Source organism: Novosphingobium sp. YAF33 (genome assembly GCF_052113265.1).
Taxonomy (GTDB): domain Bacteria; phylum Pseudomonadota; class Alphaproteobacteria; order Sphingomonadales; family Sphingomonadaceae; genus Novosphingobium.
The window spans coordinates 1-115343 of the sequence record NZ_JBFRCW010000003.1 but is presented as its reverse complement, the minus strand read 5'-3'; the positions used below and the strand labels follow the sequence as shown (position 1 = coordinate 115343).

The 115343-nt window shown below is 65.2% G+C and carries 100 protein-coding genes and 1 tRNA gene (1 of these 101 running past the window's edge); 58 read left to right on the top strand and 43 right to left on the bottom strand.

Annotated elements, in window-relative coordinates:
* The 6 genes from phaR to rnr form a co-directional block, all read left to right on the top strand.
* A protein-coding gene (gene phaR / locus AB4Z00_RS07685; protein ID WP_132264093.1) for a polyhydroxyalkanoate synthesis repressor PhaR crosses the window boundary here: on the top strand, positions 1–219 show its end. It extends 339 nt beyond the left edge of the window; only the last 219 of its 558 coding nucleotides appear in the window; its start codon lies off the left edge, out of view; it ends in the stop codon at positions 217–219.
* Positions 220–320: 101 nt separating this feature from the next.
* Positions 321–1859, top strand: coding sequence for a proline--tRNA ligase (gene proS / locus AB4Z00_RS07680; RefSeq protein WP_442045539.1), 1539 nt, complete (start codon positions 321–323; stop codon positions 1857–1859).
* 18 nt (positions 1860–1877) lie between these two features.
* Entirely contained in the window at positions 1878–2462 is a 585-nt protein-coding gene (locus AB4Z00_RS07675) for a DUF805 domain-containing protein (protein ID WP_132262755.1), read from the top strand.
* A 41-nt stretch (positions 2463–2503) separates the two neighbouring features.
* Complete coding sequence (locus AB4Z00_RS07670) at positions 2504–3856, top strand: M20/M25/M40 family metallo-hydrolase (protein WP_442045538.1); 1353 nt, start codon at positions 2504–2506, stop codon at positions 3854–3856.
* 232 nt (positions 3857–4088) lie between these two features.
* Positions 4089–4964 carry a sulfite exporter TauE/SafE family protein gene (locus AB4Z00_RS07665; RefSeq protein WP_442045537.1) on the top strand — a complete coding sequence of 292 codons (876 nt, stop codon included), beginning with the start codon at positions 4089–4091 and terminating at the stop codon, positions 4962–4964.
* A gap of 88 nt (positions 4965–5052) precedes the next feature.
* The gene (gene rnr / locus AB4Z00_RS07660) at positions 5053–7305 is read left to right on the top strand and encodes a ribonuclease R (protein ID WP_442045536.1); all 2253 of its coding nucleotides are present in this window, start codon (positions 5053–5055) and stop codon (positions 7303–7305) included.
* Positions 7306–7379: 74 nt separating this feature from the next.
* Here rnr and AB4Z00_RS07655 read toward each other — a convergent pair whose 3' ends face one another.
* The gene (locus tag AB4Z00_RS07655; RefSeq protein WP_086490535.1) at positions 7380–7835 is read right to left on the bottom strand and encodes a universal stress protein; all 456 of its coding nucleotides are present in this window, start codon (positions 7833–7835) and stop codon (positions 7380–7382) included.
* A gap of 166 nt (positions 7836–8001) precedes the next feature.
* Here AB4Z00_RS07655 and AB4Z00_RS07650 point away from each other — a divergent pair, with 166 nt between their 5' ends.
* Genes AB4Z00_RS07650 through lpdA form a run of 3 tightly spaced genes read left to right on the top strand, consistent with a single transcriptional unit; the run spans position 8002 to position 11122 of the window.
* The gene (locus AB4Z00_RS07650) at positions 8002–9321 is read left to right on the top strand and encodes a pyruvate dehydrogenase complex dihydrolipoamide acetyltransferase (protein WP_442045535.1); all 1320 of its coding nucleotides are present in this window, start codon (positions 8002–8004) and stop codon (positions 9319–9321) included.
* A gap of 42 nt (positions 9322–9363) precedes the next feature.
* Positions 9364–9702: an acyl-CoA thioesterase gene (locus AB4Z00_RS07645; protein ID WP_132264097.1), complete on the top strand. Its 339-nt coding sequence runs from the start codon at positions 9364–9366 to the stop codon at positions 9700–9702.
* Between the two features lie 4 nt (positions 9703–9706).
* A complete protein-coding gene (gene lpdA / locus AB4Z00_RS07640) occupies positions 9707–11122 on the top strand; it encodes a dihydrolipoyl dehydrogenase (RefSeq protein WP_442045534.1) in 1416 nt (471 codons plus the stop codon).
* A 329-nt stretch (positions 11123–11451) separates the two neighbouring features.
* Here lpdA and AB4Z00_RS07635 read toward each other — a convergent pair whose 3' ends face one another.
* Entirely contained in the window at positions 11452–11964 is a 513-nt protein-coding gene (locus tag AB4Z00_RS07635) for a GNAT family N-acetyltransferase (RefSeq protein WP_442045533.1), read from the bottom strand.
* A 270-nt stretch (positions 11965–12234) separates the two neighbouring features.
* Between AB4Z00_RS07635 and acs the strand changes: the two genes are divergently transcribed.
* The 5 genes from acs (at position 12235) to AB4Z00_RS07610 (ending at position 18674) form a co-directional block, all read left to right on the top strand.
* Positions 12235–14184 (top strand): acetate--CoA ligase, encoded by a 1950-nt coding sequence (gene acs, locus AB4Z00_RS07630; RefSeq protein ID WP_442045532.1) that lies wholly within the window; start codon positions 12235–12237, stop codon positions 14182–14184.
* Between the two features lie 170 nt (positions 14185–14354).
* The gene (locus tag AB4Z00_RS07625; RefSeq protein WP_442045531.1) at positions 14355–15974 is read left to right on the top strand and encodes an inorganic phosphate transporter; all 1620 of its coding nucleotides are present in this window, start codon (positions 14355–14357) and stop codon (positions 15972–15974) included.
* A 33-nt stretch (positions 15975–16007) separates the two neighbouring features.
* Positions 16008–17018: a transporter gene (locus AB4Z00_RS07620; RefSeq protein WP_442045530.1), complete on the top strand. Its 1011-nt coding sequence runs from the start codon at positions 16008–16010 to the stop codon at positions 17016–17018.
* A gap of 132 nt (positions 17019–17150) precedes the next feature.
* Complete coding sequence (locus AB4Z00_RS07615; RefSeq protein ID WP_132262768.1) at positions 17151–17429, top strand: hypothetical protein; 279 nt, start codon at positions 17151–17153, stop codon at positions 17427–17429.
* 150 nt (positions 17430–17579) lie between these two features.
* Positions 17580–18674 carry an AI-2E family transporter gene (locus tag AB4Z00_RS07610; protein WP_442045529.1) on the top strand — a complete coding sequence of 365 codons (1095 nt, stop codon included), beginning with the start codon at positions 17580–17582 and terminating at the stop codon, positions 18672–18674.
* Positions 18675–18735: 61 nt separating this feature from the next.
* On the opposite strand, the gene AB4Z00_RS07605 is transcribed toward AB4Z00_RS07610, so the two are convergent.
* From AB4Z00_RS07605 to AB4Z00_RS07580, 6 genes are all read right to left on the bottom strand, one after another.
* Positions 18736–19887 (bottom strand): sulfotransferase family protein, encoded by a 1152-nt coding sequence (locus AB4Z00_RS07605; protein ID WP_442045528.1) that lies wholly within the window; start codon positions 19885–19887, stop codon positions 18736–18738.
* Positions 19888–20145: 258 nt separating this feature from the next.
* Positions 20146–21585: a metallophosphoesterase gene (locus AB4Z00_RS07600; protein WP_442045721.1), complete on the bottom strand. Its 1440-nt coding sequence runs from the start codon at positions 21583–21585 to the stop codon at positions 20146–20148.
* 476 nt (positions 21586–22061) lie between these two features.
* Positions 22062–22190 carry an entericidin A/B family lipoprotein gene (locus AB4Z00_RS07595; protein WP_132264101.1) on the bottom strand — a complete coding sequence of 43 codons (129 nt, stop codon included), beginning with the start codon at positions 22188–22190 and terminating at the stop codon, positions 22062–22064.
* A gap of 140 nt (positions 22191–22330) precedes the next feature.
* The gene (locus AB4Z00_RS07590) at positions 22331–23257 is read right to left on the bottom strand and encodes a patatin-like phospholipase family protein (protein ID WP_442045527.1); all 927 of its coding nucleotides are present in this window, start codon (positions 23255–23257) and stop codon (positions 22331–22333) included.
* Positions 23258–23358: 101 nt separating this feature from the next.
* Entirely contained in the window at positions 23359–24207 is an 849-nt protein-coding gene (locus AB4Z00_RS07585; RefSeq protein WP_134092903.1) for a TIGR03620 family F420-dependent LLM class oxidoreductase, read from the bottom strand.
* A gap of 171 nt (positions 24208–24378) precedes the next feature.
* Positions 24379–24468 (bottom strand) — tRNA-Ser (locus AB4Z00_RS07580).
* A gap of 186 nt (positions 24469–24654) precedes the next feature.
* On the opposite strand from AB4Z00_RS07580, the gene AB4Z00_RS07575 reads away from it, so the two are divergent.
* The 10 genes from AB4Z00_RS07575 to mazG all read left to right on the top strand — a co-directional run bounded on the left by AB4Z00_RS07575 (position 24655) and on the right by mazG (position 33816).
* On the top strand, positions 24655–25743 hold the full coding sequence (locus AB4Z00_RS07575) for a lytic murein transglycosylase (protein ID WP_442045526.1): 1089 nt from the start codon (positions 24655–24657) through the stop codon (positions 25741–25743).
* Positions 25727–26761 (top strand): SPOR domain-containing protein, encoded by a 1035-nt coding sequence (locus AB4Z00_RS07570; protein ID WP_442045525.1) that lies wholly within the window; start codon positions 25727–25729, stop codon positions 26759–26761. The genes AB4Z00_RS07575 and AB4Z00_RS07570 overlap by 17 nt, the downstream gene beginning before the upstream one ends.
* Positions 26762–26822: 61 nt before the next feature.
* Positions 26823–27995, top strand: coding sequence for a D-alanyl-D-alanine carboxypeptidase family protein (locus AB4Z00_RS07565; protein WP_132262780.1), 1173 nt, complete (start codon positions 26823–26825; stop codon positions 27993–27995).
* Positions 27992–28639: a dTMP kinase gene (gene tmk / locus AB4Z00_RS07560; RefSeq protein ID WP_134092906.1), complete on the top strand. Its 648-nt coding sequence runs from the start codon at positions 27992–27994 to the stop codon at positions 28637–28639. The genes AB4Z00_RS07565 and tmk overlap by 4 nt, the downstream gene beginning before the upstream one ends.
* Positions 28636–29610 (top strand): DNA polymerase III subunit delta', encoded by a 975-nt coding sequence (locus AB4Z00_RS07555; RefSeq protein ID WP_134092907.1) that lies wholly within the window; start codon positions 28636–28638, stop codon positions 29608–29610. The genes tmk and AB4Z00_RS07555 overlap by 4 nt, the downstream gene beginning before the upstream one ends.
* A gap of 31 nt (positions 29611–29641) precedes the next feature.
* Positions 29642–31216, top strand: coding sequence for a methionine--tRNA ligase (gene metG, locus AB4Z00_RS07550; protein WP_442045524.1), 1575 nt, complete (start codon positions 29642–29644; stop codon positions 31214–31216).
* Positions 31216–31992: a TatD family hydrolase gene (locus AB4Z00_RS07545; protein WP_442045720.1), complete on the top strand. Its 777-nt coding sequence runs from the start codon at positions 31216–31218 to the stop codon at positions 31990–31992. Before metG ends, AB4Z00_RS07545 begins: the two co-directional genes overlap by 1 nt.
* Complete coding sequence (locus tag AB4Z00_RS07540) at positions 31989–32768, top strand: MBL fold metallo-hydrolase (protein ID WP_132262788.1); 780 nt, start codon at positions 31989–31991, stop codon at positions 32766–32768. The genes AB4Z00_RS07545 and AB4Z00_RS07540 overlap by 4 nt, the downstream gene beginning before the upstream one ends.
* A complete protein-coding gene (locus AB4Z00_RS07535; protein WP_132262790.1) occupies positions 32765–32950 on the top strand; it encodes a hypothetical protein in 186 nt (61 codons plus the stop codon). Before AB4Z00_RS07540 ends, AB4Z00_RS07535 begins: the two co-directional genes overlap by 4 nt.
* A gap of 77 nt (positions 32951–33027) precedes the next feature.
* The gene (gene mazG / locus AB4Z00_RS07530; protein WP_442045719.1) at positions 33028–33816 is read left to right on the top strand and encodes a nucleoside triphosphate pyrophosphohydrolase; all 789 of its coding nucleotides are present in this window, start codon (positions 33028–33030) and stop codon (positions 33814–33816) included.
* Here mazG and hflX read toward each other — a convergent pair.
* The 7 genes from hflX to dusB all read right to left on the bottom strand — a co-directional run bounded on the left by hflX (position 33793) and on the right by dusB (position 43333).
* On the bottom strand, positions 33793–35133 hold the full coding sequence (hflX, locus tag AB4Z00_RS07525; protein WP_442045523.1) for a GTPase HflX: 1341 nt from the start codon (positions 35131–35133) through the stop codon (positions 33793–33795). The genes mazG and hflX overlap by 24 nt on opposite strands.
* A gap of 22 nt (positions 35134–35155) precedes the next feature.
* Positions 35156–35752: an RNA chaperone Hfq gene (gene hfq, locus AB4Z00_RS07520; protein ID WP_134092910.1), complete on the bottom strand. Its 597-nt coding sequence runs from the start codon at positions 35750–35752 to the stop codon at positions 35156–35158.
* Between the two features lie 211 nt (positions 35753–35963).
* On the bottom strand, positions 35964–37358 hold the full coding sequence (gene ntrX, locus AB4Z00_RS07515; protein ID WP_132262796.1) for a nitrogen assimilation response regulator NtrX: 1395 nt from the start codon (positions 37356–37358) through the stop codon (positions 35964–35966).
* Between the two features lie 58 nt (positions 37359–37416).
* Entirely contained in the window at positions 37417–39606 is a 2190-nt protein-coding gene (locus tag AB4Z00_RS07510) for a sensor histidine kinase (RefSeq protein WP_132264107.1), read from the bottom strand.
* A gap of 111 nt (positions 39607–39717) precedes the next feature.
* Entirely contained in the window at positions 39718–41127 is a 1410-nt protein-coding gene (locus tag AB4Z00_RS07505; RefSeq protein WP_442045522.1) for a sigma-54-dependent transcriptional regulator, read from the bottom strand.
* Positions 41124–42263: a two-component system sensor histidine kinase NtrB gene (locus AB4Z00_RS07500; protein WP_442045521.1), complete on the bottom strand. Its 1140-nt coding sequence runs from the start codon at positions 42261–42263 to the stop codon at positions 41124–41126. The genes AB4Z00_RS07505 and AB4Z00_RS07500 overlap by 4 nt, the downstream gene beginning before the upstream one ends.
* A complete protein-coding gene (gene dusB / locus AB4Z00_RS07495) occupies positions 42260–43333 on the bottom strand; it encodes a tRNA dihydrouridine synthase DusB (protein ID WP_134092913.1) in 1074 nt (357 codons plus the stop codon). The genes AB4Z00_RS07500 and dusB overlap by 4 nt, the downstream gene beginning before the upstream one ends.
* Before the next feature lie 100 nt (positions 43334–43433).
* Between dusB and AB4Z00_RS07490 the strand changes: the two genes are divergently transcribed.
* From AB4Z00_RS07490 to AB4Z00_RS07480, 3 genes are read left to right on the top strand one after another with little or no spacing between them, the layout of a single operon-like run.
* Positions 43434–44645, top strand: a complete 1212-nt coding sequence (locus tag AB4Z00_RS07490; protein WP_442045520.1) for a bifunctional 2-C-methyl-D-erythritol 4-phosphate cytidylyltransferase/2-C-methyl-D-erythritol 2,4-cyclodiphosphate synthase — start codon at positions 43434–43436, stop codon at positions 44643–44645.
* Positions 44646–44655: 10 nt separating this feature from the next.
* Positions 44656–45210 carry a hypothetical protein gene (locus AB4Z00_RS07485; protein ID WP_442045519.1) on the top strand — a complete coding sequence of 185 codons (555 nt, stop codon included), beginning with the start codon at positions 44656–44658 and terminating at the stop codon, positions 45208–45210.
* 1 nt (position 45211) lies between these two features.
* Complete coding sequence (locus AB4Z00_RS07480) at positions 45212–45739, top strand: CinA family protein (RefSeq protein ID WP_132262806.1); 528 nt, start codon at positions 45212–45214, stop codon at positions 45737–45739.
* 45 nt (positions 45740–45784) lie between these two features.
* Here the strand turns inward: AB4Z00_RS07480 and AB4Z00_RS07475 are convergent, their stop codons facing one another.
* Positions 45785–46225 (bottom strand): type II toxin-antitoxin system RatA family toxin, encoded by a 441-nt coding sequence (locus tag AB4Z00_RS07475; protein ID WP_132262808.1) that lies wholly within the window; start codon positions 46223–46225, stop codon positions 45785–45787.
* A gap of 16 nt (positions 46226–46241) precedes the next feature.
* On the bottom strand, positions 46242–47195 hold the full coding sequence (gene lipA / locus AB4Z00_RS07470) for a lipoyl synthase (protein WP_132262810.1): 954 nt from the start codon (positions 47193–47195) through the stop codon (positions 46242–46244).
* Between the two features lie 84 nt (positions 47196–47279).
* On the opposite strand from lipA, the gene AB4Z00_RS07465 reads away from it, so the two are divergent.
* Complete coding sequence (locus AB4Z00_RS07465) at positions 47280–47948, top strand: carbonic anhydrase (RefSeq protein ID WP_132262812.1); 669 nt, start codon at positions 47280–47282, stop codon at positions 47946–47948.
* An 80-nt stretch (positions 47949–48028) separates the two neighbouring features.
* Here AB4Z00_RS07465 and AB4Z00_RS07460 read toward each other — a convergent pair whose 3' ends face one another.
* Complete coding sequence (locus AB4Z00_RS07460; protein WP_314465312.1) at positions 48029–49384, bottom strand: hypothetical protein; 1356 nt, start codon at positions 49382–49384, stop codon at positions 48029–48031.
* A gap of 330 nt (positions 49385–49714) precedes the next feature.
* On the opposite strand from AB4Z00_RS07460, the gene gyrA reads away from it, so the two are divergent.
* From gyrA to trmFO, 3 genes are all read left to right on the top strand, one after another.
* A complete protein-coding gene (gyrA, locus tag AB4Z00_RS07455; RefSeq protein ID WP_442045518.1) occupies positions 49715–52522 on the top strand; it encodes a DNA gyrase subunit A in 2808 nt (935 codons plus the stop codon).
* Positions 52519–52863: a DUF952 domain-containing protein gene (locus tag AB4Z00_RS07450; RefSeq protein WP_442045517.1), complete on the top strand. Its 345-nt coding sequence runs from the start codon at positions 52519–52521 to the stop codon at positions 52861–52863. The genes gyrA and AB4Z00_RS07450 overlap by 4 nt, the downstream gene beginning before the upstream one ends.
* Positions 52864–52972: 109 nt before the next feature.
* Positions 52973–54319, top strand: a complete 1347-nt coding sequence (gene trmFO, locus AB4Z00_RS07445) for a methylenetetrahydrofolate--tRNA-(uracil(54)-C(5))-methyltransferase (FADH(2)-oxidizing) TrmFO (protein ID WP_442045516.1) — start codon at positions 52973–52975, stop codon at positions 54317–54319.
* 45 nt (positions 54320–54364) lie between these two features.
* On the opposite strand, the gene AB4Z00_RS07440 is transcribed toward trmFO, so the two are convergent.
* From AB4Z00_RS07440 to AB4Z00_RS07420, 5 genes are all read right to left on the bottom strand, one after another.
* Positions 54365–54841: a hypothetical protein gene (locus AB4Z00_RS07440; RefSeq protein WP_442045515.1), complete on the bottom strand. Its 477-nt coding sequence runs from the start codon at positions 54839–54841 to the stop codon at positions 54365–54367.
* A gap of 97 nt (positions 54842–54938) precedes the next feature.
* A complete protein-coding gene (locus tag AB4Z00_RS07435; RefSeq protein ID WP_442045514.1) occupies positions 54939–55631 on the bottom strand; it encodes a hypothetical protein in 693 nt (230 codons plus the stop codon).
* A gap of 156 nt (positions 55632–55787) precedes the next feature.
* Complete coding sequence (locus tag AB4Z00_RS07430) at positions 55788–57164, bottom strand: pyruvate dehydrogenase complex E1 component subunit beta (RefSeq protein ID WP_314465322.1); 1377 nt, start codon at positions 57162–57164, stop codon at positions 55788–55790.
* Positions 57164–58249 carry a pyruvate dehydrogenase (acetyl-transferring) E1 component subunit alpha gene (gene pdhA, locus AB4Z00_RS07425; RefSeq protein ID WP_132262828.1) on the bottom strand — a complete coding sequence of 362 codons (1086 nt, stop codon included), beginning with the start codon at positions 58247–58249 and terminating at the stop codon, positions 57164–57166. Before pdhA ends, AB4Z00_RS07430 begins: the two co-directional genes overlap by 1 nt.
* 194 nt (positions 58250–58443) lie before the next feature.
* Positions 58444–58788 (bottom strand): FtsB family cell division protein, encoded by a 345-nt coding sequence (locus AB4Z00_RS07420; RefSeq protein ID WP_442045513.1) that lies wholly within the window; start codon positions 58786–58788, stop codon positions 58444–58446.
* Positions 58789–59023: 235 nt separating this feature from the next.
* Between AB4Z00_RS07420 and AB4Z00_RS07415 the strand changes: the two genes are divergently transcribed.
* Entirely contained in the window at positions 59024–60895 is a 1872-nt protein-coding gene (locus AB4Z00_RS07415) for an ATP-binding cassette domain-containing protein (protein WP_314465325.1), read from the top strand.
* Complete coding sequence (locus AB4Z00_RS07410; protein WP_442045512.1) at positions 60892–61350, top strand: GreA/GreB family elongation factor; 459 nt, start codon at positions 60892–60894, stop codon at positions 61348–61350. Before AB4Z00_RS07415 ends, AB4Z00_RS07410 begins: the two co-directional genes overlap by 4 nt.
* Positions 61351–61474: 124 nt before the next feature.
* Here the strand turns inward: AB4Z00_RS07410 and AB4Z00_RS07405 are convergent, their stop codons facing one another.
* Positions 61475–63271: a DEAD/DEAH box helicase gene (locus AB4Z00_RS07405; protein WP_442045511.1), complete on the bottom strand. Its 1797-nt coding sequence runs from the start codon at positions 63269–63271 to the stop codon at positions 61475–61477.
* Positions 63272–63527: 256 nt separating this feature from the next.
* Here AB4Z00_RS07405 and AB4Z00_RS07400 point away from each other — a divergent pair, with 256 nt between their 5' ends.
* The 5 genes from AB4Z00_RS07400 (at position 63528) to AB4Z00_RS07380 (ending at position 68271) form a co-directional block, all read left to right on the top strand.
* Positions 63528–64292 (top strand): DUF2334 domain-containing protein, encoded by a 765-nt coding sequence (locus tag AB4Z00_RS07400; RefSeq protein WP_442045510.1) that lies wholly within the window; start codon positions 63528–63530, stop codon positions 64290–64292.
* Between the two features lie 168 nt (positions 64293–64460).
* Entirely contained in the window at positions 64461–65651 is a 1191-nt protein-coding gene (locus AB4Z00_RS07395) for a glycosyltransferase (RefSeq protein ID WP_442045509.1), read from the top strand.
* Positions 65652–65676: 25 nt separating this feature from the next.
* Entirely contained in the window at positions 65677–66603 is a 927-nt protein-coding gene (locus AB4Z00_RS07390) for a hypothetical protein (protein WP_442045508.1), read from the top strand.
* The gene (locus AB4Z00_RS07385) at positions 66600–67115 is read left to right on the top strand and encodes a DUF2141 domain-containing protein (protein ID WP_442045507.1); all 516 of its coding nucleotides are present in this window, start codon (positions 66600–66602) and stop codon (positions 67113–67115) included. The genes AB4Z00_RS07390 and AB4Z00_RS07385 overlap by 4 nt, the downstream gene beginning before the upstream one ends.
* Before the next feature lie 4 nt (positions 67116–67119).
* Positions 67120–68271, top strand: coding sequence for a glycosyltransferase (locus tag AB4Z00_RS07380; RefSeq protein ID WP_442045506.1), 1152 nt, complete (start codon positions 67120–67122; stop codon positions 68269–68271).
* Between the two features lie 39 nt (positions 68272–68310).
* On the opposite strand, the gene AB4Z00_RS07375 is transcribed toward AB4Z00_RS07380, so the two are convergent.
* From AB4Z00_RS07375 to AB4Z00_RS07355, 5 genes are read right to left on the bottom strand one after another with little or no spacing between them, the layout of a single operon-like run.
* Positions 68311–69762, bottom strand: coding sequence for an efflux transporter outer membrane subunit (locus AB4Z00_RS07375; protein WP_442045718.1), 1452 nt, complete (start codon positions 69760–69762; stop codon positions 68311–68313).
* Positions 69762–70727 (bottom strand): efflux RND transporter periplasmic adaptor subunit, encoded by a 966-nt coding sequence (locus AB4Z00_RS07370; RefSeq protein WP_442045505.1) that lies wholly within the window; start codon positions 70725–70727, stop codon positions 69762–69764. Before AB4Z00_RS07370 ends, AB4Z00_RS07375 begins: the two co-directional genes overlap by 1 nt.
* Positions 70724–70939: a DUF1656 domain-containing protein gene (locus tag AB4Z00_RS07365; protein ID WP_132262848.1), complete on the bottom strand. Its 216-nt coding sequence runs from the start codon at positions 70937–70939 to the stop codon at positions 70724–70726. Before AB4Z00_RS07365 ends, AB4Z00_RS07370 begins: the two co-directional genes overlap by 4 nt.
* Complete coding sequence (locus AB4Z00_RS07360; RefSeq protein WP_442045504.1) at positions 70936–72999, bottom strand: FUSC family protein; 2064 nt, start codon at positions 72997–72999, stop codon at positions 70936–70938. Before AB4Z00_RS07360 ends, AB4Z00_RS07365 begins: the two co-directional genes overlap by 4 nt.
* Positions 72996–73448: a MarR family winged helix-turn-helix transcriptional regulator gene (locus AB4Z00_RS07355; protein ID WP_132262851.1), complete on the bottom strand. Its 453-nt coding sequence runs from the start codon at positions 73446–73448 to the stop codon at positions 72996–72998. Before AB4Z00_RS07355 ends, AB4Z00_RS07360 begins: the two co-directional genes overlap by 4 nt.
* A gap of 314 nt (positions 73449–73762) precedes the next feature.
* Here AB4Z00_RS07355 and ggt point away from each other — a divergent pair, with 314 nt between their 5' ends.
* Positions 73763–75511 carry a gamma-glutamyltransferase gene (ggt, locus tag AB4Z00_RS07350; protein ID WP_442045503.1) on the top strand — a complete coding sequence of 583 codons (1749 nt, stop codon included), beginning with the start codon at positions 73763–73765 and terminating at the stop codon, positions 75509–75511.
* An 89-nt stretch (positions 75512–75600) separates the two neighbouring features.
* A complete protein-coding gene (locus AB4Z00_RS07345) occupies positions 75601–76911 on the top strand; it encodes an amino acid permease (protein WP_442045502.1) in 1311 nt (436 codons plus the stop codon).
* Here AB4Z00_RS07345 and AB4Z00_RS07340 read toward each other — a convergent pair.
* Positions 76908–77504 (bottom strand): TetR family transcriptional regulator C-terminal domain-containing protein, encoded by a 597-nt coding sequence (locus AB4Z00_RS07340; protein ID WP_442045501.1) that lies wholly within the window; start codon positions 77502–77504, stop codon positions 76908–76910. The two genes, AB4Z00_RS07345 and AB4Z00_RS07340, sit on opposite strands and share 4 nt — an antisense overlap.
* Before the next feature lie 36 nt (positions 77505–77540).
* Here AB4Z00_RS07340 and AB4Z00_RS07335 point away from each other — a divergent pair, with 36 nt between their 5' ends.
* The 3 genes from AB4Z00_RS07335 to AB4Z00_RS07325 all read left to right on the top strand — a co-directional run bounded on the left by AB4Z00_RS07335 (position 77541) and on the right by AB4Z00_RS07325 (position 81608).
* Entirely contained in the window at positions 77541–78707 is a 1167-nt protein-coding gene (locus tag AB4Z00_RS07335; RefSeq protein ID WP_442045500.1) for an aromatic ring-hydroxylating oxygenase subunit alpha, read from the top strand.
* Positions 78704–80335, top strand: coding sequence for a phytoene desaturase family protein (locus AB4Z00_RS07330; protein WP_442045499.1), 1632 nt, complete (start codon positions 78704–78706; stop codon positions 80333–80335). Before AB4Z00_RS07335 ends, AB4Z00_RS07330 begins: the two co-directional genes overlap by 4 nt.
* Positions 80336–80510: 175 nt before the next feature.
* Positions 80511–81608: an acyltransferase family protein gene (locus AB4Z00_RS07325; RefSeq protein WP_132262861.1), complete on the top strand. Its 1098-nt coding sequence runs from the start codon at positions 80511–80513 to the stop codon at positions 81606–81608.
* Between the two features lie 36 nt (positions 81609–81644).
* Here the strand turns inward: AB4Z00_RS07325 and AB4Z00_RS07320 are convergent, their stop codons facing one another.
* From AB4Z00_RS07320 to AB4Z00_RS07285, 8 genes are all read right to left on the bottom strand, one after another.
* Positions 81645–83054: a M20/M25/M40 family metallo-hydrolase gene (locus AB4Z00_RS07320; protein WP_442045498.1), complete on the bottom strand. Its 1410-nt coding sequence runs from the start codon at positions 83052–83054 to the stop codon at positions 81645–81647.
* A gap of 236 nt (positions 83055–83290) precedes the next feature.
* The gene (gene acpA / locus AB4Z00_RS07315) at positions 83291–84973 is read right to left on the bottom strand and encodes an acid phosphatase (protein ID WP_442045497.1); all 1683 of its coding nucleotides are present in this window, start codon (positions 84971–84973) and stop codon (positions 83291–83293) included.
* Between the two features lie 212 nt (positions 84974–85185).
* Positions 85186–86820, bottom strand: a complete 1635-nt coding sequence (locus AB4Z00_RS07310; RefSeq protein ID WP_442045496.1) for an alkaline phosphatase D family protein — start codon at positions 86818–86820, stop codon at positions 85186–85188.
* A gap of 41 nt (positions 86821–86861) precedes the next feature.
* Complete coding sequence (locus AB4Z00_RS07305; protein WP_442045495.1) at positions 86862–89150, bottom strand: TonB-dependent receptor; 2289 nt, start codon at positions 89148–89150, stop codon at positions 86862–86864.
* 116 nt (positions 89151–89266) lie between these two features.
* A complete protein-coding gene (locus tag AB4Z00_RS07300; protein ID WP_442045494.1) occupies positions 89267–90400 on the bottom strand; it encodes an ABC transporter permease in 1134 nt (377 codons plus the stop codon).
* Complete coding sequence (locus AB4Z00_RS07295) at positions 90397–91542, bottom strand: ABC transporter permease (protein ID WP_442045493.1); 1146 nt, start codon at positions 91540–91542, stop codon at positions 90397–90399. Before AB4Z00_RS07295 ends, AB4Z00_RS07300 begins: the two co-directional genes overlap by 4 nt.
* A complete protein-coding gene (locus AB4Z00_RS07290) occupies positions 91539–92579 on the bottom strand; it encodes an HlyD family secretion protein (protein ID WP_314465365.1) in 1041 nt (346 codons plus the stop codon). Before AB4Z00_RS07290 ends, AB4Z00_RS07295 begins: the two co-directional genes overlap by 4 nt.
* Positions 92576–93904: a TolC family protein gene (locus AB4Z00_RS07285; RefSeq protein WP_442045492.1), complete on the bottom strand. Its 1329-nt coding sequence runs from the start codon at positions 93902–93904 to the stop codon at positions 92576–92578. Before AB4Z00_RS07285 ends, AB4Z00_RS07290 begins: the two co-directional genes overlap by 4 nt.
* On the opposite strand from AB4Z00_RS07285, the gene AB4Z00_RS07280 reads away from it, so the two are divergent.
* From AB4Z00_RS07280 to AB4Z00_RS07250, 7 genes are all read left to right on the top strand, one after another.
* The gene (locus AB4Z00_RS07280) at positions 93878–94351 is read left to right on the top strand and encodes a hypothetical protein (RefSeq protein WP_442045491.1); all 474 of its coding nucleotides are present in this window, start codon (positions 93878–93880) and stop codon (positions 94349–94351) included. The two genes, AB4Z00_RS07285 and AB4Z00_RS07280, sit on opposite strands and share 27 nt — an antisense overlap.
* Before the next feature lie 153 nt (positions 94352–94504).
* Positions 94505–96793 carry an Orn/Lys/Arg decarboxylase N-terminal domain-containing protein gene (locus tag AB4Z00_RS07275; RefSeq protein ID WP_442045490.1) on the top strand — a complete coding sequence of 763 codons (2289 nt, stop codon included), beginning with the start codon at positions 94505–94507 and terminating at the stop codon, positions 96791–96793.
* Between the two features lie 13 nt (positions 96794–96806).
* Positions 96807–98318 carry an arginine/agmatine antiporter gene (gene adiC, locus AB4Z00_RS07270; protein WP_442045489.1) on the top strand — a complete coding sequence of 504 codons (1512 nt, stop codon included), beginning with the start codon at positions 96807–96809 and terminating at the stop codon, positions 98316–98318.
* 15 nt (positions 98319–98333) lie between these two features.
* The gene (locus tag AB4Z00_RS07265) at positions 98334–98822 is read left to right on the top strand and encodes a GNAT family N-acetyltransferase (protein WP_442045488.1); all 489 of its coding nucleotides are present in this window, start codon (positions 98334–98336) and stop codon (positions 98820–98822) included.
* Between the two features lie 12 nt (positions 98823–98834).
* Positions 98835–100358: a DcaP family trimeric outer membrane transporter gene (locus AB4Z00_RS07260; RefSeq protein WP_442045487.1), complete on the top strand. Its 1524-nt coding sequence runs from the start codon at positions 98835–98837 to the stop codon at positions 100356–100358.
* A 371-nt stretch (positions 100359–100729) separates the two neighbouring features.
* Complete coding sequence (locus AB4Z00_RS07255; RefSeq protein ID WP_165921328.1) at positions 100730–100876, top strand: hypothetical protein; 147 nt, start codon at positions 100730–100732, stop codon at positions 100874–100876.
* A 205-nt stretch (positions 100877–101081) separates the two neighbouring features.
* The gene (locus tag AB4Z00_RS07250) at positions 101082–101645 is read left to right on the top strand and encodes a MarR family transcriptional regulator (RefSeq protein WP_132262883.1); all 564 of its coding nucleotides are present in this window, start codon (positions 101082–101084) and stop codon (positions 101643–101645) included.
* A 254-nt stretch (positions 101646–101899) separates the two neighbouring features.
* Here the strand turns inward: AB4Z00_RS07250 and eno are convergent, their stop codons facing one another.
* Positions 101900–103186, bottom strand: a complete 1287-nt coding sequence (eno, locus tag AB4Z00_RS07245) for a phosphopyruvate hydratase (RefSeq protein ID WP_132262885.1) — start codon at positions 103184–103186, stop codon at positions 101900–101902.
* Between the two features lie 199 nt (positions 103187–103385).
* Between eno and AB4Z00_RS07240 the strand changes: the two genes are divergently transcribed.
* The 5 genes from AB4Z00_RS07240 (at position 103386) to AB4Z00_RS07220 (ending at position 105546) form a co-directional block, all read left to right on the top strand.
* On the top strand, positions 103386–103901 hold the full coding sequence (locus tag AB4Z00_RS07240; RefSeq protein ID WP_442045486.1) for a hypothetical protein: 516 nt from the start codon (positions 103386–103388) through the stop codon (positions 103899–103901).
* Positions 103902–103922: 21 nt separating this feature from the next.
* Positions 103923–104309 carry a phage holin family protein gene (locus tag AB4Z00_RS07235; protein WP_442045485.1) on the top strand — a complete coding sequence of 129 codons (387 nt, stop codon included), beginning with the start codon at positions 103923–103925 and terminating at the stop codon, positions 104307–104309.
* Positions 104306–104626, top strand: a complete 321-nt coding sequence (locus tag AB4Z00_RS07230) for a hypothetical protein (RefSeq protein ID WP_442045484.1) — start codon at positions 104306–104308, stop codon at positions 104624–104626. The genes AB4Z00_RS07235 and AB4Z00_RS07230 overlap by 4 nt, the downstream gene beginning before the upstream one ends.
* Positions 104613–105194, top strand: a complete 582-nt coding sequence (locus tag AB4Z00_RS07225) for a hypothetical protein (protein WP_314465386.1) — start codon at positions 104613–104615, stop codon at positions 105192–105194. Before AB4Z00_RS07230 ends, AB4Z00_RS07225 begins: the two co-directional genes overlap by 14 nt.
* Positions 105195–105324: 130 nt before the next feature.
* Positions 105325–105546, top strand: a complete 222-nt coding sequence (locus tag AB4Z00_RS07220; protein ID WP_132262892.1) for a DUF4170 domain-containing protein — start codon at positions 105325–105327, stop codon at positions 105544–105546.
* A gap of 106 nt (positions 105547–105652) precedes the next feature.
* Here the strand turns inward: AB4Z00_RS07220 and greA are convergent, their stop codons facing one another.
* The 4 genes from greA to carA form a co-directional block, all read right to left on the bottom strand.
* Positions 105653–106129 carry a transcription elongation factor GreA gene (gene greA / locus AB4Z00_RS07215; RefSeq protein ID WP_132262894.1) on the bottom strand — a complete coding sequence of 159 codons (477 nt, stop codon included), beginning with the start codon at positions 106127–106129 and terminating at the stop codon, positions 105653–105655.
* 130 nt (positions 106130–106259) lie between these two features.
* Positions 106260–109583 carry a carbamoyl-phosphate synthase large subunit gene (carB, locus tag AB4Z00_RS07210; protein ID WP_442045483.1) on the bottom strand — a complete coding sequence of 1108 codons (3324 nt, stop codon included), beginning with the start codon at positions 109581–109583 and terminating at the stop codon, positions 106260–106262.
* A gap of 47 nt (positions 109584–109630) precedes the next feature.
* The gene (locus tag AB4Z00_RS07205) at positions 109631–110008 is read right to left on the bottom strand and encodes a hypothetical protein (RefSeq protein ID WP_134092948.1); all 378 of its coding nucleotides are present in this window, start codon (positions 110006–110008) and stop codon (positions 109631–109633) included.
* 166 nt (positions 110009–110174) lie between these two features.
* Positions 110175–111341, bottom strand: a complete 1167-nt coding sequence (gene carA, locus AB4Z00_RS07200) for a glutamine-hydrolyzing carbamoyl-phosphate synthase small subunit (protein ID WP_442045482.1) — start codon at positions 111339–111341, stop codon at positions 110175–110177.
* Between the two features lie 163 nt (positions 111342–111504).
* Between carA and AB4Z00_RS07195 the strand changes: the two genes are divergently transcribed.
* The 3 genes from AB4Z00_RS07195 to AB4Z00_RS07185 form a co-directional block, all read left to right on the top strand.
* Entirely contained in the window at positions 111505–111957 is a 453-nt protein-coding gene (locus AB4Z00_RS07195) for a GatB/YqeY domain-containing protein (protein ID WP_132262901.1), read from the top strand.
* A gap of 27 nt (positions 111958–111984) precedes the next feature.
* The gene (gene dnaG / locus AB4Z00_RS07190) at positions 111985–113874 is read left to right on the top strand and encodes a DNA primase (protein WP_442045481.1); all 1890 of its coding nucleotides are present in this window, start codon (positions 111985–111987) and stop codon (positions 113872–113874) included.
* A gap of 40 nt (positions 113875–113914) precedes the next feature.
* The coding region (locus AB4Z00_RS07185) for an RNA polymerase sigma factor region1.1 domain-containing protein (protein WP_442045480.1) at positions 113915–115343 on the top strand (1429 nt) is incomplete at its 3' end.

Genomic DNA, 115343 nt, shown 5'->3' with positions numbered 1-115343 from the left:
AAGCTGCACAAGGCTTTCGAAGACAGCCTGGGCAATAATCCGCTGGCGAAGCTGGCCGAACAGAACATGGCCATGTTCAAGGCTGCCGCCGCGGCCTTCATGCCCGGTGCCGAAAAGCCGGAGCCCAAGGCACCCGCTGCCGAAGACACCGGAGACCTTTCCGCGCTGCGCGATCAGATGGCGGAAATCCAGAAGAGGCTTGACGCGCTGGGCAAATAAGGGTCTGCGCGGGGTGCTTTCGCGGCGCGTCATCGGCGCCGCGACTTGCCCGGAATGCAACGGATGGTCCGTCGCATCGCTCAGTTCAGAAAGAAGCACCCGTGTCCGCCATTCGTCACGCCCTCTCCACCAAGCGCGAGGACGACTTCGCCCAGTGGTACCAGGAAGTCATTTCCGAGGCCGAAATGGCCGAGGAATCGGGTGTTCGCGGGTGCATGGTCATCAAGCCGTGGGGCTACGGCATCTGGGAGCGCATCCAGCGCCTCATGGATGACCGGATCAAGGCCGCTGGCGTCACCAACTGCTACTTCCCGCTGTTCATTCCGCTTTCGTATTTCGCCAAGGAAGCCGAACACGTCGAAGGCTTCGCCAAGGAAATGGCGGTCGTCACGCACCATCGCCTTGTCGGCGACGGCAAGGGCGGCCTCGTTCCCGATCCCGAAGCGAAGCTCGAAGAACCGCTGATCGTCCGCCCGACTTCGGAAACGGTGATCGGCGCGGCCATGGCCCGCTGGGTGCAGTCCTGGCGCGACCTGCCGCTCATGGTGAACCAATGGGCCAATGTCGTGCGCTGGGAAATGCGCACTCGCATGTTCCTGCGCACCAGCGAGTTCCTCTGGCAGGAGGGCCACACCGCTCACGCCGACCGCGACGATGCCATGACCGAGACGCTGCGCGCGCTCGAAATGTACCGCGACTTTGCCGAGACCGAGCTGGCCATGCCGGTGATCGCCGGTGAAAAGCCCGAGAATGAACGCTTCCCCGGCGCCGTCGCGACTTATTCGATCGAAGCCATGATGCAGGACGGCAAGGCGCTCCAGGCCGGCACTTCGCATTACCTCGGCACGGGCTTCGCAGAAGCGGCCGGCATCCAATATCAGGACAAGGAAGGCACGCAGCAATACGCCCACACGACCAGCTGGGGCACTTCCACCCGCATGGTCGGCGGCGTCATCATGACGCATGGCGATGATGACGGCCTGCGCGTTCCGCCGATGATCGCGCCGCAGCAGATCGTGATCCTGCCGATGCTGCGCGACAACGACGAGGACGAGGCGCTGCTCGCTTATTGCGAAGACTTGCGCAAATCGCTCGTCACCCAGTTCGCCCTGGGCGAACCGCTGCGCGTCCTGCTCGACAAGCGTCCCGGCAAGGCCACGCAGAAGCGCTGGGCCTGGGTCAAGAAGGGCGTTCCGCTGATCCTCGAGATCGGTGGCCGCGATGCCGCGAGCGGACAAGTCTCGATGCTGCGCCGTGACAAGCTCTGGAACGAGGCTGCGAAGGCAAACTTCGTGGGCATGGCCAAGGATGCGTTCGTTTCGCGCGCCGCTGCCGAGGTCGAGGATATCCAGACCGCGCTCTTCGCCGAAGCCAAGGCCAAGCTGGACGCGAACATCTCGCGCGCGGACAGCTTCGACKAACTTGCCGCCTTCTTCTCGGAAGAAAAGCGCTACCCGGGCTGGGTGGAAGTCGAATGGTCGCGCCCCACCGGCGAAGCGCTTGAGGCTGTCGTCCAGAAGCTGAAAACGCTGAAGCTCACCATCCGCAACACCCCGCTCGATGCTGCGCCGGTGTTCGGCAATTGTGTGTTCACCGGCGGTCCGGCACTTGAGCGCATCTACGTCGCAAGGTCCTACTGATCTGAAGGGGAAGAGGACGTGTTGGGATCGATCAAGTACAACCTGACGAACCTGATGAACTTCAAGGGCCGGGATGCCCGGCAGACCTTCTGGTTCTACGTCCTCTTCCTTGTCGTGATCCAGTACGCCGTGGGCATGGTGATCGCCATGCCCATGATGGGCGGGATCATGAAGGGCGCCTTCATCGCCGCCCAGCAGGGGGTCTCCGGCGACGACATGAATGCCCGCGTCATGACCCAGATGGCGGGCTACATGCGCACGTCGATGACGGTCTCGACCATCGTGTCGCTCACGGCAGGCCTGCTGCTGATCGCCTCGTTCGCCCGCAGGTTGCACGATTCCGGCAAGCCTGCCTGGATCTCGCTCCTGACATTCCTGCTTTCGGTCACGTCCAAGGCGATAGTCTGGTCCAGAATGGATGAAATCGTCTCCACCATGGAGAAGGTTTCCGCGGACAATCTGGAGACGGCTTTCGCCATGCAGTCGCGGATGGTCACCGCGAGTCTGCTGGGATATCTCGCCATCCTGATCGTGATAATCTTTGGCGTCTGGCCATCCAATCCCGGCCCGAACCGCTACGGCGAGGCACCGGTTCGCTTCTGACCCTCTTGCCAAGCCGGTTATCCGGCGTGACAAGCGCCTGCATGAACAAGATTCTGGTCGCCGCAGCACTTTCCGCCACGATCCTTTCCAGTCTTCCGGCAAGCGCTTCGGACGAAACTGGGCCCACGGCATCCGTCTCCGAAGCCCGCATGCGCACGGATGTCGCCAAGCTGGTCTCCTTCGGCACCCGTCACACGCTATCGTCGGACACCGATCCCAGGCGCGGCATCGGCGCCGCGCGCCGCTGGGCTGCGGATGAATTCCGCAAGACGTCGAAAGCCTGCGGCGGCTGCCTCGAAGTGGTCATGCCAGAAGCGATGGTCAGCGGCACGCGCATTCCGGCGCCGGTCAAGATGGTCGATGTGGTCGCCATCCAGCGCGGCACCGAGCGGCCGAACGAAGTGGTGATCGTCGAGGCCCATATCGACAGCCGCGTAACCGATGTGATGGACGCCAAGAGCGATGCTCCAGGCGCCAATGACGACGGTTCCGGCACGGCGCTCGTCCTTGAAGCCGCCCGTGTCCTTTCCAAGCGCAAATTCGCCGGCACCATCGTCTACGCAGCACTCTCCGGCGAGGAGCAGGGGCTTTACGGCGGCAAGCTTCTGGCGGACTACGCGAAGAAGCAGGGCTGGACGGTCAAGGCCGTGCTCAACAACGACATTGTCGGCGGCACGCATGGCTCCGATGGGCTGGTCGACGACAAGAACGTAAGGCTGTTTTCCGAAGGCCCGCGCGCCGATGCCACGGACAAGACCCGCGCGGACGCCCGGCGCTTCGGCGGCGAAAACGACAGCCCGGGACGCAATATCTCGCGCTTCATCGCCGAACTGGCGGGCCACGTGCAGGACGACTTCGCGGTGAGGCAGGTCTGGCGCGCCGATCGCCTGGGCCGCGGCGGAGACCAGTTGCCCTTCCTTGAACAGGGCAATCCGGCCGTTCGCTTCTCGGTGGCCATCGAGGACTACGACCACCAGCACCAGGACCTGCGCACCGAGAACGGCGTGACCTACGGCGATACCATCGACGAGATGGACTTCGCCTATCTCGCCAAAGTGACGCGCCTCAACATTGCCGCGCTGGCAGCGCTTGCCGCCGCGCCGATGCCGCCGGCTCCCACGGCCGATGCGGCGGTGAAGACCTGGACCGACGTCACCTGGAAGCCGGTTGCCGGTGCCGCGGCCTACTCCGTCTGGCGGCGGCGCACCGATGCCCCCTCCTGGGAAGCGCAGCCGCTGGTGGCGCGCACCACGGAGACGAGCGTCAAGCTGGACGGCCTGCGCGGAGACGACTGGATTCTCGGCGTTCGCTCCATCGCGGCCGATGGCAGCGTCAGCCCGATCGCGGCAGCCGTACCGGGCGGAGGGTTTACTCCGCTTGCCCAATTGCCTTGATCCCTTCCTTGGTTGAATTTTACCGGTGGGATAGAGGGATGGGGGACATCTTTTTGCAGATATCCGGAAGACTGCCGCTCTGCGGGCAAGTGCCATCGCCGCGAGGCTTGCTGGCACGGGGCGAAGTAAATCTTTGTTGTCGGGCAGCGGGTTGGCGTGACAGTCGCCAATCGGGAACAGCACAAGCCCACCAGTTTGGAGAACGGGCGATTTCGGGTAACGGTGGGCACATATGGCACTGACGCAGCATTTCGATTTTCTGCACGTCATTGCGGGCATGCTCGTCGGCGTGCTCGTGGGGCTGACGGGCGTGGGCGGCGGTTCGCTGATGACGCCGCTGCTCGTGCTGCTGTTCGGCGTAAATCCGCAGACGGCAGTCGGTACCGACCTTCTTTTTGCCGCCATGACCAAGATCGCGGGCTCTGCCGTCCACGGCAAGCGCGAGACGGTGGACTGGCGCATCGTGCGCCGCATGGCCTGCGGCAGCGTTCCCGCAGCAATCCTGACGCTCGCGACGCTTTCCTGGTTCGGCAAGGTCGGCAATTCGACCGAGCGCCTCATCATGGTTTCGCTGGCCGTGCTGCTGGGCGTCACGGCGCTTGCGGTCATATGCCGCAAGTGGCTGCTGAGGCTGGCCCATGACATCGATCCGATCCAGCCCCGTTCGCGGGTGCTGACGGGAACCGTACTGCTGGGCGCCGCCATCGGCGTTGCAGTCTCGATTTCCTCGGTCGGCGCTGGCGCCATCGGCATGACCGTGCTGCTGGTACTCTACCCCAAGCTCCCCGTGGCCCGCATCGTCGGTTCCGACATTGCCCATGCGGTGCCGCTGGCCCTCATCGCCGGCTTCGGTCACTGGATGATCGGCGACGTGGACTTCCCGCTTCTGGGCGTGTTGCTGATCGGCTCGATCCCGGGTGTCGTGATCGGCAGCTACTTGTCTTCCCATGCCTCGGACCGAATTCTCCAGCCCTTGCTGGCCTGCGTTCTGGCCGTTTCTTCCTGGCAGTTGTTCCTCAAGGCCAATGCCGGCGAAAAGCCTCGTGCCGTGCCCGTCACCGCGCCGGCCGTGACGATCGCGGGCGAGGCGGCGGCCAAGCAGCCCTGAACCATTCTCGCGCACCGGGGGGCGGCATCGCCCCATCGGCATGCCGCCGCCATTGCAATGAAGGCCATTCCGGCGCATGGCGGAAACCATGCCTCCCAAGAACCGGCCCGAGCCTGGCCTCCCGACGCGCGAGCAAATCCTCGACTTCATCCAGAACTCGGCCGAACCCGTCGGCAAGCGAGAGATCGCACGCACGTTCGGGCTGAAGGGTAACGAAAAGATCCAGCTCAAGGCGCTGCTGAAGGACATGGCCGAGGAAGGCCTGATCGACGGCAAGCGGACCGCGTTTCACCGCATGGGCGGGTTGCCCAAGGTTACCGTGCTGCGCGTCGTGGACGTGAGCGAGGGCGAGCCCATCGCCGTGCCGGACACCTGGGCGCCCGACGATGCCACGCCGCCCCCGCGCATCCGCCTGATCGAGAAGGGCCGTTCGGCGCTCAAGAAGGGCGACCGGGTGCTGGCGCGCACGGAGGAAACGCAGACCGGATGGCGTGCCTATCCGATGAAGAAGCTGATGCTGCGTTCCGAGCAGCTTCTCGGCGTTGTCGAGATCGATGGTGCGGGCAAGCCGTGGCTGGCTCCGGTCGACAAGCGCATCCGTAACTCCTCGCCGATTTCCGACCTGGGCGGTGCGGAAAAGGGCGAGCTGGTGCTGGCCGAGCCGATCGGCCGTTCCGCGCGTCCCTCGGTCAAGATCACCGAAGTGCTCGGCGAGCCGCTGGCGCCCAAGGCCTTCAGCCTGATCGCCATTCACAAGCACGGCATTCCGAACCATTTCGAGAGCGAGACGATTGCCGAGGCCGAAGCTTCGGCCAAGATGCCGCTCAGCCATGAACAGCGCGAAGACTTGCGGCACCTGCCCATCGTCGCCATCGACCCATCCGACGCGCGCGATCATGACGATGCGATCTGGGCCAAGCCTAACGCGGAGGGCGGTTTCGACGCGCTCGTCGCCATTGCCGACGTGTCCTTCTACGTCCGTCCGGGCGGTGAGATCGACCGCGAGGCACGGCGCCGCGGCAACTCGGTCTATTTCCCCGACCGCGTCGTGCCGATGCTGCCCGAAGTGCTCAGCGCCGACGTCTGCTCGCTGCGCTCGGGCGAGGACCGCGCGGCCATGGCCTGCCATCTCAAGGTGGACGGGCAGGGCAAGGTCACCGAATGGCGCTTTACCCGCGCGCTGGTGCGGATCGACGAAGTCATCGCCTATGAGGAAGCCCAGGCCCGCATCGACGAGGGCGGGGCGGAGCACCATCTCCAGGACCTCTGGGCCTGCTGGAAGCTGTTGGCCGAAGCCCGCCAGGCGCGCGACCCGCTGGAACTCGAACTGCCCGAACGCCGGGTGAAGCTGGACGAGCAGGGCCGCATCACCGAAATCGCCATCCGCGAGCGGCTCGATGCCCACCGCGTTGTCGAAGACTTCATGATCGCCGCCAACGTGGCCGCGGCCAAGGCGCTGGAGGCCAAGGTGGCCCCGGTCGTGTACCGCGTCCATGAGACCCCGAGCCGCGAAAAGCTGACCGCGCTCAAGGACTATCTGGCAACCTTCGGCCGCAATCTCTCGCTGGGGCAGGTCATCACGCCGGGCCTGTTCAACCGCATGCTCAAGGACATCGCGGACGAGAGCGAAAAGGCGCTCATCATGGAAGCCGTGCTGCGCAGCCAGACCCAGGCCTATTACGGTCCGCGCAACGAAGGGCACTTCGGCCTCGCGCTCGCTTCCTACGCGCATTTCACCTCGCCGATCCGCCGCTATGCTGACCTTCTCGTGCACCGCGCGCTGGTCGATGCCTATGGGCTGGAGCAGCCCCGACCGCAGGGCGACATCCCGGCCACCTCGGGCCTTTCCGAGCGCGACCGTGACGATCTGGGCCGGGTCAGCGATGCCATCAGCCAGGCCGAACGCCGGGCGATGGAAGCCGAACGTGAAACCATCGACCGCTATGTCGCCGCCTGGCTCTCGGGCCGCGTGGGCCAAGTGTTCGACACGCGCATCACCGGCGTGCGGAAGTTCGGCTTCTTCGCCACGATCATTGGCCTGGGCGGCGACGGCCTCGTGCCGGTCTCGACCCTGGGCGACGAGCGCTTCGGCTATGACGAAAAGGCGCAAGTCCTGGAAGGCGAGAGCAGCGGCACCGCCTATGCCATGGGCCAGATCCTGCGGCTGCGACTGGCGGAAGCCAATCCGCTGACCGGAGCGCTCAAGTTCGAACTGGAAGAAGGCGGCGGCCGCATCGAACCGCGCGGCGGGCCGCAGCCCCTGAAGAAAAAGGGCAAGCACTTCGTCTCGCCCCGCGGCCGACCGGGGAATATCCGGCACCAGGGGCGCAAGAAGAAGTAGCGATTCAAGGCTTGTTCGTCCCGGACCCGATCCGGGACGGCGGCTTTCTCAGGCGAACGATAGGCTTCGCGGTATCAGCTCAGGCGCTCGATCGCCTCGGCGTCGAGGGTACCGGGGATCACGAAGACCGGGCAGGGCATCTGCCCCAGTCCGGCGCCGGTGAAGTGCGTGACGAGCGGCCCCGGTCCGCCCTCCTTGGCAGCGCCGAGCACGAGGGCCGAAACCTCTCCGTGCTCTTTCAGGTATTCGCGCACGATCTTGATGTCTTCTCCCATGCGAACGGAGATGACCGGCATCTTAGCGCCTTGTGATAAAAGGTTTCCGGCAGCGGCCGTCACCAGCGTCTCGGCGCGGGCGCGGGCCTCTTCCTCGATGGTGGCCTGGACCCCTCCGAAAGCATTGAACGGCTGGGGTGGAACCACGGCGAGAAGATGCAGCGCACCGTCGGTCTTCGCGGCGCGGCGCGCGGCGAATTGCAAGGCCACCAGCGCCTCTTCCGTTTCGTCCACGATGACCAGGTAGATGCGCATGGGTTTCCTCTCGATGCGGGCTTATCGGGCTATTCAGGTCATGGTGCAAGCCATCACGAATGCGAAAAAAGGATCGTGAAGGCGCTTGTGCGCGCGCGTCAACTTGTCCAAGGAAAGGCGGACCCCGCATACCTCCCCAAGGAAAACAAGGGACACACAAGCTTCCATGCCAATCGACATCAAGATGCCCGCCCTGTCCCCCACTATGGAAGAGGGAAAACTGGCAAAATGGCTGGTTAAGGAAGGCGACACCGTCAGCTCCGGCGATATCATGGCCGAGATCGAGACCGACAAGGCCACGATGGAGTTCGAAGCCGTCGACGAAGGCACGATCGGCAAGATCCTGATTGCCGAAGGTACCGACGGCGTGAAGGTCGGAACCGTGATCGCCATTCTCGCCGGTGAAGGCGAAGACGCCAGCGCCGTTTCGGCTGCACCAGCTGCTGCTTCCGCTCCTGCCAAGGCGCCCACGGAAGCCAAGGCCGAAGCGCCGAAGGCTGCCGCTCCTGCTCCTGCGCCTGCCGCCTCCGCACCTGCGCCTGCCGCTTCGAAGGAAGGCCGTATCGCCGCCTCGCCGCTCGCCAAGCGGATCGCCGCAGACAAGGGCGTCGACCTCGCTGCCGTGAAGGGCTCCGGCCCCAACGGTCGTATCGTGCGCGCCGACGTGGAAGGCGCCAAGTCCGCGCCGGCCAAACCTGCCGCCGCTGCGCCTGCTCCCGCCGCCGGTTCAGCCGAAGCCAAGGCCCCGGCTGTCGAGATGGCGGCGGAAACCCGCGCGCTGCTCGACGACCGCATCCCGCACTCGGTCGAGAAGCTGTCGGGCATGCGCAAGGTCATCGCGCGCCGCCTGACGCAGTCGATGCAGGAAGCGCCGCACATCTACCTCACCGTGGACGTGCGCCTCGACAAGCTCATGGCCCTTCGCGCCGAGATCAACTCCATGCTCGAAAAGCAGGGCGTGAAGGTTTCGGTCAACGACATGCTGATCAAGGCGCTCGGCCGCGCTCTGATCGACGTGCCGGAATGCAACGTGACCTTCGCCGGTAACGAGCTGATCAAGTATGCGCGCGCTGACGTATCGGTCGCCGTCTCGATCCCGGGCGGCCTGATCACCCCGATCGTCCAGAACGCCAACGGCAAGTCGTTCTCCGAAATCGCCAAGGCGACCAAGGACCTTGGCAAGCGCGCCAAGGAAGGCAAGCTGCAGCCGGGCGAGTATCAGGGCGGCACCGCCTCGATCTCGAACATGGGCATGATGGGCATCAAGCAGTTCACCGCCGTGATCAACCCGCCGCAGGCGACGATCATCGCCGTGGGCGCGGGCGAGAAGCGTCCGTGGGTGATGCCCGACGATTCGCTGGGCGTCGCCACCGTCATGAGCGCGACCGGCAGCTTCGACCACCGCGCGGTGGACGGTGCCGACGGCGCCCGCCTGATGGCCGCATTCCGCGAATACATCGAAACGCCGCTGGGCATGGTCGCCTAAGTGACCGAGACACGACGTGACCCGGTGATCCGGGTCACTGCCATGCCGGCCGACGCCAATGCCTACGGAGACATCTTCGGCGGCTGGCTGATGAGCCAGATGGACATGGGTGCCGGCCTCGTCGCCGCCCGTCGCTCGCGCGGACGCGCGGTGACGGTGGCGATGGACGGGATGCAGTTCCACCTGCCCGTAAAGGTAGGTGACGAAGTCTCGGTCTACGGCGAGATCCAGCGCGTGGGCCGGACTTCGTTGACCATCGCCATCGAAGCCTGGCGCCGGCATCGGCACGAAGAGGAAGAAGTGAAAGTGACGCAGGCCGTGTTCACTTTCGTCGCGGTGAACGAATTCGGTCAACCGCGCGCCATCGATCAGGAGAAGTAAGACAGTGGCTGATACCTACGACGTCATCGTCCTCGGTTCGGGCCCCGGCGGCTATGTCGCGGCCATCCGCGCCGCCCAGCTGGGCCTGAAGACCGCCATCGTCGAGCGCGAGCTGCTCGGCGGTATCTGCCTCAACTGGGGCTGCATCCCGACCAAGGCGCTGCTGCGCTCGGCCGAGGTGTTCCACCAGATGCAGCATGCCAAGAACTACGGCCTGGCCGCGGACAACATCACCGCCGACCTCGCCGCCATCGTCAAGCGTTCGCGCGGCGTTGCAGCCCAGCTCAACGCCGGTGTCACGCACCTGATGAAGAAGAACAAGATCACCGTCCACATGGGCACCGGCAAGCTGGTGGCCAAGGGCAAGCTGGCGGTGACCGACAAGGATGGCAAGACTGCCGAAGTCTCCGCCAAGCACATCATCGTCGCCACCGGCGCGCGTGCCCGCGAACTGCCCTTCGCCAAGGCCGACGGCAAGCGCATCTGGACCTATCGCCACGCGATGACCCCGTCCGAGATGCCGACCAAGCTGCTGGTCATGGGTTCGGGCGCCATCGGCATCGAATTCGCGAGCTTCTACAACGACATGGGCGTTGACGTCACCGTCGTGGAGATGCTCGACCGGATCGTGCCTGTCGAGGACAAGGACGTCTCCGCGTTCCTCGAAAAGGCCCTTACCAAGCAGGGCATGAAGATCCTGACCGGCGCCGGCGTCGAGGCGATCACCGCCACCGACACGGGCGTGAAGGCCAAGATCAAGGGCAAGGACGGCAAAGTCGCCGAGCACGACTTCAGCCACGTCATCTCGGCCGTGGGCATCGTGCCCAACACCGAGGAAATCGGTCTGGAAGCGCTCGGCATCAAGGCCGACCGCGGCTTCATCCAGATCGACGACTACGGCCGCACCAATGCCGCCGGCATCTGGGCCATCGGCGACTGCACGCCCGGACCCTGGCTCGCCCACAAGGCCAGCCATGAAGGCGTGACCGCTGCCGAATCGATCGCCAAGGAACTCGGCAACAAGGACGTGCACCCGCACGGCCTCGACCGGAACAACATCCCGGGCTGCACTTACTGCCACCCGCAGATCGCTTCGGTCGGCATGACCGAAGAGAAGGCCAAGGAAGCGGGCTACACCGTCAAGGCCGGCACGTTCCCGTTCATCGGCAACGGCAAGGCGATCGCGCTGGGCGAGCCGGAAGGCTTCGTGAAGACCGTGTTCGACGCCAAGACCGGCGAACTGCTTGGTGCCCACATGATCGGCGCGGAAGTGACCGAGATGATCCAGGGCTACGTCGTCGGCAAGACGCTGGAAACCACCGAGGCGGAACTCATGCAGACCGTGTTCCCGCATCCGACGATCTCGGAAGCGATGCACGAGTCGGTACTGGCCGCTTACGGACGCGCGATCCACATCTGAGCTTTCGCGTCATGTGAAAAGAGAAGGGCGGGTCCTCACGGGCCCGCCCTTTTTTTGTGCGTGCTTCCAGTTCAAACCCAGGGAGCTTCACACTTTCAAACCCATTTTCGTCATTGCGAGCGTAGCGAAGCAATCCTGAGTCGCGCAGAGCCGCTCAGGATTGCTTCGCTACGCTCGCAATGACGAAGGGGGAGGGGGCGCCACTTCTCTACGCCTCCACGCCTTTGCATGCTCTAAAGAAAAGCGCGGTCGCCGCCTTCGCGGGCATCACGAGATTTCAATGCGAGCGGGAACTTGGCGATAAGCCGCAGCGAAAAGCTGCGCCTCCCTCAATCGTAGGTTTTCGACAGCAGCACCAGCGTCGGATCGCCGAAAAACGGTTCCGGAAGAAAGCCCTTGTCGCGTTCCACTTCGATCGCGGCGCTGTTCTCGCGGCTTTCGATGGCGATCACCCGCTTGCACCCGCGCTTTTCCGCCTGGTTGCCCAGGAAATCGAGCATGGCCCAGCCCACGCCCTTGCCCTTGTGGTCGCCGCGCACCGAGATCGCCACTTCGCCGGTGTCGCCCTGGTCGTCATAAGCCAGCACGCCCGAAGCCACGATCTGCCCCTGGTCGGAGAAGCCCAGCCACGATTCGGTCTGGTAGTGATCCGCCTTGACGATCGGCGCGATCTGCTGCGGGCTCACCCGGTCCGCGGCCGCGAAGAACCGGAAGCGGCGATCGTCTTCGGTCACTTGCTCGAAGAACTGTGCCAGTGCCTCGGCATCGCTTTCCCGCGCCGGGCGAACGTCGAGGGCGATCCCGGATCGGGTGGGCAGGGTGATGGCGTCATTGAGGGACATGGATCGAGAACTCCGGCTGTATCGGGGGTGGTTCGTGTCGGATTTCTAAGTGTTTCTAGCACGCACGGCCTTGATCGAGATCATCGCGCCGCCCGGTAGACGCGCCAAGGCTAACACAGCGTGCCGCTTATGTCCCGCTGCCGAGACAAGTCGCCGGAAGACAGTGGCGCTCCGGCGAACATCGGTTAATGTGGCGGGGAAACGGCGGCTTCCAGGCCCGCCGGGAACGAAATCTGCCGGAGCGGATACCGGCAAGAGGAGAAGGACATCATGGCCGAGGCCATCTATCCCGTGCCCACCGAGTGGGCCAAGAACGCCCTGATCGACGAGGCGCGCTACCAGGACATGTACGCCCGTTCGCTGGAAGATCCCGAAGGTTTCTGGCGGGAGGAAGCGCAGCGGATCGACTGGATCAAGCCGTTCAGCGTGGTCAAGCAGACCAGCTTCCACGAAGCGGACTTCGGCATCTCGTGGTTCACCGACGGCACGCTCAATCTCTCCGCGAACTGCCTCGACCGTCACCTTGCCGAGCGCGGCGACGCCGTGGCTATCCTCTGGGAACCGGACGATCCGAAGAACCCGGAACGCCGCATCACCTACCGTGAACTTCACGAGTTCGTCTGCCGCTTCGCCAACCTGCTGAAGGCCCGCGGAGTCGAGCGCGGAGACCGCGTGACCATCTACCTGCCGATGGTGCCCGAAGCCGCAGTCGCCATGCTGGCCTGTGCGCGGATCGGCGCGATCCATTCCATCGTCTTCGCCGGCTTCTCGCCCGACGCGCTGGGCGGCCGTATCCAGGACTGCGACAGCCGCATCGTCCTCACATCCGACGAAGGTCTGCGCGGCGGCAAGAAGATCGCACTCAAGGCCAATGTCGACGAGGCGCTCAAGGCCTGCCCGGGCGTGGAGACGGTCATCGTCCTCAGCCACACCGGCGCCGACGTGCCGATGGTCGAGGGACGCGACATCGACTGGGCCTCGGCCGTGGCGGAGCAGTCGGCCGATTGCCCCCCCGAGGAGATGAATGCCGAGGATCCGCTGTTCATCCTCTACACGTCCGGTTCCACCGGCAAGCCCAAGGGCGTGCTGCACACGACCGGTGGCTATTCGGTCTGGGCTTCGATGACGCACGAATACGTCTTCGACTATCGACCCGGCCAGATCTACTGGTGCGCGGCGGACATCGGCTGGGTCACCGGCCACTCCTACGTCGTCTACGGGCCGCTGATGAACGGCGCGACCACGGTGATGTTCGAAGGCGTGCCCAATTTTCCCGATCCGAGCCGCTTCTGGCAGGTGGTCGACAAGTTCCAGGTCGAGATCTTCTACGGCGCGCCCACCGCACTGCGCGCTCTGATGCGCGAGGGTGACGACTGGGTGAAGCAAACCTCGCGTCAGAGCCTGAGACTGCTGGGGTCCGTCGGCGAGCCGATCAATCCCGAGGCCTGGTCCTGGTATCACGACGTCGTGGGTGAGGGGCGCTGCCCCATCGTCGACACCTGGTGGCAGACGGAAACCGGCGGCGCCATGATCACCCCGCTGCCGGGCGCAACCGCGCTCAAGCCGGGTTCGGCCAGCAAGCCGCTGTTCGGGGTGAAGCCGGTCCTGCTCGACAACGAGGGCGGCGTTCTGGAAGGGGCGGCCGATGGCTGCCTTGTCATCGCCGATAGCTGGCCCGGCCAGATGCGCACCGTCTGGGGCGATCATGAACGCTTCTTCCAGACCTATTTCTCTACATTCCCCGGCACTTATTTCACCGGCGACGGCTGCCGCCGGGACGAGGACGGCTACTACTGGATCACCGGCCGGATCGACGACGTCATCAACGTATCGGGGCACCGCATGGGCACAGCGGAAGTCGAATCCGCGCTCGTCGCCCATCCGGCCGTGGCCGAAGCCGCGGTCGTCGGCATGCCCCACGAGATCAAGGGGCAGGGCATCTACGCGTTCGTCACGTGCAATGCCGAAATCGAGCCTGACGAGGATCTCCGCCGCGAACTGATCAAATGGGTTCGCCACGAGATCGGTCCGATCGCCACGCCGGACGTGATCCAGTTCGCTCCCGGATTGCCCAAGACCCGTTCAGGCAAGATCATGCGCCGTATCCTGCGCAAGATCGGCGAGAACGATTTCTCGAACCTGGGCGATACCTCGACCCTGGCGGATCCCTCCGTCGTCGACAATCTGATCGCCAACCGCCCGCAACCCGCGACGGCTTGACGGGCAAGTGCTGCTCCTAGGCGCTGTCAGGACCCAACATGCGGCCCTGACAGCGCCGCAACTGGATAATCGGCAGGCACGCGGGGAAATCCTGGCCGCGTCGAAGCGGCACGCAGCATTTGTGTCATGGAAGGTACGTAAGGTTTCCCTTACGTAACTGAGGCGAATCCATGAACGCGACCCTAGCGGCAACCCCGGCCAGTACCCGACCCGATCTCGAGAAAGGACTGGGCGCCGCAGGAAAGATCGGCTTCGGTGCCGCCATCGTCGCCGCCATCGGCTATGTCGCCTACAGCGTCTACACGGATGCGGCGGCCGTCGGCGTGGAGCCGACCACTTACCTGCCGTTCGTGCTGCTGTTCATCGCCCTGCTGATCGCTCTCGGCTTCGAATTCGTGAACGGCTTCCACGATACCGCCAATGCCGTGGCCACGGTGATCTACACCAATGCCATGCCCGCCAATGTCGCGGTGGTATGGTCGGGCTTCTTCAACTTCCTGGGCGTGCTCGTTTCCACGGGCGCCGTCGCCTTCGGCATCGTATCGCTGCTGCCGGTCGAACTGATCCTGCAAGTGGGCTCCAGCGCGGGTTTCGCCATGGTCTTCGCGCTGCTCCTGGCGGCGATTCTGTGGAACCTCGCGACCTGGTGGCTCGGCATTCCCTCGTCCAGTTCGCACACGCTGATCGGCTCGATCATCGGCGTCGGTGTTGCCAATGCCATGATGCACGGCAAGAGCGGAACGGCCGGCGTGGACTGGAGCAAGGCGGCCGAAATCGGCCAGGCGCTGCTGTTCTCGCCGCTGATCGGCTTCGGCGTGGCAGCGCTGCTGTTCCTCGCCATGCGCGTGCTCATCCGCAAGCGCGAACTCTATGAAGAACCCAAGGACGGCCTGCCGCCGCCGCTCTGGATCCGGGCATTGCTGATCTTCACCTGCACGGGCGTCAGCTTCGCGCATGGCTCGAACGACGGCCAGAAGGGCATGGGCCTGATCATGCTGATCCTGATCGGCACGGTTCCCACCGCCTATGCCCTGAACCGCGCAGTGCCGGAACGCTACATGGCGGAGTTCCACTCCCAGTCGATCGCCGCCGAAACCGCCCTTGTCGGCAGCAGCACCGGCAGCGTCGAGGCGCAGGGCGTCAATCCGGCCGAGGCGCGCCGTCAGGTGACGACTTATATCGCCGAAAAGACGTTCACGCCGGCCACGTTTCCCGCACTTTCGGTCCTGGTCCACGACGTGGATGCGCAAGTCGGCCAGTACGGCTCGCTGGCCAAGGTTCCGGCGGCCGCGGTCAGCAACATCCGCAATGACATGTATCTCGCTTCCGAAGCCATCAAGGGGCTGGGCAAGCAGAAGCCCGAGGCGCTTTCGGAAGGCGCGCAGAAGACGCTCGCCACCTACAAGACCTCGCTGGACGCGGGCACTCGCTTCATCCCGACCTGGGTGAAGATTGCCGTCGCCTTTGCGCTGGGCCTGGGAACGATGGTGGGCTGGCGCCGCATCGTCGTCACCGTGGGCGAGAAGATCGGCAAGACGCACCTGACTTACGCGCAGGGCGCGGCCGCCGAACTGGTCGCCATGGGCACCATTCTCGGCGCGGACCACCTCGGCCTGCCGGTCTCCACCACGCACGTCCTGTCATCGGGCGTCGCGGGCACGATGGCGGCGAACCGCTCGGGCTTGCAGATGAGCACGATCCGCAACCTGCTCATGGCCTGGGTTCTCACGCTTCCGGTCTCGATCGTGATGGCCGGCGTTCTCTACATGATCTTTGCGCAGATATTCTGATAGTCTTCCGATCCGCAAAGACGGAGAGACTGCATGGCGAAAGAGGCGCCGGGACTGATCCCGGTGGAACCGGCGCATGGTGGCATGGGGCCCGGCCTGATCTGGGGCATGGATGCCACCCCCGACGGCGCTTTTGCCATTACCGACTGCGAGGTCCCGCCAGAGGGGCGGTTTCGCTGGCTTCACCTCAATCTCGCGCATCAGCGCACGCGGCGTTGGATCGAGCAGTTCGACACCCTGGCGCCGGCCGCCCGGGAGCTGCTCCTTTCCGCTGACACGCACCAGCGCGCCCTGGTCGAGGGCGAAACCGTGGCCTGCGTACTGCATGATTTCGAGCGGGACTTCGACGTGGCAGACACGGCGCGCGTCGGCGGGCTGCGCATGGCGCTGATGCCCGGGCTGATGATTACGGCCCGGCTCCATCCAATCCGCTCGGCAGACATCGTGCGCAATCGCCTGTCGCGCTGGATGGGGGACTTCGGAGAATCCCAGGCGCTTGAAATGCTGGTGGGCGCCATCAGCGAGAACATCGCCGACATCTGCCGCGCGCTCAGCGCCGAAGTGCAGCATGTCGAGGATATGTTTCTCGACGCTCGCGATCCGCCCAAGGCGCGCGACCTCATCGGCATCCGCCGCCGTCTGGCACAGATCCAGCGGATCATCTCGGGCATGCGCGGCGTGTTCCAGCGTCTCGAAAAGGACGAGGACCTTCCAGAGGTGCTGCTACCGACCGTCGAGAAGATCGCCCAGCGCATCCAGTCGCTCGACGGGGATGTGCTCGGCGTCCAGTCGCAGCTGCGCCTGCTGCGCGAGGAACTCGACATCCAGGAATCGCAGCGGACCAACCAGAACCTTTATATTCTCTCGATCATCACCGCGCTGATGCTTCCGGCGACGCTCGTGACCGGGATCTTCGGCATGAACACCGGCGGCCTTCCTTTCGCGAACGGCCCTTATGGCACCATCCACGCCACGCTCATCGCCGGCGGAGCGGCCATCGCCACTTATCTGCTGCTGCGCTGGATGGGTTTCATGCGCCGCTGAGCAGGGCGCCCCTGCCTTGCTTGCCAGGCTTTCCCTTGCGCGAAATTTCATCGTGGCGCCCGTCGCAAACCCTGTTGTGCGAACCGCGGGCCGTGATAGCCTGTCTCGAAATTGCAAGAAAGGGAGAGCTGGATGCCGCTGATCGAACGAGCCGCACAAGCGCTGGCCAAGGCGCAGCATGACGGTGACGAATTCCACCGTCTCACGCCGGATGCACAGGAACAATTGAGAGAGAACGTCCGCACCGTCATTCGGGCGCTTCGCGTCCCCACCCCCGTGATGTGCGAGGCTGGCCACAAGCTGCTGGAACATGAGCGCGGGCACTCGGTAGGGAACAGCGACGCGCATGACGCGTGGCAGGTCATGATCGATGCCGCTATCGGCAGCATGAAACCCGCCGGAAACGGCTAGGCCTCTCGCCAGGCCGCCAATGGCCGATATCGGAGGGGCCGGGTCGTATCTGGCCTGATTGTCCAGATCGACCGGCAGGCCTCACGGTTCGGCTATCGCTGCGCCGGGAGAGATAATGGTCCGGGGTGCCTGCGAGGATAAGGTGATGTCATGAGCGAGGCACTATCCGAAGATCCGCCTGCTCATGACGCGCCCGCTTCCATGACAGAACCTGCCGGCGTCAGGACGCGGCAGCTTTGCCTGACGGCCCTGATCGCCGTGCTGGCGATCTGGATGGCGCGTGAATTCCTGACGCCTCTCGCCTGGGCGGCGGTTATCGCCATGGCCGAATGGCCACTTTACCGGCGCGCGCTTCAGCGGTTCCCGATTCACCCTGGGTGGCTTGCGACAGGCTTTGCGGTCGTAACCGCACTGGTCGTCATAGGGCCGCTTTCGCTGGCTGCGGTCACGCTGATGCAGGAAAGCCAAGCGGCGATGCACTGGCTCCAAGAGGTCCAGCAAACCGGCATTCCGATGCCGGCGTGGCTGCCATCGTTGCCGTTGATCGGAAACCGTGCCGCGCTCTACTGGCAGCAGCATATCGGCAATCCCCAGGCTGCAAACGCCTTGCTCGGCTCTTTCAGCGCAAGCTCGATCCTCACCTGGACGCGGTCGATCGGCAGCGAAGTGGCCCGGGAATCCGCGTTGTTCCTGGTCACCTTGTTCGCCCTGGTCTCCCTGCTTTCCCGCGGCATGCTGATCGGACGACAAGCCCGTGAGGTGTCGATACGGATGTTCGGCGTTTTCGGGGGCGACTTCCTGGAGCGGATGGTCGGAGCCGTTCGGGCGACCGTTAACGGCACGGTCCTCGTCTCGGTGCTGGAAGGCGGCATCCTGGGGATCGCCTACGCCGTGGCCGGCGTGCCGCAGCCGCTGCTGTTCGGGACTTTCACGATTGCGCTGGCGCTGGTGCCTTTCGGCGCCTGGGCCGCTTTTGGTCTGGCCAGTCTCATATTGATCGGCACCAGCCATGTTCTGGCCGGGTGCCTGCTGTTCGGCTTCGGCGTGACGGTGATGACCGTTGGCGACAACGTCGTGCAACCGGCCGTGATCGGCAGCGCGGTAAAGCTGCCATTCCTGCTCGCCATGATCGGCGCATTCGGCGGACTGGCGGAACTTGGGCTGGTCGGGCTCTTCATCGGCCCCGTCATCATGGCCGCACTGATGCTCGTCTGGCGGCAGTGGGTTGAGCCGCGACCCGGCTAGGCGCCCCTGAAGGCCGCCCTGCGCCGCCGGCGAAGCCAGGCCGGAGGCGCAGGGCGGCCTTTCAGGCGGGGCTCATCGCCACGTCGAAATCGGCGCAGTAGTCGGCGAAGCGCTCGCGGATTTCTCCAGCGGTCAGACCGTAGTCAGCCAGATCGTAACTGTGCTTGCCGAAGCGGTCCTTGGGCTTGTCGTCCAGGTAGCGCTGCATGTTTGCGGCCGCTTCGCCGCTCAGTTCCTCGCCGAAATGCGCGTAGAGGCGGCGCATGGTGCCCAGCGGATCGCGAAGCTGTTCGGTATAAAGCACGTCATGGATCGCGTTGCGGCCATGGCGCCTGCGGAAATCGTTCTGCCGGGCGATCATGACCACGAACGTCTCCACCATGTCGCGGCCGATCGCCGCGCGGTCCACGCTCTCGCTGAACATGCGCCGCACGTTCCACACCAGGCTGCAGGCGGAGCCCACCACTTCCACCGGGTCCCGGTGCGTCATCACCAGACGGGCGTCTGGATAGACTTCGGTCAGGGCGTCCAGATAGAGCGGATGCCACGGGTTCTTCAGTGTCCAGCGGCCGGGCGCCTGCGATTGGAGAAGTTGCAGCAGGCGCTTCTGGTGGCGGAAGGCGGGCAGGTAGTCCGCCTCATCCAGAAACCAACGATGATAGCTGGGAATGTTATACTGGGAATCAAAGACTTGCGAGACGAAGCTCGGCGCCATTGAGAACTGGCACTCGCATGGACTGTCGCCATCCTCGTGATGAATCGCCGAAATGTGCGGCATGACTTTCAGCGAATGGTCGATCTGCGCCTGCGCCGCGTCGTAGCGCGGCCCGGCGTGGAACTCCTCCGGCCTCGGCGGCGGGGTCGAGGCGAAGGCCTCCCACCGCAGGAAACAGCGGCGCGCCGGGTCTTCGTTGAGCAGGTTGATCGTCAGGGTCGTGCCGGTGCGGGGCAAGCCGAATACGAACGTGGGCCTTTCAACCGGGGCGTCCAGGATCCCGGGATGACTGGCCAGCCAGTCCTCCACCCGCATGCGGTTGGCGAGGTATTCGGTGGCATTGCGGGTGAACACGGCAAGACCCATGTCGGTCAGGTTCGCCTCGCCCTCGATCGCTTCGGTCAGGATCCGCAGCGGCTCGCGGATTTCGGCGTCGTCCCAAGTGGTGTTCCCCGAGCGCTCGCGCGCACCGGAGACGATCGTTTCGGCCAGTGTCATCCAAGCTCTCCCATTGCTTCGGGCACCGGTCGCCGGATAGTCGCATCGACCGGACCATGGCGTTTTGCGCCACTTCTCTTGCCGGGAAGTCTGTTGCGGCGCGGCGCCGACGGCAATCGGCCGCTACATCGCGATCTGGCCGCGTTATGGAGATCAGGCCATATTGCGCCGCTCCTGCGGGATGCCTGTGCGTCGAGAACAGGGCGGCTCAGTCAGCCGGAACATCGAAGTGAACCGATGTCCCGGCTTCACTGGCACTTACTTGCCGCGTGCCACGCACTTGCCGCCGTCGGGGCCGACGTTGCCAAGGCAAGTCCGCACGGCGATCGTGGGCTCTGCGATGTCGATCAGGTGATTGCCGTCCGTCCGGCGTTCAAGGTCGAAGCCGTCATAGAGCTTGCCCGAAGCCGTGAAGGTGCGGAACTTCAGGGTGTCGCCTGAAACATCCACGACCTGATAGAGTTCGGTCGCTTCGGCCGTCTTGTCGGGCTGCGTGCGGGCGCGATCGTTCAGGCCGTACATCTTGGCGCCCGTTACCGACACCAGATAGACCGGCCCCTGGACTTTGCCGTCCTTGCGCATGGCTGCGGACGCCTCTCGCCCCGCTTCCGAGGTCAGGCGGCTGTAGCAATGGTCGTGGCCCTGCAGGACGAGGTCGACCTTGCGGCTGTCGAATACCGGCTTCCAGGCCTGCTTGATCTCCGAGGTGTCCTGCGGGCGAGCGCAAGTGAAGACCGGCTGGTGAAACAGTACGACATTCCACTTCGCCTTGCTGGAGGCGAGGGTCTCGTCCAGCCAGCGGGTCTGCTGCGCCATGGTACCCAGATCGATCGCGGACGTGCCGTCCAGCACGATGAAGCGCACACCCTGATAATCGACGAAGTAGGTCGTGGCCTTCACGCCCGGCGCGCCATTCGCAGGCAGCGCGAACTGCAGCGGCCAATAAGGGCCGAGCTTGCGGCTCTCCGCCCCGTTGGGCAGTGCCACGTCGACATATTCGTGGTTGCCGGTGGCGGGCAACTGGGGAACGATGCTCCAGTTGTAGCCGCCGGCCTGATTGAATTCGCCCCACTCATCGTCATGATCGAGATCGTCGCGTTGGGCGGCGAGGTCTCCTGCGTGGAGCACCAGTTCGATCCCGCCATTGGCATGGAACGCCTGGCGGATCACCCGGCTGGCGTACGTCAGGATGCCATTCTGGATATCGCCGAGATAGAGGAACCGGAACGGCTTCGCCTCTGCGGAGGCGGTGCGGAACTGCATCCATTCCGTCCAGCCCGCGCTGCCTTTGAGGCGGTAGGCATAGACGGTGTCGGGCGTCAGTTTCTCGAAGCGGAGTTGGTGGTAGAGCGCGGGACCATTGGCGCTGTCCTTGGGCACACCCGGCGTGCCGGTCACAAGAACCGCTTTCTCTTCCAGCGTCGGCCCGTCCACGGCAATAGCGATCTGCGCCTCGCTGGCGGTCTGCGCGACGTCGGTGCGCCAGGCCACGGCCATGCCGGTGCTGGGGTCGGCTGCGGGGGTCAACATGATCCGATCTGGCAGATTGCGCGAGGCATAGGGCGTGCCTGCCGAGCGGGGAACAGCCTGCTGCGCGGCCGAAGATTCTACGGGCCGAGAGTGTACCGCCGGAGATTGGGCCATGACGGGCTGCGCGATACAAAGCGCCAGTGCGGTAGCAAGGCAGGGGCGGGGCATGGATGGCATGGTTCGATGGCTCCGGAAATAGCGGCGCAGCGGCCCGGCCGTGTGACGTCAGACATGGGGCAGGGCGGCAGCGGGGCCGACCTCGGCCCATCTCCAGAGGATCACGGTCCGCTCATGAGGCTGTTTGCCGACGACGCCGACTCTCACGGGGCTAGTTGGCCAAGGAAATGACGGTTGCATGACACTTGCGCCAGTTTCCTGCCATCCTTCTCGGATAACTGGGGGAACGCGCCCGTGAAACCGGCGGCCGGAGATACGCAGCGCAGGCTTCAGATCAGTCTAGGGGCTGAATGTTCCTGAAAACAACGCCGCACGGTATTTACTTCAAGAGGCCAGTCTATTCCGCGGTGAACGATCAGGAGCGTTGTCGCCCCCGATCGTTCACGACGCTTGGATCAACCTTGTAATTCGAGATGAAATCAGGACATCGGTACATGGTCATGCCCATCCTTATTTCATCCCAATTTTTACTTGATAGCGTCTTCGCCAGCCTGACCCACGGACTGCACATCGCGGCCAGCGCCTTTGACGGTATTGCAGGCAGCCACAGACATCACGACGCTTCCCGCGATAATGGCAATGATTATTTTCTTCATCTTCATGTTTCCGGTTCTCAGGCAGCCTTCGTGACTGCGAGAAGGATCAAACCTCTAAAATCCCCCAGGTTCCGGCACTTTCGATCGAATGTGAAATTTTGATCGGACAGTACCTTCCGCCGGCTTGAAACAGGGCAATTTCAGCTGACAAGTGCCTGAATGGCCGGCCATTGCTCCTCGACGGCGGCACGGCCCGCCTCGATCGCGCGGCGGATCTTGGCGGGATCGAACTCCAGCGTATCGGAGAACTCTTCGCGGGGCTCGATCACCCGCACTTGTGCGAAGCGGTATCGGGATATCTGGTTGTCCAACGGAAGCAGCAACCGGGCCGCTTCGTTGGCAGACGTTCCGCTGGCCTCCAGCGCGGTGAACATCTGGTCGCGCGCCGCGAGGATATCGTTGATCAGCGACGTGTTCATGAGGTCGTTCCGGGAGACCTCGGACTGCAGGAGGTTCACGGCGCGCAACCCGATGTCGATCAGGCCGCCGTATTTCCTTGTCGAAGGAGAGCCGCTGGCAGGAGAGGCCCGAATGACGATGACGCCCGTGGGGTTGAGTTCGAGCGCCGCTCCCAGAGGGGTGACGTCTCTTACGCCCCCGTCGACCCATTGTTGTTTGTCGCTGGTCTGGAGCGGATCGAAAAACACCGGCATCGCGCAACTGGCATAGACCCAGTTTTCGATGTTCGGGACGGTCTTGTCGATCGTCCTGAACTCCCCGCTCTGAAGGTTCACCACCCCGAGCCGCAGGTCGACACCAGACGCGGCAAGCTTCGCAGGATCGGCGAACTGCTTGAGAAGGCGCCGGAGAGGTGCCGCGTCGTAGATTGCCTTCTCCCCGAACAGGACCGCGCCCGCCACGCCGCCGCGCTTCCTGAAGATATCCTGATCGCCGCGCAGCCCGAGCCATACGTCGAGCAGTCCCGGAATATCGTCCTGCGCAGCGGCAAGGGCCTGAATTGCGCCGGTGGAGGTTCCCACCACGATGGCAGGTTTAACGCCATGCTTCGTCATCAAGGCATCAAGAACGCCGACCTGAAACGCTCCCTTCGCGCCGCCGCCGCTCAATACTATCGCAAGTCTGGATGGCACCGCGTCTCTCCTGATCCGCGAGGAAGGCCGCCATGATATTATGACTGGCCGCGGGGCGCATCAGGAAAGATGTCACGTCACCCGGCTGCGACAGCCCTCCAGACTTCCATCGACGCTTCGATATCGAGACCTTTTCCGGTCACGGCCTGAATGCAGACATGGTCCGCACCCGCGGCCCAATGGTCATCGAGCCGCGCCTTGATCGTGGCCACGTCGCCCCATGCGAACAGGCTGTCCACCAGACGATCGTCCAGCGCATCGATCTCCGCCACGCTGAACCCGAGCCTCTGCCAGCTGTTGCGATAATTGGGGTACTGCACATATTGCGAAAGCGCGCCACGCGCCTTTTCGCGGGCGCTTGCCGGATCCTCGTCCAGAACCACACCTTGTTCAGGCGCCAGAATGCGCCCCGGACCGAGCGCTTCCCGAGCCGACCGGGTATGCTCTGGCGAGACGAGGTAAGGGTGGCTGCCCGCGGATCGGTCGCGTGCCAGGGCCTGCATCTTCGGACCCAGCGCCGCCAGACAGCGCGCTTCTTCAGGCAGGCCGGCGTCATCCAGACGGTCTAGATAGGAGGACATCACCGTCAGCGGCCGTGCGTAAGCCTCGCCCACGATATGCGAATGGCTTACGCCGAGCCCGAGAAAAACCCGCTCTTTCCGCCCATCCGCCAGCCCGTTCCACCAGGCAGCGATCTCCTCGGGATCGTGCTTCCAGATATTGAGAATGCCGGTGGCTATCGTCGCATGCCGCGTGGCATCGAGCAGCCGTTCGATATCGCCCGTGACATCCCCGCCGATGCCGCCCGGAATCCACAAGGTTCCATAGCCCATTTCGTCGAGTTCCGCCGCCGCGTGGGCGGCCTGGCCAGCGTCGCCGAACCGCAATTCCATGGACCATACGCCGATCCGTCCAAGCGAAGGCATTGGCGTTCTCCCAAGCTGCCGGCGCTGAACACTGCATTGCGCCTTTGCCTTCCTCATAAGGGAGATCGCGCCATGTTCGAGGAGGGTCTTCAACGCCCGAGCGGTATCAGCGTCGTTCGGGAACGAGGGATACCCGCATCACGCCTGGTGGGCGGCAGTCTTCGGGGGTGATGGCGGACAGGGTGGGATTCGAACCCACGGTGAGCTTGCACCCACGGCGGTTTTCAAGACCGCTGCCTTAAACCACTCGGCCACCTGTCCTTACCGCGAGAGCGCATAGAGCAATCGGAGCGGCTTGCAAGTGTCGACTGCAGCGGTCCGGCCAATCCGTTTCCGGTGCGGCAGGTCACGCGATCGGGACGGAAGGCTGCTCGCTTGCGGTGACTGTCCACGGGGGATGCACGCCAGCCATTTGCAACGCCGCCGCATTGTGCAAGATTTGCGGGGATGACTGTCTCCTTGAAGCTACGTCCCTTGCGCCATCCTCTTCTTGTCGTCGCTCTGGCCATGTTGCCGACCGCTTCGGTGGATGCGCAGCCCGTCGTGCAGGACATCGGCCAAAGCGCCTATCAAAGCGCCGCGCCGCAGACCGTGGCGGGCCAGACCTTCCAGGCCTACCTGCAAACGGTTGGCGCGCGGGCTCGCCGCGAGGGTGTCAGCGATGCGACGATTTCGAGGGTTCTTACCGGACTGGTTCCGAATCAACGGGTTATCGAACTCGATTCGGCGCAGCCGAGCCGCTCCACCACGCCGCCGCCTGTCGCGCCTTATATCGCGCAACATGTCGGCTCCAGCATCATCGCCCGCGGGCGTTCCCGCTATGCGGAGCTTTCCGGCATCCTCCCCAGCATAGAGCGGCGTTACGGCGTACCGGCACCGGTGCTCTTCGCGATCTGGGGGCATGAAACCAATTACGGCAGCTATGTCGGCGACTTCGACCTGGCACGATCGCTGGCGACGCTTGCCTGGGAAGGCCGCCGCCGCGGGCTGTTCGAAGGCGAACTGGTCGCGCTGCTGAAGATGGTGGACCAGGGCGTGCCCCCTTATCGCCTCAAGGGAAGCTGGGCAGGGGCCTTCGGCTATCCCCAGTTCCTGCCAAGCGTCTACTTGCGCCTGGCCGTGGACGGTGACGGCAACGGCACGCGCGACATCTTCACCAGCCCGGCCGATACGATCGCCTCGATCGCCAACTATTTCCGCGATTCCGGCTGGCGTCCCGGGCAGCCCTGGGGGATTCCGGCCTCCCTGCCTTCGGGCTTCAACGCCAATGCCTACGCCAGCAAGCTCGCCGCGCCGACGTGCGACCGGGTCCATGCCCGTCACGGCCAATGGAAGACCGTTTCCGAATGGCGCGCCCTTGGCGTAACCGCGCAGCGACCGATCGGAGATTCGGTGCTGACCTCGCTGTTCCAGCCCGACGGTCCCGGCACGCCGGCCTATCTGTTAACCGGTAATTATCGGGTGATCCTCCAGTACAACTGCTCGAACTACTACGCACTGTCCGTGGGGTTGCTTGCAGATGAGATTGCCCGTTAACCATGCCCTGCCGCTCGCAGCGCTGTTTCTGACCGCTTCCCTGGCCGCTCCGGCGCAGGGCAGTGAGAGCGCACCGGCGCGGATAACCGGACCCGCTGCGGATTACCCCGTCGTCGTGGGCGAGCCGTTCACCATCGGCGCCGTCACCTGGACGCCCGTCGACCAGCTGAATTACGACGCGGTAGGCTATGCACAAGTCGGCGACGGCACGGGGGTTACCGCGGCGCACAAGACGCTGCCTCTGCCCAGCTATGTGGAAGTGACCGCGCTGGGCAGCGGCCGGACCATCCTCGTCCGGCTCGAACGCCGCGGCCCCATGACCAACGACGCGCTGCTGGAACTGGCGCCCGAGGCAGCCGCGCAACTCGGACTGGCGTCCGGCGCGCGTTCTGCCGTCCGCGTCCGCAGGGTCAATCCGCCGGAAGTCGAGCGGGCCGCCCTGCGTAGCGGCACCCCGGTGCCCGCGCGCATGGAGACCCCGGAAGGCCTGCTCAAGGTTCTCCGCCGCAAGCTGGCGGAGCAATCGCCGCTGCTGCCGCCGCCCTCATCGCCGCCGACGATGCCGAAAGCACCAAGCCCAGAAGCATTGGGCCCAAAAGCACTGACCCCAACGGAGCAGGCTGCTCCCGCCGCCCCGCAGGTGGCTGGCGCGGAATCGAAGCTGCCGCCGCGCAAAGCCGCTCCGGCGCCTTTCGTGGCCCCCGTGCCTAACCCGAAGCCCCGGCCAAGCGCACCAGCTTCGCGCCCAACACCGGCCGTTTCCGCACCTCCTGCAAAAGCCGTGACCACAACCGACAAGCCGGCTCGAAAGGGCAGCGAAGTGGTCCAGGTGGGGGCTTTCTCCGTCGAGGCGAATGCCCGCAAGTCCGCCAGCCAGCTTGGCGCCAGCGTGACCAAGGGCGGCAAGTTCTGGCGCGTCCAGATGGGGCCCTTCGCAAACCGTGCACAAGCTGCCGCAGCGCTGGAGAAGGCCAAGGCAGCAGGGTATAGCGACGCACGAATCCAGCGCGCGGATTGATAAAGGGTCGTTTCGCGCACGCCACCGCGCCCGTCCTGGGCGCGCGGGGAGAAGTCGCGCCTTGAAATCCTTCCTGAAGTCTGCCCTCCTGCTTGCCACTTCGGCGAGCCTTGTTTCCGGTCCCGTCGCTACGGCAGCGAATGCCGCGATCCCCACGCCGCCGGCCGAGCTGGCGCCGATCCCGGTCAGCATCCTGGTCGATATCGGTTCGGGCCAGGTGCTCGTCCAGCGCCGTCCGGACGTGCCGTTCCTGCCGGCATCGGTCACCAAGGTCATGACCGCCTTCGTCGCTTTCGAAGAGATCGACGCCGGCCGCCTCAGCCTGGACCGGCAGATGTCGGTGCGCCCCGAAACGGCCAAGGAATGGTTCGCCAAAGGTACGTCCATGTACCTGACGGAAAAGGATCATCCCACCGTTCGCGACTTGCTTCATGGCGTCATGACGGCATCGTCGAACGACGGCGCCATCGTGCTTGCACAGGGCTACGCCGGCAGCGTTCCCGCCTGGGCGGCGATGATGAACGCAGCAGCGCGCCGCATCGGCATGACCGGCAGCCATTACAATACGCCCAACGGCTGGATGGACGACGGCCATACCTACATCACCGCCAGCGACATGGTGAAGCTGGCCGACGCCATGATCACCCGCCACCCGCAGCTCTACCACGAGTTCTCGGGCGTGAAGCATTACATGTGGCGCGATGTCGCCATGCGCAGCCACGATCCGACGGTGGGCGTGGTCCCCGGCGCCGACGGCATCAAGACCGGCTACACCCGCGAGGCGGGCTATAACTTCCTCGGCACGGCCGAACGCGGCGGGCGCCGGCTCGTGATGATGCTTGCGGCATCGCCCAAGCCGAAGGTCCGCGATGACGCTGCCAAGGCCCTGCTGGAATGGGGCTTCTCCGCCTGGGATGCACGGCATCTCTTTGACCAGGGTCAGCCCGTAAGCCAGGCGCGGGTGCAGGGCGGAGACGCCCGCTCGGTTCCGCTGGTGGCCAATCGGGAAGTTCATGCCACGCTGCCCAAGGGCGGGCACGAGAAGGTTTCGCTCGCGGTCCATTACAAGGGACCGCTGGTCGCGCCGATCCGCAAGGGCGATCAGGTGGGAGAACTGGAAATCAGGGTCGAAGGTCTCGCCCCGGGGCACGTCCCGCTTTACGCGGGTAAAGACGTTGGCGTCGCCGGACCGCTGGACAGACTGATGAACGGGCTTATCAGCTTCTTCTCATGACCCGAGGACGATTCATTGCGCTGGAAGGCGGCGAGGGGGCAGGAAAGTCCACCCAGTCGCGCCTTCTGGCAGAAGCCCTGCGCAGCCGCGGCATCGACGTCGTGACCACCCGCGAGCCTGGCGGCACGGTCGGGGCCGAAGCGATCCGCGCGCTCCTGCTCCATGGCGTCGGAGACGAGAACGACAGTGACGCAGGTGGCTGGGGTCCCCGCGCCGAAGCCCTGCTGTTCGCGGCCGCACGATCGGACCATGTCGAGAAGCTGATCCGTCCGGCATTGCAGCGCGGCACCTGGGTGATCTGCGACCGTTTCCTGGACTCGAGCCGGGCCTATCAAGGCGGCGGCGGCGGCTTGTCCGATAACGACTTGCGCACGCTCCACGCCATCGGCAGCGAGGACATGCTACCGGACGTCACCGTGCTGATCGAAGTCTCGCCCGAAGTCGCCGCAGGGCGACTGGCCTTGCGCGACATTGACGGCACGGACCGCATCGGCAGCCGCGACGCGGCCTACCACGCCCGTGTCGCCCAGGCCTTTGCCAGCTTCGCCGATGCCGAACCGAAGCGGTTCGTCCGCATCGACGGCGACGGCACGCCCGAGCAGACCTGCGCTGCCATAGTTGCCGCACTCGGCGACCTGCGATGAACGAAGACCTGCCGTTCATCGGGCAGAAGGCGGCATGGGAGGAATGGCTCGCCGCAATCGGGTCCGAGCGGATGCATCACGCCTGGCTGCTGGCCGGCGGGAAGGGGCTCGGCAAAGCCGCCTTCGCGCGCACCGCGGCAGCGGAACTCGTGCGTGCTCCCGGCGAGCCTCGGCCAGACCCGAGGATGCACCCGGACATCTACATCCTCGAGCATCTTCCCGCCAACGATGACGAGGCCAAGAAGAAGGCCGAGGGCAAGCCCTACCAGACCAAGCGCAACATCTCCGTCGATCAGGTGCGCGAGATGATCCGTCGTCTCGCCACCAAGCCGACCATGGGCGACCGCCGCGCGATCATCATCGATCCGGCGGATGACATGGAAAAGGGCGCGGTCAATGCGCTGCTCAAGGCCCTGGAAGAGCCGCCCGCCGGTACGTATTTCCTGCTCCTGGCCCACCAGCCTGGGCGCTTGCTTCCAACCATTCGTTCACGCTGCCGCATCCTGCGCTTTGCGGCCCTGGACGAGCACGAACTCGATGCAGTGATCCGGCGCGACATCCCGGAAGCGGATGCGGACACACGCCGCGCCGCCATCGATGCCGCACAGGGTTCGCCGGGGATCGCCCTGAGCTTCGTCGAGCACGATCTTGGAAGCATTCACCGCCTGATGATGCAGATCCTGCGCGAAGGCGACGCCGAATACGATCTGCGCGGCAGTCTGGCCGAGGAAATGGGCGGCAGGCCCGCGCGCGACCGGCAACTGGCCACGCTGGAGCTTGCCCGCACGGTGCTCGCTCACGAGTTGCCGCAAGCCTCGACGGCCAGGCAGCGCCGCATGATCGAAGCCCACAGTGCCTTGACCGTCCTGTCGAACCAGGCACCGACCTACAATTTCGATGCCGGTCTCCTGATAATGGAAATTGGCGGGTTGCTGGCATCGACGGCGATGCCTAGAGAGACGGCTCGCTAAGAAACTCCTGCAAAAGAAAGCCCGACGCCGCATGGGCGAGCCCTATTACATCACCACCGCGATCAGCTATCCCAACGGCAAGCCGCACATCGGCCACGCCTACGAAGCGATCGCCGCCGACGTCATCGCTCGCTTCAAGAAGGCGGAGGGCTTCGACGTCCGGTTCCAGACCGGGACCGACGAGCACGGCCTGAAAATGGCCCAGAAGGCCCGCGACCTTGGCACGACGCCGGCAGAGCTTGCGACGGAAATGTCTTCTTACTTCAAGGAGATGTGTGACGGTCTTGATATCGATTACGATGTCTTCATCCGCACCACCGAACCGCGCCATCACGCCGCGACGCAGGAATTGTGGCGCCGGATGGAAGCCAATGGCGATCTCTATCTCGACCGCTACGAGGGCTGGTACTCGATCCGCGACGAAGCCTATTATGACGAAGGCGAACTGATCGCGGGCGAGGGCGGTGAGAAGCTTTCTCCGCAAGGCACGCCTGTAGAATGGACGGTCGAGGAATCGTGGTTCTTCCGCCTGTCCCGCTATCAGGACAAGCTGATCGAGCTTTATAATTCGACCGATTTCATCCGCCCCGAAACGCGCAAGAACGAAATCCTGCGCTTCGTGGAAGGCGGTCTGCGCGACCTTTCGGTCTCCCGCACCAGCTTCGACTGGGGCATCAAGGTGCCCACCGCCGAGGGTTCGGACGGCGCGCAGCACGTGATGTACGTCTGGGTCGATGCCCTCACGAACTACATCACCGGCCTCGGTTTCCCGGACGAGACCGCGGAGTTCGCGAAGTTCTGGCCCGCCGACCTGCACCTGATCGGCAAGGACATCGTCCGCTTCCACACGGTCTACTGGCCCGCCTTCCTGATGAGCGCCGGCCTCGAACTGCCCAAACAGGTGTTCGGCCATGGCTTTTTGCTCAACCGCGGGCAGAAGGAATCGAAGTCCCTCGGCAATGTGACCGATCCGATCGGTCTGGCCGAAACCTTCGGCGTGGACATGGTCCGCTACTTCCTGATGCGCGAAGTGGCATTCGGACAGGACGGTTCCTGGTCTCCGGAAGCTATCGTCACGCGTGCCAATGCCGAACTGGCCAACAGCTTCGGCAATCTGGCGCAGCGCAGTCTTTCCATGATATTCAAGAACATGGATGGCGAACTTAAGGCTGGGCATTCGCAAACCGATGCCGATGCGCAACTGCTCGCAGCCGTCGCGGAAGGCGTGGCGGGCCTGCGCAAGAGCTTCGACGAACTCTCGTTCAGCGAAGGCCTCGAAGCCTGGATGCGGGCGGTGTTCACCTGCAACCAGTATGTCGACGATCAGGCGCCCTGGGCCCTGCGCAAATCCGACCCCGAGCGTATGGAAGCGGTGCTGATGATGCTCTTCCGCGTCGTCCGCGACCTCGCTATTGCCGTTCGCCCGGTCGTTCCGGGCTCCATCGACAAGCTGCTCGACCAGATGGGCCAGAACGCCGGCGCACGAAATTTCGCGGCGCTGACCGATCAGCAATGGTTCGAGACCTTGGCCGCCAGCGGCTTCAAGGTCGAGAAGCCGGTGGGCGTCTTCCCGCGTCTGGAACTTCCGGAGGATGCGGAGGCGTGATGCTGATCGATTCGCACTGCCACCTCGAATACGAAGGCCTCGTCGAAGACCAGGACGGCGTGCTCGACCGGGCTCGATCGGCCGGCATTCGCGGATTCCTGAACATTTCCACGCGCCGAAGTGAATGGGAGAGGGTGGTCGGCACCGCAGCGCGCTATCCGGATGTCTGGGCATCGGTGGGCATCCACCCGCATGAGGCGGACCAGCATGCCGACCTCGGCGAGGCAGCCTTGCTCGAAGCGACGCAGCACGCCAAGGTCGTCGGCATCGGGGAAACCGGTCTCGATTACTATTACGACAAGTCGGATCGCGAGGTTCAGCAGGCCCTGTTTCGCACGCACATCACCGTTTCGCGCAAGACCGGCCTGCCGCTGATCATTCACACCCGCGACGCTGAGGACGATACTTTCCGGATACTCGAAGACGAGATGGGGAAGGGCGCCTTTCCCGCCCTGATCCACTGCTTCACCGCAAGCGCCGATTTCGGAAGCAAAGTGCTCGACCTCGGCCTCTCGATCTCGATATCCGGGATCGTCACGTTCAAGAACGCGCAGGACTTGCAGGGAGTCGTCGCGACCATTCCGGAAGATCAGCTTCTGGTCGAAACGGATTCTCCGTTTCTCGCACCCGTTCCCCATCGCGGGAAGCGCTGCGAGCCGGCCTATACGGCCGACACGGCGCGGTTCGTTGCCGACCTTCGCGGCATTTCGATAGAAGAACTAGGCTCAGCAACGACCCGCAACTTCTTCAATCTATTCAAGAAAGCTGCTGCGTGAAAGTAACGATCCTTGGCTGCGGCACCTCCACCGGGGTTCCCCGCCTTGGCGGCGAATTCGGAGCAGACTGGGGCCTCTGCGATCCCGAGGAGCCGAAGAACCGGCGCACGCGCGTCTCGATCATTCTGGAGAGCGACGCCGGAAGTCGCATCCTGGTCGATACGCCCACCGACTTGCGGGCACAGCTACTCGCTAACGAAGTTCACCGGATCGACGCCGTTTTCTGGACCCATGATCACGCCGATCATTGCCACGGCATCGACGACTTGCGCCCCTTGCGCTACGGCCGCGCGGGACCGATCCCCGGTTTCGCTCACTCGGAAACCGTCCGCCGACTGCGCCAGCGCTTCGGTTATGTCTTCGCCGGGCAGTATGGTTATCCCACACTGATTTCGCTGGATAATCTCGATACGGTGCGGCTTTGCGAAGGATACCGGGTGGATCACACCCAGATGCCGCATGGCCCGACGGAGTCCACCGGTTTCCGATTTGATTGTGACGGAAAATCAGTATGTTACCTAACTGACTTCAGTGAGATCACGCGCGGGATGGTCGACTTGTGCTACGGCGCCGATCTGCTCGTGGTGGACTGCCTTCGCCGCGAACCGCATCCGACCCATGCGCATCTGGGCATGGCGCTGGAAATCACCGAAGTGTGCCGCGTTGGCCAGGCCGTGCTGACACACCTCGACAAGAGCATGGATTATGCGACACTCAGCGGCGAAGTGCCCGAGAATGTTCGGGTCGCATTTGATGGAATGGTGATCGAACCATGAGCCAGACCGGATTGATCGTAGCCGTCATCTCCGTGATCGGTGCGCTCATTCTGGTCACCAGCAATTCCCGGTTTCGTGCCATGCCGATGGGAACCATGCTCAAGATGGCTCTGATCTGGGCCGCAATCATCATCGGTCTGGTGGCGATCATCCAGGTCAGCGGGTTCCAGATCCGGCAATGATCCGTCCTGCCTTGCTTCATGATTTAACATAAGATGTATTATCGATTTCTATGACCGACGCTTCGACGACCCCCTCGATGACGCCGCAGCGTCACCAGCAGCTTGACCGCCTTCTTTCGATCATGGCGCGTCTCCGCGATCCGGTTTCCGGTTGCGAATGGGATCTCGCGCAGAACTTCGCGACCATCGCACCTTATACGATCGAGGAAGCCTACGAAGTTGCCGATGCCATCGAGCGCCAGGATATTCCCGGTTTGCGCGACGAACTCGGTGACCTTCTGCTCCAGGTCGTATTCCACGCGCGCATGGCCGAAGAAGACGGACATTTCGTCTTCGGCGACGTGGCGGACGCGATTTCGAACAAATTGGAAGCGCGGCACCCCCACATCTTCGGTGACGATCGCACCGGAGACGCCCAGACCGAGCGATGGGAAAAGGTCAAAGCCCGCGAGCGYAGCGCCAAGGGGGAAGCCAGCGCCGTCGACGGCGTCGCGATTTCCCTGCCCGCGCTGATGCGCGCCGAGAAGCTCCAGAAGCGTGCCGCACGCGTGGGCTTCGACTGGCCCGATCCCAGCGGCGCAGCCGCGAAGGTCCATGAGGAGATGGAAGAGCTGGAGCAAGCCAGCGAGGCCGAGAAACTGGAAGAAGCCGGCGATCTGCTGTTCGCCGCCGTCAACTTGGTACGCCTCCACGGGATCGCTCCCGAGGACGCACTGCCCGCTGCCAATGCCAAGTTCGAGCGCCGCTTCCGCGCCATGGAAGCCTTCGCCCAGCGCGACGACCGAGCGTTCGAAGGCCTCCCGCTCGATGAGCAGGAGGCCTATTGGCAGGCCGTGAAAGCCTCAGAGCGCGCTGAAACGACCTAATTCACGCTCCGCAAGGCGGACTTGCAGGCGAAGCTGGGGACCATCCGGCCCCTCGCCCGCATCCTCTTCCGCCAACACTTCGCCGCGTGCGTGAAGGAAAGCCAGACGCTGGCCATCGGCCGCCGGAATGACGAAAGAATAGACTTTCGCGTCAGCCGTCAGCGCCGCACCGACGGTTTCCAGCAGGAAGTCGCAGCCCATTCCAGTGCGCGCGGAAGTCGGAACGATGATCTCTTCCGGCCGCTGCGCCATGGCTTCGCGCATTTCGCCTGCCTGCGTCGGGGTGAGCAGGTCCCACTTGTTCCAGACCTCGATGATCGGGATGGAACTGGCAAGGGCCTCCTCGTCATCGGGCTCCCCTTCCCCGCCGATCACACCGAGATCGGCGAGAACTTCGAGGACCTGCCTTTTCTGCGAATCCGTATCGGGGTTGGCGATATCGCGGACGTGCAGAATGATGTCTGCGGCGTTCACTTCCTCGAGTGTCGCGCGGAAAGCCGCGACCAGCTGCGTCGGAAGGTCGGAGATGAAGCCCACCGTGTCGGACAGGATCGCCTTTTCCACGGCCGGCAAGCGGATGGCCCGCATGGTGGGATCGAGCGTGGCGAAGAGGAGGTCTTCGGCCATCACGTCGGCGCCAGTCAGGTAGTTGAAAAGCGTAGACTTCCCGGCATTGGTATAACCCACGAGCGCGACGATGGGCCAAGGGGCCTTTTCGCGGCGATCGCGGTGCAACCCGCGTGTGCGGCGAACCTGCTCCAGTTCGCGCCGGATCTTGGCCATGCGATCGCGGATCATGCGGCGATCCGCCTCGATCTGCGTTTCGCCGGGACCGCCGAGGAAGCCGAAGCCGCCGCGCTGGCGTTCCAGGTGAGTCCAGCTACGCACGAGGCGGCCGGCCTGGTAGTCCAGGTGTGCGAGTTCGACCTGAAGCCGCCCCTCGGCCGTTGCCGCGCGCTCCCCGAAGATTTCGAGGATCAGACCGGTGCGGTCGATGACCTTGCGCTTGAGCTTTTCTTCGAGATTGCGCTGCTGGATGGCCGACAGCGAACCGTCGACGATGATCAGTTCCGCCTCGTTCAGCTCGCAGGCGACGGAGATGTTTTGGATCTGGCCTTCGCCGAAGAGCGTTCCGGCGCGCGGTTCGCGGATCGGGATGGCCATGACTTCCGCCACGACAAGGCCGATCGCTGCGGCAAGGCCCCTGGCCTCTTCGAGACGCGCTTCGGGATCGAGATCCCCTCGTCCACGCATCTGCGGATAAACGACGAGGGCACGCGCGCCGCGCGTGACCTCGCCCTTGAGTTCGTCGTTCAAATCAGTTCAGCTTCCGGTGTTGTCAGTCTTCGGCTTCTTCATGCGCCTGAAGGTCGACCGGAGTCACGGGCTGAATCGTCGAAACGGCATGCTTGTACGCAAGCTGGACGTAACCTTCACGCTCCAGCAGCATGCAGAACAGGTCATATGCAGCCACGCGGCCCTGCAACATGACGCCGTTGATCAGGAACATCGTGACCTGAACGCCGGCGTTGCGGATGCTGGAAAGAAACACGTCCTGAAGGACACGCGTTTTCTTGCCATTGTCCGCGCCGCTGGAGAACTGGCGGGCATCGACCGGGGTCGACGGCATGATCGTCGAGATCGCGTGCTTGTAGACGAGCTGCGACTGGCCGTCGCGGCGCAGAAGAATGGAGAAATTATCGAACCAGGTGACAATGCCCTGCAGCTTCACGCCCTTGACCAGGAACATGGTCACGGGAGTCTTGTTCTTGCGCAGGAGGTTGAGGAACTGGTCCTGAAGGTTCTGCCCCTTCCCTGCCGAGGTCCCGGCGGAAACGGGAGGCGGTGCCACGGTTTCCGTGGCGGGGTCGGCTTCGGTTTCGGCCGCGGGGGGCGGCGTGGGTCGCGGACGAGCGGTCAGCGTACGGCCGGCCATATCATTTCTCCTTTTTTTTGGCGGCCGCTTTGCGGTCCGCGATCTGGCTTCGGAACTCCCGAAGCCGTTCTCGAATCGGAATCTACTCAGTTGCTGCAGTGCAGTAAACGCCGAAAATGTAGCACTCTTGTGACAGGTTCGCAAAAAGGGCTTGAGGCATCCGGGAAATTCCCGAGGCTATCCTCGCGAAAACCCCGGATAACCGCCGTTCCTAAAGCTCGTCGCCATCATGCTCGCCTTCGCGGCGGTCCGCCATGCCCAGCAGCTTGAGCTTTCGGTGAAGGGCCGAGCGCTCCATGCCGATGAAGGAGGCCGTCTTGGAAATGTTGCCCGAGAAACGGCGGATCTGGACGCGCAGATATTCCCGCTCGAAGCTCTCGCGCGCTTCGCGCAAGGGCGCACTCATCATCACCGAGACGCCGGCATCGCCATTTCCGCGGCTGTTGAAGATTTCCGGCGGCAGCATATCCGCCTCGATCCGGGCGAGCTTCTCACGCGGTGCCATGATCACCGTGCGCTCCACGACGTTGCGAAGCTGGCGCACATTGCCCGGCCACTCGTAGGCCTGGAGCGCGGTCATGGCCTCGGCACTGACCTGGGGCGGCGAGACGCCCTGCTCGTTGGCGTAACGCGCGAAGAAATGGTCCACCAGCGCCGGGATATCGTCTCGCCGTTCGCGCAGGGCCGGAATCGAAACCGGGACGACGTTGAGCCGGTAGAACAGGTCTTCCCGGAAACGCCGCTCGGCAATTTCCTTTTCGAGATCGCGCGACGTGGAGGAAACCACGCGCACATCGACGCGGATCTGCCGGGTTCCGCCGACGCGCACGAAAGCCTGGTCAGTCAAGACGCGGAGGATCCGGGCCTGGGTCGAAAGCGGCATATCGGCCACTTCGTCGAAATAGAGCGTGCCGCTGTCGGCCGTCTCCAGCAGGCCCGGACGGATCAGGGCTCCGTCGGCTTCCTCGCCGAACAGTTCCTGCTCGAAGCGTTCCGGGGTGATCCTGGCGGAATTGACGCTGACGAAGGCGTTGCCGGCGCGCGGGCTCCAGGCGTGGAGAAGCCGGGCTGCGACTTCCTTGCCCGATCCGGCGGCGCCGGTGATGAGCAGGCGGCTCCCGGTGTTGGCAACACGCTTGAGCGTCGCGCGAACCTGGTTGATCGCGCCGCTGGAGCCGGTGAATTCCTCTCCGATCGAAAAGTCGTGGCGAAGCTGGGCATTCTCGCGGCGCAGACGCTCGGTTTCCGTCGCGCGGCCGACCAGATGGAGCAGCTTCTCCGCTTCGAAGGGCTTTTCGATGAAGTCCACCGCGCCGCGGCTGATCGCGGCAACCGCGGTATCGATATTGCCATGGCCGGAGAAGATGATCACCGGCAGTTCCGGCTCGCGCGCCTTGATGGCGTCCAGCACTTCCAGACCGTCCATCGGACTGCCGTGGAGCCACACGTCAAGCAGCACCAGCGAAGGGCGCCGCGCATCGATGGCGGCAAGCGCCGCCTCGCTGTCTCCAGCAGTGCGGCATTCGTAGCCTTCGTCGCTCAGGACGCCTGCGACCAGTTCACGGATGTCGCGTTCGTCGTCGACGATCAGGATTTCGAGAGCCATGGCATTGTCTTCTTGGTGAGGGGGATGATGGGGGAAAGCAGGTTGCGACAGGCCGGCATCATTCGGCGGCCTCCTGCTTGCGGTGCCCCGGGAGCGGATCTGTGGCGATAGGATCGACGGCGAAGCGCATGGTGACGGTGGTGCCGCCGCCCGGCGTGGGCAGGAACAGCATTTCGCCGCCGTGTTCCTCGATGATCTTGTTGACGATGGCGAGGCCGAGGCCGGTGCCCTTCTCGCGCGTGGTCACGTAAGGTTCGATGATGCGTTCGCGGTCCTGCGAAAGGCCGATGCCGTTGTCGGCAATGCGCACCATGATGGCCTCCGGCAGAGCTTCCACGGCCACGCCGATCGCGCCGCGGTAGTCGCCGTCAGCTTCCTTGGCCTTGGCCTCGATCGCCTCGACCGCGTTCTTCAGGACATTGGTCATGGCCTGGCCGAACTGGTGCCGGTCGCAATCGATGGCCCCGACGCCGGGATCGCTGGTGAAGCTGAAATCGATGTCCGGCCGGGCCACTTCCTGAAGGAACAGGGCCTGCCGGGTCAGTGCCACCGGATCTTCCGAGCGGAACACGGGCTTGGGCAGCCGCGCGAAGGAGGAGAACTCGTCCACCATCTTGCGCAGTTCGCCGACCTGGCGAATGATCGTGCGGGTCAGGTCCTCGAACAGTTCCGGATTGTCGACGATCTGCTTGCGATAGCGACGGCTCAGGCGTTCGGTGGCGAGCTGGATCGGAGTGAGCGGGTTCTTGATTTCGTGCGCGATGCGACGGGCGACGTCGGACCAGGCCGCCGTGCGCTGGTCCAGGAGCTGGCGGGTAATGTCCTCGAACGTGATGACATAGCCGGTGGCGTCGCGGCTGACCTTCACGGCGAACGTCAGGAGGTCGCCGTTGCGGTTGTACTGGACGATCCCGCCGGAGCTGCCCTGCTCGATCAGGGCGGCTATCTGCGGCGCCAGTTCGGCCAGCGGCATGTCCTCGGGCAGTTCCGCCCTTGCGGTCAGCAGCTTCTGGGCCGTGCTGTTCATCAGCAGGATCCGCCCATCGGGATCGAGCGAGATGATGCCGGAGGTCACCGATTCCAGCACGGCCTCGATGAAGACGCGGCGCTCGTGAAGCTGGCGGTTGGCGCCAAGCAGCGCCTGGGTCTGCTTTTCGATCTGCGCCGTCATTCGATTGAAGGCGCGGTTCAGCAGGCCGATCTCATCGGCGCCGGTGCGTCCCTCGATGCGAAGCGCGAAGTTGCCGCTGCCCACCCGTCTCGCCGCATCGACCAGCTCGTAGAGCGGCTTGACCTGCCGATCCGCGAAACGCAGTGCGAACCAGACCGCCAGGCCGACAAGCGCCAGCGACACCACGAAAAGGGCGACGTTGAAGCGCAGCTGCAGCACCCGCGCACGGTTGGTCAGCACTTCGTAGGCGCGCACGATGTTCTCGGCATTCTCGGCCCGCTGCCCCTGGCTGAGCGCCAGCAGTTCCGAGCTTCGCGCCGCGTAGAGATAGACCCCCGCTTCCCTGTCGATCGGCACCACCGCCACGACGCGGTCGTTGTTCGAGGCGACGACGAGTTGCTCGCCGCGGCTCAACCGTTCCTGCGTTTCCGGCGTGATCCGTTTATCCTCGGTCTTTCCCTCAGGATCGACGATGATCGGGGTGCGCTGGCTGCCGTCTTCGGCAACCTGGATGATCGCGGCAACGGAGAGATTGCGCTTGTAAACCTGACCAGCGAAGAAGCGCTGGAAAAAGTCGCTGACGACCGGATATTCGCTCAGGACCTTCCGGGAATCGTAGGCCATCGCCGCCGTTTCGTTCCCGACGTCGCGCTGGGTCTGCTCGTAATAGCCGCGCGCCAGCTTGTTGGCGTTCTCCAGCAAGCCGCGCGAGGAATCGGAAAACCAGAACTCGACGCCGGACTGGAACTGCCAGGAGGCGAAGATCACGACCAGCAGCGTGGGTACGGCGGCGATCAGCGAGAAGATGAACACCAGGCGGACGTGCATCTGCCCGGTTCCGCCGATGCTCTCGGCAGCCCGGCGCAGCGCGATGCGGCGCCCCAGCAGGACGAGGATCGCCATGGCCGGGACGAGCGTCCCCACCAGCAGAGTGGCCGTGAGATTGGAGGGCAGCAGCTGCCCCTTGTCCCGAAAATTGAGCGCGATCCAGGTCGTCGCGGTCATGATCAGGAAGGAGGCGATCGAGAGCACTTCCATGATCGCGAAGAAATTCGCGCGGCGGGCAGCAACCTGCATGCGCCGCCACCAGCGCGGCCAGGCGCGTTTGTGGACCAGGGTCTCGTTCATCGTTGCACCGTTACAACGCCGGTGTTGCTGCTTTGCAAGGGCGAATCCATCAAGGTCGTATCATGAGCGACGAACGAATTCCTCGGGATCGAGAGCCAACTCACTGAGGCGCTTACGCAAAGTGTTGCGATTGATCCCGAGGGCCTGCGCCGCGCGCAGCTGGTTTCCCCCGGTTTCCTTGAGCACTTCGGCAAACAGAGGCCTTTCGAAGGCTGCGGCGGCGGCCTGGTAGATCGTGCCGCTGGCGGGTTTCTCCATAGCCAGCCAGCGGGTGACGGCCTGCGCGATGTCGCCGCTGTCCTCCTCGGGCACGGCCGGAGTCTCCGCGGTCAGCAGGGACTGGATGCTTTCCGGATCGATGGCATCCTCGCGCGCCAGCAGGGCCAGGCGGTAGATGAAGTTCTTCAGCTCACGCACGTTGCCCCGCCAGGGCTGACGGCTGAGCAATTCCGCGGCCTCGCTCGTCAACTGGCGGCGAGGCAGTCCCTCGTTCGCGGCATGCTGGAGGAAATGACGAGCCAGAACGTCGATGTCGTCGCGGCGGTCGCGCAGCGGCGGCATGAGGATGGGGACCACGTTGAGGCGGTAATAGAGGTCCTCGCGGAATCGCCCTGCCGCGATTTCCGGTTCGAGGTCCTTGTTGGTCGCGGCGATAATGCGGACGTCGAGCCGGATTTCTTCCCGTCCGCCCACCCGGCGCACCGTGCCGGACTGGAGCGCCCGCAGCAGCCGCGTCTGGGCCTGCATCGGCATGTCGCCGATTTCGTCAAGGAACAGCGTGCCCCCGGCGGCCTGCTCAAACTTGCCGACGTGCCGGGCGACGGCGCCGGTGAAGGCGCCCTTCTCGTGGCCGAACAGTTCGCTCTCGATGAGTTCGGCGGGAATCGCGGCCGTGTTCACGGCAATGAAGGGGCCAGCCCGGCGATGCCCGAGGTTGTGTACCGCTTCGGCGACAAGCTCCTTGCCGGTCCCGGATTCGCCGAGGATCAGCACGGTCAGATCGTTGCGCAGCACGCGCGTAATCATGCGGAAGACCGTCTGCATCGCCGTGCTGCGGCCCACCAGCGGCAGGCCGTCGCCCAGCGGTTCCTCGCCTTCCACCGCCGTTCCCTGTCCCGCTCCCGCCGCCTGGCGGACGGTGCGGGCGAGTTCGTCGATGTCGAAAGGCTTGGGGAAGTACTCGAAGGCGCCGGTATCGGTGGCACGTACCGCCGTATCGAGGGTGTTCTGCGCCGAGACGATGACGATCGGCAGCGCCGGATGCAGGGCGCGAACCCGGTCGATCGTCTCGATTCCGTCGCCGTCGGGCAGCATCACGTCCGTGACGAGCGCCTGATAAGGCCCCTCCTCCAGCAGCCGGTCACGCTCGGCGATCGACTGGCAATGGACCACGCAGAAGCCTTCCGCCTCCAGCGCTGCGGTGATGACGATGGCGATCGAAAGGTCGTCCTCGACGAGCAGCACGCTCACGCTGCCGGTCTCCTTCTGTTTGATCGGCTGCGGGTTTCGCGCGCCAGCGGCAGGTGCACGCGGAAGTGCGTGAGGCCGCCCTCCTCGTCGCGCTCGTGCGTGATGCGGCCGTTCATGTCGCGCACCAGCTTGCGCACGAGCGGCAGGCCAAGGCCCTGCCCGGACTTCTTGGTGGTGACGAACGGTTCGAAAATATGATCGCGCATGGCCGGATCGACACCCGGGCCATTGTCCGTGACACGCAGTTCCACCGGAAGGCGCACGGGCTCCCCAGAGTCGCTGGTATGGAGCTGGAGACCGCTGGCGAAGCGGGTGCGGATCGTGACGCGGGGGTTTTCCTCGTTCGCGCAGGCTTCCGACGCATTGGCGAGCAAGTTGATGATCACCTGCACCAGGGCGTCCGGGCTGCCGAGCACGGCGGGCAGCGAAGGATCGAACTCTTCCACCAGCTTGACCCGCTCGGGCGCCGCACCATTGGCAGCGGACAGCACGTCGAGCGCGCGGCGCGCCGATTCGTGCAGGTTGCACGGCTCTACCGGCGGCGCGGTGCGGCGGCTGAGCTTCTGCATCCGGTCGATCAGGTTGGCGATCCGGTCAACCTCAAGAGTGATGAGATCGGTCAGCGCGCGGTCCTTGTCCTCGACCTTGCGGGCAAGAAGCTGCGCGGCGCCGCGGATGCCGGCCAGCGGGTTCTTGATCTCGTGGGCCATGATCTCCGGCCCGCGCAGCACCGCATTGTCGGGGCCGCCGGAATCGTCTCCGAGCGCCTCGGTTGCCGTGTTGTCGTGGATGGTCAGCACCTGCCAGCCCGGCGTGTCCGCGATCGGCGCGACGTTCACGTCGATGCGGCGCGCGCCCTTGCCCTTGAGCGTGACCACCACTTCGCGCGCCGAAACCGGGGTTTCATAATCGTCCAGGCGCTCCAGCAGAAGCTGGTCGGAAAACGTCAGCATTTCCTGCAGCGGCGTACCCACCAGAAGACGCAGGGACTGGCCGAAGAACTGCTCAGCAGCCGGATTGAGCGACGCGATCCGCAGACCCGGTTCCAGCAGGACAACCGCTTGCGGCAGGCTGGCAACGAGCCGGGACGCCGCGGGCAAAGTCGTATGCAGGGCCGTGTGCGGCGTAAAGTTCATGCAGCCTGACGGTCTGCCGATGCGGTGCCGGTCTCGCCATCAGGGCTGGCTGCTTCACTGCCCGACATCCCGCGGAACGGCGCGTAGAACTCGGCGAGCGAGCGCAGGACTTCGTCAGGATCATCGACGAAGTTGACGCGGTTGCGGAACTCGGCCGAACCCTTGATGCCCTTGACGTACCAGCCCAGATGCTTGCGCGCCATTTTCACGCCGGTTTCGCGGCCGTAGTGCGAGAGCATGTCCTCATAGTGTTCGCGGATGATCTCGTACTGCTGGCCGAAATCGGGTTCCTGCATCAGGCCGTTGCCGCGCCACCACTGCATGACCTGGGCGAGGATCCAGGGCTTTCCGTAAGCGCCGCGGCCGATCATCAGGCCGTCGGCACCGGACTGCTCCAGCGCAGCGGCGGCATCGTCGATGCCGCAGATGTCGCCGTTGACGATCACGGGAATGGAGACAGCCTCCTTCACGCCGCGCACGAAGCGCCAGTCGGCCGAGCCCTTGTACATCTGGTTCCGGGTGCGGCCGTGGACGGTGATCATCTTCGCGCCGAGGTCCTCGGCGATTCGGGCGAGTTCCGGCGCGTTGAGACTGTCATGGCACCAGCCCATGCGCATCTTCACGGTGACGGGCACCTTCACGGCCTTGACGGTCGCTTCGATCAGGCGCGTCGCCAAGGGAACGTCGCGCATCAGCGCCGAACCGGCGTCACCGTTGACGACCTTGCGGACCGGACAGCCCATGTTGATGTCGATGATCGCGGCGCCGCGATCCTCGACCAGCTTCGCCGCCTCCGCCATCTGCTCCGGTTCGCAGCCGACGAGCTGCATGGACACCGGATCCTCGATCTGGTCCCACATCGCCTTCTGCAGCGAAACGCGGGTCTCGCGGATGGCGGCGGGGCTGGCGATCATCTCCGTGACGTTCAGGCCCGAGCCGAACTTGCGCACCATCTTGCGGAACGGCAGGTCGGACACGCCGGTCATCGGCGCGAGCACGACCGGGCAGTCGACCGTGACGGGACCGACCTGGATCGGCTTGACAGCCGGAGGAGTGGGCAGAGTCTTCATTGCGTGAACCGGTAATTGCCTGAAAAACGAGATGTGCCTAAAAAACAGGCAGCGCATAGTGGATTGCCCTCGCCTCGGCAAGCGATTACCGGCAACGACAATGTCGCAAGACCTGTCAGAAACGCCCCAGCGTCCCGCCGAACATCCCAGCACCGCCACGCCGGTGCCTGTCTCGACCGTTGCCGCCGTCGTCGTGGCAGCGGGCCAGGGACTGCGCGCCGGGCAGCCGCTCCCCAAGCAATTCGCACCCTGGCGCGGCAAACCGGTGATCCGTCATTCGGTGGAAGCCCTCGCCAGCGCCGGCGTGAAACCGATTCTCGTGGTGATACCGCAAGGCGCGGAAACCCTGGCGGCGGAAACGCTCTCGGGGATCGAGGGCATACTGTTCACCAACGGCGGCGAAACACGCCAGGAGTCAGTGCGATTGGGGCTCGAAGTCCTCGTGGGCGGCGATCCCGATTTCGTCCTCATACATGACGCCGCAAGGCCACTGCTTCCCGCCGCCGTGATCGGCCGGCTGCTGGCTGCCCTGGACGATCACGAGGGCGCCATTCCGGTGCTGCCGGTGGCCGACAGCCTCGCCCATGCCGAAACGTCCGGAGACGGCGAAGTCATGGGCGCACCGGCGCGGCGGGAAGACTTGCGCCGGGTCCAGACTCCGCAGGCCTTTCGTTTCGACCGAATTCTCGGTGCGCACCGCGCCTGGGACGGCCCTACAAACGCCGGAGACGATGCCCAGGTCGCCCAGGCTTCCGGCATGGAAATCGCGCTCGTCGAAGGAGACGAAGCCTTGCACAAGCTGACTTATTCCTCGGACTTCGCCGCAGCCGCCCCGCCTATCCGCGTGGGCACGGGTTATGACGTTCACCGCCTGGAGGAAGGCGAGGAACTCTGGCTCTGCGGCGTGAAGATCGCTCATACCCATGGCCTGTCCGGTCATTCCGACGCCGATGTGGCCATCCATGCCCTGGTCGACGCCATGCTCGGCGCCGTGGGCAAAGGCGACATCGGCCAGCACTTCCCGCCCAGCGATCCACAGTGGAAAGGCGCGGCTTCGGACCGCTTCCTTGCCCACGCCGGAAAGCTCATCGCCGAAGCCGGTTATGCGCTGGGCAATGCCGACGTCACGATCATCTGCGAGGCCCCGAAGATAGGCCCTCACCGCGAAGCCATGCGCGCGCGGCTCGCGGAAATTCTCGTCGTTCACCCCGGGTTGATCAGCGTGAAGGCAACAACCACCGAAAAGCTGGGTTTCACGGGTAGGGCAGAAGGAATCGCCTGCCAGGCCGTCGTCAGCCTGGTACGGATTTAAGGAGCCGACGATGTCCACTCTTCGCAAGACCTGCACGCTCGCCTTGCTCACCGCGCTGGCGATCGCGCCCGGTGTGGCCAGCGCCCAGCAGTCGTGCCTCACCAAGGCCGAGGCGCGCTCGCTGTTCGGCTACGCCCTGCCCCAGGTCATTTCCGGCACCAGCAAGCGCTGCGCCCAGGTGCTTCCGAGCGATTCCTTCCTGCGCAGCCACGGCGCCGAACTCGTCACCCGTTACGCGGCGCAGAAGGCCCGCTACTGGCCGGAAGCCAAGGCGGCCTTCCTCAAGCTGGGCGAAGGCAAGGACGCGCAAGTCGGCCAGTTCGCGCGCAATCTGCCCGACGAATCGCTGCGGCCGCTTGTCGACATCACGGTGGAAGGCCTTGTTTCCCAGGAACTTCCGCTGAAATCCTGTGACAAGGTCGACCTTGCGCTGGACCTGCTTTCCCCTCTCCCGCCCGAGAATACCGCCAGCCTGATCGCCCTGCTGATCGAAGTCACTTCCAAGGCCGATGAAGTCGCGCCCGGGAAGGCGAAGCTCGGCGGCTTCACTCTCTGCAAGGACTGACATGTCTCGCAACATCCTATTCCCGCAGGATCTTTACGACCTGGCGGAGCGCGTCATTGCCGAAAACAAGGCGATCGGACGCAAGGTGTCCGTGGCCGAGAGCTGCACCGGAGGCCTCGTTTGCGCCGCCCTGACCGAAGTGGCCGGCTCTTCGGCCGTGCTCGATCGCGGCTTCGTGACATATTCGAACGAATCGAAACAGGAGATGCTGGGGGTTCCCTCGGACATCATCGATACGCTCGGCGCCGTATCTCCGGCGACGGCATGGGCGATGGCGCAAGGCGCCATCACGCATAGCCATGCCGATGTGGCCGTGGCGATCAGCGGCATTGCCGGTCCGGATGGCGGCAGCGAACTCAAGCCGGTCGGCACCGTGGTCTTCGCCCGCGCCCATCGCGGCGAAGAGGAAGTTCATGCCGAGCAGAAGCTGATCGAAGGCGCCAACCGCGCGGAAATCCGCCATCACGCGGCGGTAGTCGCGCTGGAATTGCTGCTGCCGGGTACCGAACTGCCGGCTTACGCGGACTGAGCCAGGAACATCGTCCCGGACTGGATCCGGGACGGCGTTTTCAAGTCAGACCGGCTCGCCGTATAGCTCGTGCGCACGGGTTTCGAAGGCGGCCACCATCTTGCGGAAGGCCTTGTCGAAATACTGGCCTGCCAGCTTTTCGAACAGGGCGTTGCGGAAGCTGAAACGCACGTCGAATTCGATGTCGCAGCTATGCGAATCCACCGGATGGAAGATCCAGTGGTTGTGAAGGTCCTTCATCGGACCGTCGACGTAATGGACCTTGATCTCGCGCGGATGGACTTTCTCGACGCGCGAGGTGAACTTCTCGCGCAGGGCCTTGAAGCCGACGAGCATGTCCGCGACCATTTCCGTGCCATCGTCGGACTTCACCCGGGTGGCGACCACCCAGGGAAGGAACTCCTGATAGCGGCCGACATCGGCCACAAGGTCGAACATCTGCTCTGCGCTATAGGGAAGGCGCTGCGTCTCGTGAATTCCGGGCACTGCTACGTCTTCCGGCTCAGCGCGGCGTCTTTGCCAGCGCGGCCTTGGCAAGCTGCGCCTCGCGGGTAGCACGCATCTCGGCGAAGTCCTTGCCGGCATGGTAGCTCGATCGCGTCAGCGGCGAGGACGCCACTTGCAGGAAGCCCTTCGCACGGGCGATGGCGCCATAGGCGTCGAAGGCCTTGGGCGTGACGAATTCCTTCACTTCGGCATGCTTCGGCGTCGGGCGCAGGTACTGGCCCATCGTCAGGAAGTCGATATCGGCGCAGCGCATGTCGTCCATGACCTGGTGCACTTCCAGACGTTCCTCACCCAGGCCGAGCATGACGCCGGACTTGGTGAAGATCTTCGGATCGTGGGCCTTCACTTCCTCCAGCAGGCGCAGCGAAGCGTAGTAGCGCGCGCCGGGACGGATCGTCGGATAGAGCCGGGGCACCGTTTCGAGGTTGTGGTTGTAGACGTCGGGACCGGCGGCGACGATCGCCTCGATCGCGCGGCGCATCTTGCCGCGGAAGTCCGGGGTCAGGATCTCGATCGTGGTGGAAGGCGTTGCCGCGCGCAGCGCTTGGATCACCTTGACGAACTGGTTCGCGCCGCCGTCCGGCAGGTCGTCGCGGTCAACCGAGGTGATGACGATGTGTTCGAGGCCCGTCTTCAGCGCCAGCTCGGCGACATGCTCGGGCTCGGAAGGATCGACGCGGCCGGGCATGCCGGTCTTCACGTTGCAGAAGGCACAGGCGCGCGTGCAGGTGTCGCCCAGAATCATCACCGTGGCGTGCTTCTTGGTCCAGCATTCGCCAATGTTCGGGCAGGCCGCTTCCTCGCAGACCGTATTGAGCTTGAGATCCCGCATCAACTGGCGCGTCTCGCCATATCCCTTGCTGGTAGGCGCTTTCACGCGGATCCAGTCGGGCTTGCGTTGACGTTCGGGCTTCTGCTCTGGGCTTGGCACGGAGGAAAGATCGTTCATGCCGTCCAGATAGTCGCAAGCTTGCCAGCTTGCCAGTGCGAATATCCGCTCTATGGATTGCGTGCGTTTCAATGGAGGCATCCCATGACCGATTCCAGCGCCCCGAACGACCAACAACGCGTCCTCGATACCCTGCTAGAAGGGTACCACCGCTTTCGCAGTAGCGGGTGGAGCCCCAATCGCGAGCGATGGGCACGCCTGAGCGAAGGGCAACAGCCCGAAGTCATGATCGTCGCCTGCTCGGACAGCCGCGTCGATCCCTCGCAGATCTTCGACGTCGATCCCGGCGAGATCTTCGTCGTCCGCAATGTCGCCGCGCTCGTTCCGCCCTTCGAGACCACGCCCGGTCACCACGGCGTTTCTGCCGCGCTGGAATTCGCGGTACAGGTCCTGAAGGTGAAGGAAATCGTGGTCATGGGCCACGGCATGTGCGGCGGCTGCAAGGCGGCGCTGACTCAGGAACTTCACGGCACCGAGCCCGGCCAGGGCGGCTTCATCGCCGACTGGATCTCGATGCTGGACGAGGCGCGCGGCCCGGTCGCAGCCGAATTCGGCACCAGCGGCCGTCCCGCGGAGCGTCAGATGGAGCAGGCGGCCGTCCGGGTCAGCCTCGAAAACCTGATGACCTTCCCTTGCGTCCGCCACAAGGTGAAGGCCGGCGAACTCAAGCTGCGCGGCGCTTTCTTCGCGATTTCGGACGGAGAGCTGCACATGATGGACGACGCGAGCGGAGACTTCGCGCCGGTCACGTAAAACGCGAAATCGCAAAGCCAAAAGGAAAGGGCGACGGGTTTCCCCGCCGCCCTTTCCTTTTTTGTGCCTGAGGCAGCGGCTTACGAAGCCGGCGTGCCCTTCGAAGCGGCGTAGGCCGACCACAGCTTGGCCACCGGGCCGCGCGTGCCGCTGACCTTGGCCAGGGTAGCCTGCGCATCGGCCGCCTTGCCCTGCATGGCCTGCGCCATGCCAAGGCGCAGATTGGCCTTGTTGGCATCGACGCCGGACTTGCCCAGGGCCGCCTTGTAGAGCGTCTCGGCCTTCGCGTATTCGTCATAGCTGAGGAACACGTCGGCAGCGCCCGTCACCTGGGCTGCGGTTGCGCCCGGCTTCATGGCGTCACGCTCGGTGGCAGGCAGCGAGGCCTTGTCCGCAGCGACGCGGCCAGCGCTGTTGGCGCGGTCCTGGCCGACTTCGGCCTGGGTCAGCAGGCTCTTGGCCAGACCCTGATCCATGATCTTGACGGCTTCACCCGGGAAGGCGCGCGGATCGACGTTCTGGAGATATTCCAGATAGTCGCGTTTGTCCTTCATCGCGCCGGTGACGTTCATCAGGCGCATGAGATCGAGGTTCTCGGCGTTCTGGAGCGAGGCCAGCTGGCGCACGATCGAAATCGCGATGTTCCACGAAGCCGGGCTCGGGTAATACTGCGCCAGCATCGCCGCATATTCGGTCGACGGCGCAAGCTGCTTGGCATCGTAGGAAGCCTGAAGCGCGCTGCGGATCGAGGTTTCGCTCGGCTTGGTGCCGTTCGCCTTGGCCGCTTCCAGCTCCTTCTGGACCATCGCCAGCGCCGCCTGCGGGTTGTTCGAACGCTTGTAGGAGTCCGCCAGCAGCGGCTGGATCATGTTCTGCGTATCGCGGTAGCCGCCGTCGAACGACTGCTGCAGATAGCGTGCAGCCACATCGTACTGACCGCTCTGATAAGCGGTGACGCCGGCCAGATACTGGACCTGACCCAGCGATTCAGGGCTGGTCTGGCCGCTGTCGAGCATCATGACGAGGCCCTTGTTCTGCATCGCCGGGTCGTTCATCAGAACGCCGACATTGCGGGTCATTTCGCCCTGCTTCAGCTTGTCGAACGGCTGCGTGGCCTGTGCCTCGGCCGTCTGGAGCTGGGCCAGAACGCCGCCCATGGCCGCGTCGACTTCGGCGCGGGCCGCAGCCTTTTCAGCATCGGTCTTGGCGGCCTGAGCCTTTTGCGAGGCGGCCGTCACCGCGGCATTCGCCTTGGAATCCGCGATCGCCTTGTCGACCGGCGCGGCAACCGCCGCATATTCCTTGGAGAAAGTAGCCTTGGCGGGCGCCTTCTCCTTCTCCTTGGCGGCAACCGTTGTCGGTGCTGCCGCGACGGCCATTCCGCCGGTCATGGCTACGGCCAGGGCAATACGGGAAATCAGGAACTTGCGAGCCATTCAGGCCAACTCCTCATCAAGACAAATCGAAGACACGCCGGACGGCGAAATCTCCTGAAATCGGTGGTGCCGGTGTGGCGGCGAATTGACCGCTTGGCAACCTAGAGGCGCAATTAGAACGCCGCCACTTAACGCTGTTTGAATGCAATTCGCCGCAGCCTCGGGGGTTCCCGCCGGGCGTCGGTCCGGGCTCTCCACTCCCTTCGGCCCATAAGTGTGGAAAAAAGCACGGAGGATGGAACGCCCCCTCCTGTTCATGTGGCTTTCGCCCAGCGCATGCCCTAGGGCGATCCATCACCCTTTGTCCCGCAGCAACGAACGATCCAGCGCGTGAGCGACGACACCGACATCAACGGCCCCGAACACCTCGGTCCCGAAGGCGAATATACCCGCATCGACATCGTCGATGAGATGAAGACGAGCTATCTCGATTACGCGATGAGCGTGATCGTGAGCCGCGCCCTGCCCGACGTGCGCGACGGCCTTAAGCCGGTTCACCGCCGTATTCTCTATGCCTGCCAGGAAGCGGGCTACGTTGCCGGTCGTCCCTACCGCAAGTCCAGTCGTATCGTCGGCGACGTCATGGGTAAGTATCACCCCCATGGCGACAGCGCGATCTACGATGCACTGGCCCGTCTGACGCAGCCGTGGTCGATGCGCCTGCCGCTGATCGACGGCCAGGGCAACTTCGGCTCGATGGACCCGGATCCGCCGGCCGCCATGCGTTACACCGAAGCGCGCCTGGACAAAGTGGCGAACGAGCTGCTGGCCGACATCGACAAGAACACCGTCGATTTCGCCGACAACTATGACGGCTCCGAAAGCGAGCCGACCGTGCTTCCGGCGCGCTTCCCGAACCTCCTCGTCAATGGCGCCGGCGGTATCGCCGTCGGCATGGCCACGAACATTCCGCCGCATAATCTGGGCGAAGTGATCGACGGCTGCCTGGCGATGATCGAAAATCCGGCGATCACGGTCGAGGACCTGATCCAGATCATCCCGGCGCCCGACTTCCCCACCGGCCCGCTGATCCTTGGCCAGGGCGGCGCGCGCAACGCCTATCTGACGGGCCGCGGCTCGATCATCATGCGCTGCCGCCACGAGATCGAGGAAGGCCGCGGCGACCGCCGTTCGATCGTCCTCACCTCGATCCCCTACCAGGTCGGCAAGTCGAACCTCGTCGAGAAGATCGCCGAAGCCGCCAAGGAAAAGCGGATCGAGGGCATCTCGGACATCCGCGACGAATCCAACCGCGAAGGCGTGCGCGTCGTCGTCGACCTGAAGCGCGATGCCACCCCGGAGGTCGTGCTCAACCAGATCTGGCGCAATACCCCGGCCCAGTCGAACTTCGCCGCCAACATGCTGGCGATCCACGGCGGCCGCCCCGAAGTCTTCAACCTTCGCGGCTTCCTCCAGGCCTTCATCCAGTTCCGCGAAGAAGTCATCACCCGCCGCACCAAGTTCGAACTGAACAAGGCGCGCGACCGGGCGCATATCTTGCTCGGCCTGGTCGTCGCGGTGTCCAACCTCGACGAAGTCGTGGTCATGATCCGCAGCGCCCCGAACCCGGCAACGGCACGCGCGCGCCTGATGGCCAAGGAATGGCCGATCGGGGACATTGCGCCGTATATCCGTCTGGTCGAGGCTATCGAGCCGAATGCCGAGCAGGACGGCGGATCGTATCGCCTTTCCGAAGTTCAGGTGAAGGCGATTCTCGATCTGCGTCTGCACCGCCTGACGGCGCTGGGCCGCGACGAGATCGGCGATGAGCTGAAGGAACTGGCCGCTGCGATCGAGGAATATCTCTCGATCCTGGCCGACCGGGTCAAGCTCTACGCCGTCATGCGCGAAGAGCTGGTCGCCGTGCGCGAGCTTTACGCCACTCCGCGCGTATCCCAGATCACCGGTGCCGCCGACGGCATCGAGGATGAGGACCTGATCGAGCGCGAGGAAATGGTCGTAACCGTCACCATGGACGGTTACATCAAGCGTACCCCGCTCTCGACCTTCCGCGCCCAGGCGCGCGGCGGCAAGGGCCGCGCCGGCATGGCAACGAAGGACGAGGACGTCGTGACCACGATGTTCGTCACGTCCACGCACAACCCGGTGCTGTTCTTCTCCACCGCCGGCAAGGTCTATCGCCTCAAGGTCTACAAGCTGCCGGAAGGCGGCCCGACCACGCGCGGCCGCCCCATCGTCAACCTCCTGCCCTCGCTGGACAAGGACGAGACGATCCAGACCGTGCTCCCCCTGCCGGAGGACGAGAAGGAGTGGAGCAAGCTCTCGGTGGTCTTCGCGACCGCCAAGGGCAACGTGCGCCGCAACGCCATGGACTCTTTCGCGAACATCCCGTCGAACGGCAAGTTCGCGATGAAGTTCGACGACGACAGCGACGATCGCCTGATCGGCGTGGCCCTTCTCAACCATTCGGACGACGTCCTGCTGGCGAGCCGCCAGGGCAAGGCCATCCGCTTCGCCGGCGACCTGGTCCGCGAATTCGCGAGCCGCACCTCCACCGGCGTCAAGGCCATGACGCTGAAGGAAGGCGACGAAGTCATCTCGCTGTCGATCCTGCACCGCGTCGGCGTGCAGGACCAGGACGAGCGCGAGGCCTATCTCCGCTTCGCGCCCTGGAAGGGCGAGCGCGACGGTGAGAGCACGCTCGACGGCGAACGCCTGGCCTATCTGGTCGAGAAGGAGCAGTTCATCCTGACCGTCTGCGCCAACGGTTACGGCAAGATGTCTTCGGCCTACGAGTATCGCCGCACCGGCCGCGGCGGCCAGGGCATCACCAATATCGACAATATCGAGCGCAACGGCCCGGTCGTCGCCAGCTTCCCGGCTAGCCGCGCCGACCAGCTCATGCTCGTCACTGACCAGGCCAAGTTGATCCGCCTGCCGCTCGAATCGCTGCGAGTGATTGGCCGCGGTTCGGCAGGCGTGCGCCTGTTCAACGTGTCGAACAACGAGCACGTCGTCAGCGCCGTGCGCCTTGACGAACCGGCCGAGGAAGACATCGTCGAAGGCGCTGTCGATGCGGCCATCGAGGGTGATGCACCCGTCACGGGCCATGCGCCTGAAACCGGTTCGCCGGAAGGCGACCTGCCCGATACCGACACGCCGGACACGGAAGCGTGACGGCGACGGTCGCTTACAAGATCCTGACCGGAGAGCAGCTCGATCGGCTGCTCTCCGACGGCACCTTCACCGGCGCCCCGATCGATCTTGCCGACGGCTATATCCACATGTCCACGGCCGAACAGGCGCAAGAGACGCTGGAGAAGCACTTCGCCGGACAGTCCGGCCTCGGCATCGCCGCTGTTGATCTCACCGTCTTGGGCGATGCGGTGAAGTGGGAAGTTTCGCGCGGCGGCGCGCTGTTCCCGCACATCTACGCCGACCTGCCGCTTTCCGCCGTGATCGCTCATGGTCCCGCCGAACGGGATGCCACCGGCAAGCTGATCCTTCCGGGCGACTGAGCTTTCGGCACTGCTGAACCAGCGGGGCTGCACCGGCACGCCGGTTGATTGCCATACCCTGTCCTTGCGCCCTTCCCTGATGCCGCGCAAAGGTCTAGGCGCTGGCGCCATGACACAAGACGTCCACATCATCGGCGGCGGCCTCGCCGGAAGCGAAGCCGCCTGGCAGCTCGGGCGCCGCGGTTTTCGCGTGCGCCTTTCCGAAATGCGCGGCACCGGCGAGCGCAGCCCGGCCCACCAGGGCGACGGCCTTGCCGAACTGGTCTGCTCCAACTCCTTCCGCTCGGACGACGACGAAAAGAACGCGGTCGGCCTGCTGCACCACGAAATGCGCCGCTGCGATTCGCTGATCATGTCGGCAGCGGCCAAGGCGCAAGTTCCCGCCGGCACCGCGCTCGCAGTGGACCGTGACTTGTTCTCGGCCGAAGTGGAGGCGCGTCTTGCGGCGCTGCCCAATGTCGAGATCGTCCGGGAGCGCGTCGATACCCTGCCCGATACCGGCACGACCATCGTCGCCACTGGCCCGTTGACGGCCGAATCGCTCGCAGGCAGCATCGGCCGCGCGACCGGTGCCGACAGTCTCGCGTTTTTCGACGCCATCGCCCCCATCGTCTACCGCGAAAGCATCGACATGGACGTGTGCTGGATGGCCTCGCGCTGGGACAAGGGTGAGACCAAGGACTACATCAACTGCCCGATGGACAAGGACCAGTACCTGGCTTTCCACCGGGGGCTGGTCGAAGGCGAAAAGACCGCTTTCAAGGAATGGGAAGCGGACACGCCCTATTTCGACGGCTGCATGCCGATCGAGGTCATGGCCGAACGCGGCGTGGAGACGCTGCGCTTCGGGCCGATGAAGCCGGTCGGTCTCGACAATCCGCACTGGGCGACGCCGGAGCACCCCAACGGCCGCTGGCCCTATGCCGTCGTCCAGCTTCGCCAGGACAACAAGCTGGGTACGATCTGGAACATGGTCGGCTTCCAGACCAAGCTCAAGCACGCCGAGCAGGTGCGCCTGTTCCGCACCATTCCCGGCCTCGAAAACGCAGAGTTCGCGCGTCTGGGCGGCCTGCACCGCAACACTTTCATCAATTCGCCGATCCTTCTTGACCGCCAGCTTCGGCTCAAGACCGCGCCGCATGTCCGCTTTGCCGGGCAGATCACCGGTTGCGAGGGCTATGTCGAAAGTGCGGCCGTTGGCCTGATGGCTGGCCTCATGACGGCGACGCAGCTCGCCGGTGGCGAGTGGCAGGCCCCGCCGCGCACCACCGCGCTGGGTGCATTGCTCTCGCACATCACCGGCGACGCCGAAGCGGAAAGTTATCAGCCGATGAACGTCAATTTCGGGCTGTTCCCGCCGCTTCACGACGTGAAGAAGAAGCAGCGCAAGGAAGCCTATACCGAGCGCGCGAAGGTGGAAATCGCCCCCTGGCTGGACGCGCTGACCCCCGCCTGATCCTCGCGGGTCCAGCCTACTCGTCGCGGATCCCTCTCTACGGCGTCATTTCGGCTTGCAGCTGCACTTCGGCCCGGGCTTCGCCTTGGCCGGAGGCGGCGCCGTCTTGCGGAATTCCTCCGGTGTCAGCGCCTGATCCTGATTCGCATCGGCGCCATCGAACTTGGTGACCGTCGCCACGGCCCATTCCTCGAACGTCAGCAAGTTGTTGCCGTCCTGGTCGAGCTTGCGAAACCCGTCCACCCGTGTCGACAGCATCTCGTTGCGGGTGATCCTGCCGTCGCGGTTCCGGTCGTAACGGCCGAAACGGCGCTGTTCGCGCGTTTGCTCCGTCGCCTCGGGCAATTCCGGCCCGTCGATTTCGGACAAGTCCGCGCTCGGCATTTCCTGCGGAGCGATCGAACTGACAGGCGCCTGCGGCAATGGCGCGCCTCTTTCCACGGCGGCACGGCCCTGCCACCAGAACAGCCCCACCGACACCATGACCAGCGCCGCCAAAGCACCCAGAACAAAAAGGTTCATCTTGGCCCCCTTGCGAGGCGGCCACTTAGCCGCGGCACCCGGGCCGCGCGAAATTACATAATCTTCACCGGCACCTGAGGCAGACCGGTCTGCGGTCCTAGAACCCCAACAAGCCCAGGCGCATGGCCTTGACGACCGCGCCCGGCGATGTCTCGCTGCCCGTGGCCAGACGATGCTGCGCCAGTCCCTGCAGGACCAGCAGCGGACGCAGGCTGCGCGATAGGCGCGGCGATCCGGGCGAGGTGTCGCGCGCGAGGGTCTGCGCCACGACGCTTTCTTCGGGATTGCGCAAGTGCGATGCCAGATCGGCGAGCGCCCAGCGCCGTCCGATCCTACCGGCCGCCTCGGCCTCTTCGGGCCGCCCGAGCGCTTCGGCCAGCGCCGCGAACGCCGCGCCGCGCCCTTCGGCCATGGCTTGCAGCGATTCCGGCGGCAGGGGCGCCGGGCCGGTCAGCGCCTCCCAGCCATCGACAAGGGCTGCAAGCGGTTTATGCGCGCCGTTCCAGCTCCTCAAGGCATTGAGCAGCGGTTCGCCCTCCGGCCACTCGGAAGCGTCGCGGCCCAGGGTCTCCCGCCACCATGCCAGACGAATGAGCGCCAGCATCGGCTCGCGCGAATGGCGCAGCAGGCCGGCCAGTCGCTGGTCGAGCGCGAACAGCGCGAGTGTCGGCAAGCGTGAGGACGCCGTCGCGTAGGACAGCGCAAGCCGCGCGCTTTGCGTGATGGTGGGAAGAAGAAGGTCTTCGGGACCCTGGCTGGCGGAAGCCGGTGAGGCGGAATTGTCAGGCACGGAGCCTCTCTAGTCGGCCAGTCGGCAGGTGCAAGTCCCGCTTCGTGCAGAGCCTGCATGCCTGCGCGCGTGCTGCGCGCATTTCTTGTAAAGAGGTTCGCCCAGGAACCGATCCAGGAAAAAGGCGGCGGAGTTTCCTCCGCCGCCTCATCTTTGTCAGCGGTAGCAGACCTTGCGGACCGCCTCGACGATACGCGGCGTGTCGATCAACGCCGCCTTCTCGAGGTTGGCCGCATAAGGCAGCGGAACGTCTTCGTTGCAGACGCGGACCACCGGGGCATCCAGGTCGTCGAAGCCTTCTTCCATGCAGATCGCGGAGATTTCCGAAGCGATCGAGCAGACCGGGAAGCCTTCTTCGGCCACGACGATACGGTTCGTCTTGGCGAGACTTTCCAGCACGGTTTCCTTGTCCAGCGGACGCAGCGTGCGCAAGTCGATGACTTCCGCATCGATGCCTTCGCCGGCAAGCTGCTCGGCAGCTTCGAGCGCGAGCCCGACGCCGATCGAGTAGGACACGATCGTCACGTCCTTGCCTTCGCGCATGATGCGGGCCTTGCCGATCGGCAGGACATGCTCGTCAAGCTCGGGAAGCTCGAAAGTGCGGCCGTAGATCAGCTCGTTTTCGAGGAACACCACCGGATCGTCGCTGCGGATCGCTGCCTTGAGCAGACCCTTGGCGTCGTAGGCGTCATAAGGCGCGATCACGACGAGACCCGGCACGTTGGCGTACCACGGACCGTAGTTCTGCGAGTGCTGCGCGCCGACGCGGGCCGCGGCGCCGTTCGGGCCACGGAACACGATCGGGCAGCGCATCTGGCCACCGGACATGTAGTTGGTCTTGGCGGCGGAGTTGATGATGTGGTCGATCGCCTGCATGGCGAAGTTGAACGTCATGAACTCGATGACCGGACGCAGGCCGCCCATGGCCGCGCCCGTACCGATGCCGGCGAAACCATATTCGGTGATCGGGGTGTCGATCACGCGCTGCGGACCGAATTCCTCGAGCAGGCCCTGGGTCACCTTGTAGGCACCCTGGTATTCGGCCACTTCCTCGCCCATCACGAAGACGCGCGGATCGCGGCGCATTTCCTCGGCCATCGCGTCGCGGAGCGCTTCGCGAACGGTCGAGGTCTTCATGTTGGTGCCGTGGGGGATCTCGGGATCCCGCTTGGCCGGTGCACGGGCCGGCGCTTCGGCCTTGGCCGCGCCGGTTTCGGCAGCCGGAGCGGCTTCGGCGGCGGGAGCCGCTTCTGCCTGCGGAGCCGAAGCCTGGACGCTCGATGCGTCTTCGCCTTCACCGGCCAGCACGGCGATGACCGTGCCGACCTTCACGCCCTCGGTGCCTTCGGCCACGAGGATCTTGCCAACGGTACCTTCGTCGACGGCTTCGAATTCCATCGTCGCCTTGTCGGTCTCGATTTCGGCGAGGATGTCACCCGATTTGACTTCGTCGCCTTCCTTCACCAGCCAGCGGGCGAGCTTGCCCTCTTCCATCGTCGGAGAGAGCGCCGGCATCTTCAGTTCGATCGCCATCAGTAGCGCTCCACCAGGACGTCAGTATAGAGTTCAGAGAGTTCGGGCTCGGGAGAATTCTCCGCGAAGTCCGCCGACTCGGCGACTTGCGCGCGGACGCGCTTGTCGATTTCCTTGAGCGCGGCTTCGTCCACGCCAAGCGCGGCGAGATCCTGCTTCACATGCTCGATCGGATCGCGCTTCTCGCGAACGTCCTGCACTTCCTCGCGGCTACGATACTTGGCAGGGTCGGACATCGAGTGGCCGCGATAGCGGTAGGTGTTCAGCTCCATGAGCACCGGACCATTGCCGGCACGCACGTATTCGAGCGCCACTTCCGCAGCCTTGCGAACTTCGAGAACATCCATGCCGTCCACCTGCATGCCCGGAATCCGGAACGCGGTGCCGCGGCGGTGGAAATGCGTCTCGGCCGAGCCGCGCTTCACGGCGGTGCCCATGGCATAGCCGTTGTTCTCGATCACGAAGATGATCGGCAGTTTCCAGAGAGCCGCCATGTTGAAGCTCTCGTAGACCTGGCCCTGGTTGGCCGCGCCGTCGCCGAAGTAGGCCATCGCGACGCCGCCGTCTTCGCGGTACTTGTGCGCGAAGGCGAGACCTGCACCCAGCGAAACCTGGGCGCCGACGATGCCGTGTCCGCCGTAGAACTTATGCTCCACGCTGAACATGTGCATCGAGCCGCCCTTGCCGCGGGAAATGCCCGCAGCACGGCCGGTCAGTTCGGCCATGATCACCTTCGGGTCGATACCGTAGGCAAGCATGTGGCCATGATCGCGATAGCCGGTGATGACCGAGTCGCGGTTGGAATCTAGCGCGGACTGAAGGCCCACGGCTACGGCTTCCTGGCCGATATAAAGGTGACAGAAACCGCCGATGAGGCCCAGGCCGTAAAGCTGGCCTGCGCGTTCCTCGAAGCGGCGGATGAGTACCATCTGCTCGTAGAGGTTGAGAAGCTCTTCCTTGTTCGGCGTGTAGCGCCGATCGGCCGCGAGTGCCTCCTGGAGGCTGTGCAGCGCGAAGTCTTCGTCCTGTGCCGATACTACGGCTGGCTCGGCGCCGGACCCGGCGTCAGTCTTGGCTTTGGGCAACGGGGCTCCCCATCGTTGGTGCGATTGATTTCGGGCCGCTTATAGGACCCCCTGCGGAAATCGAAAGCGCGATGAAGGAAATTTGCCGTAAGTGGCACAAAAATTATGGCCATCCGCAACAGAACGGCCACAATTGGACGATTCCGTCAGCTTTCCATCACCGCGAACCGGGGCTGGCCCGGCGCGGAACGGAATCACTTGTTGATGAGCATGACCATTTCGTCGGGCCGGGCGACGTTCAGATTGCTGCGCAGCAACTCACCGGCAAGATCGGGGTCGACATGGTTCTGGTCGAGCAGGCCCACGCGGTTCTTGAGGTGATCGCGCGTGAGGCGCAGATCGGCCAGTTTGGCGTTGCGCTCTTCCAGCAGATGCTGATTCTCTGTCCAGGCGATCAGGCCGCTGGGACCCGCGATCACGAAAGCACCCATCAGCAGGAGCAGCGCAAGCGCAATGCCCTGGACCAGGCGTTCCTTGGCAAGGCTGGCGTCCTGACGCATGATGGGAGAGCTGGACCTCATGAAAAGCGATAGAATCATAAGTGATTCCGCGTTGCAAGTTAAATTGATAACCGATTCGCCCGGTTTTCGAACAGGCCGCTTCATCGCCGGCTGTCGCAATACTGGGCATATTGGTGTTGATAACTCTGGGACAGGCTTTCGGCGCGTTCACGTGTGAACACAGCCCCCTCGAAAACGCGCTTCGAACGCGAGCTAATAGCGCGAGTTCGGAAGATGTTTCCAACCGCGCTCAAAATCCTCTAGGCGCTGCCCCATGCTGACGATCCGCGACATTACCGTCCGCCTTGGCGGGCGCACCATCCTCGACCAGGCCGCTGCCACCATCCCCAAGGATGGTAAGGTGGGCCTCATCGGCCGCAACGGCGCGGGCAAGTCCACGCTGGTAAAGGCCATCATCGGCGAACTGGAGCCCGATGGCGGCGCCGTGGAGATGCCGCGCCGGGCACGCCTCGGCTACATCGCCCAGGAAGCCCCTGCCGGTAACCGGACCGCGCTTCAGGCCGTGCTCGACGCCGATGTCGAGCGTACCGACCTGCTGGCCGAAGCCGAAACCTGCGCCGACCCGAACCGCCTTGGCGACCTGCACGACCGCCTGATCGCGATCGACGCCTATACCGCCGAAGCCCGCGCCGCGCGCATCCTGGTCGGCCTCGGCTTCGACGAGGAAATGCAGGGACGCCCGCTCGACAGCTTCTCGGGCGGCTGGAAGATGCGCGTCGCCCTTGCCGGCCTGCTGTTCTCGCAGCCCGACGTGCTGCTGCTCGACGAACCTTCCAACCACCTCGACCTCGAAGCCACGCTCTGGCTGGAGAATTTCCTCCAGACTTATCCCCGCACCCTGATCGTCATCAGCCACGAACGCGACCTGCTCAACAACGTGGTCGATCACATCCTGCACCTGCAGCAGGGCAAGCTGACGCTCTATCCGGGCACCTACGACAGCTTCGAGCGCATTCGCGCCGAGCGGGCCGCACAGGCCGCCGCCGCCCGCGCCAACCAGGACGCCCAGCGCAAGAAGCTGGCCGATTACGTCGCGCGCAATTCCGCCCGCGCCTCCACGGCGAAGCAGGCGCAGTCCCGCGCCAAGATGCTGGCGCGCATGCAGCCGATCGCGGCCATGGCCGAGGATTCGTCGCTCAGCTTCGACTTCCCCAGCCCGGACGAGCTGCGCCCGCCGCTGGTGACGCTCGATCTCGCATCGGTAGGCTACGAGGCGGACAAGCCGATCCTGCGCCGTCTGAACTTGCGCATCGATCCCGAGGACCGCATCGCCCTGCTCGGCCGCAACGGCAACGGCAAGACCACGCTGGCGCGCCTGCTCGCCCGCCAGCTGGAGCCGATGGAAGGCTCGCTCAGTTTCTCGCCCAAGATCCGCATCGGCTATTTCACGCAGTATCAGGTGGAAGAGCTGCCCTCCGGCTCGACACCGCTCGAACTGATGACCCGCGCCATGGTGGACAAGCCGCCGGTAGCGGTGCGCGGCCAGCTTGGCCGGTTCGGCTTCTCGGGCAACCGCGCGACGGCGGAGATCGCCACGCTGTCGGGCGGCGAGCGCGCCCGCCTCGCGCTGGCGCTGGTCACCCGCGAGGCGCCGCATATGCTCATCCTCGACGAACCGACGAACCACCTCGACGTCGACGCGCGCGAGGCGCTGGTCCAGGCGCTGAACGCCTTCGAAGGCGCGGTCATCCTGGTCAGCCACGACCGTCACATGGTCGAACTCGCGGCGGACCGGCTGGTGCTGGTCGACCAGGGCACGGCGGAGAACTACGACGGGTCGATGGAGGACTACATCGACTTCGTGCTGGGCCGTAACCAGCCCAAGTCGAATGGCGGCGACGGCAAGCCCGCCCGCAAGTCGGGGGCCATCGCCCGCGAGGAACTGAAGGCCCTGCGCAAGAAGGTCTCCGAGACCGAAACCCGCATGAAGCGCATCCAGCAGCAGCTCGAAGCGCTTGACTCCGCCTTGGCCGATCCGTCCTCGATCAAGGGCGACCTGGCCAAGTTCAACATCGGCGAACTCGGCAAGCGCCGCACCCAGGCGGCAGAGGATCTGGAAGTGGCGGAGGCCGGATGGTTCGAAGCCAGCGAGGCCATGGACGAATACATGGGCGGCAACGCGTGAGCGTCGCTTTCCGGCGCGACGGCGACGAGGAGCACCTGGAGCCGAAGTTCGAGGTGCCGATCCCGCCCGGCCCCAATCTCGTGACGCGTGAGGGCATGGACCTGATCCATGCCCGGATCGCCGGGCTTGAGGCGCAGATCCCGACGCTGGCGGAGGAATCCGCCCTCAACACCGCGAAACGCGATCTGCGCTACTGGAAGAAGCGGCTGTCGACGGCGGCAGTCCAGCCTGCGCCCAGCGGAGAAAAGGCGATGTTCGGCCACCGCGTGCGCTTCGCGCTGAACGGCAAGCCGCGCGAGGTCCGCATCGTCGGGCATGACGAAGCCGAGCCCGCCAAGGGCGACCTCGCTTTCACGGCGCCGCTCGCCCGCGCCCTGCTGGGCGCCGAGGCGGGAGAATTCGTCGACTTCAACGGACGGGAAGAAGCGATCGAGATTCTCGAACTCATCGCCTGACCCGCTTATCGCGCCCGGCGGCGCGGGACCGGCAGGACAGCGCCGGCACGAACCACCGAACCTGAAACGAAACACGGGGCCTTTGCGGGCCCCGTGTTCGTTGTTCAGCAGGCTGAAGGCGTCCTCAGTAGGACTTCTTCGGCTTCTTGTGGAACGGCTTGCCGCCGCCGCCCGGGCCACCGCGATCGTTGCGCGGGCCGCCGGTCGGACGGGGCTTGTGACGGGGACCGTCGAAACCGCCGCGTCCTTCGTCACGCGCATAGGGCTTGCGGGCGCGGCCCTGCGGACCTTCGCGGCGACGGTCGCGCGCGACGTCGCGCGGCGTGTCCGTGGCCACTTCGATCCGAATGGTGTTCTCCACGTCGCCGCTCTCGTCATGCGAGGTGCGTTCGACCGAACGGATGAACTGGTCGGCCATCGCCTTCGGGATCTGGAAGTGGGTCTGGTCCGCGCCAATGCGGATCTGGCCGACGGCGTTGCGGGTAACGTGACCACGGCGGCAGAGCAGCGGCAGGATCCAGCGCGGATCGGCATTCTGCTGACGGCCCACGTCCATGGTGAACCACACCACGTCGTCGAAGCCCGGACGCTGACGCGCCTCGCGCGCTTCGGGGCTGTTGCCGATGAGTTCCTCGGGCTGCGGCATGGCGGCGCGGTGCGCGCGAACCAGTGCGGCGGCCAGATCCTCGGCGCTCACCTTTTCCAGGACTTCGCGGGCGATCTCGCGATCTTCCTCGTCAGCCTCGACCGGGGCGAGCAGCTTTTCCATCAGACGGCCGCGATCGGAAGCGCGGATGACTTCGGGGGTCGGCGCGGCAATCCACTCCGCCTCGATGCGCGCACCGCGCAGCATGCCTTCAAGGCGGCGGCGGCGCGGGAACGGCACGACGATGACCGCGGTGCCCTTCTTGCCCGCACGGCCGGTACGGCCCGAACGGTGCTGGAGCGTTTCGGCGTCGCGCGGAATCTCGACGTGGATCACCAGCGTCAGCGAGGGCAGATCGATGCCGCGCGCGGCAACGTCGGTGGCGACGCAGACGCGGGCACGCTTGTCGCGCAGGGCTTGAAGCGCATTGTTGCGCTCGTTCTGCGAGTGCTCGCCCGAAAGCGCCACGGCCGAGAAGCCGCGCTCGGTGAGGGTCGAGTGCAGGTGCTTCACGTTGTCGCGCGTGGCGCAGAACAGGATCGCGGTTTCGGCATCGTGAAGGCGCAGCAGGTTGACCACCACGTTCTCGACGTCGGCCGGGGCAACGGTGACGGCCTGATAGGCGATGTCGCCATGGCCGCGGTTCTCCGTCACGGTGGAGATGCGCAGCGCGTCGGTCTGGTAACGGCGGGCCAGGGCTTCGATCGGACGCGGCATGGTGGCCGAGAACAGCAGCGTGCGGCGGCTGGCCGGCGCGGCGTCGAGCAGTTCCTCCAGGTCTTCGCGGAAGCCCATGTCGAGCATCTCGTCCGCTTCGTCGAGCACGACGACGCGCAGGGCCGAGAGGTCGAGCTTGCCGCGTTCCAGGTGATCGCGCAGACGGCCCGGGGTGCCGACGACGATGGTGGCGCCGCGTTCGAGCTGCTTGCGTTCGCGCACGGGGTCCATGCCGCCGACGCACGTAACGATGCGGGCGCCGGTCGAGGCATAGAGCCACTCAAGCTCGCGGCTGACCTGCTGGGCCAGTTCGCGCGTCGGCGCGATGGCGAGCGCCAGCGGGGCCTCCGCATAAGGAATCGAGCCGTCCGCCAGCAGTTCGTCGCTCATGGCGATGCCGAAGGCGACGGTCTTGCCCGAGCCGGTCTGCGCCGACACCACCAGGTCGCGCCCACGCGCCTCGGCTTCGGCGACGGCGGCCTGGACCGGGGTCAGGTTCTCGTAGCCATGCGCGGTAAGCGCGTCGGCAAGAGGCTGGGGGAGCTGGGAAAATGTCATGCGTTTTGAATCTGTCCTGTGCCGCCGGCGCGGTCTGTATGAGTGAGCCTGGTGTGGAGTGTGCGACCCAACGGGCCCTGGTTGAGGCGCTCCATAGACAAAAAAGTCGGGTTTGGCGCGCACCAATTTCACAAAAGGCAACAATGGCCTTGCGCTAGCGCAGAATAATCGATCGCAGCCCCCCGGAAAACCCCCGAGCGTCACGGGATTTTCACGGAGCGGGTCTAGGCGCCGCGCGGGGTGAACGGAGCCGCTGATGACCGAAAATACCCGCCAGAAGCGCCTCCTGGCCTCGATTCATGATGTCGGGCCGGCATCGGAACGGGCCGTCGTCCAGCTTGCCGACTTGTTCCAGCGCCGCCTGGGCGGACCCAGCTTCGCGATGCTGGTGGTGCCCAACCACTGGGGCCGCCACCCGCTGTCGGAAGACCGGGCCTTTCAACGGAGGCTGCGCGGCTGGGCGGAAGCCGGGATCGAGATGTTCGTCCACGGCTGGTATCACAAGGACGAGGCGCGCCATCGCGGTGCCGCGCAGTTCAAGGCCCGCCACATGACCGCCGGGGAAGGCGAGTTCCTCGGCCTCGACGAAGCCACGGCGCTCTCCCGCATGCTCGACGGCAAGGCGCTTATCGAGGACGTGATCGGCCGCCCGACGGCGGGCTTCATCGCCCCGGCCTGGCTCTATGGCGAGGGCGCCCGGGCCGCGCTGCGCCAGGCGGGCCTGCCCATCGTCGAGGATCACTGGCGGGTTTGGGCCGCGGGCGACGGCAACGTGCTGGCGCGCGGTCCCGTGGTAACCTGGGCCAGCCGATCGGTGGCACGCACGGCCTCGTCCCTGGCCTTTGCCGCCCTCGCGCGGACCGCCTTGCCGCTGACGCGAACCGTGCGGATCGCCGCCCATCCCGGAGACGTCACCAAGCCCGCACTCCTGGCCAGCATCGACGCCACGCTGCGGCGCTTCACGGCTACGCATACTCCCTCAAGGTACCGGGATTTAGGCAGATTCATGGCACCGCAGTGACGCTTTCAAAGCAGTTTCACGTCTCGCCCATGACCATGCTTCCCCGCGTCACAAACCCGACATCTGGTCCCCATAGGAGCCTCCCCGCAAGGATAAGTTCGGCGGGGTCACCGCCGGTTGCTGCCCAAAGGCACACACGCCAGGCATCAAGGTCGCTTAGGGATTCGCATGAAGGACGCGCTCAGGATTGTCGTGCCCATCCACAGCCTCGATCCCGGCGGAGTCGAGCGCGTGGCCCTGGGGCTCGCAGCGCAGTGGCAGCAGGCCGGGCACGCGGTGACGATCGTCCTCGGACGCTCCGGCTGTAGCCACCTCGCAAGCGCACCGGCCCTCGATTACTGGCAGATCCCCTCGCGGGTTCCTACGGCCTCCTGGGAAACGCCCTGGATGGTCCACTGCCTTTACAGCTACCTGATCGCGCACCGCGCAGACGTCGTCTTCCTACCGGGCAATACATATGCCGTGGTCGGCGCGGCGATGAAGCTGCTGCTGGGCGATCACGCGCCGCCCATGACGCTCAAGGTCAGCAATGCGCTGTATCGTCCCGACATGCCTGCTTTCGTGCGGCGAGGCTACGGGATCTGGCTGCGCGCCCAGGGCCGCCTGTTCGATCGCCTGGTCGGACTGTCGGAACCGATGGCGCGGGAAATTCGCGAGACGACGGGCGCCGAGGCCGCGCGGGTCGATGTCATCGCCAATCCCATCCTGACCCGCGCCCGCCTGCGCGCGCTGGCGCGCAGCGAAAGGCGTCCCGGTTCGGTCTGGGGCACGCGCTACCTGACGGCGGGCCGCCTCGTGCCGCAGAAGAACCACGCCATGCTGCTGCGCGCCTTCGCCCATGCCGCGCGGCCTTCGGACAGCCTGACGATCGCCGGCGAAGGCCCCGAGCGCGGCGCCATCGAGCGGCTCGCCGCGGAACTGGGCATTGCCGACCGGGTGCGCCTGGCCGGTCACCTTGCCAGCATCGACCCGCTAATGGCGGAGGCCGACGCCTTCGTTCTCAGTTCCGATTACGAAGGGCTTCCCGGCGTCATCGTCGAGGCGCTTGCCGCCGGACTGCCGGTGCTGTCGACCGACTGCTGCGTCAGCATGGATTGCCTGGTCGAAGGCGGCCGCACCGGCTTGCTGGTGCCGCGCGGCGACGAACAGGCCTTTGCCGATGGCCTCGCCCGCATCCGCGACTTTGCAGGAGACCCCCAGCGGGCCCGCGACATCGCCGCGCGATACGAAGTCGAGGAGGCGGCGCGCCGCTATCTCGACATGATGGCGCAAGTGCGCCGCGAACGCGAAAACCAGCGGCGACACCGGCTGGGGCTGAGTGCCTGGGCGACGCACTCACCCTGGCAGCGGTCGCTTTGACCCAGAACCCTTCGCGGAGAACTTCGTGACAGAAACCGCAGCCGTCCTGGCGCCCGATACGCCCGCCATCCAGCTCACCCCGCAGGATCGCAACCCGCGCCTCGGGCGCAATGCCCTGTTCTCGATCGCCCTGTCCCTTGCCGTGATCGCGGCGGTATTCCACGAGATGGGCGGGCTCGACATGCGCCGCCTCCTGGCCATGGTGCCCGAAAGCCCGATGTTCTGGGCCGTCTTCGCGGCGAGCTACCTTGTGACGCCTGCCAGCGAGTGGCTGATCTTCCGCCGGCTCTGGGGCATTCCCGGCGCCGGGATGCTCGCGCTGCTGCGCAAGAAGGTCTACAACGAGCTGCTGCTGGGCTATCTCGGCGAAGCCTATTTCTACACCTGGGCGCGGCGCCGGGTATCGCTGGACGCGGCGCCCTTCGGCGCGGTGAAGGACGTGGCGATCCTCTCGGCCATGGCCGGAAACGGCGTGACGATCGCCTTGCTGGCCGTGATGGTGCCGATCGTGGGCACCACCCGCCTCGGTCTCGATGCCAGTATGGTCACCCTCTCGCTGGGCGTGCTGGTGGTGGTCTCCGCCATCGCTATGGTCTTCCGCCGGCGGGTGTTCACCCTGCCCCGCGCCGAACTGACCATGATCACCCAGATCCACCTCGGCCGCATCGCCCTGACCACCCTGTTCAACGCCATGCTCTGGCATCTCGTCCTGCCCGAGGTGCAACTGTCCTGGTGGCTGTTCCTGGCAACGCTGCGCCTGCTGGTATCGCGCCTGCCGCTGATCCCGAACAAGGACCTGCTCTTCGCCGGGGTCGCCGTCCTCGCTCTCGGCCGCGAGCAGGACATCGGCGCGCTGATGACGCTGATGGCCGGACTGATCCTGGCCGCGCACCTGCTGCTGGGCGGCATGCTGGCGATCAAGGACCTGACAGCGCCGGAGCAGCCGGCATGAGCCCGCTGGCGATCACCCCTCTCCTCGCTGCCGCGCTGGTTCCTTCCACGCCAGACCTCGGCAAGGCCGAAGGTCTCTGCCGCGCGAACGAGAGCGGCCCGGCCTTCGTCGTCGAGCCGGTGGGCCTCAAGGATCGCACGGGCAAGCTGAAGCTGGAGGTCTATCCCGCGAACGAGAAGGACTTCCTGGCCGACGATAACCTGCTGGTAAGCGCGGGCAAGGTCTTCCGCCGGGTGGAGGTACCCCTGCCTGCCAGCGGCACGCCGAGCCTCTGCATCCGCCTGCCCGGCCCCGGCACTTATGCCGTCAGCCTGCTTCACGACCGCGACAACGACCGCAAGTTCAACTGGAAGATCGACGGCATCGGTTTCGCCGGAAATCCGAAGCTGGGCTGGGGCAAACCAAGCGTCCGCAAGGCGAGCGCCACGGCGGGAAGCGGGCTCACCGCGCTCCGCATCGTCCTCAATTATCGCAGCGGGCTGGGAGTCGCCCCGCTCAGGCAAGGAACCTGACGGCATGAAGATCGTCGATGTCTGCGCTTTCTATTCGCCCCAGGGCGGCGGTGTACGCACCTATGTGGAGCAGAAACTGCGGATCGGCCCGGTGCTGGGCCACGAGATCGTCATCCTCGCCCCCGGCGACGAAGACGCCGTGATCGAACGCGGAGCCGGTGCCCGCATCGTGACCGTGAAAAGCCCGCGCTTCCCGCTCGACCGGAAATATGGCTACTTCGCCGAGGCCGAACGGCTCCACGCGGCGCTGGATGCACTGGCCCCGGATTTCGTCGAGGCGACCTCGCCCTGGCGGAGTGCCGGGCTGGTGGCGGACTGGCCGGGCGCGGCTCCGCGCAGCCTTGTCATGCATGCCGACCCGCTTTCCGCCTATGCCTACCGCTGGCTTGGCAACATCTTCTCGCGCCAGACGATCGACCGGCAGTTCTCCGTATTCTGGGAGCACTTGCGCCGCCACAGCCGCAAGTTCGACCATGTCGTCTGCGCCAACAGCGATCTTTCGCGCCGGCTCGACGAAGGCGGAGTCTCTCACACCGTCACCATCCCGATGGGCGTGGAAGCGGACTGCTTTTCGCCCGCTCATCGCGATCCGGCCTTACGCGCACACCTGCTGGCAGATTGCGGCCTGCCCGAAAGCGCCGCGCTGCTGCTGGCGGTGGGACGCCTGGCGCCGGAGAAGCGCTGGCCGCTGGTGATCGACGCGGTGAGCATGGCCAGCCAGCAGAGCCCCATCGGTCTCGTCATGCTGGGCGAAGGCCGCGAACAGCGCGCGATCCTGAGGCACATCGCCGGAAATCCCCATGTCCGCCTCTTCGCGCCGGAACGCAACCGGGCCGCCTTCGCGCGAATCATGGCGAGCGCGGATGCTCTGGTCCATGGCTGCGAGGCGGAGACGTTCTGCATGACGGCTGCCGAAGCGCGGGCCAGCGGCATCCCGGTCATCGTGCCCGATGCCGGCGGGGCGGCCGACCATGCAGCAGGCGGCGCCGGACGGACTTACGCGGCGGCCGATTGCAATGCGGCGGCGGCGGCGATCCTCGACGTGGTGCGTGCACGCCCTCGCCCCGCCGTGACGGCGCGGACCATGGAAGAGCACTTCCGCGAACTCTTCGCCGCTTACGCCCAGTGCCTCGTTCGGCAGCGCAGGGCTGCCTGAGAAGCCTGGCCTTCGCGGGGCAACCTGCCCTTCCGTTTCTTACCGGGCCTGTTGTCCTGCCGGCTGCCCAGCCTGCGCTTCAGTCCTTTGCCAGCCTCCGCCAAGCGCGAGGAAGACCGCGATCTGATCGTCGACAAGCGCGGTTTCCGCCGCGGCATGATTGACCTGGGCCGTCGCCAAGGCGCCCTGGGCGCTGAGCAGGTTCAGGAAATCGCTGCGCCCGAACCGGAACAGCTTGCCGGCCTGCTGTGCGGAAAGGCCCGCGCTGTCGCTGGCACGGCCGAGGGCCGCGGCACGGTCGGTATCGCGTGCATAGGATTCCAGCGCCGTCTCGGTGCCGCGCAGGGCATCGAGCACGGTCTGGTCGAACCTGGCGATGTCCGCCTCCACCTGGGCATTCGCCGCTTCGATGCGGGCGCGGATGATCGGGCGATTGGGGAAGGACCAACTGAGCAGCGGCCCCAGGCTGAAGCCGAAGCTATGGGTCTTGCCGAAGTTCTCCAGCTTGCCGTCGTTGATGATGCCCCCGCCGATGCTGACCGTGGGGTAGAGGTCTGCCGTGGCGACGCCGATGCGGGCGGTATCGCCGGCAATGGTGCGCTCGGCCTGGCGAATGTCCGGGCGGCGGCGGATCAGCGCGGCGCCGTCGCCGACCGGCATCGGCTGCGACAGGCGCGGCAGGGTCGCGCAGCTTTCCACTTCCCGGGGATACTCCGCCGGCGCCTTGCCGAGCAGGGTTGCCAGCAGATAGAGCGAGGCCTGCCGCTTGGCATAGAACGCAGGCAGGTTGGCCTTGCTGCTTTCCACGGCCGTGCGCGCGCGGCTGACATCGAAAGCCGTTCCGCGCCCGCCACGCTGGAGCCTTCCGGTGGCGTTCAGCGTCTGCTGCTGCAGCGTGATCACTTTCTGGACCGTGGCGATCTGGTAGTTCGCGGCGCAGACGTCGGCATAAGCCTTGGTGGTGGCGGCCGCGACGCTGATCCGCACGGCATCGCGCGCGGCCTCCACCGCTTCGCGGTCGGCCAGGCTGCTCTCGATGGCGCGCTTGATCTTGCCATTGAGGTCGAGCGGGTAGGACAGGGTCAGGCCGAGATCGTACGTCAGCACGCCCGGCAGGTTGGTACCAGCCGAAGCGGTCGAGTAATCACGCTCCAGGTCGGCGTCGGCGCCGATGGTGGTGGCAAGGGTCTTCTGGCCCGCGGTTTCCCGAAGAACTGCATCGGCCTTGCGCAAGTTCGCATCGGCCACGCGAATGTTCGCATTGGCCTCCAGCGCCTGCTCGACGAGGCCGTCCAGCTGCGGATCGTCGTAGAGCTTCCACCAGCGATCGGGCAGCTCGGCCTGCGAGAACTGCGGCCCCTGCCCCGAGACGAAGGGGCCATTCGCGGCCGGCGTCGTCGCCGCGGAATCGGCGGGCGGCGCGTAGTCCGGTCCTGCCGTGGCGCAGCCGGCCAGAAGTGCGAGCGCCAGAAGCGAAACGCCGCTGCGGATCACGTCGTGGGCTCCCCGGAAGGCGCTGGCTGAACCGGCTGTACCGGCTGTACTTTCTGGGCGGGCTGGACCGGCCTGGCATTCCTGCGGCCGGCATCGCCCGGTTGCTCGATCGTCACCGTGGCCGTGCGGCCGGCGATCAGGCTCACGTCCCTGGGTACCTCGGTCAGCCGCACGCGCACCGGAATGCGCTGGGCGAGACGGACCCAGGTGAATGTCGGATCGACGCTCGGAAGAAGATTGCGGGAATCGCTGCGGGTCGTGTCGTTGATGCCCGCGGCGATGCTCTCGACCACGCCCTTCAGCGGACGCGCCTCACCCATGAGCACGACCGTGACCGGCGAGCCGACATGGATATTGGCGAGCTTGGTTTCCTCGAAATAACCCTCGATGCGGATGGAATCGCGGTCGATCAGCGCCATCGCCTGGTTGCCCGGCGCCACGTAGTCGCCCGGATGCAGGTCGAGGTTAGTGACGGTGCCGTTCACCGAAGCCTTCACATTGGTGCGCGCCAGGTCGAGCTTGGCCTTGTCGAGCGCGCTCAGCGCCTGGTCCAGGGCCGCGCGCGCGGTGGCGACGGCGGCGACGTTCTGTTCGTGAGTCTCGGTGGCCACGAGATCGCCGAGCGCAAGGTCGCGCTTGGCTTCGCGCTGGGCCTGGCCCAGCCTGGCCTGCGCGCTCGCCACGGCAGCCTGCGCCTGCTCCACCGCCAGCGAATAGCGCGGTCGGTCGATCACGAAGAGTAGATCGCCGGCCTTGACCTCCTGGTTGTCCCTGACTTCCACCGATGTGACCAGCCCGCCGATATCGGGGGTGACGCGCACGACATCCGCACGAACGCGGCCGTCGCGTGTCCAGGGGCTGTCCTCGTAATGGCGCCAGAGCCAGACCGCGATCACTGCGGCCAGGATCACGAGGATGGTGGTGGCGAGGCTGGGAGCGAGCCGAGCAAGAAAGYGCTTCATTGGCGGAAACCGATCAAGGGAGAGGCCCAGACGAGAAGCCCGAGCACGAGGATGTAGAGGCACAGGTCCACCGCCGCACGATAAGCGAAGAGGCGGTAGAAACCGATAAGATTGGCGATGCGCATCAGCACCAGGGTGATGATCGAGGCGATGACCGCAAGAACCAGAAGCGTGGGTAGGAACACCCCGTCGATGGAGACTTCGCCCCTCATGCCGGCATCTCCGAGAGCGGCGCCACCGGCGAAGGACCGGCGGAGGGGAACAGATTGCGGCGCAGGCTGACCAGCCCCAGCGCCCCCGCACGGCTGAGCTGCGGGTCTTCGTCGTTCAGCACGGCGGTCATGGCAATGTCGATATCCTCAAGCAGGATGGGGTCGGCGGGTGCGGGGCGGTCGGGATCGAGGCCCCGGTAATATTCGCCCACCTTCCGGAGCACTTCGGTGAGCGGACCACGGCGGGACGTGGGCATGGCCAGGCGCAGTTCGCGCAGTTCGCCGATGGCCACGCCGGTCCGCAGATCGCGCAAGGCGTCATAGAGCGGCGCACCGGGCGAGCGGCCGGACATGGCCAGACGCGGCGCCAGAAGGGCGATCCGGTCGAGCATGCGGTTGATCCAGGCGCGCACGTCCGGCGGGCTCATCATGTTGGCGCGCTCGGCGATGTCGGCCCAGCCCGCCCGAACGGTGCGACGGATCGCGGCATGAGTGCCGGTCGAACTGAGCAGGCGGATGACGATGATGGCGAAGATGATGCCCACCAGCTGCGCGAGCGCTCCGTTCACGAAGCCCGCAAAGCCGCCTACATAGCGGTCGGAAACGAGCACCGGCGATCCCAGGCCCAGCAGCATCGGCAGCGCGATGCCGCTCCAGCGCGGGGACTGCATAAGCGCGCCCAGCATCAGCAGCATCGGCGCCATGGCTGCGGCATATTCCAGGAAACCATCGAGCCGCGGCATGAGCACGAAGCCATAGAGCAGCCCGATCAGCGTCGCGATGAGGGTTCCGGCAAAGAACGTGCGCAAAGGCGCGAGCGGGTCCGGTGCCGCCGCGAACAGCGCAGTGAACACGCCTGCCAGCATGACCGCCGTCGCCCCTTCGTGCCAGCCGCTGCCGATCCACAGCGCACAGCCGATGGCGATCGTCAGGAAGGCCCCGATGGCACCGCGCGTGGCGCCGCCGACATCGACATGCAGCTCGCGTCCGCGGCGGCCTTCCACGAGTTCGGCAGCGCGCGGGCTGACCGGGCGGGTGGTGTTGGTGCCAAGCTGCTCGGCCAGGATGCGGCAATCGCGGTGCGCCCCGATCAGCGAGGAAAGGCGCGAGAGCAGGCTGAGCAGGATCAGCGCATTCCACGAGGCATCGGGGCCGATCCGAGGCTCCAGCGCACGGCTCCGCTGCTGCAGCGCTATGGCCGCCGCCTCGCGTTCCGGCAGCGACATGGCGCCAAGGCCGCCGAACCAGTCACGCGCATCCGTCAGCAGGGCCTGAACTTCGGCAGGAACCGCGTCCACCGCGTGAAGCTGCGCGATCCGGTCGGACACGGCGGCGCCCAGCGGCATGATCAGCGAGAGTTGATCCTGAAGCGCACGCACGGTGCGGATGCGCGGCGCGATGCGCGTGCTTTCGTAAGGCAGGTGGATCGAGAGCTGGTGCAACTCGGTGACGTCCAGCGCGAGCCGCTGGCGCTCCTTGTCGATCGCCGGATCGGTCTCAAGCTGGAGCGAATCGCGCGACCAGCGCTCGGCGTCGGCCAGAATGTTGGACACGCGCTGCAGCATGAAGGCCGAAACCGATTGCGGCAGGACCAGCGCATGGACGAAGCTGCCGCAGAGGATACCGATGGTGATCTCCTGCACGCGCAGGGTCGCCACGGTGAAGATCGTGTCCGGCACGTCGACACTGGGCAGCACGATGAGCACGGCGGTATAGCCCGCCAGCACGAAAGCATAGGAGCGCGGCGTGCGGTCCAGAAGCGAGACGAAGACGCACAGCGCCAGCCAGCCGCCGATGCCGATGGTCAGCAGTTCGGGGGAGTTGACGAGGTTCGGCACGATGATGACGGCCATTCCCGCGCCGACGAAAGTACCGATCACGCGGAACATCGCCTTGGACACGACGGCGCCGGCCAGGGGCTGCGCCACGATGTAGGATGTCAGGAACGCCCAGTAGGGTCGCTCCAGCCCGATCGAAAGCGCGATATAGATAGCCAGCATCGAGGCCAGGTAGGCCTTCACGGAGAACAGCGCGGCGTCCAGTCCGAAACGCTTCGTCATTGCCGGGCGGCGCTTTCCGCTATGCGCGCAGCGATGCGGTCAAGCACCCGCACGACAGTCTCGACGTCTTCGCCTGGAATGCCATCCAGAAGCGTCGCGCGCAACTCGATCAATCGCTTGTCGATGCGGCGGGCAGCGGCGGCGCCCTCGTCGGTGAGGCGCAAGTGCTTGGCACGGCGGTCGCTGTCGTCGGCGATGCGCTCGACGAGACCGGCATCTTCCAGCAAGTGCAGGGTTCGCACGAGCGAAGGTTCCGTCACGTTGATGGCGCGCGCAAGGTCGCCCTGCCGCACCTCGTTGCCGAGGCGCAGCAGGTGGACCAGCGCCCACCCCGAGGAGTTGGAAACTCCCAGCGAGGACAGCGCCGAATCGGCCAGTTGCTGCCATGAACGCGAAACCGGCCCCAACCTTGCGGCCAGAGCCTTCTCGCTCGATTGTCGATCCTGCATGGCCTGAGTAATTAGAGTGCTAACTAATCTTCGCAAGATATTTTGGCGTCGATATTGCGGCATCGGAGTTGAGTTTATTGCAAATGAGCCTGTCGGCCTTGCCGGCACGGCCGGGCTGCAATTCCATCCGATCCGAAGGCTCAGGTTTCGGGCCGATATGCTGGCGCAGCGCCGAATTTTCCTGCCGCAATCCGGGCGCCCGTCTTGCTATTGCTGACCGGCCAGAGCGACTTTGCAAAAGCTCGCAGGGGTGGCGCCTGTGAAACGAGGGCGCTAAGTCGCTGCAAATGCCCATTACCGCCCGGAGAATAACTTTGCGCCGATCGATCCTCGCCCTCGGCCTGTCTGCCCTTGTGCTGGCTGCCACGCAGCCCGCCCTCGCCCGCCAGACCGAGGCTGCGGAAAAGGTGGCAGAGGCCGCGCCGGTCACTGCTCCGGCCCGGGAGGAGCAGTCGGCTACCGCCCCCCACGCCATGGTCGCCGCTGCCAATCCGCTGGCGGTGAAAGCGGGGGTGGACGTTCTCAAGGCCGGCGGCTCGGCGATCGACGCAGCCGTGGCCATCCAGGCCGTGCTCGGCCTTGTCGAGCCCCAGAGTTCGGGCCTGGGGGGCGGCGCCTTCATGGTCTACTACGATGCGAAGACCCGGCAGGCGACAGCCTATGACGGCCGCGAAGTCGCACCCGCCGGTGCCGGCGATCATCTGTTCTTCGACGAGAACGGCAAGCGGCTGCCTTTCGTCACCGCCGTGCTGGGCGGCATCTCGACCGGCGTGCCCGGCGCCATCGCCATGCTCGACATGGCCCACCGCGATCACGGCAAGCTCGCCTGGGGCAAGCTCTTCGATCAAGCCCATGTCCTCGCGCAGGACGGCTTCGCCGTCAGCCCGCGCCTGGCCCGCATGATCGCAAGCAAGGCACCCCAGGCTTCCGCGCCCGACGCCAGGCGCTACTTCACCAAGGCCGACGGCACGCCCTATCTGGCCGGCGACCGCCTGAAGAACCCCGACTATGCTCGCTCGCTGGAACGCATTGCACGGTACGGTGCTTCCGGTCTGCTGACCGGGCCGATTGCGCAGCAGATCGTCGAGCGCGTGCACCAGGGGCCGTACCCGAGCACGCTCACCCTGTCGGACCTGGCGAGCTATCGCCCGCACTCCGGCCCCGCGCTCTGCAATCCTTACCGCATCTACCTCGTCTGCACGCCCCAGGCGCCCTCGGGCGGCCCCGGATTGCAGATCGCGCTCGGCGTGCTCGAACACACCGACATCGACAAGCGCAGTGCCACTGACGAGAAAGCCTGGTTCGCGTTCGCCCAGGCCAGCCGCCTGGCTTACGCCGACCGCGACCGCTACGTGGGCGATCCGGCCTTCGTGCAGGTGCCGCTCGATGGCCTGCTCGATCCGCACTATCTCAAGGGCCGCGCGGCCGAGATCGGCGACCGGGCCGGGCCGGTGACTTTCGGCATGCCCCGGGGCGCCCCCAAAGTCGGGATCGACGCCACCGACGAGCCGGGCGGAACCAGCCACATCGTCGTGATCGACGCACAAGGCAACGTCGTGTCCATGACCACCACGGTCGAGAGCATCTTCGGCTCCGGCCGCATGGTGGGCGGCTTCTTCCTCAACAACCAGCTCACCGACTTCTCGTTCAGCCCCACTGACGACGACGGCGCGAAAGCGGCCAACGCCCCCGGCCCCGGCAAACGTCCACGCTCCAGCATGGCGCCCGCCATCGTGCTGACGCCGCAGAAGAAGTTCGTGGCCGCCGCGGGATCGCCGGGCGGTTCCGCAATCCAAGCCTACAACCTGAAGGTGCTGGTGGCCCTGCTCGACTGGAAGATGACGCCGCAGGACGCCGTCTCGCTGCCCAATCTCGTCGCCAAGGGAGACAGCTACAGCGCCGACATGTTCCCCCAGCCGATCATGCAGGGCCTCGCGGCGCGGGGCATGACCCTGTCCACCTCGCGCGGGGAAGAGTCCGGGCTCCAGGCTATCGTCGCGACGCCGAAGGGCTATGTCGGCGGCGCCGATCCCCGGCGCGAAGGCGTGGCGCGCGGGTTCTGAACGCAGTTCGCCTTCCATCGCGTTGAAAATAGCATAATGTTCGCCTAGGGGCCGCTGCCTTCAATCCCACCGCCCCCAAGGGAGACGACATGGCAGGCGATCAGGACGGACAGAGCGAAGGTCCCGGCATCAGGTCCTCCGCAGGAAGCCTCGGGCTGACCGCCGCCATCGCGCTGGTCATGGGCAACATGATCGGTTCGGGCGTATTCCTGCTGCCGGCCAGCCTGGCGCCTTTCGGATGGAACGGCGTGATCGGCTGGGCGACCACCATCAGCGGCGCGCTGATCCTGGCCTATGTGCTCAGCCGGCTCACCCGCGCGCGTCCGGCTGCGGGCGGCCCGGCCGGCTTCGTCACTGACGCTTTCGGGCGTCGGGCGGGGTTCTTCATCAGCTGGATCTATCTCGTCTCGCTCTGGACCTCGGTCGTGACCATTGCCGTGGCCGCCGTCAGCTACCTGTCGAGCATGGTGCCCTTCCTGGGCTATGGAGAGCACGTCCCTGCCCTGGCCGCTATCGCCCTGCTCTGGCTGATGACGCTGGTGAACTTGCGCGGGACGCGCGCCGCCGGGAATTTCCAGATCGTCACGCTCGCGCTCAAGGTCATTCCGCTACTGGTCGTGATCCTGCTGGCGATCTACATCCTGTCGAGCGGCAAGGCGCAGCTTCCGGCCTTCGATGCCGGGCAGGTCCATCTCGGCGCCATCAACGGCGCCGCCACACTGACGCTCTGGGCGCTGCTCGGCTTCGAATCTGCCAGCGTCGCCGCCGCGCGGGTCCGCAATCCCGAAGTGAACGTCGCGCGCGCGACGCTCTGGGGCACGGCGCTGACGGGGGTGCTCTATCTCATGGTCTGTTCCGCCATCGCCCTTCTGCTGCCGGGCGATGTCGCGGCCCATTCCGCAGCCCCCTTTGCCACTTTCGTCGCCCGCTTCCTCGATGGAGACGTCGCCACGCTGGTCGCCGTATTCGCGGTCATCAGCTGCATCGGCGCGCTTAACGGCTGGACCCTGCTCGAAGCCGAAATGGTGCGCGACATGGCCGCCCGGCGCCTGCTCCCGCGCTGGTTCGCAGAGACCGACGCGCGCGGCACTGCGCGCCGGGCCCTGCTGATCTCGGCCGTGATCGCCAGCTTCTTCGCCGCGATGAACGCCAGCCGGACGATGCAGGCCCTGTTCGAGTATCTGCTGCTGCTCTCCACTTCCGCCACGCTGTGGCTTTACCTCGCTTGTGCGCTTGCTGCGCTCAAGCTGGGCATTGCCCGCATACCGGCGCTGATCGGCGCGCTCTATGCGCTCTGGACGCTATGGGGTGCGGGTATCGGCGCCAGCGGGTTGAGCTTCGTGCTGATGGTCCTGGGCCTGCCGATCTGGCTCTGGTTGAAGCGCAACGAAATCGACTAGGCCAGCAGGCAGTCGAGCCACTTTTCGACGAGCCCTTCGGCCTCGACCGGCGTGAAGGGCGGTTTGCCAAGGCTCAGTTCCAGCCAGAGCCCATCGATCAGCGCCGTCAGCGCCACGGCGGGCAGGCGCGTATCGGCAAGGTCCGGTCGCAGCGCGCGGATCAGGTCGTCCATCCCGCTGCGAAACTCCCCGTAGATCTCCTTGTGAAGCCGGGCGATCGCCGGGTCGGTCGGCGTCATGCTCCAGAACGCCAGCCATGTCGCGAGCAGTTCGGGATCCGCGATCGGCGCCCGGAAGCTGGCGGAGAGATAGGCGAGAAGCCGCGCTCTCGGATCGGTGCCTGCTTCCGCCACGGCCTCTTCCAGCGCCAGCGCCACGCGGTTGCCCGTCCAGCGATAGGCCTCGGCAATCGCTTCTCCGACGCCTGAAAAATAGTGACGGAGCAGCCCCGGCGAAACGCCGGCCGCCGCGCAGATCGATCGCACCGAAGTGCCGCCGGCGCCTTGCGCGGCCAGGCAGCGCGCGGTTGCCTCTACCAGGCTTTGCCGCCGCTCGTCGGGATGTTCCCGCGTGTAGGATTGCTGCTTGCCCATCACCTTGTTATACGATCGTACAATAAGGAGAGACCCATGGCAACGCAGCCCCGCGACATCGAGGAGACCGACCCGCTCGATGGCTGGAGCCTGCCGGCCTGGACGTATTCCGATCCCGAATTCTTCGCCGCCGAAAGAGAACGCGTCTTCGCGCCGAGCTGGCAAGTGGTCTGCCATGAGAGCGACGTGGCCGAGGCGGGCGATTGGCACACGCTGGAATATATCGGCGAAAGCGTGATCGTCGTGCGCGGCCATGACCGGCGACTGCGCGCCTTCACCAATGTCTGCCGTCATCGCGGATCGCGCTTGGTCGATGGACCGAGCGGCTGCGCCCGAAAGCTGGTCTGCCCCTATCACGCCTGGGTCTACGATCTCGACGGCCGCCTGACTGGCGTGCCCGACAGCCAGAGCTATCCCCAGTTCGACAAGGCCCGGCACGGCCTTTCTCCCGTGGGCATCGAAGTCTGGCGCGGGTTCATCTTCGTGCGGCTGGTCGATGACGGCGGCCCCACGGTCGGCCAGATGATGGCTCCTTACGAGGCCATGATCGCTCCCTACCGTTTCGAGGACCTGAAGACCCTCGGCCGTGTCACCACGCGCCCGCGCGCGGTGAACTGGAAGAACGTGGGCGACAACTATTCGGACGGACTGCATATCCCCGTCGCCCATCCCGGCCTGACGCGCCTGTTCGGCGCCAGCTACGGGGTCGAGGCGGAGGCGCATGTCGATCGCATGTGGGGCGATCTGATGGACCGGCCCTCGGCCAACTGGTCCGAACGCATGTACCAGCGCCTGCTGCCGCCGGTTCCGCACTTGCCGGAGGATCGCCAGCGCCACTGGCTCTATTTCAAGCTCTGGCCGAACGTAGCCTTCGATATCTATCCCGATCAGGTCGATTTCATGCAGTGGCTGCCGACCGGCCCGGAAGCCTGCACGATCCGCGAGATCAGCTACGTCCTGGACGATGACCGGCGGGAGATGCGCGCCGCGCGCTATCTCAACTGGCGCATCAACCGGCAGGTCAATGCCGAGGATACCGCCCTCGTCACCCGCGTGCAGGCAGGCATGGCCTCGCGCAGCTTTTCGGTCGGGCCGCTTTCCGACAAGGAAGTCTGCCTGCGCCGCTTCTGCAAGCGCATCCGCGAACTGATCCCCGAAGCCCGCCAGAACGAGCGGCCTTCATCCGGCTGGAGCCAGGCATGACCCGGAAGTACGATGCCGTCATCATCGGCGGCGGCCACAACGGCCTTGTCTGCGCATTCTACCTTGCCCGCGCGGGACTGAAGGTTCGCATTCTGGAGCGCCGCGACGTGGTCGGCGGAGCGGCGGTGACAGAGGAATTCCATCCCGGCTTCCGCAATTCCGTCGCCAGCTACACGGTCAGCCTGCTCCAGCCCAAGGTCATCGCCGACATGCGCCTGGCCGAGCATGGCTACCGCGTGATCGAGCGCCCGATTTCCAACCTGCTGCCGCAGGAAGACGGCGGCTACCTGAAGCTCGGCGGCGGGCTGGCGCGCACGCAGGAGGAGTTCCGCCGGTTCTCCGCGCACGATGCCGAAGTGCTGCCGGCCTATTACGATGCGCTGGAAGTCGTGGCCGAAGTGCTGCGCGACCTCGCCCTGAAATCGCCGCCCAATGCCGGCGACGGTTGGCGCGGGCTGATCGATGCGGCCTTGCAGGGTCGCAAGCTGGCAGGCCTCTCCATCGAAGCGCAGCGCGACGTGCTGGACCTGTTCACCAAGTCCGCCCGCTCGCTGCTGGACGGCTGGTTCGAGAGCGAGGCGGTGAAGGCCGCCTTCGGTTTCGACGCGGTGGTCGGCAACTATGCCTCGCCCGATACGCCGGGCAGCGCCTATGTCCTGCTGCACCACGTCTTCGGTGAAGTGAACGGCAAGAAGGGCGCATGGGGCCACTCGGTCGGCGGCATGGGCCAGATCACCCGCATCATGGGCGAAGTCTGCCGCAAGCTGGGCGTGGAGATCAGCCTGGAGAGCCCCGTGGAGCAAGTGCTCATCGACGGCGGCAAGGTCGCCGGCGTCCGGCTGGAAAGCGGCGAGGAGATCGCGGCAACCCGCGTGATCGCCAATGTCGGGCCCAAGCTGCTCTATGGCAGGATGATCGCCGGGAGCGACCTCACCCCCGACTTCCAGCGCCGGATGAAGGGCTTCAGGACAGGCAGCGGCACGTTCCGCATGAACGTGGCGCTGTCCGAATTACCGAGGTTCACCTGCCTGCCCGAACCGGGAGAGCATCACCGGTCGGGCATCATCATCGCGCCGACGCTGGACTACATGGACCGCGCGTTCCTTGACGCCAAGTTGCATGGCTGGTCGAAGAAGCCGATCGTGGAGATGCTGATCCCCTCCACCGTGGACGACAGCCTCGCGCCCGAAGGCCGGCATGTCGCCAGCCTGTTCTGCCAGCAGTTCGCACCGGAACTACCGGCCAATGACGATGGAACGCCCCGCGACTGGGACGCCGAGGAAGACAAGGCGGCCGACACCATCATCGATACGGTGGAGCAATATGCGCCGGGCTTCCGTGCCTCGATCCTCGGCCGCCAGGTGCTCAGCCCCAAGGGTCTGGAGCGCAAGTTCGGGCTTGTCGGCGGCGACATCATGCACGGCAACCTGACGCTCGACCAGATGTGGTCGGCGCGGCCGGTGCTGGGCCACGGCGCCTATCGAGGGCCGATCAAGGGCCTCTACATGTGCGGATCGGGCAGCCACCCCGGCGGCGGAGTGACGGGTGCGCCCGGCCACAACTGCGCCCATGAAGTGATTGCGGACACCAGACGCTTCGGGAATGGCTTCGCGCGCTTCGTTTCATGACTTATTTGCAAGCCGCCGCCGCTTCATCCCTTCTCTCGGTCATCTGGCCGAATAGAGACAGACCCGATTGGCCGTAATTGGTTTGAGGCAAGTAGACGAACCGTTTTTACTCGCCCGCTTCCTCGCGGGCATGTGAAAGCAGTTCGGCGGGTTGCCGAAAAGCCAGGAAAATCATTTGTCCGGAATACTCAATACCGACGTACGGCGCAGGTCCGATGCAATATCCGTTGCACGCGTGATCTGTATACTCGGGGTCGTCTATGTCCACGCCTGGACCGGGCTAACCGGATATGACCTCCAGCTTGCCCATGGCACGCCGCAGGAAAATCTGCGGTGGGTGCTGATGGACGTGTTCGGACGCAGCGCCGTGCCTCTGCTGGGCCTTATCTCCGGCTGGCTGGTCGCGGGATCGAGCCGGACCTTCGACTGGGCCAGCCATGTCGGCCGCAAGGCCAAGACCATTCTCCTGCCGATGGTGCTCTGGAACGCGCTCGCAATCCTGCTCGTGTCCGGAGCGGCGGTGGCGACCAAGCTGGCGGCGCCTACGCCGCAATCGATGGACTGGATCTTCCAGGAAATCTTCATCGCCAGCCGCAACCCGGACATCAATGTCCAGATGCCGTTCCTGCGTGACCTGTTCCTCTGCATGCTGCTGGCGCCGCTGCTGGTTCGCTGCGGCAAGCGCACGCTCTTCGCCATCGCCCTGGTGGCAGCGCTGTGCCAGATCGGCGGCTACGGTCCGCCGGTGTTCATGCGCGCTTCGATCCCGTTCTTCTTCACCCTGGGCATCATCGCCCGGCGCGAGAACCTGGCCGACCGGATCGCGGCCTGGCCGCTTTCCGCTGCCCTCACGCCTTTCGCCGTGCTGACTGCGGTGCAGCTCTACTTCACGCTCGTCGTAGACTGGTCCCCGATCAGCCTGCCCGCTGCCACGCTGGACCTTGCGGTGCGGATCTCGGCCGCCCTTGCTTACTGGCGCATATCCTGGGGTCTGGCCGGAACCGTGGTGCGAACGCCGCTGCTGAAGATCGAGCCTTTCGCGTTCTTCCTGTTCTGCTCGCACCTCATCCTGATCTGGCTGGGCGGGCCGCTTCTGGGCCGCCTGTTCGGCACCCTCGGCTCGCCGCTATACCCGGTCTACCTGGTGGCCCAGCCGCTGATCGTCCTGCTGGCGGTAGTGCTTCTGGGCACCCTGCTCAGCCGCGCCGCTCCGGGGCCTGCCCGCATCCTCAGCGGCGGCAGGCTGAGCAGGAGGAAGCTGGCGGCCACCTGAGCCGCCAGTCCCTGCTTCCCCCGTTTCAGGCCGCGCTCACTTTCCCGCGAGATCGGTGTAGAGGCTGATGTAGTACGTGATGCCGGGCCGCACATTGAGCAGCGGCAGGCGCTCGTTGAGGCCGTGGGCGAACTCGTCGGAGTCCTTCATCATCGAAGCGCTGGCGCCGTAGCTTGGCACGCCCAGCGCGCGATACCACATCGAATCCGAGGCGCCCGAAGCCTGCGAGGGGATGATCGGGATCGGTCCCCAGGCCGCTGTCACCGCCTTGCGCGTCGCGGCCACGAAATCCGGCCGCATCGGCGAGGCCGGCGACATCGTCGAGGCGTCCCCGGTCGCGTCGGAGAACTTGGCCGCGGGCATGTTCGCCACCTTTTCCAGTTCCGTCATGATTTCCTCGCGCGTGTGCCCGGGGAAGATGCGGCAGTTGATGTTGGCCGTGGCGCGCTGGGGCAAGGCGTTCTGGGCATGGCCGCCCGAGATCATCGTCGCAACGCAGGTCGTGCCCGTGCGGCCGACCATGGAGGGATTGGCGCGCAGCACCTTGAGCGCGGCTTCATCGCCGGGATTGGCGGCAAAGGCGCGCATGGCGCCGGCCAGGGTGGCATCGGGCTCCAGCTTGGCAGCCTCGACCCAGTAAGCGCGGGTGATGTCGTTCAGCTCGGGCTTGAAGTGATAGCTGCCGATCCGTTCCAGTGCCTGCGACAGCTGGACGATCGCGTTCTCCGTGCGGGGCGCCGAGCTGTGCCCGCCGGGGTTGGTGACCTCGATCTGGTAGTCGACGTAAGTCTTCTCGGCACCCTGCCATGACCAGAACGAGGGCTTGCCGGTCTTCTCCGAAAGCGTGCCCGAGGCGCCGTCGACGTTGAGCACGAGTTCGGCGTTCTTCAGCCGCTCCGCGATCAGCTTCGATGTCGCCATCGAGGTTTCCTCGTCGCCCGAGTAGGCGATGACGAGAGTGCGCCTGGGCTTGAAGCCCTGCTTGCGCAAGGCGATCATCGATTCCATCGCCAGCACCGCTTCGAACTTGGTGTCGCTGGCACCGCGTCCATAGAGGTAGCCGTTCTCGACCACGGGGGTGAAGGGATCGCGCTCCCAATCGGCGGGCTTGGCTTCCACCACGTCCATGTGCGCGGAGACGACCAGGGGCCGCAGCGAAGGATCGCTGCCGGGCCAGTTTGCGATCAGGTAGGCGGTGTCCTTGTGAGGGACGATCTCGATGTCCTTGGCCGTCCAGCCGTTCGCGAGCAGTTCCTTGCGGAACAGTTCGGCGACTTCGCGGGTCTTGTTACCCTCGCCTTCGACGGAGCGCAGGGCGATGGCCTGCTTCGATATTTCGAGAACCTGCTTTTCGGCCTCGGGATAGGCCTTGGGTGCGGCCTGGGCGACAGTGGCGCCCGCCAGAACGGCACCGAGCGTGAAGACGGTGGATGCGATAGCCCGCATGGATAATTTGCCCCCTGGTACTGCGATCACAAGTGGCATTGCGATCGGAAGTGACGTTGCGATCCGAAGTGATTGAGCATGCCCGATGGAGAATCGGGCCGAACGTCAATACTCTGTCGCATTCCAGGAGAGGACGCACCTCTTTTGCGCGTCCTCCCGCTTCCGCCCCCCCCTTCCCGGCTTTCAGGAATGGCTGCGGGCTTCGGCACGGCCGCCGCCCGCTGATCGTCAGGTGCTCAGGCCAGATCGAGCGCGCCGGTAAGGTCCCCAGGCGCCACGCCGCCCGCGGCGATCATGGCGTCTTCACGCATGGTCAGGCCCGGCAGCTTCTCCAGGCCAAAGCGGCGTGTCAGGAAGCGGGCGATCGAGCCCGTATCGTAGATCGTATGGTCCACGGCGCCCTTCTTCGCATGAGGGGAGACGACGACGGCCGGAATGCGCGTGCCCGGCCCCCAGCGATCGCCCTTCGGCGGCGCGACGTGATCCCACCACCCGCCGTTCTCGTCGAACGTGATGACCACCAGCATGCGTTCCCATTGCGGGCTCTCGCGCAGACCGTCGATAACCGCCGCGATGTGGCGATCGCCGGCGTCGATGTCGGAATAGCCGGCATGCATGTTGAGGTTGCCCTGCGGCTTGTAGAAGCTGACCGCGGGGAGCTTGCCCGCCTCGGCATCGGCCAGGAGGCGATTGGTGCGTGCGGTGCTGCCCTCTCCGCCGTCGCGCAAGTGCTTGGTGCGGTCCGGCGAACCGGGCGCGAAGCGCTCGTAATAGTTCAGCGGCTGATGATGCGGCTGGAAGTTCGGCCGCGAGGGGAACGCGGCGTCGTTCATCTTGCCTTCGAGCGCGGCATTCCACCCGCCCGCATACCAGGCCCAGTCCACATTCCGCGCGGAGAGCATGTCGCCGATGGTCTTGTGATGCTGCGGCACGAGCGTGTGTCCGCTGGCGGCATTGGCGTAACCCGGCTTCTCGGGATCGAGTTCATAAGTCGGCGCATAGGGCGGCAGCATCGTGTTCACGGCCCAGAAGTCGGGCGAGAGCGTGCTGGCGGAGAACATGGCCGGGCCGTCCATGGCGCTGGCCGGGGTCTTGGGATCGAGCTTGAGCTTGATGCCCTTGGGATCGCTGCCTTCGACTTGCGCGATGCGCTTGGCCGCGGGGCTCTTGTCAGCGTCGGGATAGAACGGCGGCTGGGCGCTGATCAGGTACTGGTGGTTGAGGAAAGAGCCGCCGAACGCACCCATGAAGAAATTGTCGCAGAGCGTGAATTCCCGCGCGATCTGCCAGAGACGCAATTGCGCGCGCATGTCGCCGTAATGGCCCATGACCAGCGCGCCGCTGTCTCCCCAGGCCGCGAAACCGTCGTTACGACCGCCGTTGATCTGCCACTGGTTCTGGTAGAAGGCGTGAACGAGGTCACGCGTGACCAGGCCATGCGGCAAGGGGTCGCCCTCGGGCGTCTTCAGCGCAAAGGGACCGTTGGCGATCGGGCCGAGGTCATCCGGGCCGATCAGGTACTCGGTATGCTCGACCACCTGCTTGCTGGGGACAAGGCCTTCCCAGATCTTCGGCAGCTTTTCCATGACCTTGCCGTCACGGTCGCGCTGAGCCGTGCGCTCGGCCGGGACGGAGGCCAGCGGCTGTTCGAGGCCGGGAAAATCGGCGAAGAGATTGTTGAAGCTGCGGTTCTCCGCATAGATCACGACCACGGTATCGATCGCTTCGCGCAGCCGGGCGTCGCTGACCGGAGCGGCGCTGTTCTTGCGCGCCTGCTTCGTTGCGGCGGCCGCTTCTCCCGGAGATCCGGCGACGGCGGCGGCGCCCAGCGCTGCTGCCAGTCCGCCCAGGAAGTCGCGGCGGTCCGGACGCACCACGGAGGCATCGGCCTGCGGTTCGGGAAGATCGGAATCGGTCATGGAAAGTCCTTGGGGGAGAGGAATTCCCGGCTGTTTGCGACCCGGATCAAGGCGCGTCAACCAATATGATATTTTGTATCATACCTGATTTGAACTCGACCTTGAAACCAGGACGAGCTTGATCGGCCAGCGAGGGGGTCGGCGCCTTGAACGAGCGCTCCGCTCGTGCCGTGATGGGCGGTTCGGCATGGCTGACGAACCGCCCGATCGCGTCAGGCCTTGGCGAAGCGGCGTTCGTTCCAGTTCACCGTCAGACCTTCGCTGGTCGTGCCGGCGGTGGTGTGCTGGGCGATCGTGCCCATGAAGTGCCATTCGCCGCGAACCTGCTCCGGCGTCATCTGGAGCGAGACGTAGCCGCGGCGGCTGGTATCGGCGAAAGCCAGCCCCGGGTTCGCCGCGCGCAGCGCCTTGGACAGGTCGGCCGCGGGCACCGACGGCAGGTAAGCCTCGAAGCCCGGCGAGGTGACGGAGTGGCCGGCATATTCGACGCCCGCTGCCGATCCGTCCACCGAGAGTTCGCTGCCCCAGGCATTGTGGCTGTCGCCCGCCAGAACCACGAGGTTGCAATCGGCCTGGCGCGCCGTGCGCAGCAGACGGTCGCGGGCAGCCGGATAACCGTCCCAGGAGTCCATGTTGAACGGCAGGCCCGCCTGCGAGGCGGCGGCGATGGCCATGAGCGCCTGGCGGACCTTAGGATCTCCGCCCGAGGGCACGAGGTCTGCCATCTGCGGCGGCGCCTTCAGCGAGCCCATGACGATCTGCTGCGCCAGGATCTGCCAGCGCGTGCCGGACTTCGCGGAATCGATCAGGCCCTTGTAGAGCCAGCTCTCCTGCTGCGCGCCCATCAGCGTGCGGTCCTTGGACATCCACGGGCCGTCGCGGAACTGGGCCAGGGCCCGGCCGATCTCCGCTGGACCGCCCTTGGCCGCGCCTGCGATCACGGTGCCGAAGTCGAGCTGCTGCATGCGCTCGCTCACGCGGGTTTCGGGGCGGAACAGCGTGGCCAGCGAGCCGATCTGGAAGCTGTCGTAGAGGGCGTCGGAAACCGGCATCCACTCGCGGTAAGCCTTCTCGGCCGCGGCGCGGCGGACCGCCCATTCGCCTTCCTTGTCGGGCTGGTGGTTCTCCGCCCCGCCCTTCCAGGTATCGTTGGCGAATTCGTGATCGTCCCACTGCGCGATCATCGGGAAGCGCTGGTGGAGGCGGCGCAAGTCCGGGTCGAGGCGGTAGCTCGCGAAACGAAGGCGGTAGTCGGCCAGCGAGACCGTCTCGTTCTGCGGCTCGATCGGGCGGCCAGCCATCGGCTGTTCGGGATAATGGCCGTATTCGTATTCGTAGAAATAGTCGCCGACATGGACGATCAGGTCGAGATCGTCGCGCGTGGCGGCATGGGCATAAGCGTTGAACCAGCCGAACGGCATGTTCGAGCACGAGAACAGGCCGATGCCGAAGCGGTCGACGTCGCCCACCGGCAGCGTGCGCGTGCGGCCGGTTTCGCTCTTCGTGCCGTCCGGCGCGATGAAGCGGTAGTAGTACCACTTGCCGGGCGCGAGGCCGGACACCACCAGCTTGGCGCAATTGTCATGTGCGGGCGAGGCGATCGTTTCGCCGCCGCCTGCCACCTTGCGGAAGCTCTCGTCCGCCGAAAGTTCGCAGCGCAGCTTCGTGTCGCCGCTGCCGACGTAGCGGGTCCAGAGCAGCACCGAACCGGCCGCCGGCTCGCCGCTCGCCACGCCGTGCGTGAAGCCGCGCGCGGTGAGGATCTGGGCGACGCCGGGCGTCGAGAGCGCGGCGAGCCCGAAGGCGCCTGCCTGAAGCAGCAGGCGCCGATCGAGTTGAAGTGTCATGGTCTTGTCCTTGGTTATCGAGGCAGCGGCGCGGAAAGCGGTCAGTACCGCGCCGTGATTTCGATGCCGTACGTGCGCGGCTCGGCCGGGATGAAGGTCGGGTAGCCGAACGACCCGCCGGTGTTGCCCGCATCGAGCAGGTACTTCTTGTCCGTGAGGTTGCGGGCATAGCCGGCGACCTGGAACTTGCCGTCCATGAACGAAACGCCGCCGCGCAGGTTCACCAGCGTGACCGGCCCCTGGCTGATCGCTTCCCTGTTGGGGATCTCGAAGTAGATCTTGCTGCGGTAGGTCACGCTCGGCGTCAGGAACACGTTCACGCTCTGCGTCACCGGCAGGTTGAGGTTGAACCCGGCAGCCCACTGCCACTTCGGCTGGAGGCGGAACTGGTCGCCGGCATAGACGCCGTTGGCTGCCTTGTCGTCGATGCCGCCGCTGATGAAGCCGACATTGCCGAAGGCGCTCAGCCAGTCGGTGAAGCGCGCTTCGAGTTCAGCCTCGACGCCCAGGTTGGACGCGGAGCCCGCGCTCTCGGTACGGGCAACGCCGGTCGTCGCGTCGAGCACCGAGACCTGGAAATTGCTGTACTTGTCGTAATAGACGCCCAGCGAGCCGGAGAACATGCCCACGGTGCCCTTGATGCCCGCCTCGTAGTTCCAGACCGTCTCGGACTTGATGAGGTCCAGGTCGGCCACCGGACCTGCCGCAGCCGAGAGCTGGACCACCGGCGAGCGGCGTCCTTCCGAAATGGTCGCGTAGAGATTGAGGCCGGGGGTCAGGTGATAGAGCGCGTTGAAGCGCGGAAGGATCGCGGCGTAAGACTTGCGGGCGTAGAAGGTCTGCCCGTCGGTATCCACCAGCGGCAGCAGCGGCTGACCATAGACCGGGGCGTCGGGCTGATTGGCGGAATAGCCCGAACGGCGCTTCTCGATCAGCACGCGCGCGCCGGCGGTCAGTTCCAGTGCGGGCGCTGGCTTCCAGGTGACATCGCCGAACATCGACCAGGACTGGTTGCGGCCCTCATTCTTGTACCAGCTGGAATAGGGCACGGCGGTGAAGGCGCCGCCGGTGAGCAACGAGGTGGCGCGCCCGGCATTGACGGTGTTGTCGGCAGCGACGCAGCCCAGGCCCGGGATCAGGTTGGCGCTGCACTGAAGGTAAGTGCCCAGCTCCGAAGACAGCGGGACGTACTGCGAGCTGTCCTCGATGAAGTAGTTCCAGCCGAACGAGGCGCGCCACTGGTCGTCGCTATACGTGAAGCGGCCCTCGTGGCTCGCCTGCCAGCCCTTGGCGCGCTCCGCGAATTCGAGATACCAGGCAGCCGAACCGTCGGCATCGAAGACTTCCAGCGCATCGAAGTGGCGGTAGCCGTTGACCGTGGTGAAGTTCCAGCCGTCCGAGAAATCCCAGCTCAGGGTGAGGTTGCCGTCATAGACGTCGCGGTTCAGCCCGAGCTTGTCGGCACCGAGCACTTCGCCGGAGAGCGGCGAGCCGCCGAGATAGGCTGCGTCGTAAAGGCCGTTCACCGAAGTCGAGCCGAGGTTCTTCGACAGGAACGGCGTGCCCGAATTGCGCTGGCGGTCGTAAGTGAACGTCAGGTCCGCGGTGAAGTCGGTGGTGGGCGTGTAGCGAAGCGAACCGCGCAGGCCGAGCTGGTCCTGCGCATAGAGATCGTCCTGGCCGGGTGCGAGGTTCTCGATATAGCCGTCGCGCTTCTTCCACTGGCCGGCGATGCGCGCCGCGATGACGTCGTTGCCGGCATTGACGAAGCCTTCGACGCGGTAGGCATTCAGGTTGCCGTAGGCGCCCGTCAGGGATGCCGAGGTTCCGGCTTGCGGCTTGGCCGAAACGAAGCTGATCGCGCCGATCGTCGCGGCCGTCCCGAACAGGGTCGCCTGCGGCCCCTTCACGACTTCGACGCGGTCGAGATCGTAGATGCCCTGGTAAGCGCCGCGCGAACGCGAGATGTCGATGCCGTTGTAGTACAGGGTGACGCGCGGCCCTTGCTGGGCCGAGCCGCTGTCGGAGGTGATGCCGCGGATCACGAAGCCGGGGTTGTTGGCGCTCTGCACCTGCACATTGAGGCCGGGAACGTAGTTCGACAGTTCGCCGATGTCCGTGACGCCCAGTTCGCGCATGCGCTCTCCGGTCTGGACGGAAAGCGTTATGGGAACATCGACGGCGCGCTGCTCGATCTTCTGGGAAGTGACGATGATGGCATTGGGGTCTTCGCCCGCGGCCACGTCGGCCTCGGCTGCGTAAACGGTTGCAGGAACGCCGGCCAGGGCCGTGCCCGCGAGAAGAGTTGCCACGCAAGTGCCGAATTTCATTGCCGTTTCCCCTGAGATCAATTGCCTTACGGCTCGGCGGGGTACGCGCGGCAGATGAAGGTTGGATGGCGGTCTGATGACGGTTTGATGCCGCCCGGCCGGGTCGGTCCTTGCGGTCAGGAACGGCGGCGACAGGCCACGCCGGTCAGCCGCCAGGCGGCCATGGCACCGTAGACAAGGCTCAGCACCACGAGCCCCGCAAGCTGCGGCAGGACCTGCCCAAGGCTCGCGCCCATCTCGTTGAGGCGCAGGAAGGCTTGCGCACCGGATGTCGCGGGCGAGAGGTGGGCCAGCCCCGCCACCCAGCGGGGCATGGCGGAAAGCGGCCAGGCCGCGCCGGCCAGGAAGAACAGGATGACCGAGCTGGGGATCAACACTTGCAAGGCGCGGTCGGCGCTGTCGAACAGGCTGCCGAGCAGCAGGCCCAGGGCAGAAACGGCCGCGGCGAAGAGCGGTACGGCCATGAGCAGAGCGGCCGGGTTGCCCGCTCTCGGAACGTCCTGGTACCAGAATATCCAGCCGAAATAGAACAGCGCCGCCAGGCAGCCGATCAGGCTCAGCGCGCACCAGGTGCCGAGAAAGCCTTGCGACGAAAGCGGGGGCGCCCGGCCTTCGCGCATTTCGGCAGCCATGCCCGCTGCGAGCATGGCCGTGCCGAACAGCAGGGTCTGCTGGAGGATGATCGCGGCCACGGCCGGGAAGACGTAGTCCGCATAGCCTTCGCGGGTGTTGAACAGCGGCCGCTCGACCACGGCGACCGGCGCGCGCAAGTGCAGCCCTTGCGCCAGAGGCCCGAGGCGCTCGGCAGCCACGGCCAGCGCCGCGGCCTGGATAGCCCCTCCGATGTCCTTCGCGCGGATCAGGTACGTGCCGTTGACCCATATGCCGATGCCGCCGCCTCCGGCGCTGCCCGGTGCGCCGGTCAGCAGGCTGCGGGTAAGCCCGCGCGGCAGCAGGAGTATCCCGTCCGCCTCGCGGCGGCGCACGCGCTGCTCGGCCTCGTGAATCGAGAGCGCCTCTCCCGCCACGCGGACTTCCCGCATGTCGGACAGCTTGCGCACCAAGGCGCGGGTCAGCGTGCTGCGCTCCTCGTCCACGACCACCACCGGAAGCTGGCGCGCGGTCTGGTGGGCGTAAGGCGCGGGGTAGTAGAAACCGTATAGAACCACCGCGAGAACCACGATCGAGGCCAGCGCGAACGTCGAGAGCACCGCGCGGAAGACGGAGACGAAGCCCTGCGCGAATGTCACGCCGCCTGCTCCGGCTTGCGCAGCAGCAGCAGGCAAAAGCCCAGCGGCACGACGAGATAGAGCGACAGCACGCCGATCTGCGGAAGCGCCAACGAAACCGGCGCGCCCAGGAACTGGTCCATCTGCAGGCGCAAGTAATGGGTGAAAGGCAGCGCCTGGCTCCAGCCCCGCGCGAAGACGGATCCCCCGCCCAGCGGCAGCGTCCCGCCCGAATAGGCCAGCGCCGATCCGGCATAGAGCGCCGTCGCGGAAAAGGCGAAGCTGGGCTTGCGCACGCCAATCACCAGCAAGGCGGAGAGCGCCGCCGTCCCCGCGATGAGCAGGGCCTGCGCGGCCAGGGTCAGCAGCAGGCTGCCGTTCATCGTCCAGCCGCGAATGCCCACCAGCCAGATCATCCAGACCAGCCCCCAGATCGAGAGCACCCCGACATAGGGCGTGAGCTTGCCCAGCAGCGCCGGGAGCCCCCCGCCGGTCTCCGCTTTCCACTGTGCCAGCGAACGGCCCTGCAACTCGCGCCCCATGGCCATCACGGCGACGCAGCCGGCAAGAAGGTGCAGCACGGCGGGCTGGATCAGCGCCTGGAGATACCATTCGAAGCTGGTCTGGGGATTGAACAGGACGGTCGCCTGGACCACGGGTGGTCGAATTCGGATCGCCGGCAGCCCCCTCGCCCGCGCTGCGTCGAGCCCGCGCTCAGCCAGGACCGCGCCGACGGCCGAGCGGATGCCGGATTCCGCGCTCGCGCCGATGGTCAGGAAAGAGGCGTTGTAGAAGATCTGGATGGCCGGCGTGGTCTGCCGCTCCAGACCCTCGCTCACGCCGCGCGGGATCAGCAGGATGGCCCAGACCCGCCCGGCCCGCCCAGAGCGCTCAGCCAGGGCGAAAGTCTCGGGTCGCTCGGCAATGGTCACCGCGGGGCTTGCACTCACGGCCCGGACGATGGCGCGACTGAGGGTGCTGTTGTCCTCGTCCACCACGGCAACGGGCAAGGCACGTGGGACGCCCGCGATCAGCATGGCCGCCACGATCAGGATCGCCAGGGCCGGAAACAGCGTGAGCATTCCCAGGTCCCAGCGATCGCGGCGCAGGTGCGCCAGTTCCCGGCGCAGGGCAGCACGATAGCCGGGACCGGGAGCGCTCATTGCGGCCAGTCGAACAACACGCTCATGCCCGGACGCAGACCCTTGATCGCTTCGGCCGGACGCAGACGAATCTCGAAGCTGCGCACGTCGAAGCCGGAGGACTGGCGTGTCGCCCGCCATGTCGCGAAATCGCCCTGCGGGCTGATGTAAGTGACGCGGAACCGTGCCTTGCGGTTTTCCAGGGCCGGAATACGGCCCATCAGCTCCTGGCCCTTCTGCAGCGAATTGAACTGATTTTCCCGCAAGTTGAGCGCGACCCAGGGATGGGCGGTGTCGATGATCTGGAACACCGGCACTGCCGGACCGACGATCTCGCCGGGCTCGGCCAACCGACGGGTCACTTCGCCGCCGATGGGGGCGATCAGCGTCTTTTCCGCGCCCAACGCATCGGCAATCGAAACCCCCGCCTTCGCCACTTGCACTTGCGCCTGGGCGGCCGCCTTTTCCTCGGCACGGGCGCCGGACTGCGCCTTCACATATTGCAACCTTGCCGCCTCGGCCTGCCGGGCGCTGGCATCGCGCGCGGCGCGGGCTTCGTCCCGGCGCTGCGCGGCGATCACGCCTTCCGCATAGAGGTTGTCCGCCCGGCGCGCGGTGACGGCGGCAAGATCGGCCCCGGCCTGCGCCGCCTGCCAGACGGCGCGCAGCGATTCCACATCCTCCTTGCGCGCGCCGTTGTCGGCAAGATCGCGCATGGCTTCCGCCCCGGCGAGCACGCCTTGCGCCTGCTGCCTTCCCGCGTCGATCTCCGGGCTGGACAGGATCGCGAGCACGGTGCCGGCCGTCACCGTGGCGCCCTCTTCCGCCAGGAGCCGGTCGACCCGCGCCAGCGCCTTGGTCGCGACATTGATCTCGTCCGCATCGACCATGCCCTGCAACTGGTCCGGCGCGGGCCGTGCCGCGATCCACAGGCCTGCCAGCAGCACGGCGGCCAGCAGGACCAGCCCCGCCACCAGCAGGCGAAAACGGTCGCGCCCTTCCGGTCCCGCGTCGGCTTCTCCTGCCGGAAGGATCGATGGCGCGTCGCTTTCGCTCATGGGGCGGTGATCCTGTCCGGTCGGAGGAGGTAATCGCGGAAGCTGTCCCCGCGATTGCTGGCGACCAGCAGAGCGGAAAGCGACACGACATATTCGTAGGCGGAAGCAATGCGCTGGGTCTGCGCCAGGGAGAGAGCGTTGCGCGCATCGATAAGCTGGCTCGCGGTATCCTCCCCCTCGCGGAAGCCGATCTCGTGGACGCGCAGGTTCTCTTCGGCGGCCTTCATGTTGCTGTCCAGCAGCAGGAACGATCGGCGCGCGGTCTCCACCAGGTTATAGGCCCGGCTGGTCTCGATCTCGATGGTCTTGCGCATGTCGCGCGCCGCATTCTCCGCCGCACTCTGGCGCGCGTTCGCCGCATCGAGCGTGTCGCGCCGGTCTATGTTGGACAGCAGGGTGAAGCGCAGGCCCAGGCCGACGATCCAGTCCGGGTCGACCGGGATCGCATCGCTGCGGTTGAAATTGTACGATCCGAACGCGAAAGCCTGAGGCCGCATCCGCGACTTGGCCAGGTCCACGCCCGAATCCGCCAGATGGCGCGTCGCTTGTGCCGCGCGCATCTGGGGCTGGCCCGGCCCGGTAGCGGTAGCGAGGAAATCGTCGAGCGGCTCCAGGCCGCTGCCGTTGACGAACAGCGGCGTCGTCGGCCGAACGCCGCCGCTCGCATCGAGAAGCCGGGCCAGCGAATCCGAGGCATTGTGTTCTTCCATCGCCGCGCGTTCCAGCGCGCGCTGCGCCGCATCGCGCGCCACCTGCATTTCCAGCACGCGGGACCGGGGGATCACCCCCTCCCGGAACAGGGCCTGGGCATTGCCGAGGTGCTTGTCGAAAGCGTCGCGAGTGCCCGTGGCGGAGGCCAGCAGCGCCGCGGCCAGTTGCTGGCCGAAGTAGCTCTGTACCAGCCGGACCTGCGAGAGATCCTGCGCCCCCGCCTGCCTGGCACGCRCCAGCTCCGCCCCGGCCTCGGCGCCGTGCTGGATCGCCGGAATCGCACCGCCCGAGTAAAGCGGCATGACCGCCGTGACATTGGGCCGGATCACCGTCTGCCGCGCGCGAAAGTCCAGTTCATCCGGAAGCTGCGAAAGCAGGCCCGGCAGCGCCTCGCTCACACGTCCCGTCACTTGCTGGACGATCCCGGCGAACTCCGGCGGAAATTCGCCGGGCAGCCCTTCGAGGAACTGGCCCGCGGCATTGCTGAAGCTGTCCTTCTGCCCGGTCAGGTCCACCGAGAGCGATTTCTGGTAGGAGATCACCGAAACCGAGCCCGAGACGACCGGCCGATTCAGCGCCTTGAGGGCATGGGCGGTGGACTCTGCCGCGCTCAATTCGTCGGAGGCAGCGCCCAGCGCGGAAGATACCTGGTCCAGCCGCTGGCGCGCGGCATCGAAAGAAAGCGTTTCCGCGGCACCGTCGTCCTGAACAGCCTCTTTACCACCCGCCTGAGCGAAAGCAGTTATGGGTCCGGCGAGCAGGATCGCAAAGATGCCGGCCCAGCCAATTACAATTCCATTTCGAAAATCGCTGCCAGCAATCATGGTTCACCAGAAATGGGACGCTCAGGAATTTACATATTTCCCCTTGAACGAAAAGCTATTTCGATCAATGTTTCGCTCGTGTTCGGGATCAATCGAATCGCGGTAAATCGCGATGTGAAAGAGGTATCCGCGTCATCACCACTTCCTGACAGATGCCGGCTTTTCGACATTGATTTGGCGCCTGCCAGATCAGAACGGTCGGTTTATTCCGTCATATTCCGGATCATGACTCAATAAAGCACGTTCGATCCGCGATTATTCCTGGTTTTACATTTTCCCGAAGCACGAACTCAACGAACAGGTCGCCAAGAACATAAAGCATGCTGCGCCTCCGGTTGCAGCACACTCATCACCGGATCGGCTGGATCACGCGATTGAGGAGCTTTTCAGATGGTATCACGTTCGAGCCTGAGACTGGCGATGCGCGCGCTTTTGGTGCGCGAAGACTTCGAAGATGTTTCCGCCGCAGGACGCGCTCTTGGCGCGCTCGTCGATGAACTGGAACGACGCGAGATCGAGGTGATCGTGTCCGACGACGTCGAGGACGCCGTTGCCATCGCCGCCACCGACCCGTCGATCCAGTGCCTGCTGCTCGATTGGGAACTCGGCTTCACCGAGGACCACGTCGATGCACACCGCGTGCTCGACGCCATGCGCGGGTTCAATGCCGCGGTGCCGATCTTCCTCGTCGCCAATCACAGCGCGGCATCGCAGATTCCCGTCGATGCCATGACCAAGGCGGACGACTTCATCTGGCTGCTGGAAGACACGGCGGACTTCATCGGCGGCCGCATCCGCGCCGCGATCGAGCGCTATCGCTCCACCGTGCTGCCGCCGATGTTCGGCGCGCTGGTGAAGTTCGCGCAGACTTACGAATATTCCTGGCACACTCCCGGCCATACCGGCGGCACCGCCTTCCTCACCTCGCCCGCCGGCCGCGCCTTCTTCGAGTTTTTCGGGGAAAGCCTGTTCCGGTCGGACCTGTCGATCTCGGTCGGCGATCTGGGTTCGCTGCTCGATCACTCCGGCCCGATCGGCGCGGGTGAGCGCTATGCGGCGGGCGTCTTCGGCGCGGACCGCACCTACTACGTCACCAACGGCTCCTCCACATCGAACCGCGTGATCCTGATGGCCTCGGTCACGCGCGATCAGGTGGCGCTGTGCGACCGCAACTGCCACAAGTCGGTCGAGCACGCGATGACGCTTTCGGGCGCGATCCCGTGCTACCTGATGCCCACCCGCAATGCGCTGGGCATCATCGGCCCGATCCCGCCCGAGCATCTGACGCCCGCGCACCTACGCCTGCTGGTGGCGGACAATCCGCTGGCGCCCGAAGGGGCCAAGCCGGTCCACGCCGTCATCACCAATTCGACTTACGACGGCCTCTGCTACAACGTCGCCCGCGTCGAGGAACTGCTGGGCGACACCGTGGACCGCCTCCACTTCGACGAGGCATGGTACGGCTATGCCCGCTTCAACCCGATCTACCGCGAGCGCTTCGGCATGCACGGCGATCCGGAAACGCGCGACAAGTCCAAGCCCACCGTCTTCGCCACGCAATCGACGCACAAGCTGCTGGCGGCGCTGTCGCAGGCCTCGATGATCCACGTGCGCGACGGGCGCAATCCGATCGACCATGCGCGCTTCAACGAGGCGTTCATGATGCACGCCTCCACCTCGCCCTGCTATCCGATCATCGCCTCCAACGATGTGTCCGCTGCGATGATGGACTCCTCGGGCGAGCATCTGACCGACGTGTCGATCCGCGAGGCGGTGGCCTTCCGCCAGATGATCGCCCGCCTCAATGCGGAGAGCGCGGACGACAATGCCTGGTTCTTCGACATCTGGCAGCCCGACGAAGTCCACGATGCGCGCGGCCGCACGGTGCCGTTCCACGAGTGCGATCCGGAGCATCTCGCCACCGATCCCACCTGCTGGCAACTGCTGCCCAACGCCGCATGGCACGGCTTCGGAGAGATCGAGCCGGGCTACTGCATGCTCGACCCGATCAAGGTATCGGTGCTCACCCCCGGCATGGACCCGGACGGCAGCTTGCGCGCGGTTGGCATTCCGGCCAGCATCCTCACCTCCTACCTTGGCGCGCGCGGCATCGTGGTGGAGAAGACCACCGACTTCACCGTACTGTTCCTGTTCTCGCTGGGCGTGACCAAGGGCAAGTGGGGTACGCTGGTCAACGCCCTGCTGGACTTCCGCAAGGACTACGACGCCAACGTCTCGCTGGAACGCACGATCCCCTCGCTCGTCGCCGACTATCCGGAGCGCTATTCCGGCATGGGCCTGCGCGAACTGGCCGACCTGATGTTCGCGGCGATGGGCGACCTCAAGACCACCGCCACGATGTCCGAAGCCTTCGGCATCCTGCCCAAGCCCGACATGAGCCCGGTCTCCGCCTATGAGGAACTGGTGCGCGGCAATATCGAGAAAGTCACGCTGGACGGCCTCGCCGGACGCACCCTCGCCACCGGCATCGTGCCCTATCCGCCGGGCATCCCTCTGCTGATGCCGGGTGAGAACGCGGGCCCCGCCAAGGGCGCGCTGATCGGATATCTGCGGGCGCTGGAGCTTTACGACCTGCGCTTCCCCGGCTTCGGGCACGATACCCACGGCGTGGAAGTGGAGGACGGGGTCTACAACGTCCTGGTCGTCAAGAAGTCCTGAGGGGAGACCAAAAATGGCAACAGCAGCGGCCGACGACAGCGGCAAGATCGGACTCGTTCCCGCCACCCTGATGGTGGCGGGCAACATGATGGGATCGGGCGTGTTCATGCTGCCCGCCAACCTTTCGGCCATCGGCTCGATCGCGCTGATCGGCTGGCTCCTGACCGTGGTGGGCGCGGTGGCGCTGGCGCTGGTCTTCGCCAAGCTTTCCGCCATCGATCCGGCGGCGGGCGGGCCTTATGCCTTTGCCCGCAAGGCCTATGGCGACTACATGGGATACCAGACCAACCTGATCTATTGGCTGGCCAACGTGGTGGGCAACGTGGCGCTGGCCGTCGCGGGTCTCGGCTATCTCTCCCACTTCTTCCCCGCGCTGAAAGTGCCGATCGTGATGGCCTTCGGGTCCATCGCGATCATCTGGTTCTTCGCCTATGCCAATATCCTGGGGCCCAAAGTGGTGGGACGGCTGCAAAGCTTCACCACGATCTTCGCGCTGGTGCCGATCTTCGGCATGGCGCTGTTCGGCTGGTTCTGGTTCAAGCCGGAAATCTTCTCCTCCGCCTGGAACGTCTCGGGCCAGTCCAGCCCCAATGCAGTGATGGCCACGCTGACCTTCACGCTCTGGGCCTTCATCGGGGTGGAGAGCGCCTCGGTCTCGGCAGGCGTCGTCGCAAACCCATCGCGCAACGTGCCGATCGCGACGGTGGGCGGCGTGGTGCTGGCCTCGGTGGCTTATGTGCTCAGCTCCTCGGTCATCATGGGCATGATCCCCAACAAGGAACTGATCGCCTCTTCCGCGCCCTTTGCCGACGCCGCGCGCCTGGCATTGGGCGACTTCGCGGGCAGCACCGTGGCGCTTTGCGCGGCGGTGGGCTGCCTCGGCTCGCTGGCGGGATGGACCCTGCTGGTCGGCCAATCGGCCAAGGCGGCGGCGGACGACGGGCTGTTCCCCGGCATCTTCGCCAAAGTGAACAAGCGCGGCGTGCCATCGCTCGGCCTCGTCATCGTGGCCGTCATCATGAGTGTGCAAGTGCTCGCCACGATGTCGCCCACGGCCAGCCAGCAGTTCGGCAAGATCGCCTCGATCGCTGTCATCATGACGCTGCTGCCCTACATCTATTCGTGCATCGCGATAAAGGTGCTGGGCTATGGCAAGATGCCGCACGGCCAGTACACCTTCTTCGTAACGGCAGGCCTGGCAGGCGCCATCTACTGCATGATCGCGCTGGTCGGTTCGGACGGCGAGCAGACGCGCTGGTCGCTGATCTTCGTGATCGCCACCATCGTGTTCTACTCCGCCTCTATCACCCGCAAGCGCGATCTGGATGAGAAGCACATTCACCCGGGCGGCAAGGCCCCGGTCTGGGTGCGCTATCTGGCGCTGGGCGTGACGATCGTTGCCCTTGTCGTGATGTTCTGGCTATCGGTCGGCCGCCACGATGACCTCGACCTCCGCTCCCGCGAACAAGCGCCGGCGGAGGCGGGAGAGGCCGCGCAGCAGATGGCGCCGTCTGGCGTCCAATAGAGGAACGACGAGACGATGCACTGGCGGGAAATGCGCGAAGACGACGTGACGCACGTGGCGGACGTGGCGGACATGGTCCACCTCGACTACCCGGAGAATCCGCAAGTCTTCGCCGCCTGCTTCCGGCATTACCCTTCCGGCTGCCACGTGCTGGAAGGGGATGACGGCAAGGTCGCCGGCTACCTCGTCTCGCATCCCGGCCGGCAGGACCGCCCGCCGGTACTGGACACGCCGATGACCGGCCTGGCCGAGCCGTTCGACTGCTACTTCCTGCACGACCTTGCCCTTGGCGCCTCCACGCGCGGGCGGGGTTTTGCGGGCGGCGCCGTGCGGATCGCGCTGGACGAGGCAAAGGCGCGCGGACTCAGCCGCGTGGTGCTGATCGCCGTCGGGGACGCCCACGGCTTCTGGGAAAAGCAGGGCTTCGAACTGCTCGGCGACGGGTTGCTCGATCCGATCAAGGGCTACGGCCCCGAAGCGAGGATGCTCGTGCGCCATATCTGAAGGGGGAAATGCATGGCCCACTCTTCCGGCCGGAGCCTCGCTCTGGCCTGCGCGGCAGCCTCGGCGGCCGTCGCCCTGCCCGCTAAAGCGCAGGATAGCGACGTTGCTGCGCTGCGCGGCGAAGTGGCCGACCTCAAAGCCACGGTCGATGCGCTGAAGGCCGAGATCGCGGCGATGAAGCAGGATCGAAACGCCGGTGCGGCGCAGATCGCCGAAGCGCCCCCCACCACCTCCGCAACCGACCAGGGCGCCGGTGCCATCCATATCGCTGAAACGGGCAGGACGCCCCCGGCCCCACCGCAGACCCCCGAGGCACCGCGCTCCGCTCCTTCAGGCGCGCGCGTGGCGAGCGGGGCCAGCAGCCTCGGCGTGATGCCCTCCCCCCTGCCCGGCCGCGAAACCATCGGCGACCGCATCACCGGTGCCTCCCGTCCGGACAACGAAAGCCCGCCGAACGACCCTGAGCTGAAGGGCTTCATCCCGATCCCCGGCACCGAGACCGCCGTGCGTATCGGCGGTTTCGCCAAAGTCGATCTCATCTACGACCCCCGCTTCGTGGGGGACCGGGACCAGTTTGCCGTGCCCTCCATCCCCTTCGTCAACAAGGCCCGCAACCGCGCGGATGTCAGCGCCCGCGCCACGCGCTTCAGCCTTGAGATCCGCCGCCCGTCCACGCTCGGCAACTTGCGGTTCTACGTCGAGAACGACTTCTACGGCGATGGCACCGATTACAGCTTCCACCTCAATCACGCCTATGGGCAAGTGGGCAACACTTACGGCGGCTACGGCTATTCCGCGCTGGTAGACGCCGATGCGCTGCCCGACACGCTCGACAACTGGGGCCCCGGCGGCGCGATCTTCGTGCGCCAGGCCTCGGTTCGCCAGTCGTTCAAGGTGGCACGAGGCACCCACCTCACGCTTTCTCTGGAGCAACCCGATACCGACCTCTCGCTGGCCGACGACCAGACCGGTGCCGAGACGATGCCCGATGTCGTCCTTGTCGGGCGCTACGAAGGCGCCAGCGGACATCTGCAACTCGGCGGGGTCGTGCGCCGCATCGGCTATCGCACCGATAACGGCGGGGCCAGGGACAATGCCATGGGCTTTGCGCTATCCGCCTCCGGCTCGCTGTCGCTGGACGATGCCAATGCCTTTTCCGCGGCGGGGCTCTGGGGCAGAGGCGCAGCGCATTACGTCAACGATATCGGCGGCCTGGGCCTCGACGCCGCGCTGCGAACCGACGGCAGCCTCCGCCTGATCGAGCAGGCGGGCGGCTACGGCGCCTATACCCACAACTGGTCCACAGCCCTGCGGACCAGTATCGTCGCCGGCATCCTGGGCGTGAGCGACGGGGGACTGCTGCCCGACGATGCCTTTTCCGAATCCCGCTACGGCGCGCTCAACCTGATCTGGTCGCCGGTCGCTTCTTTCTCGGTGGGTATCGAAGGACTCTATGGCCGACTGAAGCGGCAGGAAGGCAGCGCGCGTGACGCCAGCCGCATTCAGGCCAGCGTGAAGTACGACTTCGTGCGATAAAATAATTTCAAGCAAAGTCCTGGGAACTTAAAATTCCTCTAGCAGCACCATATGTAGAACCACTTATTTCTTGACGCTGTAGAATCAGAAAACGCGCATAGTCTCGATTAAATACCCCCCTTCCTCCTCGTTAACTAAATTTCATGACGTGTTCACAAGTTGGACACTCCCATTCTGCTTGTTCCATTGCGATGAAAATTCTGTAATTGCACGGGCAATCTCTCCGATATTGATCGTATTCGGAGGTATTGTTCGAAAAAATTCCGCCCCCTTCGCGGTGCGGGTCGCAAACCCTGGTCCGGGGGCGTTCGGACCCAGTCGAGAGCCACTCTCGCCTGTCGGAGAACCAGAGTGTGAAGAGGGACGCTAATATGACTCAGTTGATCGGTGAACTTGGCTCGAAACTCGAAAAACTCGAGGAATTGGGCGCTTTCGTGGCTGCCGCCCATCTCCAGGCCGCCATCGACGCGCTGCGCGGTCAGCACAAATCCGAGCAAATTCGCTCCAAACCGGACTAGCCTGCGCAAGACGGACTTGCCCCGCTGTGGTTAACATTGGACCAGTTCGCGAATACTATTCCCGTTTCAACCAGTTCCACCGAATTTGGCACTGCTGGAATCAATCCATCGCGAACACCTGTAGTAACAGCCGCGAACACGATCGTATTCCATCGGGAGATGGTGGTGCGATGTGCTTGCGGCCAGGCGCTGGTGGCACTGGTTTATGGAGAAGACCGATCAGTTGATGCGCAATCGGGCGAAGGCCATTCGTCTGATCGGCATCGCCAATGAACTTCTGGCCATGGCGCGCGAACTCGAAATCGGAGCAAGCGCCGCCACGGACATCATGGGCATCGGCATCCCCATCGAAACGCGGGAGACGACCAAGACGGCCAGCCAGGACCACCCCGTATGGGTGGAACTGGCGCGCCAGACTTATGAAGACCGTCGGCGCCGCAGCAAGATCTTCCAGTCGGAAGAGCTTTTCGGCGAACCGGCCTGGGACATCCTCCTGGACCTTTTTATCGCCGCCAAGGAACGCCGGCGCGTATCGGTCACCAGTGCATGCATCGGCTCGGCCGTGCCTTCGACAACGGCGCTGCGCTGGATCACCATTCTCGAAAAACAGAGCCTTCTCGTCCGCGAAGCCGATCCCGGCGACGCGCGGCGGGTCTACGTGAAACTGAGCGCGCGGGGCTATGCCGCGATGCTCGAGTACTTCGCCTCCGCATCCCGATCCGTGGTGCTGCTCGACGATCCCCGCCCCGGGATCCTGGCAGCCTTATAACAGATGCCTGCAACCAACCCGTTCCGCCCCACAGGGGGTTAGCCAGGCACAAGGATGGGATATGCGGCGGTGACCGGGTGGTCGATTTCTCCTGACGGAAATCGGCCACCCGGCTTTCTCCGGCCAGACCCGGCATTCCCGGGCAGCAGAACCGCAACGAAAAGGGCCCGGTCCCCATACGGAGACCGGGCCCTTTTTCATGCTGCGAGGCTGGCCCGGCCGGATATGCCCGCCGGGCCGGCCTCGTCGATCCGTCAGCGCGAAAGGCGGCCGAAGGCCGAGGCACCGGCGTAACGCGCCGCCTTGCCCAGTTCTTCCTCGATACGGATAAGCTGGTTGTACTTGGCCAGCCGGTCCGAACGCGCGAGCGAGCCGGTCTTGATCTGGCCGCAGTTGGTGGCGACGGCGAGGTCGGCGATGGTCGCATCCTCGGTCTCGCCCGAACGATGCGACATGACGGCGGTATAACCGTTGCCCTGCGCGATCGAAACGGCTTCCAGCGTTTCCGTCAGCGTGCCGATCTGGTTGACCTTCACCAGGAGCGAGTTGGCCAGGCCCTTGTCGATGCCCATGGTCAGGCGCTTGGGATTGGTGACGAAAAGATCGTCGCCAACCAGCTGGACCTTGTGGCCGATCTTGTCGGTCAGGGCCTTCCAGCCTTCGAAATCGTCCTCGCCCATGCCGTCTTCGATCGAGATGATCGGATAGGCTTCGGTCAGGTCGGCCAGGTAATCGGCAAAGGCCACCGGAGTCAGGCTCAGGCCCTCGCCGCTGATCTCGTACTTGCCGTTCTTGAAGAACTCGGTCGAGGCGCAGTCGAGCGCGAGCTGGATTTCCGAACCCGCCTTGAAGCCGGCCTTTTCGATCGAGGCCATGATGAAGTCCAGCGCATCGCGGGTGCTGGCAAGGTTCGGCGCGAAACCGCCTTCGTCGCCCACCGCGGTGGCCAGGCCCTTCTCGTGCAGGCCCTTCTTCAGGGTGTGGAAGATTTCCGAACCCCAGCGCACCGCTTCGGCGATCGAATCGGCGCCGACGGGCATGATCATGAATTCCTGGAAATCGATCGGGTTATCGGCATGTTCGCCGCCGTTGATGATGTTCATCATCGGCACCGGCAGGACATGCGCGGAAACGCCGCCGACGTAGGAATAGAGCGGCAGGCCGCGCGCATTGGCAGCCGCCTTGGCGACGGCAAGGCTGACGCCCAGAATGGAGTTGGCGCCGAGGCGGCCCTTGTTCTCCGTGCCATCAAGCTCGATCATGCACAGGTCGAGATCCCGCTGGTCTTCGGCATCCATGCCGACTAGCTCTTCGGCGATCTCGCCATTGACCGCGTCCACGGCCTTCAACACACCCTTGCCCAGATAGCGCGACGTATCGCCGTCACGCAGTTCGACGGCCTCGTGCGCGCCGGTCGAAGCACCCGAAGGAACTGCTGCACGACCGAAGCTGCCATCTTCGAGAAGAACATCGACTTCGACAGTGGGATTGCCGCGGCTGTCGAGAATTTCGCGGCCGTGGATATCGATAATCGCGGTCATAACGGGATATTCCTCCTGCAAGGCGCCCCCTGAGACGCTTGGGCGCACTCTCGTCCGGCGTCTTAGCAGGGGAACTACGCCTGACAAGTTGCGTTGCCATTTCGACGACAAGTTGTGTTACTCATGCCGCATATCGCTCAAGACACCGAGCAGCCTCGAAATGAATACGGCGCAACGGGAAGCAAGGAAGGAATTCGCAATGTCCGAGACCACCACGAGCACCGGAAACGGCACTGACGACGCCAAGAGCCAYTTCACCAAGGCCGTCGAAGAAGCGAAGGCCGGCGTTCAGGCCATGGCCGACGGTTGCCATGAGAAGTTCAGCCAGACCAAAGGCGAATTGTCGAGCGAAGCCAAGGTCCGTTCGGAAGATGCCAAGGCCAAGGCCAGCGCCTTTGCCGACGACGCCAAGGTCAAGGCCGCCGATTTCGCGAACCAGGGCAAGGCCAAGGCCAGCCAGGCCATCGTGGGGCTGTCGAAGATGATCGACGACAATGCCGGCCTGATCGACGAGAAGGCAGGCGCGAAGTACGGCGACTATGCCCGCACCGCGTCGAAGTCCCTTGCCGATACCGCGAACAAGCTCGACGAGAAGTCGATCGATGAACTTGGCGAGGAAGCCAAGGAATTCGTGCGCAGGAGCCCGGTCGCCGCAGTCGGCATGGCAGTGGCAGCCGGCTATCTCTTCGCCCGTCTGTTCAAGAGCGGCAAGTAAGCGCTTATCGTTCGCACGACGATGCTGGACACCCAAGCCAACCTCGCCCCTCCCCTTCAGGAGGGCGAGGACCTTTCCCTGATTGAAGACGTGCGCCTGCTGCTGGGCGAAGCGCGAACGTTCGCGCAGGCGGAAGTCACGTACCAGAAAACGCGGGCCGCCTATCTCGGTGCCGAGACGAAATCGATCGCCGTTCTCGGCGTCGGTGCCGCCATCTTCGTGTTCTTCGCTCTCATGGCCCTCGTTCTCGGCGCGGTCATCGCCGTCGGCACACTGATCGGGCCATGGCTGGCCATGGTCGCGGTACCCGTGGCGATCCTGTTGGTTGCCCTGTTCATGGGGCTTTCCGCGCGGGGCCGGGTGAAGCGGATGATGGCGATCCTGAAGGAAAAGGAAGGTTCGGAATGAGCGCCCTCGCCCGGCAACTGGAAATCGATCGTTCGGCCAGGGACACCGCAAAGGCCGTGTTCGATGCCCGTTACGGCGCGCTCAAGGCCGATTTCGAAGTGCGCGGTCTGGCCGGTCGCATCATCGACGAGGCTGTCGAACAGGCCGCCGACATGTTCGACGAGGCGGTCACCGTCGTTGAAGAGCATCCCGTCGCGATTGGCGGAACCTTCACTGCACTGGTGCTTTGGCTTCTGCGTAACCCGATCATGGCCGGGATCGATCGACTGTTCGGTTCCGGCAGACACCCGAAGGAGTCCGACGGTGAGCAAGACTGAAACGACCACCCCTACCCTCCCCGCAACCTCAGCCAGCGATTCCAATCCCGGCAAGGTCGTGGCGCTCAAGGCTGCCAAGGCCGAGCAACGCCCCTCGGAAAAGGTGGTGGCGTTCGTGAAGAGCCATCCGGTTCTGGTGGTGGCAGGCGGATTGGCGGCGGGGGCGCTCGTCAGCGCACTGCTGCCGCGCCGCATGACCCGTGGCGTCCTTTCGCGCGGGGCGCACCTGGCCGAAGCGGCCGGCGCTGCCACTGCCCTGCTGGGCAAGGAAGCTGCCGAGAAGGCACACGACCTGAGCGCGAGCGCGCGCAAGAAGGCCGGCCTGGTAGCCGACAGCGCCGAGAAGAACGGCGAACTTGCCGCCGAGCGACTTGAAAAATACGGCATGGCAGCGCTGGCTGCTGCAAGTGCCCTTGGGCGCGCGTCGGCAAAGCGGGCAAGCGAAGCCGGTGAAGTGGCCGCCCGCCAGGCGCACAAAATCGGTCATTCGGCCAGCGAAACCGCCACTTCCGGCAGTCACCGCATTGCCGAGATCTTTAGCGGACTGACCCAGCGCCTGCCGCATTGACGCGGTCTTCTTGTTATTGAGAAGCAGTATCATTTATGAGAGCGGATCGCCAGTGCGATCCGCTCTTGCCCTGTAACCTGGCAAAACGTATGGGGTCGGCATCTCTCTTCCCACTCACGAAAGCGGTCCCATGCAGAAGCTTCACCTTGTGATGGGCGGCCGGGTCACAGATCCCCGCAGCCTTGAATTCGCCGATCTCAATGAACTCGATCTGGTCGGCGTCTACCCGGACTACGCCTCGGCAGAAGACGCCTGGCGTTCGTCCGCCCAGCGCACGGTCGACGATGCGGAAATGAAGTATGTGATCGTGCACCTGCACCGTCTGCTTCAGCCCGACCAGCCGGAAGCCTGACGAGCGGCAAGCCCTCACGGGGGCTTCACCCGCAAGTCGCGGATAACGAAAAAGGCCGGCATTTCTGCCGGCCTTTTCTTTTGTCTGCAAAACGGAAGATCGGCGCTCAGACGAACTCGATCTTCTGCACCAGGTAGAACTTGTCGCCCGCCGGAACGGTGACTTCCACTTCTTCCTCGACCCTGCGGCCGATCAGAGCCTTGCCCAGCGGCGAGTTGTAGCTGATGCGACCGACGCGGGCATCGGCTTCATAAGGGCCGACGATCTGGTAGCGCACCGGCTTGTCGTCTTCATCGAGCAGCGTCACGGTCGCGCCGAAGATGATCTTGTCGCTCGAAAGCGTGGCCGGATCGACGATCTGGGCGCGCGTGATCTTGTCTTCCAGATCCGCAATCGTCGCTTCGACCTGGCCCTGACGCTCCTTGGCGGCATGATATTCGGCATTTTCCGAAAGATCGCCGTGCGCGCGCGCTTCCTCGATCGCGTCAACGATCCGGGGGCGCTCTTCGCGCAGCGCCTTGATCTCGGCGGTAAGCTTCTCATACCCTTCCGCGAGCATGGGGAGCTTTTCGATACTGGCCATCAAACACTTCCTTCCTGCTGCCTCCCCGCTCCGCGAAACCAGTCAGGTGAGACTAGTTTCCTGTCCCGTCCCTCAGGGTTTTCCCGGGGACTGGGCCGATCTGCAGCGATGTGGGGAGGCTAGATCGATTTCAGCTATAATAATCCTGCAACGAACGCACTTCAAGCTGGCTCCCGCGCTGTGCAGAAATTGCCTGTGCAGCAGCGACACTGGCAGCCGCTGTCGTGAAGTACGGCACCTTGCCCGTCAGCGCCGAAGCGCGGATCGATTGCGAATCCTTCAGGCTCTGCCAGCCCTCGGTGGTGTTGAAGATCAGCGCGATATCGCCATCGACGATCTTGTCGACGATGTGCGGACGGCCTTCCGCCACCTTGTTCACCAGTTCCACCGGCAGACCGGCTTCGCTCAGGTACTTGTGGGTGCCTGAGGTGGCGACGATGCGGAAGCCTTCCTTCACCAGCGACTGTACCGCAGGCAGGATCACTGCCTTGTCGCTGTCCTTCACCGAGACGAACACCGTGCCGCTATCGGGCAGGCGCATGCCGGCACCGAGCTGGGCCTTGAGGAACGCGGTCGGGAAGTCGGCATCGATGCCCATGACTTCGCCGGTCGACTTCATTTCAGGGCTCAGCACCGGATCGACGCCGGGGAAGCGCGCGAAGGGGAAGACCGCTTCCTTGACCGCCATGTACGGCAGGTCGCGCTTGAAGGGCGGGAAGTCTGCCAACTTTTCGCCCGCCATCACGCGGCTGGCGATCTTGGCGACCGGCTGACCGAGTGCCTTGGCCACGAAGGGCACCGTGCGCGAGGCGCGCGGGTTCACTTCGATGAGGTAGACCTCACCGTCCTTCACCGCGAACTGGATGTTCATCAGACCGCGCACGCTGAGGCCAAAGGCCAGCGCTTCGGCCTGACGCTCCATCTCGGCGATGATCTCGGCGGGGAGGCTGTAAGGCGGCAGCGAGCAGGCGCTGTCGCCCGAGTGGATGCCCGCTTCCTCGATGTGCTGCATGACGCCGGCCACGACGACCTGGTCGCCGTCGCAAAGCGCGTCGACGTCGCATTCGATCGCATCGCGCAGGTACTGGTCGATCAGCACCGGGCTGTCGCCCGAAACCTGCACGGCCGTGGTGATGTAGTCGTCAAGCTGCTGCTCGCTGTCGACGATTTCCATCGCGCGGCCGCCGAGCACGTAGCTGGGGCGCATCAGCACCGGATAGCCGATGCGGTTGGCGACGTTCACCGCCTCGTCGCGGCTGCGGGCGATGCCGTTGGCCGGCTGCTTCAGGCCCAGCTTGTCGACCAGCGCGGAGAAGCGCTCGCGGTCTTCGGCAAGGTCGATCGCGTCCGGCGAGGTGCCGAGGATCGGGATACCCGCGTCCTCAAGCGCCTGCGCCAGCTTGAGCGGGGTCTGGCCGCCGAACTGCACCAGCACGCCGACCAGTTCGCCGTTCTGCTGCTCAACGCGCAGGATTTCCAGCACGTCTTCGGCGGTTAGCGGCTCGAAGTAGAGGCGGTCGGAAGTGTCGTAGTCGGTCGAAACGGTTTCCGGGTTGCAGTTGACCATGATGGTCTCGTAGCCGACTTCGGCAAGCGCGAAGCAGGCGTGGACGCAGCAGTAGTCGAACTCGATGCCCTGTCCGATGCGGTTGGGACCGCCGCCGAGGATCACGATTTTCCGGCGATCCGACGGGTTCGCCTCGTTCTCCGGCTCACCAAAGATCGGCGCTTCGTAGGTCGAATACATGTAGGGCGTGACCGCCTCGAACTCGGCCGCGCAGGAGTCGATGCGCTTGAACACCGGGTGGACGCCCAGCTTCTGGCGCAGCTTGCGCACTTCGTCCTCGCTGGTGGCGCCGGCCATGGCGCGCAGCGCGTCGTGCACGAGGCCCGAGCTCTTCGCCTGGGTTTCGCCCATGCCGCCGGCCACGCCGACCGAGCGCACCGCGAGCGTGGCAAGGCGCTTGTCCGAGAAGCCCATGGCCTTGACGCGGCGCAGGCCCTGCGCATCGATCGGCAGGCCATGCTTCATGATCTGCGCCTCTTCGGCGACGATCTCTTCGATGTGGCGCAGGAACCACTTGTCGTAATGCGCGATGGCGTGGATCTCGTCCACCGAGAAGCCTTCGCGGAAGGCCTGGGCGGCCACCAGCAGGCGGTCCGGCGTCGCCTTGGAGAGCGCGGCGGTGATCACGTCACGCCCGGCGCCTTCCAGCTCGACCACGCGGTTGAAACCGTCGAGGCCGGTTTCGAGGCCGCGCAGGGCCTTCTGCATCGATTCCTTGATGTTGCGGCCGATCGCCATGACTTCGCCGACCGACTTCATCGCGGTGGTCAGGTCGTTCTTGGCGCCCTTGAACTTCTCGAAAGCGAAGCGCGGGATTTTGGTGACGACGTAGTCGATGGTCGGCTCGAACGCGGCCGGCGTGGCGCCGGTGATCTCGTTCATGATCTCGTCGAGCGTGAAGCCCACGGCCAGCTTCGCCGCGACGCGCGCGATCGGGAAGCCGGTGGCCTTCGACGCCAGCGCCGAGGAGCGCGAGACGCGCGGGTTCATCTCGATGACGATCAGGCGGCCGTCCTTCGGATTGACCGCGAACTGCACGTTGGAACCGCCGGTCTCGACGCCGATCTCGCGCAGCACCTCGATCGAGGCGTTGCGCATGATCTGGTATTCCTTGTCAGTCAGCGTCAGCGCCGGGGCCACGGTGATCGAGTCGCCGGTGTGGACGCCCATCGGATCGACGTTCTCGATCGAGCAGATGATGATGCAGTTGTCGTGCTTGTCGCGCACGACTTCCATCTCATACTCCTTCCAGCCGAGCAGCGATTCCTCGATCAGCACTTCGGTGGTGGGAGAGGCATCGAGGCCCGAGCGGACGATCGCCTCGAACTCGGCCTTGTTGTAGGCAATGCCGCCGCCGGTGCCGCCCATCGTGAAGCTGGGACGGATGATCGAAGGCAGGCCGGTGGTTTCCAGCACCGCGAACGCTTCGTCCAGAGTGTGGGCCACGCCCGAGCGCGCCGAGTTCAGCCCGATCTTGTCCATCGCGTCGCGGAAACGCTGGCGATCCTCGGCCTTGTCGATGGCGTCGGCGTCAGCGCCGATCATCTGCACGCCGAACTTCTCCAGCGTGCCGTCGTTGAACAGCGCCAGCGCGCAGTTCAGCGCGGTCTGCCCGCCCATCGTCGGGAGCACCGCATCCGGGCGCTCCTTCTCGATGATCTTGGCGACCACTTCCGGGGTGATCGGCTCGACATAAGTGGCGTCGGCCATGTCCGGATCGGTCATGATCGTCGCCGGGTTCGAGTTCACCAGGACGACCCGGTAGCCCTCTTCCTTGAGCGCCTTGATCGCCTGGGTCCCCGAATAGTCGAATTCGCAGGCCTGGCCGATGATGATCGGGCCGGCGCCGATGACGAGGATCGAGGAGATGTCTGTGCGCTTGGGCATGGGCTGTCCTGGGGTGTCCTGTGTGTCTTGTATGTCGGACTGGCGGCCTAGGCCACCAGCTCGCCAAACGCCTTGTCCCAGTAATCCGGGCCTTCGGCTTTGGCTTGAAGAATGATCGGGTTGCTGTCCTGCTCCTCGCGGATCACCGCGCGGTATCGGTCAGCCTGGAACTGGTGCATCGAACCGCCGTACTCGCCCTCCGTGGTCGACCAGGCGCCCGTTTCGAGCATCCAGTCGATGAAGACCTTGCCGGCTTCCTTGGCGTGCTTGCGCACTTTGGGGCCGAACTTGCGAACGGCCACCGAGACCTTGTCCTCGAAGATGAGCTGCAGTTCACCGTAAGGGTAGAACCGCGGCGCAACCGTGAGTTCGGCAGCCTGTCCGGCAATATAGTAAGCGATCATGTGGTCGATAAGGTCGGTCATCGTATGGCCCCTTGCCTCTGGTGGGTTCCCGGCACCAAGGCCGGGCTCCCGCCTGCATAGGCAAAGGGACATGCCGGGTCGAAAGCTCGCTGGGCCGCACCGGCAATGATCGCCGATGCGGGGTGCGGCACGAATGCCGCCAGAAGAGCCCGACCCGCCAATCCCATCAGGCCAGCATCCCCACGAACTTTTCGAAGAGGTAGAAGCTGTCCTGCGGACCGGGGCTGGCTTCGGGGTGGTACTGCACGCCGAAGGCCTTCTTGCCCTTGATCGAGATCCCGCAGTTCGAACCGTCGAACAGGGAGACGTGCGTCTCCTCCACGTTCTCCGGCAGGGTCTGGTTGTCGACCGCGAAGCCGTGGTTCATCGAGGTGATCTCGACGACGGCGTCGTCCAGGCGCTTCACCGGGTGGTTGGCGCCGCGATGGCCCTGGTGCATCTTCGAGGTCTTGGCGCCGGCCGCAAGGCCGAGCATCTGGTGACCGAGGCAGATGCCGAAGATCGGCACGTCGCGCTCCAGCAGCGAGCGGATCACGGGAACGGCATATTCGCCGGTCGCCGCCGGGTCGCCCGGGCCGTTGGAGAGGAAGACGCCCGCCGGCTCCAGCGCGAGGATCGCGTCGAGCGAGGTCTCGGCAGGCACCACGGTAACGCGTGCACCGGCCTTCACCAGGTTGCGGAAGATGTTGTCCTTGGCGCCGTAATCGATGGCAACGACATGCGGGAGAGCGTCGCCCTCCGCCGCACCGAAGCCTTCGCCGAGTTCCCAGGTCGAGCCTTCCCAGCCCTCCTGGATTTCACGGCTGACGATCTTGGCAAGGTCCATGCCTTCGAGGCCGGGCCATTCCTGTGCGCGCTGGATCAGGGCGGGAATGTCGAACTCGCCGTCCGGGTTATGGGCGACGACGGCGTTGGGTGCGCCTTGCAGGCGGATGCGGCGGGTGAGCGCGCGGGTGTCGACGCCCGAAAGGCCCACCTTGCCCTTGAGCGCGAGCCAGTCGCCGAACTCACCGGCAGAGCGGAAGTTCGACGGCAGCGTCACGTCTTCGCGGACGACGCAGGCCACGGCGCCATCGACCTTGGACTCGAGATCCTCGTCGTTGACACCGACATTGCCGATGTGGGGGAACGTGAACGTGACGATCTGGCCCGCGTAGGACGGGTCGGTCATCACTTCCTGATATCCGGTCATCGCGGTGTTGAAGCAGACTTCGCCGACTGCTTCGCCGACGGCTCCAAAGCCGCGGCCCCAGACCACGTGTCCATCGCTCAGGACGAGAACGCCTGTCGCCCCTTCAGGTTTGGGCGCAAGCGTATATGCGGCGTCGGCCATGGTGGGTCGCTCCGTTTACGGCGTTTCTGACTATGTGTGCTAAGGGCTGCCCGCTAGAGAGGGTTGTGCACCGCGTCAAGGCGCGAGAGGTGCAATTTGGCGCGCGGCTTGCTAGTTTTGCGCCACGACACTTCCCCAAACCTATCAGAACAGCAGGAAAACAATGCTTCGTGATTCGATCAAGGCCGCCCAGATCACCGCGATGAAGGCGGGCGACAAGCCGCGTCTCGCCGCCGTGCGCCTCATCCTTGCCAAGATCAAGGACCGCGACATCGAACTGCGCACCGCCGATTCTCTTCCGGACGACGATGCCATGGTGATCGACGTGCTCCAGAAGATGGTGAAGCAGCGCCGCGAATCGATCCAGCTCTTCGAGGAAGGTGGCCGTCCCGAAAAGGCCGCCGACGAGAAGGCCGAACTGGAAGTGATCGAAACCTTCCTGCCCGCGCAGCTCTCCGAGGAAGAGACCAAGGCCCTGATCGAGGCCATCAAGGCCGAAGTCGGTGCCGAGAGCATGAAGGACATGGGCAAGGTCGTCGCCGCGCTGAAAGCGCGCCACGGCACCCAGCTCGACATGGGCAAGGCTTCGGGCTGGGTGAAGGCGGCGCTGGCCTGACCTGACACGAAATCGGGCGGCAGGACCGTGCTTACTCCCCAATGGCTCGACCAGCTGCGCACGCGGGTAACGCTGTCTGCGCTGATCGGTCGCTCGACCCGCCTCACCAAGGCGGGGCGCGAGTTCAAGGCCTGCTGCCCGTTTCATAACGAGAAGTCTCCAAGCTTCACCGTCAACGACGAAAAGGGCTTCTATCACTGCTTTGGCTGCGGCGCACATGGAGATGCGATCCGCTGGATGACGGACCATCAGGGCCTGTCGTTCATGGACGCGGTCAAGGAGCTGGCGGCCGAGGCGGGCATGGACGTCCCTGCCCCCGATCCGCGCGCAGCCAAGGCGGCGGAAAAGCGCGATACGCTTCATGACGTGATGGCCGCCGCGCAAGCCTGGTTCGTGCAGAACCTGTCTTCGTCCGGCGGAGAGGCGGCGCGCGCCTATCTCGGCACGCGTGGCTTCGATGCCCATACCCTCCAGCGCTTCGGCTTCGGCTTCGCGCCCGAGGGGCGGCAGGCGATGAAGGAAGCGCTGGGCAAGTTCCCCGAGGCGATGCTGATCGAGGCGGGCCTGCGGATCGAAGTGGAGAACCGCGATCCCTACGACCGCTTCCGCGGCCGCCTTATGCTGCCGATCGAGGACGCGCGCGGCCGCGTCATCGCGTTCGGCGGGCGCATCCTCTCCAAGGAGAAAACGGATGCGCCGAAGTATCTGAACTCCCCGGACACGCCCCTCTTCGACAAGGGCCGCACGCTCTACAACCTCCACCGCGCCGCGCCTGCCGCGCGCCAGTCGGGCCGGATGGTGGTGGTGGAAGGCTATATGGACGTGGTCGCCATGGCGGCGGCCGGGATCGGCGAATGCGTCGCTCCGCTCGGCACGGCGCTGACAGAGCAGCAGATCGAGATGCTCTGGCGCCATGTCGAAATGCCGGTGCTCTGCTTCGACGGCGATGCGGCGGGCCAGCGCGCGGCGATGCGCGCCGTCACCCGCGCCCTGCCCCTGCTCCGCCCTGCCCATTCCCTGCGCATCGTGCGCCTGCCCGAAGGCCTCGACCCGGACGATCTCATCAAACAGCGCGGCGCCCGGGCCATGGAAGAGACACTCGGCGCGGCCAGAAGCCTGATCGAAGTGCTCTGGGAAGTGGAGCGCGACGCGCAGCCGCTGACCACGCCCGAGGACAAGGCCGGCCTCAAGGCCCGGCTGATGGCGCATGTCGATGCGATCCAGCACCCGGATATCGCCAGTCTCTACCGGCGCGAATTGCAGGACCGCTACTCCGAATTCGCCTTTCCCAAGCGTGAAAGCCGCTGGCAGCAGGGTGGTGGCGGAGGCGGACAGTTCCGTGCAAGCCAGCCGCGCGGCGGTCGCGGGAACTTCCAGAACGGCCGCTGGCAACCCCAGGCCGAATCGACCCCCGAATCGCTCGAACGCCTGCGCCGGGCAACCGGCGGCGGCGCGCGGGATGCGCTCTCGGCCGCAGTGCTTGCCGGGCTTATTCAATGGCCTGCGCAGGTTCGCCGCCACGCCGAGGCACTGGCCCGCACCCCCGGGCTGGATCCGCGCTTCGGGTTGCTGCTCGATTGCTGCCAGGCCAGCGGCGCGCTTGAAAGCGACCACCTCGCCACCATATTGGTCGAGAATGGCCTGGAGATTCCCGGCACCGCAGAATACTCGGGATTGCGCTTCGGGTTCCTGAACACCGATACCGGCGCGGACCAGGCGGCAGAGGATCTGGCCCAGGCAATCGACCTCCTGGTAGAGCGTCCGGTTCTGGATGCGGCATTGGCTCAGGCAACGGCAAGGTTCGAAAGCGAGTTGTCTGAAGAGGCATTTGCCGATCAGCAGCGCCTGCTCAAGAGAAAGCTGGAATTTGATAGTCGGCTCAGGCAAATGGCGACAAGACAGGCGGCTTCTTCCTGACGGTATAATCGGGTTGAATGCACGGGGATAACGGCGAAGAATGAGCAAGAACGACAACACCGGCGGCGACGACGGGACCGACGCACCGCTGATCGACCTGAACGAAGGCGCGATCAAGAAGCTGATCGCCCGCGCCAAGCGCCGGGGTGTCATTACTTACGACGAACTGAACGAAGCTCTCCCGCAAGACCAGATGTCCTCCGAACAGATCGAGGACATCATGGCGGCCATCTCCGAAATGGGCATCAACATCGTCGAGAGCGATGAAGATTCCGAAGGCCAGCAGGAAGACGACGACCGCGACAACGAGGAGTCCGATTCGGACGACGTTTCGCCCCGCATGGTGGTCGATACCAAGAAGAAGGAAACGGTCGAGCGCACCGACGACCCCGTGCGCATGTACTTGCGCGAGATGGGCGCCGTCGAACTGCTCAGCCGCGAGGGCGAGATCGCCATCGCCAAGCGGATCGAAGCCGGCCGCGACATGATGATCCTGGGTCTCTGCGAGAGCCCGATCACCTTCCACGCCATCATCCAGTGGTCCGAAGCGCTCAACAACGGCGAGATGCAGCTGCGCGAGATCCTCGATCTCGACGCSATGCTCTCGAAGGAGCCCGCGCCGGAAAGCCTGTCCGAGGACGGTGAAGGCGACGACGACGGCGAGATCAGCGAAAAGACCGCCGGMCCCTCGTTCAAGGACGAGGACGAAGTCGAGGAAGAGTCCGGCGACGAAGTCGACGAGGACGGCAACCCGATCCCCAAGCGCGAAGCCGAGGAAGAGGAAGAGGACAACACCCTCAGCCTCGCCCAGATGGAAGCGGCCCTCAAGCCCGAAGCGCTTGAGAAGTTCATGCTCATCACCGAGCTGTTCCAGGCCTTCGAGCGCCTCCAGTCGGAGCGTCTCGACGCGCTGGCGCTGGGCATCGAYTTCCCGGYCGCCAAGGAAGACCAGTACCAGCARCTGCGCGAAGACCTRACCGCGCARGTCGAATCGGTGAAGTTCCACGCGACGAAGATCGAATATCTCGTCGACAACCTCTACGCCTTCAACCGCCGCCTCACCACGCTGGGCGGCCAGATGCTGCGCCTGGCGGAGCGTCACAAGGTGAAGCGCGCCGACTTCCTKGARACYTATGTCGGCCGCGAGCTGGACGACACCTGGCTCACCGACATGGCCAAGAAGGACAAGAAGTGGGCGGCCTTYGCCGAGGCCGAAGTCGATCCGGTCGAGCGCATTCGCGCGGAAGTCTCGGACATCGCCGCCGCCACCGGCATGGCGCTTCCCGAGTTCCGCCGCATCGTCAACATGGTCCAGAAGGGCGAGCGCGAGGCGCGCATCGCCAAGAAGGAAATGGTCGAGGCGAACCTGCGCCTGGTGATCTCGATCGCCAAGAAGTACACGAACCGCGGCCTTCAGTTCCTGGATCTCATCCAGGACGCGGCCTTCAGTTCCTGGATCTCATCCAGGA

Excerpts from the sequence above, each read along its gene's own strand:
- AB4Z00_RS07500 (WP_442045521.1), bottom strand. The coding sequence starts at position 42,263 with ATGAACTTTACGCCGCACACGGCCCTGCATACGACTTTGCCCGCGGCG.
- hfq (WP_134092910.1), bottom strand. The coding sequence starts at position 35,752 with ATGGCCGGCCGTACGCTGACCGCTCGTCCGCGACCCACGCCGCCCCCC.
- AB4Z00_RS07490 (WP_442045520.1), top strand. The coding sequence starts at position 43,434 with ATGTCGCAAGACCTGTCAGAAACGCCCCAGCGTCCCGCCGAACATCCC.
- AB4Z00_RS07250 (WP_132262883.1), top strand. The coding sequence starts at position 101,082 with ATGGAGAAGACCGATCAGTTGATGCGCAATCGGGCGAAGGCCATTCGT.
- AB4Z00_RS07345 (WP_442045502.1), top strand. The coding sequence starts at position 75,601 with ATGGCAGGCGATCAGGACGGACAGAGCGAAGGTCCCGGCATCAGGTCC.
- AB4Z00_RS07440 (WP_442045515.1), bottom strand. The coding sequence starts at position 54,841 with ATGAACCTTTTTGTTCTGGGTGCTTTGGCGGCGCTGGTCATGGTGTCG.
- AB4Z00_RS07310 (WP_442045496.1), bottom strand. The coding sequence starts at position 86,820 with ATGACACTTCAACTCGATCGGCGCCTGCTGCTTCAGGCAGGCGCCTTC.
- lipA (WP_132262810.1), bottom strand. The coding sequence starts at position 47,195 with ATGAACGATCTTTCCTCCGTGCCAAGCCCAGAGCAGAAGCCCGAACGT.
- AB4Z00_RS07665 (WP_442045537.1), top strand. The coding sequence starts at position 4,089 with ATGGCACTGACGCAGCATTTCGATTTTCTGCACGTCATTGCGGGCATG.
- AB4Z00_RS07555 (WP_134092907.1), top strand. The coding sequence starts at position 28,636 with ATGAACGAAGACCTGCCGTTCATCGGGCAGAAGGCGGCATGGGAGGAA.
- AB4Z00_RS07335 (WP_442045500.1), top strand. The coding sequence starts at position 77,541 with ATGGCAACGCAGCCCCGCGACATCGAGGAGACCGACCCGCTCGATGGC.
- carA (WP_442045482.1), bottom strand. The coding sequence starts at position 111,341 with ATGGCCGACGCCGCATATACGCTTGCGCCCAAACCTGAAGGGGCGACA.
- AB4Z00_RS07510 (WP_132264107.1), bottom strand. The coding sequence starts at position 39,606 with ATGCAGGTTGCTGCCCGCCGCGCGAATTTCTTCGCGATCATGGAAGTG.
- AB4Z00_RS07620 (WP_442045530.1), top strand. The coding sequence starts at position 16,008 with ATGGCGAAAGAGGCGCCGGGACTGATCCCGGTGGAACCGGCGCATGGT.
- AB4Z00_RS07385 (WP_442045507.1), top strand. The coding sequence starts at position 66,600 with ATGAGCCCGCTGGCGATCACCCCTCTCCTCGCTGCCGCGCTGGTTCCT.
- AB4Z00_RS07575 (WP_442045526.1), top strand. The coding sequence starts at position 24,655 with ATGACTGTCTCCTTGAAGCTACGTCCCTTGCGCCATCCTCTTCTTGTC.
- AB4Z00_RS07610 (WP_442045529.1), top strand. The coding sequence starts at position 17,580 with ATGAGCGAGGCACTATCCGAAGATCCGCCTGCTCATGACGCGCCCGCT.
- AB4Z00_RS07430 (WP_314465322.1), bottom strand. The coding sequence starts at position 57,164 with ATGGCGATCGAACTGAAGATGCCGGCGCTCTCTCCGACGATGGAAGAG.
- eno (WP_132262885.1), bottom strand. The coding sequence starts at position 103,186 with ATGACCGCGATTATCGATATCCACGGCCGCGAAATTCTCGACAGCCGC.
- greA (WP_132262894.1), bottom strand. The coding sequence starts at position 106,129 with ATGGCCAGTATCGAAAAGCTCCCCATGCTCGCGGAAGGGTATGAGAAG.
- AB4Z00_RS07405 (WP_442045511.1), bottom strand. The coding sequence starts at position 63,271 with ATGACATTTTCCCAGCTCCCCCAGCCTCTTGCCGACGCGCTTACCGCG.
- AB4Z00_RS07220 (WP_132262892.1), top strand. The coding sequence starts at position 105,325 with ATGCAGAAGCTTCACCTTGTGATGGGCGGCCGGGTCACAGATCCCCGC.
- AB4Z00_RS07545 (WP_442045720.1), top strand. The coding sequence starts at position 31,216 with ATGCTGATCGATTCGCACTGCCACCTCGAATACGAAGGCCTCGTCGAA.
- AB4Z00_RS07395 (WP_442045509.1), top strand. The coding sequence starts at position 64,461 with ATGAAGGACGCGCTCAGGATTGTCGTGCCCATCCACAGCCTCGATCCC.
- AB4Z00_RS07340 (WP_442045501.1), bottom strand. The coding sequence starts at position 77,504 with ATGGGCAAGCAGCAATCCTACACGCGGGAACATCCCGACGAGCGGCGG.
- AB4Z00_RS07205 (WP_134092948.1), bottom strand. The coding sequence starts at position 110,008 with ATGACCGACCTTATCGACCACATGATCGCTTACTATATTGCCGGACAG.
- AB4Z00_RS07655 (WP_086490535.1), bottom strand. The coding sequence starts at position 7,835 with ATGCGCATCTACCTGGTCATCGTGGACGAAACGGAAGAGGCGCTGGTG.
- AB4Z00_RS07635 (WP_442045533.1), bottom strand. The coding sequence starts at position 11,964 with ATGTCCCTCAATGACGCCATCACCCTGCCCACCCGATCCGGGATCGCC.
- ntrX (WP_132262796.1), bottom strand. The coding sequence starts at position 37,358 with ATGGCTCTCGAAATCCTGATCGTCGACGACGAACGCGACATCCGTGAA.
- metG (WP_442045524.1), top strand. The coding sequence starts at position 29,642 with ATGGGCGAGCCCTATTACATCACCACCGCGATCAGCTATCCCAACGGC.
- AB4Z00_RS07380 (WP_442045506.1), top strand. The coding sequence starts at position 67,120 with ATGAAGATCGTCGATGTCTGCGCTTTCTATTCGCCCCAGGGCGGCGGT.
- AB4Z00_RS07400 (WP_442045510.1), top strand. The coding sequence starts at position 63,528 with ATGACCGAAAATACCCGCCAGAAGCGCCTCCTGGCCTCGATTCATGAT.
- AB4Z00_RS07320 (WP_442045498.1), bottom strand. The coding sequence starts at position 83,054 with ATGCGGGCTATCGCATCCACCGTCTTCACGCTCGGTGCCGTTCTGGCG.
- AB4Z00_RS07295 (WP_442045493.1), bottom strand. The coding sequence starts at position 91,542 with ATGAGCGCTCCCGGTCCCGGCTATCGTGCTGCCCTGCGCCGGGAACTG.
- AB4Z00_RS07355 (WP_132262851.1), bottom strand. The coding sequence starts at position 73,448 with ATGCAGGATCGACAATCGAGCGAGAAGGCTCTGGCCGCAAGGTTGGGG.
- AB4Z00_RS07280 (WP_442045491.1), top strand. The coding sequence starts at position 93,878 with ATGGGCGGTGGACTCTGCCGCGCTCAATTCGTCGGAGGCAGCGCCCAG.
- AB4Z00_RS07265 (WP_442045488.1), top strand. The coding sequence starts at position 98,334 with ATGCACTGGCGGGAAATGCGCGAAGACGACGTGACGCACGTGGCGGAC.
- AB4Z00_RS07535 (WP_132262790.1), top strand. The coding sequence starts at position 32,765 with ATGAGCCAGACCGGATTGATCGTAGCCGTCATCTCCGTGATCGGTGCG.
- AB4Z00_RS07570 (WP_442045525.1), top strand. The coding sequence starts at position 25,727 with ATGAGATTGCCCGTTAACCATGCCCTGCCGCTCGCAGCGCTGTTTCTG.
- acpA (WP_442045497.1), bottom strand. The coding sequence starts at position 84,973 with ATGACCGATTCCGATCTTCCCGAACCGCAGGCCGATGCCTCCGTGGTG.
- AB4Z00_RS07420 (WP_442045513.1), bottom strand. The coding sequence starts at position 58,788 with ATGATTCTATCGCTTTTCATGAGGTCCAGCTCTCCCATCATGCGTCAG.
- AB4Z00_RS07415 (WP_314465325.1), top strand. The coding sequence starts at position 59,024 with ATGCTGACGATCCGCGACATTACCGTCCGCCTTGGCGGGCGCACCATC.
- AB4Z00_RS07275 (WP_442045490.1), top strand. The coding sequence starts at position 94,505 with ATGGTATCACGTTCGAGCCTGAGACTGGCGATGCGCGCGCTTTTGGTG.
- tmk (WP_134092906.1), top strand. The coding sequence starts at position 27,992 with ATGACCCGAGGACGATTCATTGCGCTGGAAGGCGGCGAGGGGGCAGGA.
- AB4Z00_RS07255 (WP_165921328.1), top strand. The coding sequence starts at position 100,730 with ATGACTCAGTTGATCGGTGAACTTGGCTCGAAACTCGAAAAACTCGAG.
- carB (WP_442045483.1), bottom strand. The coding sequence starts at position 109,583 with ATGCCCAAGCGCACAGACATCTCCTCGATCCTCGTCATCGGCGCCGGC.
- AB4Z00_RS07465 (WP_132262812.1), top strand. The coding sequence starts at position 47,280 with ATGACCGATTCCAGCGCCCCGAACGACCAACAACGCGTCCTCGATACC.
- AB4Z00_RS07480 (WP_132262806.1), top strand. The coding sequence starts at position 45,212 with ATGTCTCGCAACATCCTATTCCCGCAGGATCTTTACGACCTGGCGGAG.
- rnr (WP_442045536.1), top strand. The coding sequence starts at position 5,053 with ATGCCTCCCAAGAACCGGCCCGAGCCTGGCCTCCCGACGCGCGAGCAA.
- AB4Z00_RS07235 (WP_442045485.1), top strand. The coding sequence starts at position 103,923 with ATGCTGGACACCCAAGCCAACCTCGCCCCTCCCCTTCAGGAGGGCGAG.
- AB4Z00_RS07260 (WP_442045487.1), top strand. The coding sequence starts at position 98,835 with ATGGCCCACTCTTCCGGCCGGAGCCTCGCTCTGGCCTGCGCGGCAGCC.
- AB4Z00_RS07485 (WP_442045519.1), top strand. The coding sequence starts at position 44,656 with ATGTCCACTCTTCGCAAGACCTGCACGCTCGCCTTGCTCACCGCGCTG.
- AB4Z00_RS07650 (WP_442045535.1), top strand. The coding sequence starts at position 8,002 with ATGCCAATCGACATCAAGATGCCCGCCCTGTCCCCCACTATGGAAGAG.
- AB4Z00_RS07595 (WP_132264101.1), bottom strand. The coding sequence starts at position 22,190 with ATGAAGAAAATAATCATTGCCATTATCGCGGGAAGCGTCGTGATGTCT.
- AB4Z00_RS07290 (WP_314465365.1), bottom strand. The coding sequence starts at position 92,579 with ATGAGCGAAAGCGACGCGCCATCGATCCTTCCGGCAGGAGAAGCCGAC.
- AB4Z00_RS07585 (WP_134092903.1), bottom strand. The coding sequence starts at position 24,207 with ATGCCTTCGCTTGGACGGATCGGCGTATGGTCCATGGAATTGCGGTTC.
- adiC (WP_442045489.1), top strand. The coding sequence starts at position 96,807 with ATGGCAACAGCAGCGGCCGACGACAGCGGCAAGATCGGACTCGTTCCC.
- acs (WP_442045532.1), top strand. The coding sequence starts at position 12,235 with ATGGCCGAGGCCATCTATCCCGTGCCCACCGAGTGGGCCAAGAACGCC.
- AB4Z00_RS07460 (WP_314465312.1), bottom strand. The coding sequence starts at position 49,384 with ATGGCTCGCAAGTTCCTGATTTCCCGTATTGCCCTGGCCGTAGCCATG.
- AB4Z00_RS07360 (WP_442045504.1), bottom strand. The coding sequence starts at position 72,999 with ATGACGAAGCGTTTCGGACTGGACGCCGCGCTGTTCTCCGTGAAGGCC.
- AB4Z00_RS07600 (WP_442045721.1), bottom strand. The coding sequence starts at position 21,585 with ATGCCCCGCCCCTGCCTTGCTACCGCACTGGCGCTTTGTATCGCGCAG.
- AB4Z00_RS07230 (WP_442045484.1), top strand. The coding sequence starts at position 104,306 with ATGAGCGCCCTCGCCCGGCAACTGGAAATCGATCGTTCGGCCAGGGAC.
- AB4Z00_RS07195 (WP_132262901.1), top strand. The coding sequence starts at position 111,505 with ATGCTTCGTGATTCGATCAAGGCCGCCCAGATCACCGCGATGAAGGCG.
- trmFO (WP_442045516.1), top strand. The coding sequence starts at position 52,973 with ATGACACAAGACGTCCACATCATCGGCGGCGGCCTCGCCGGAAGCGAA.
- AB4Z00_RS07330 (WP_442045499.1), top strand. The coding sequence starts at position 78,704 with ATGACCCGGAAGTACGATGCCGTCATCATCGGCGGCGGCCACAACGGC.
- AB4Z00_RS07645 (WP_132264097.1), top strand. The coding sequence starts at position 9,364 with ATGCCGGCCGACGCCAATGCCTACGGAGACATCTTCGGCGGCTGGCTG.
- AB4Z00_RS07625 (WP_442045531.1), top strand. The coding sequence starts at position 14,355 with ATGAACGCGACCCTAGCGGCAACCCCGGCCAGTACCCGACCCGATCTC.
- dusB (WP_134092913.1), bottom strand. The coding sequence starts at position 43,333 with ATGAAGACTCTGCCCACTCCTCCGGCTGTCAAGCCGATCCAGGTCGGT.
- AB4Z00_RS07305 (WP_442045495.1), bottom strand. The coding sequence starts at position 89,150 with ATGAAATTCGGCACTTGCGTGGCAACTCTTCTCGCGGGCACGGCCCTG.
- AB4Z00_RS07670 (WP_442045538.1), top strand. The coding sequence starts at position 2,504 with ATGAACAAGATTCTGGTCGCCGCAGCACTTTCCGCCACGATCCTTTCC.
- AB4Z00_RS07615 (WP_132262768.1), top strand. The coding sequence starts at position 17,151 with ATGCCGCTGATCGAACGAGCCGCACAAGCGCTGGCCAAGGCGCAGCAT.
- AB4Z00_RS07605 (WP_442045528.1), bottom strand. The coding sequence starts at position 19,887 with ATGACACTGGCCGAAACGATCGTCTCCGGTGCGCGCGAGCGCTCGGGG.
- AB4Z00_RS07365 (WP_132262848.1), bottom strand. The coding sequence starts at position 70,939 with ATGAGGGGCGAAGTCTCCATCGACGGGGTGTTCCTACCCACGCTTCTG.